Origin of the sequence: Brevundimonas lenta (assembly GCF_014196335.1) — a bacterium.
Classification (GTDB): Bacteria; Pseudomonadota; Alphaproteobacteria; order Caulobacterales; family Caulobacteraceae; genus Brevundimonas; species Brevundimonas lenta.
In genome coordinates this window covers 390455-502749 of record NZ_JACIDM010000002.1, presented here as the reverse complement: position 1 = coordinate 502749, position 112295 = coordinate 390455, and the positions used below count along the sequence as shown (strand labels likewise).

Annotated in this window: 105 protein-coding genes and 4 tRNA genes (1 of these 109 cut by a window edge); 56 read left to right on the top strand and 53 right to left on the bottom strand. The window is 68.6% G+C overall.

The window, feature by feature from the left end:
• Nucleotides 1–793, bottom strand: partial view of an alanine racemase gene (gene alr / locus GGR12_RS09990; RefSeq protein WP_183204261.1) — the 5' portion only. Its footprint begins 245 nt before the window's first position; the window shows 793 of its 1038 coding nt (coding positions 1–793); its start codon is at nt 791–793; its stop codon lies beyond the left edge, outside the window.
• Between the two features lie 47 nt (nt 794–840).
• Complete coding sequence (locus GGR12_RS09985; protein WP_183204260.1) at nt 841–1923, bottom strand: ABC transporter ATP-binding protein; 1083 nt, start codon at nt 1921–1923, stop codon at nt 841–843.
• 135 nt (nt 1924–2058) lie between these two features.
• On the opposite strand from GGR12_RS09985, the gene GGR12_RS09980 reads away from it, so the two are divergent.
• Complete coding sequence (locus tag GGR12_RS09980) at nt 2059–2619, top strand: nucleoside 2-deoxyribosyltransferase domain-containing protein (RefSeq protein WP_183204259.1); 561 nt, start codon at nt 2059–2061, stop codon at nt 2617–2619.
• Between the two features lie 3 nt (nt 2620–2622).
• On the opposite strand, the gene GGR12_RS09975 is transcribed toward GGR12_RS09980, so the two are convergent.
• Complete coding sequence (locus GGR12_RS09975; RefSeq protein ID WP_183204257.1) at nt 2623–4722, bottom strand: DEAD/DEAH box helicase; 2100 nt, start codon at nt 4720–4722, stop codon at nt 2623–2625.
• Nucleotides 4723–4842: 120 nt separating this feature from the next.
• Nucleotides 4843–5652, bottom strand: coding sequence for a UbiA family prenyltransferase (locus GGR12_RS09970; protein WP_183204256.1), 810 nt, complete (start codon nt 5650–5652; stop codon nt 4843–4845).
• 172 nt (nt 5653–5824) lie between these two features.
• Here GGR12_RS09970 and GGR12_RS09965 point away from each other — a divergent pair, with 172 nt between their 5' ends.
• Complete coding sequence (locus GGR12_RS09965) at nt 5825–6904, top strand: 3-oxoacyl-[acyl-carrier-protein] synthase III C-terminal domain-containing protein (RefSeq protein WP_183204255.1); 1080 nt, start codon at nt 5825–5827, stop codon at nt 6902–6904.
• 54 nt (nt 6905–6958) lie between these two features.
• On the top strand, nt 6959–8959 hold the full coding sequence (locus tag GGR12_RS09960) for a pre-peptidase C-terminal domain-containing protein (RefSeq protein WP_183204253.1): 2001 nt from the start codon (nt 6959–6961) through the stop codon (nt 8957–8959).
• A gap of 133 nt (nt 8960–9092) precedes the next feature.
• Here the strand turns inward: GGR12_RS09960 and GGR12_RS09955 are convergent, their stop codons facing one another.
• Genes GGR12_RS09955 through GGR12_RS09945 form a run of 3 tightly spaced genes read right to left on the bottom strand, consistent with a single transcriptional unit; the run spans nt 9093 to nt 11319 of the window.
• Nucleotides 9093–9686 carry a glutathione binding-like protein gene (locus GGR12_RS09955; RefSeq protein ID WP_183204252.1) on the bottom strand — a complete coding sequence of 198 codons (594 nt, stop codon included), beginning with the start codon at nt 9684–9686 and terminating at the stop codon, nt 9093–9095.
• A 25-nt stretch (nt 9687–9711) separates the two neighbouring features.
• Nucleotides 9712–10467: an SDR family oxidoreductase gene (locus GGR12_RS09950; RefSeq protein WP_183204251.1), complete on the bottom strand. Its 756-nt coding sequence runs from the start codon at nt 10465–10467 to the stop codon at nt 9712–9714.
• Between the two features lie 27 nt (nt 10468–10494).
• A complete protein-coding gene (locus GGR12_RS09945) occupies nt 10495–11319 on the bottom strand; it encodes an alpha/beta fold hydrolase (RefSeq protein WP_183204250.1) in 825 nt (274 codons plus the stop codon).
• 133 nt (nt 11320–11452) lie between these two features.
• On the opposite strand from GGR12_RS09945, the gene GGR12_RS09940 reads away from it, so the two are divergent.
• Nucleotides 11453–13012 (top strand): winged helix-turn-helix domain-containing tetratricopeptide repeat protein, encoded by a 1560-nt coding sequence (locus GGR12_RS09940; protein WP_183204249.1) that lies wholly within the window; start codon nt 11453–11455, stop codon nt 13010–13012.
• Between the two features lie 34 nt (nt 13013–13046).
• On the opposite strand, the gene GGR12_RS09935 is transcribed toward GGR12_RS09940, so the two are convergent.
• From GGR12_RS09935 to GGR12_RS09925, 3 genes are all read right to left on the bottom strand, one after another.
• Nucleotides 13047–13121, bottom strand: a tRNA-Val gene (locus tag GGR12_RS09935).
• A gap of 63 nt (nt 13122–13184) precedes the next feature.
• Nucleotides 13185–14474, bottom strand: coding sequence for a dicarboxylate/amino acid:cation symporter (locus tag GGR12_RS09930; protein WP_183204248.1), 1290 nt, complete (start codon nt 14472–14474; stop codon nt 13185–13187).
• A gap of 80 nt (nt 14475–14554) precedes the next feature.
• Nucleotides 14555–15244, bottom strand: a complete 690-nt coding sequence (locus GGR12_RS09925) for an HAD-IA family hydrolase (protein WP_183204247.1) — start codon at nt 15242–15244, stop codon at nt 14555–14557.
• A gap of 65 nt (nt 15245–15309) precedes the next feature.
• On the opposite strand from GGR12_RS09925, the gene glmU reads away from it, so the two are divergent.
• Nucleotides 15310–16662, top strand: a complete 1353-nt coding sequence (gene glmU, locus GGR12_RS09920) for a bifunctional UDP-N-acetylglucosamine diphosphorylase/glucosamine-1-phosphate N-acetyltransferase GlmU (protein ID WP_183204246.1) — start codon at nt 15310–15312, stop codon at nt 16660–16662.
• Between the two features lie 3 nt (nt 16663–16665).
• Here glmU and GGR12_RS09915 read toward each other — a convergent pair whose 3' ends face one another.
• Entirely contained in the window at nt 16666–17358 is a 693-nt protein-coding gene (locus tag GGR12_RS09915; RefSeq protein ID WP_183204245.1) for an SseB family protein, read from the bottom strand.
• Between the two features lie 125 nt (nt 17359–17483).
• On the opposite strand from GGR12_RS09915, the gene rpiA reads away from it, so the two are divergent.
• The 6 genes from rpiA (at nt 17484) to GGR12_RS09885 (ending at nt 23501) form a co-directional block, all read left to right on the top strand.
• Nucleotides 17484–18170, top strand: a complete 687-nt coding sequence (gene rpiA / locus GGR12_RS09910) for a ribose-5-phosphate isomerase RpiA (protein WP_183204244.1) — start codon at nt 17484–17486, stop codon at nt 18168–18170.
• A 99-nt stretch (nt 18171–18269) separates the two neighbouring features.
• Complete coding sequence (locus tag GGR12_RS09905; protein ID WP_183204243.1) at nt 18270–19013, top strand: bestrophin-like domain; 744 nt, start codon at nt 18270–18272, stop codon at nt 19011–19013.
• 70 nt (nt 19014–19083) lie between these two features.
• On the top strand, nt 19084–20469 hold the full coding sequence (gene gor, locus GGR12_RS09900) for a glutathione-disulfide reductase (protein WP_183204242.1): 1386 nt from the start codon (nt 19084–19086) through the stop codon (nt 20467–20469).
• Between the two features lie 59 nt (nt 20470–20528).
• Nucleotides 20529–21905 carry a class II 3-deoxy-7-phosphoheptulonate synthase gene (locus tag GGR12_RS09895; protein ID WP_183204241.1) on the top strand — a complete coding sequence of 459 codons (1377 nt, stop codon included), beginning with the start codon at nt 20529–20531 and terminating at the stop codon, nt 21903–21905.
• 4 nt (nt 21906–21909) lie between these two features.
• Nucleotides 21910–22491: a prephenate dehydratase domain-containing protein gene (locus GGR12_RS09890; RefSeq protein WP_183204240.1), complete on the top strand. Its 582-nt coding sequence runs from the start codon at nt 21910–21912 to the stop codon at nt 22489–22491.
• Nucleotides 22492–22778: 287 nt separating this feature from the next.
• On the top strand, nt 22779–23501 hold the full coding sequence (locus tag GGR12_RS09885) for a chorismate mutase (protein ID WP_246328838.1): 723 nt from the start codon (nt 22779–22781) through the stop codon (nt 23499–23501).
• A 4-nt stretch (nt 23502–23505) separates the two neighbouring features.
• Here the strand turns inward: GGR12_RS09885 and panC are convergent, their stop codons facing one another.
• Nucleotides 23506–24381: a pantoate--beta-alanine ligase gene (panC, locus tag GGR12_RS09880; protein ID WP_183204239.1), complete on the bottom strand. Its 876-nt coding sequence runs from the start codon at nt 24379–24381 to the stop codon at nt 23506–23508.
• A 103-nt stretch (nt 24382–24484) separates the two neighbouring features.
• Between panC and GGR12_RS09875 the strand changes: the two genes are divergently transcribed.
• The 3 genes from GGR12_RS09875 to GGR12_RS09865 all read left to right on the top strand — a co-directional run bounded on the left by GGR12_RS09875 (nt 24485) and on the right by GGR12_RS09865 (nt 26462).
• On the top strand, nt 24485–25084 hold the full coding sequence (locus tag GGR12_RS09875) for an SPOR domain-containing protein (RefSeq protein ID WP_183204238.1): 600 nt from the start codon (nt 24485–24487) through the stop codon (nt 25082–25084).
• Nucleotides 25085–25198: 114 nt separating this feature from the next.
• Entirely contained in the window at nt 25199–26038 is an 840-nt protein-coding gene (locus GGR12_RS09870) for a division plane positioning ATPase MipZ (protein ID WP_183204237.1), read from the top strand.
• Between the two features lie 4 nt (nt 26039–26042).
• Nucleotides 26043–26462, top strand: coding sequence for a J domain-containing protein (locus tag GGR12_RS09865; RefSeq protein ID WP_183204236.1), 420 nt, complete (start codon nt 26043–26045; stop codon nt 26460–26462).
• Here GGR12_RS09865 and topA read toward each other — a convergent pair.
• The 8 genes from topA to ruvX all read right to left on the bottom strand — a co-directional run bounded on the left by topA (nt 26459) and on the right by ruvX (nt 35172).
• Nucleotides 26459–29077, bottom strand: a complete 2619-nt coding sequence (topA, locus tag GGR12_RS09860) for a type I DNA topoisomerase (protein ID WP_183204235.1) — start codon at nt 29075–29077, stop codon at nt 26459–26461. The two genes, GGR12_RS09865 and topA, sit on opposite strands and share 4 nt — an antisense overlap.
• A gap of 79 nt (nt 29078–29156) precedes the next feature.
• Nucleotides 29157–30230 (bottom strand): DNA-processing protein DprA, encoded by a 1074-nt coding sequence (gene dprA / locus GGR12_RS09855; protein ID WP_183204234.1) that lies wholly within the window; start codon nt 30228–30230, stop codon nt 29157–29159.
• Nucleotides 30227–30865, bottom strand: coding sequence for a glycerol-3-phosphate 1-O-acyltransferase PlsY (plsY, locus tag GGR12_RS09850; RefSeq protein ID WP_183204233.1), 639 nt, complete (start codon nt 30863–30865; stop codon nt 30227–30229). The genes dprA and plsY overlap by 4 nt, the downstream gene beginning before the upstream one ends.
• Nucleotides 30866–30906: 41 nt before the next feature.
• On the bottom strand, nt 30907–31473 hold the full coding sequence (locus tag GGR12_RS09845) for a hypothetical protein (protein WP_183204232.1): 567 nt from the start codon (nt 31471–31473) through the stop codon (nt 30907–30909).
• A gap of 33 nt (nt 31474–31506) precedes the next feature.
• The gene (gene pyrC, locus GGR12_RS09840; protein WP_183204231.1) at nt 31507–32784 is read right to left on the bottom strand and encodes a dihydroorotase; all 1278 of its coding nucleotides are present in this window, start codon (nt 32782–32784) and stop codon (nt 31507–31509) included.
• Nucleotides 32781–33761 carry an aspartate carbamoyltransferase catalytic subunit gene (locus GGR12_RS09835; protein WP_183204230.1) on the bottom strand — a complete coding sequence of 327 codons (981 nt, stop codon included), beginning with the start codon at nt 33759–33761 and terminating at the stop codon, nt 32781–32783. Before GGR12_RS09835 ends, pyrC begins: the two co-directional genes overlap by 4 nt.
• A 23-nt stretch (nt 33762–33784) precedes the next feature.
• Entirely contained in the window at nt 33785–34708 is a 924-nt protein-coding gene (locus GGR12_RS09830) for an AEC family transporter (RefSeq protein WP_183204229.1), read from the bottom strand.
• Nucleotides 34708–35172: a Holliday junction resolvase RuvX gene (gene ruvX, locus GGR12_RS09825; RefSeq protein ID WP_183204880.1), complete on the bottom strand. Its 465-nt coding sequence runs from the start codon at nt 35170–35172 to the stop codon at nt 34708–34710. The genes GGR12_RS09830 and ruvX overlap by 1 nt, the downstream gene beginning before the upstream one ends.
• A gap of 77 nt (nt 35173–35249) precedes the next feature.
• Here ruvX and GGR12_RS09820 point away from each other — a divergent pair, with 77 nt between their 5' ends.
• The 3 genes from GGR12_RS09820 to gatA all read left to right on the top strand — a co-directional run bounded on the left by GGR12_RS09820 (nt 35250) and on the right by gatA (nt 37629).
• On the top strand, nt 35250–35777 hold the full coding sequence (locus GGR12_RS09820) for a hypothetical protein (protein ID WP_183204228.1): 528 nt from the start codon (nt 35250–35252) through the stop codon (nt 35775–35777).
• A gap of 82 nt (nt 35778–35859) precedes the next feature.
• Complete coding sequence (gene gatC, locus GGR12_RS09815) at nt 35860–36147, top strand: Asp-tRNA(Asn)/Glu-tRNA(Gln) amidotransferase subunit GatC (RefSeq protein WP_183204227.1); 288 nt, start codon at nt 35860–35862, stop codon at nt 36145–36147.
• Between the two features lie 3 nt (nt 36148–36150).
• Nucleotides 36151–37629 (top strand): Asp-tRNA(Asn)/Glu-tRNA(Gln) amidotransferase subunit GatA, encoded by a 1479-nt coding sequence (gene gatA, locus GGR12_RS09810; RefSeq protein ID WP_183204226.1) that lies wholly within the window; start codon nt 36151–36153, stop codon nt 37627–37629.
• A gap of 46 nt (nt 37630–37675) precedes the next feature.
• On the opposite strand, the gene GGR12_RS09805 is transcribed toward gatA, so the two are convergent.
• On the bottom strand, nt 37676–38959 hold the full coding sequence (locus tag GGR12_RS09805; protein WP_183204225.1) for a glycoside hydrolase family 1 protein: 1284 nt from the start codon (nt 38957–38959) through the stop codon (nt 37676–37678).
• Between the two features lie 266 nt (nt 38960–39225).
• Here GGR12_RS09805 and GGR12_RS09800 point away from each other — a divergent pair, with 266 nt between their 5' ends.
• Both GGR12_RS09800 and gatB read left to right on the top strand, forming a co-directional pair.
• Nucleotides 39226–39708 carry a hypothetical protein gene (locus tag GGR12_RS09800; RefSeq protein WP_183204224.1) on the top strand — a complete coding sequence of 161 codons (483 nt, stop codon included), beginning with the start codon at nt 39226–39228 and terminating at the stop codon, nt 39706–39708.
• Complete coding sequence (gatB, locus tag GGR12_RS09795) at nt 39701–41206, top strand: Asp-tRNA(Asn)/Glu-tRNA(Gln) amidotransferase subunit GatB (RefSeq protein WP_183204223.1); 1506 nt, start codon at nt 39701–39703, stop codon at nt 41204–41206. Before GGR12_RS09800 ends, gatB begins: the two co-directional genes overlap by 8 nt.
• Before the next feature lie 210 nt (nt 41207–41416).
• Here the strand turns inward: gatB and GGR12_RS09790 are convergent, their stop codons facing one another.
• Nucleotides 41417–41701, bottom strand: coding sequence for a hypothetical protein (locus GGR12_RS09790; RefSeq protein ID WP_183204222.1), 285 nt, complete (start codon nt 41699–41701; stop codon nt 41417–41419).
• A 101-nt stretch (nt 41702–41802) separates the two neighbouring features.
• On the bottom strand, nt 41803–42486 hold the full coding sequence (locus tag GGR12_RS09785) for a P-loop NTPase family protein (protein ID WP_183204221.1): 684 nt from the start codon (nt 42484–42486) through the stop codon (nt 41803–41805).
• A gap of 310 nt (nt 42487–42796) precedes the next feature.
• On the opposite strand from GGR12_RS09785, the gene aspS reads away from it, so the two are divergent.
• Nucleotides 42797–44629 (top strand): aspartate--tRNA ligase, encoded by a 1833-nt coding sequence (aspS, locus tag GGR12_RS09780; protein ID WP_183204220.1) that lies wholly within the window; start codon nt 42797–42799, stop codon nt 44627–44629.
• Between the two features lie 64 nt (nt 44630–44693).
• Here aspS and GGR12_RS09775 read toward each other — a convergent pair whose 3' ends face one another.
• From GGR12_RS09775 to GGR12_RS09760, 4 genes are all read right to left on the bottom strand, one after another.
• Entirely contained in the window at nt 44694–45266 is a 573-nt protein-coding gene (locus GGR12_RS09775) for a pentapeptide repeat-containing protein (RefSeq protein ID WP_425486222.1), read from the bottom strand.
• Between the two features lie 105 nt (nt 45267–45371).
• On the bottom strand, nt 45372–46286 hold the full coding sequence (locus GGR12_RS09770) for a pentapeptide repeat-containing protein (protein WP_183204218.1): 915 nt from the start codon (nt 46284–46286) through the stop codon (nt 45372–45374).
• Between the two features lie 66 nt (nt 46287–46352).
• A complete protein-coding gene (locus GGR12_RS09765; protein ID WP_183204217.1) occupies nt 46353–46844 on the bottom strand; it encodes a pentapeptide repeat-containing protein in 492 nt (163 codons plus the stop codon).
• 65 nt (nt 46845–46909) lie between these two features.
• On the bottom strand, nt 46910–49204 hold the full coding sequence (locus GGR12_RS09760) for a TSCPD domain-containing protein (RefSeq protein ID WP_343053197.1): 2295 nt from the start codon (nt 49202–49204) through the stop codon (nt 46910–46912).
• A gap of 320 nt (nt 49205–49524) precedes the next feature.
• Between GGR12_RS09760 and GGR12_RS09755 the strand changes: the two genes are divergently transcribed.
• Together GGR12_RS09755 and GGR12_RS09750 are read left to right on the top strand one after the other, a co-directional pair.
• Nucleotides 49525–49917: an NADH:ubiquinone oxidoreductase subunit NDUFA12 gene (locus GGR12_RS09755; protein WP_183204215.1), complete on the top strand. Its 393-nt coding sequence runs from the start codon at nt 49525–49527 to the stop codon at nt 49915–49917.
• Nucleotides 49914–50591, top strand: a complete 678-nt coding sequence (locus GGR12_RS09750; RefSeq protein WP_183204214.1) for a DUF2155 domain-containing protein — start codon at nt 49914–49916, stop codon at nt 50589–50591. Before GGR12_RS09755 ends, GGR12_RS09750 begins: the two co-directional genes overlap by 4 nt.
• Here the strand turns inward: GGR12_RS09750 and aat are convergent.
• From aat to GGR12_RS09730, 4 genes are all read right to left on the bottom strand, one after another.
• Nucleotides 50558–51163, bottom strand: coding sequence for a leucyl/phenylalanyl-tRNA--protein transferase (aat, locus tag GGR12_RS09745; RefSeq protein WP_246328891.1), 606 nt, complete (start codon nt 51161–51163; stop codon nt 50558–50560). The two genes, GGR12_RS09750 and aat, sit on opposite strands and share 34 nt — an antisense overlap.
• Before the next feature lie 95 nt (nt 51164–51258).
• A complete protein-coding gene (gene accC, locus GGR12_RS09740) occupies nt 51259–52611 on the bottom strand; it encodes an acetyl-CoA carboxylase biotin carboxylase subunit (protein ID WP_183204212.1) in 1353 nt (450 codons plus the stop codon).
• A 4-nt stretch (nt 52612–52615) separates the two neighbouring features.
• A complete protein-coding gene (accB, locus tag GGR12_RS09735) occupies nt 52616–53131 on the bottom strand; it encodes an acetyl-CoA carboxylase biotin carboxyl carrier protein (RefSeq protein ID WP_183204211.1) in 516 nt (171 codons plus the stop codon).
• 19 nt (nt 53132–53150) lie between these two features.
• The gene (locus GGR12_RS09730; protein ID WP_183204210.1) at nt 53151–53618 is read right to left on the bottom strand and encodes a type II 3-dehydroquinate dehydratase; all 468 of its coding nucleotides are present in this window, start codon (nt 53616–53618) and stop codon (nt 53151–53153) included.
• A gap of 99 nt (nt 53619–53717) precedes the next feature.
• Between GGR12_RS09730 and thiS the strand changes: the two genes are divergently transcribed.
• On the top strand, nt 53718–53915 hold the full coding sequence (gene thiS, locus GGR12_RS09725; RefSeq protein WP_183204209.1) for a sulfur carrier protein ThiS: 198 nt from the start codon (nt 53718–53720) through the stop codon (nt 53913–53915).
• Nucleotides 53916–53925: 10 nt separating this feature from the next.
• Here the strand turns inward: thiS and GGR12_RS09720 are convergent, their stop codons facing one another.
• Entirely contained in the window at nt 53926–55443 is a 1518-nt protein-coding gene (locus GGR12_RS09720; RefSeq protein ID WP_183204208.1) for an FAD-dependent oxidoreductase, read from the bottom strand.
• 114 nt (nt 55444–55557) lie between these two features.
• Between GGR12_RS09720 and GGR12_RS09715 the strand changes: the two genes are divergently transcribed.
• The 11 genes from GGR12_RS09715 to GGR12_RS09665 all read left to right on the top strand — a co-directional run bounded on the left by GGR12_RS09715 (nt 55558) and on the right by GGR12_RS09665 (nt 66313).
• Complete coding sequence (locus GGR12_RS09715; protein WP_183204207.1) at nt 55558–56337, top strand: thiazole synthase; 780 nt, start codon at nt 55558–55560, stop codon at nt 56335–56337.
• A gap of 978 nt (nt 56338–57315) precedes the next feature.
• A complete protein-coding gene (serS, locus tag GGR12_RS09710; RefSeq protein ID WP_183204206.1) occupies nt 57316–58608 on the top strand; it encodes a serine--tRNA ligase in 1293 nt (430 codons plus the stop codon).
• A gap of 149 nt (nt 58609–58757) precedes the next feature.
• Nucleotides 58758–59147 carry a hypothetical protein gene (locus GGR12_RS09705; protein ID WP_183204205.1) on the top strand — a complete coding sequence of 130 codons (390 nt, stop codon included), beginning with the start codon at nt 58758–58760 and terminating at the stop codon, nt 59145–59147.
• A 7-nt stretch (nt 59148–59154) separates the two neighbouring features.
• Entirely contained in the window at nt 59155–59943 is a 789-nt protein-coding gene (surE, locus tag GGR12_RS09700; RefSeq protein ID WP_183204204.1) for a 5'/3'-nucleotidase SurE, read from the top strand.
• Nucleotides 59940–60584, top strand: coding sequence for a protein-L-isoaspartate(D-aspartate) O-methyltransferase (locus GGR12_RS09695; protein WP_183204203.1), 645 nt, complete (start codon nt 59940–59942; stop codon nt 60582–60584). Before surE ends, GGR12_RS09695 begins: the two co-directional genes overlap by 4 nt.
• Nucleotides 60585–60715: 131 nt before the next feature.
• Nucleotides 60716–61831 (top strand): M23 family metallopeptidase, encoded by a 1116-nt coding sequence (locus GGR12_RS09690; RefSeq protein ID WP_183204202.1) that lies wholly within the window; start codon nt 60716–60718, stop codon nt 61829–61831.
• Between the two features lie 114 nt (nt 61832–61945).
• The gene (yajC, locus tag GGR12_RS09685) at nt 61946–62251 is read left to right on the top strand and encodes a preprotein translocase subunit YajC (protein WP_343053196.1); all 306 of its coding nucleotides are present in this window, start codon (nt 61946–61948) and stop codon (nt 62249–62251) included.
• A 31-nt stretch (nt 62252–62282) separates the two neighbouring features.
• Nucleotides 62283–63872: a protein translocase subunit SecD gene (secD, locus tag GGR12_RS09680; RefSeq protein WP_183204201.1), complete on the top strand. Its 1590-nt coding sequence runs from the start codon at nt 62283–62285 to the stop codon at nt 63870–63872.
• A complete protein-coding gene (secF, locus tag GGR12_RS09675) occupies nt 63872–64840 on the top strand; it encodes a protein translocase subunit SecF (RefSeq protein ID WP_183204200.1) in 969 nt (322 codons plus the stop codon). Before secD ends, secF begins: the two co-directional genes overlap by 1 nt.
• Before the next feature lie 149 nt (nt 64841–64989).
• Nucleotides 64990–65607, top strand: coding sequence for a hypothetical protein (locus GGR12_RS09670; RefSeq protein WP_183204199.1), 618 nt, complete (start codon nt 64990–64992; stop codon nt 65605–65607).
• 70 nt (nt 65608–65677) lie between these two features.
• Nucleotides 65678–66313 (top strand): squalene/phytoene synthase family protein, encoded by a 636-nt coding sequence (locus GGR12_RS09665; RefSeq protein WP_183204198.1) that lies wholly within the window; start codon nt 65678–65680, stop codon nt 66311–66313.
• Nucleotides 66314–66581: 268 nt separating this feature from the next.
• Here GGR12_RS09665 and GGR12_RS09660 read toward each other — a convergent pair whose 3' ends face one another.
• The 3 genes from GGR12_RS09660 to trmFO are packed head-to-tail and all read right to left on the bottom strand — an operon-like array spanning nt 66582 to nt 69063.
• Entirely contained in the window at nt 66582–67451 is an 870-nt protein-coding gene (locus tag GGR12_RS09660) for an oxygenase MpaB family protein (RefSeq protein WP_246328837.1), read from the bottom strand.
• Between the two features lie 23 nt (nt 67452–67474).
• Complete coding sequence (locus GGR12_RS09655) at nt 67475–67675, bottom strand: hypothetical protein (RefSeq protein ID WP_183204196.1); 201 nt, start codon at nt 67673–67675, stop codon at nt 67475–67477.
• Nucleotides 67675–69063: a methylenetetrahydrofolate--tRNA-(uracil(54)-C(5))-methyltransferase (FADH(2)-oxidizing) TrmFO gene (trmFO, locus tag GGR12_RS09650; RefSeq protein ID WP_183204195.1), complete on the bottom strand. Its 1389-nt coding sequence runs from the start codon at nt 69061–69063 to the stop codon at nt 67675–67677. The genes GGR12_RS09655 and trmFO overlap by 1 nt, the downstream gene beginning before the upstream one ends.
• A gap of 63 nt (nt 69064–69126) precedes the next feature.
• Here trmFO and GGR12_RS09645 point away from each other — a divergent pair, with 63 nt between their 5' ends.
• Nucleotides 69127–70095 (top strand): hypothetical protein, encoded by a 969-nt coding sequence (locus GGR12_RS09645; protein ID WP_183204194.1) that lies wholly within the window; start codon nt 69127–69129, stop codon nt 70093–70095.
• 40 nt (nt 70096–70135) lie between these two features.
• Nucleotides 70136–71062, top strand: coding sequence for a hypothetical protein (locus tag GGR12_RS09640; RefSeq protein WP_183204193.1), 927 nt, complete (start codon nt 70136–70138; stop codon nt 71060–71062).
• Between the two features lie 31 nt (nt 71063–71093).
• On the opposite strand, the gene uvrA is transcribed toward GGR12_RS09640, so the two are convergent.
• Nucleotides 71094–74000, bottom strand: coding sequence for an excinuclease ABC subunit UvrA (gene uvrA / locus GGR12_RS09635; protein WP_183204192.1), 2907 nt, complete (start codon nt 73998–74000; stop codon nt 71094–71096).
• Nucleotides 74001–74266: 266 nt separating this feature from the next.
• Here uvrA and GGR12_RS16595 point away from each other — a divergent pair, with 266 nt between their 5' ends.
• On the top strand, nt 74267–74404 hold the full coding sequence (locus GGR12_RS16595; protein WP_246328836.1) for a hypothetical protein: 138 nt from the start codon (nt 74267–74269) through the stop codon (nt 74402–74404).
• Entirely contained in the window at nt 74370–75941 is a 1572-nt protein-coding gene (locus tag GGR12_RS09630; protein WP_343053194.1) for an ABC-F family ATP-binding cassette domain-containing protein, read from the top strand. Before GGR12_RS16595 ends, GGR12_RS09630 begins: the two co-directional genes overlap by 35 nt.
• Here GGR12_RS09630 and GGR12_RS09625 read toward each other — a convergent pair.
• The 4 genes from GGR12_RS09625 to GGR12_RS09610 are packed head-to-tail and all read right to left on the bottom strand — an operon-like array spanning nt 75938 to nt 79407.
• Nucleotides 75938–77509, bottom strand: a complete 1572-nt coding sequence (locus GGR12_RS09625; RefSeq protein WP_183204190.1) for an EAL domain-containing protein — start codon at nt 77507–77509, stop codon at nt 75938–75940. The genes GGR12_RS09630 and GGR12_RS09625 overlap by 4 nt on opposite strands.
• Nucleotides 77510–77564: 55 nt before the next feature.
• A complete protein-coding gene (locus GGR12_RS09620; RefSeq protein WP_183204189.1) occupies nt 77565–78008 on the bottom strand; it encodes a flagellar basal-body protein FlbY in 444 nt (147 codons plus the stop codon).
• Entirely contained in the window at nt 78005–78298 is a 294-nt protein-coding gene (locus GGR12_RS09615) for a rod-binding protein (RefSeq protein ID WP_183204188.1), read from the bottom strand. The genes GGR12_RS09620 and GGR12_RS09615 overlap by 4 nt, the downstream gene beginning before the upstream one ends.
• Before the next feature lie 2 nt (nt 78299–78300).
• Nucleotides 78301–79407, bottom strand: coding sequence for a flagellar basal body P-ring protein FlgI (locus GGR12_RS09610; RefSeq protein ID WP_183204187.1), 1107 nt, complete (start codon nt 79405–79407; stop codon nt 78301–78303).
• A gap of 154 nt (nt 79408–79561) precedes the next feature.
• Between GGR12_RS09610 and GGR12_RS09605 the strand changes: the two genes are divergently transcribed.
• From GGR12_RS09605 to gltX, 4 genes are all read left to right on the top strand, one after another.
• On the top strand, nt 79562–80017 hold the full coding sequence (locus tag GGR12_RS09605) for a flagellar assembly protein FliX (protein WP_246328835.1): 456 nt from the start codon (nt 79562–79564) through the stop codon (nt 80015–80017).
• 184 nt (nt 80018–80201) lie between these two features.
• Nucleotides 80202–80633 (top strand): RNA polymerase-binding protein DksA, encoded by a 432-nt coding sequence (gene dksA / locus GGR12_RS09600; protein ID WP_183204186.1) that lies wholly within the window; start codon nt 80202–80204, stop codon nt 80631–80633.
• A 34-nt stretch (nt 80634–80667) separates the two neighbouring features.
• The gene (locus tag GGR12_RS09595; protein WP_183204185.1) at nt 80668–81519 is read left to right on the top strand and encodes an alpha/beta hydrolase; all 852 of its coding nucleotides are present in this window, start codon (nt 80668–80670) and stop codon (nt 81517–81519) included.
• 56 nt (nt 81520–81575) lie between these two features.
• Nucleotides 81576–82910 carry a glutamate--tRNA ligase gene (gene gltX, locus GGR12_RS09590; protein ID WP_183204184.1) on the top strand — a complete coding sequence of 445 codons (1335 nt, stop codon included), beginning with the start codon at nt 81576–81578 and terminating at the stop codon, nt 82908–82910.
• A gap of 89 nt (nt 82911–82999) precedes the next feature.
• Here the strand turns inward: gltX and GGR12_RS09585 are convergent, their stop codons facing one another.
• The gene (locus tag GGR12_RS09585) at nt 83000–83290 is read right to left on the bottom strand and encodes a DUF8200 family protein (protein ID WP_183204183.1); all 291 of its coding nucleotides are present in this window, start codon (nt 83288–83290) and stop codon (nt 83000–83002) included.
• Nucleotides 83291–83414: 124 nt separating this feature from the next.
• Nucleotides 83415–84011 (bottom strand): LOG family protein, encoded by a 597-nt coding sequence (locus GGR12_RS09580; RefSeq protein ID WP_183204182.1) that lies wholly within the window; start codon nt 84009–84011, stop codon nt 83415–83417.
• A gap of 80 nt (nt 84012–84091) precedes the next feature.
• Between GGR12_RS09580 and GGR12_RS09575 the strand changes: the two genes are divergently transcribed.
• Nucleotides 84092–84850: an Ig-like domain-containing protein gene (locus tag GGR12_RS09575; RefSeq protein WP_183204181.1), complete on the top strand. Its 759-nt coding sequence runs from the start codon at nt 84092–84094 to the stop codon at nt 84848–84850.
• A 111-nt stretch (nt 84851–84961) separates the two neighbouring features.
• Here the strand turns inward: GGR12_RS09575 and mcrC are convergent, their stop codons facing one another.
• From mcrC to GGR12_RS09560, 3 genes are all read right to left on the bottom strand, one after another.
• Entirely contained in the window at nt 84962–86065 is a 1104-nt protein-coding gene (gene mcrC / locus GGR12_RS09570; RefSeq protein ID WP_183204180.1) for a 5-methylcytosine-specific restriction endonuclease system specificity protein McrC, read from the bottom strand.
• Nucleotides 86062–87723: an McrB family protein gene (locus GGR12_RS09565; RefSeq protein WP_183204179.1), complete on the bottom strand. Its 1662-nt coding sequence runs from the start codon at nt 87721–87723 to the stop codon at nt 86062–86064. The genes mcrC and GGR12_RS09565 overlap by 4 nt, the downstream gene beginning before the upstream one ends.
• A gap of 185 nt (nt 87724–87908) precedes the next feature.
• Nucleotides 87909–87983: transfer RNA gene (locus tag GGR12_RS09560), tRNA-Asn, on the bottom strand.
• A gap of 70 nt (nt 87984–88053) precedes the next feature.
• Here GGR12_RS09560 and GGR12_RS09555 point away from each other — a divergent pair.
• Nucleotides 88054–88857 (top strand): TrmH family RNA methyltransferase, encoded by an 804-nt coding sequence (locus GGR12_RS09555; RefSeq protein WP_183204178.1) that lies wholly within the window; start codon nt 88054–88056, stop codon nt 88855–88857.
• Nucleotides 88858–89147: 290 nt separating this feature from the next.
• On the opposite strand, the gene GGR12_RS09550 is transcribed toward GGR12_RS09555, so the two are convergent.
• Nucleotides 89148–89221, bottom strand: a tRNA-Cys gene (locus GGR12_RS09550).
• A 114-nt stretch (nt 89222–89335) separates the two neighbouring features.
• On the opposite strand from GGR12_RS09550, the gene GGR12_RS09545 reads away from it, so the two are divergent.
• The 5 genes from GGR12_RS09545 to GGR12_RS09525 all read left to right on the top strand — a co-directional run bounded on the left by GGR12_RS09545 (nt 89336) and on the right by GGR12_RS09525 (nt 95966).
• Nucleotides 89336–89965: a protein-L-isoaspartate O-methyltransferase family protein gene (locus GGR12_RS09545; protein ID WP_183204177.1), complete on the top strand. Its 630-nt coding sequence runs from the start codon at nt 89336–89338 to the stop codon at nt 89963–89965.
• Between the two features lie 133 nt (nt 89966–90098).
• Nucleotides 90099–91580: a TolC family outer membrane protein gene (locus tag GGR12_RS09540; protein WP_183204176.1), complete on the top strand. Its 1482-nt coding sequence runs from the start codon at nt 90099–90101 to the stop codon at nt 91578–91580.
• A gap of 175 nt (nt 91581–91755) precedes the next feature.
• On the top strand, nt 91756–92388 hold the full coding sequence (locus GGR12_RS09535; protein WP_183204175.1) for a DUF2497 domain-containing protein: 633 nt from the start codon (nt 91756–91758) through the stop codon (nt 92386–92388).
• A 132-nt stretch (nt 92389–92520) separates the two neighbouring features.
• Nucleotides 92521–95238 carry a valine--tRNA ligase gene (locus GGR12_RS09530; protein ID WP_183204174.1) on the top strand — a complete coding sequence of 906 codons (2718 nt, stop codon included), beginning with the start codon at nt 92521–92523 and terminating at the stop codon, nt 95236–95238.
• Nucleotides 95235–95966, top strand: coding sequence for a TlyA family rRNA (cytidine-2'-O)-methyltransferase (locus GGR12_RS09525; protein WP_183204173.1), 732 nt, complete (start codon nt 95235–95237; stop codon nt 95964–95966). The genes GGR12_RS09530 and GGR12_RS09525 overlap by 4 nt, the downstream gene beginning before the upstream one ends.
• A 260-nt stretch (nt 95967–96226) precedes the next feature.
• Here GGR12_RS09525 and GGR12_RS09520 read toward each other — a convergent pair whose 3' ends face one another.
• Complete coding sequence (locus GGR12_RS09520) at nt 96227–96865, bottom strand: hypothetical protein (RefSeq protein ID WP_183204172.1); 639 nt, start codon at nt 96863–96865, stop codon at nt 96227–96229.
• Nucleotides 96866–97015: 150 nt separating this feature from the next.
• On the opposite strand from GGR12_RS09520, the gene GGR12_RS09515 reads away from it, so the two are divergent.
• Nucleotides 97016–98263: a class I SAM-dependent RNA methyltransferase gene (locus GGR12_RS09515; protein WP_183204171.1), complete on the top strand. Its 1248-nt coding sequence runs from the start codon at nt 97016–97018 to the stop codon at nt 98261–98263.
• A gap of 3 nt (nt 98264–98266) precedes the next feature.
• Here GGR12_RS09515 and GGR12_RS09510 read toward each other — a convergent pair whose 3' ends face one another.
• From GGR12_RS09510 to GGR12_RS09500, 3 genes are all read right to left on the bottom strand, one after another.
• On the bottom strand, nt 98267–99340 hold the full coding sequence (locus GGR12_RS09510) for a PA0069 family radical SAM protein (protein ID WP_183204170.1): 1074 nt from the start codon (nt 99338–99340) through the stop codon (nt 98267–98269).
• A gap of 179 nt (nt 99341–99519) precedes the next feature.
• Nucleotides 99520–99604 (bottom strand) — tRNA-Leu (locus GGR12_RS09505).
• A gap of 108 nt (nt 99605–99712) precedes the next feature.
• Nucleotides 99713–101374: an amino acid permease gene (locus GGR12_RS09500; RefSeq protein WP_183204169.1), complete on the bottom strand. Its 1662-nt coding sequence runs from the start codon at nt 101372–101374 to the stop codon at nt 99713–99715.
• 198 nt (nt 101375–101572) lie between these two features.
• On the opposite strand from GGR12_RS09500, the gene hrpB reads away from it, so the two are divergent.
• The gene (hrpB, locus tag GGR12_RS09495; RefSeq protein WP_183204168.1) at nt 101573–103990 is read left to right on the top strand and encodes an ATP-dependent helicase HrpB; all 2418 of its coding nucleotides are present in this window, start codon (nt 101573–101575) and stop codon (nt 103988–103990) included.
• A 149-nt stretch (nt 103991–104139) separates the two neighbouring features.
• On the opposite strand, the gene GGR12_RS09490 is transcribed toward hrpB, so the two are convergent.
• The 3 genes from GGR12_RS09490 to GGR12_RS09480 form a co-directional block, all read right to left on the bottom strand.
• Nucleotides 104140–104943: a M23 family metallopeptidase gene (locus GGR12_RS09490; RefSeq protein WP_343053192.1), complete on the bottom strand. Its 804-nt coding sequence runs from the start codon at nt 104941–104943 to the stop codon at nt 104140–104142.
• On the bottom strand, nt 104940–105596 hold the full coding sequence (locus tag GGR12_RS09485; protein ID WP_183204167.1) for a hypothetical protein: 657 nt from the start codon (nt 105594–105596) through the stop codon (nt 104940–104942). The genes GGR12_RS09490 and GGR12_RS09485 overlap by 4 nt, the downstream gene beginning before the upstream one ends.
• 69 nt (nt 105597–105665) lie before the next feature.
• Nucleotides 105666–106202: a hypothetical protein gene (locus GGR12_RS09480; RefSeq protein WP_183204166.1), complete on the bottom strand. Its 537-nt coding sequence runs from the start codon at nt 106200–106202 to the stop codon at nt 105666–105668.
• 210 nt (nt 106203–106412) lie between these two features.
• Between GGR12_RS09480 and rpsB the strand changes: the two genes are divergently transcribed.
• The 5 genes from rpsB (at nt 106413) to GGR12_RS09455 (ending at nt 111962) form a co-directional block, all read left to right on the top strand.
• Nucleotides 106413–107321 carry a 30S ribosomal protein S2 gene (gene rpsB, locus GGR12_RS09475; RefSeq protein ID WP_183204165.1) on the top strand — a complete coding sequence of 303 codons (909 nt, stop codon included), beginning with the start codon at nt 106413–106415 and terminating at the stop codon, nt 107319–107321.
• A 102-nt stretch (nt 107322–107423) separates the two neighbouring features.
• Nucleotides 107424–108365 carry a translation elongation factor Ts gene (gene tsf / locus GGR12_RS09470; protein ID WP_183204164.1) on the top strand — a complete coding sequence of 314 codons (942 nt, stop codon included), beginning with the start codon at nt 107424–107426 and terminating at the stop codon, nt 108363–108365.
• 145 nt (nt 108366–108510) lie between these two features.
• Complete coding sequence (locus GGR12_RS09465; protein WP_183204163.1) at nt 108511–109590, top strand: winged helix-turn-helix domain-containing protein; 1080 nt, start codon at nt 108511–108513, stop codon at nt 109588–109590.
• Nucleotides 109591–110032: 442 nt separating this feature from the next.
• Nucleotides 110033–111625, top strand: coding sequence for a M20/M25/M40 family metallo-hydrolase (locus GGR12_RS09460; RefSeq protein ID WP_183204162.1), 1593 nt, complete (start codon nt 110033–110035; stop codon nt 111623–111625).
• A 10-nt stretch (nt 111626–111635) separates the two neighbouring features.
• Nucleotides 111636–111962, top strand: a complete 327-nt coding sequence (locus tag GGR12_RS09455) for a hypothetical protein (protein WP_183204161.1) — start codon at nt 111636–111638, stop codon at nt 111960–111962.
• The last annotated feature ends 333 nt before the right edge of the window (nt 111963–112295 follow it).

The window sequence follows — 112295 nt, the reverse complement described above, 5'->3', positions numbered from 1 at the left end:
CCCCGTCGGCGTAGCCGGTGGCGCAGGTCGCGATCCGCGTCGGCCCTCCGGCCTGGAAGCCGCGCGAATAACCGACCGTCTCGCCCGCCGGCACGTCGCGCACCTGCAGCACTTCGGCCGTCAGCGTCGCCACCGGCGCGATCCGCGCATCCGGCCGGCCCTCGGGCCCGCCGCCGTACATGCAGATCCCCGGTCGCAGCGCGTCGAACGCATAGTCCGGTCCCAGGAAGGCCCCGCCCGAGTTGGCGAACGACCGCACCGTCCCCGGATACCGCTTCGAAACCTCGGCGAAGGCGTCCCGCTGCCGCGCATTCATCGGCTCGGCCGGATCGTCCGCGCAGGCCAGATGGCTCAGCACCAGGGCCAGTCCCTCGAACGCCTCCGGCGCATCGTCCGGCCGGAAGCCCAGCCGGTTCATCCCGGTGTCGATCTGCAGCCCGCAGGCGCCCCCGCCGGCCTCATTCCATTCCGCCAGCTGCGCCGCGGTATTGATCACCGGCCGCAGGTTCGCCGCCCGCAACCGCGCCGCCCGCCCGGCCGCACAACCGTCCAGCACATAGATGACCGGCTCATCGCCCAGCGCCGCCCGCAACGCCGTTCCCTCGCTGGCCCGCGCCACGAAGAAGGTCCGCGCGCCCTCGGTCATCAACCGCTTCGCGCAGGCCGCCGCGCCCAGGCCGTAGCTGTCAGCCTTCACCACCGGATGCACGGGGGCTCCGCCTGCGGCCTGCAGGGCGTGGAAGTTCGCGGCGAGCGCGTTGAGGTCGATGGTCAGCGTGGCCGGGGAGGGCATCCGGCCATCTAGAAGGCTCCGCTTGTGCGATGCAACACGCGGCGCTGTCAGATCCGTGGGAAAGCCTGTCCGTCAGCGCCAAACAGGTGCGCCTGCTCCGCCGGAACGGTGAGCGCAATCGCCTTGCCCGCCTCCGGCCGCACATCGCCCGGCAACTGCACCGTCAGCGCCGTCTCGCCGTAGGTCGCATAGGCGTAGGTCGCGTGTCCCAGCGTCTCGGCGAAGGTGACCTCGGCCGAGATCCCGCCGGCCTTGCCGCCCGGAGCCATATGCTCGGGCCGGATGCCCAACGTCACCGAATCGCCGGCCTTCGCCCCGGACGCATCGACCGCGACCTTCAGCGTGTCGCCCGCCGCGGTCTTCACAGTGGCCCCCTTGGCCGTGACCGAGACCACCTGGGCAGGGATCAGGTTCATCTTCGGGCTGCCGATGAACTCGGCCACGAACAGGTTTCGGGGGCGCTCGTACAGCTCCATCGGCGCGCCGACCTGCTCGATCACGCCGCCGTTCAGCACCACAATCCGGTCCGCCAGCGTCATCGCCTCGACCTGGTCGTGGGTGACGTAGACCATCGTCGTCTTCAGCCGCTCGTGCAGGCTGGCGAACTCGTAACGCATCCGCACCCGCAGGGCGGCGTCGAGGTTCGACAACGGTTCGTCGAACAGGAAGACCTTCGGCTCGCGTACGATGGCCCGGCCGATCGCCACCCGCTGCCGCTGCCCGCCGGACAGGGCCTTGGGCTTGCGGTCCAGATAGTCGCTGATGTTCAGCGTCTCGGCCGCACCCCGCACCCGGCGGTCGATCTCGGCCTTGTCCGCCTTCGCCAGCTTCAGCCCGAACGCCATGTTCTCGTAGACGCTCATGTGCGGGTAGAGGGCGTACGACTGGAACACCATGGCGATGCCCCGGTCCGACGGCGACAGGTCGTTGACCGTCCGTCCGTCGATGGCGATGTCGCCGCCCGACGCTTCCTCGAGACCGGCGATGGTCCGCAACAGGGTGGACTTGCCGCAACCCGACGGGCCGACGAAGACCACGAACTCTCCGTCCGCGATCTCAAGATCGATTCCCTTCAGCACCTCGGTCGTCCCGAACCGCTTGGTCACGCCGGTTAGCCGGACGTCCGCCATGTTTTCTGCCTGCTGCTCTTCTCGTTGGCGGCAACGTAATCGGTTACAGACAGTACGCAATCTCCCGCGGGATCGTCGCCGTTGCTGAGCAACGCCTTCCCTGCGAAGGCGATCCATTCCGACCGGAGACACGCCATGCCCCGTTCAATCCTGATCGCCGCTTCGCTCGCCGCCCTGGTGCTCGGCGTCGCAGGCGGCGCTGTGGCTCAGTCACCATCCGGATTGAGCACGATCGTCGTGTCGCCCCAGGCGCTGCCCGAGCCGGACGGCCGACCACGTCTGTTCCTGGGCGGCAGCATTGCGGGCGGCGACGCGCCCGACTGGCAGGCGGCGTTGATCGAAGCGCTGTCCGACACCGATGTGGTGATTCTCAATCCCCGACGCGCGGACTGGAATCCGGCCTGGCGGCCGGAGGCCGATGAACCGGAGTTTCGTCGTCAGGTGGAATGGGAGCTGGCGGCGCTCGAGGCGTCCGACGTCATCGTCATGTATTTCGCGCCGGGCACGCAGAGCCCGATCAGTCTGCTGGAGCTCGGACTGCACGCGCGGTCGGGCAAGATGATCGTGCTTTGCCCGGACGGATTCTGGCGCAAGGGCAACGTCGACATCACGGCCGAGGTCTACGGCGTGACGCAGGTCCAGGACATGGACGCCCTGATCGCGGAGGTGCGGCGGGCGCTGGCGCCCGCCGCCTGATCCCTAGCCGCGGCTGGTCTTGCCCTTGAACGGCTTGCCGCCGGCCTTGGGCTTGAAGCCGGGCTTCGGCTTGCCCGTCCACGGACGGTCGCCGGCGGGCGCGGTGCCTTCGGCGCGGGGCGCCCAGGGCTTCTTGTCGCTTCTGGGCTTCTCGACCCAGGGCTTCTTGCCTTCCGGCGTCGGGCCGTCCTTGGTGCGCTTCACCCACTTGCCGCCGGTCTCGCCGGAAGCAGCGGCCGGAGCGGCCTCGCGATCGGTGCGGGGCGTCCACGGCTTCTTCGGGCTATCGCCCTCGGCGCGGTCTTCGCGGGGCTTCCAGGGCTTCTTCGGAGCGTCGCCCTGGGGGCGATCCTCACGCGCTTTCCACGGCTTCCTGGGCGCGTCGCCATCGGCGCGCGGCTTGTGGAAGGGCTTGTCGCCGCGGTCGGGGCGGTCGCCGCCGCCGGGCTTGTCCCATTTGCGCAGGCTCTTCTCGCCGGCGGCGGGGGCCACGGCGTCGCCGATGGTCACGCCGTCATCGTTCGGCTGGGTCAGGGCCGCGCGGAACTTGGCCTCGGCGTCCTTGGTGATCTCGAACTTGGTCTCGCGGTCGAAAATCTTGATCGAGCCGACGTCGCGCTTGGTCACGTGACCCAGGCGGCAGATCAGCGGCAGCAGCCATTTCGGATCAGCGTTCTTCTCGCGGCCGATGTTGACCTTGAACCAGGTCATCTCGCCGCCGCGGGCGAAGTCGGTCAGCGGGCCGTCCTTCTGGCCGCGCTCGTTCACGCCCGACGCCTGCGCGCGCTTCATGCGCTCGTCGTCATGGACGTCTTCCGGCGGCGGCAGCTTCTCGCGGTACAGACGGATCAGGGCGGCGGCGACATGCTCTGGCGAGGTCCGCGCCAGCAGTTCCTTGCCCATGGCGATCGATTCCTCGTCGGCCTCGGCCATCAGGATCGGATCGGTCAGCATCCGCTCATGGTCCTTGGCGCGGATGTCGTCGGCCGACGGCGGGCCCGCCCATTCGGCCTTGATCGCGGCCGACTGCAGCATCAGCTCGACCTTGCGGCGACGCGTGTGCGTGACCATCAGGACCGAGACGCCCTTCTTGCCCGCGCGGCCGGTGCGGCCCGAACGGTGCAGCAGGGTGGCCTTGTTGACCGGGATCTCGGCGTGGATGACCAGGCCCAGGTCGGGCAGGTCGAGGCCGCGCGCCGCCACGTCGGTGGCCACGCAGACCCGCGCATGGCCATCCCGAAGGGCTTGCAGCGCCTCGGACCGCAGCGACTGGGTCAGTTCGCCGGACAGGCCGACGACCGAGAAGCCGCGTTCGCGCAGGCTGGCGGTCAGGTGCTTCACCCGCTCGCGGGTGTTGGCGAACACCAGGGCGCCCGGGCTCTCGAAATAGCGCAGGATGTTGACCACGCCGTGCTCGACCTCGTGCGGGGCGACGCGGATGGCGCGGTACTCGATGTCGCCGTGGGCGACGTTCTTGTTGGTGGTGTCGATGCGGATCGCATCGCGCTGGTAGGTCTTGGCCAGTTCGGCGATGTCGCGCGCGATGGTGGCCGAGAACAGCAGGGTGCGGCGTTCGGCCGGAGCTTGATCGAGGATGAAGGTCAGGTCTTCCGAGAAGCCCATGTCCAGCATCTCGTCGGCCTCGTCGAGGACGACGGCCTTCAGCTCCGACAGGTCCAGGGCGTCGCGCTCGATATGGTCCTTCAGGCGACCGGGGGTGCCGACCACGATGGCGGCGCCGCGATCCAGCACCCGGCGCTCGGCGCGCGGGTCCATGCCGCCGACGCAGGTGGCGATGCGCGCGCCGGTGTTGGCATAGAGCCACTCCAGCTCCTTGGACACCTGCAGGGCCAGTTCGCGGGTCGGGGCGATGACCAGGGCGACGGGCGCGCCGTTGTCGGCGAAGCGCTCGGCATCACCCAGCAGGGTCGTGGCCAGGGCCAGGCCGAAGGCGACGGTCTTGCCCGAGCCGGTCTGGGCGGAGACCAGCAGGTCGCGGCCTTCCTCGGCCTCCAGCACGGCGGCCTGGACCGGAGTCGGCTCGGCATAGCCGCGTTCGGAAAGCGCTCGGTCGAGCGCGGGATGACTGGCGGGGAAGGGCATGGACTGGTCCGTAAGGCGCCAGAGCGGCGCGCGCCAGCCAGGGGAGGGCGGGCGAAGGGCGGGGCATGTGCGCCTTGAACAAGGCGGAAGGGTGACCGCGGGTCACATTCCTTTGGCGGTTCAGGCCACAAGGCCCTTCAGCAGCGCCGCCCAGCACACCGCCAGACCCACGGCGGAAAAAGCACAGGCGAACCAGGCCCGCCTCAGCGCCGCGCGTTGGCCGCTGCTGTACTGCACCGTCATGATCGCTGCGCCCGCACCGCCGGCAGCCAGCGCCGCGAGTCCCGCGGAGGGCTGGCCTGTCTGGAATGCGAGCGTGCCGACCGCCACGCCCGAAATCGCGATCAGCGCCGTCGCCGCAGCCTGGGCCCGGCGCGCGCCCAGCCGGTGGGCGAGTCCCGCCGCCTTCACCGCCGCGTCTCCCTCAATGTCCGGGATCGTGTTGGCCAGGTTCAGCCCCACCCCCATCGCCGCGCCGACCGGATAGCTGAGCCAGATCCACGGCGAGGTCGATCCGGCGGCCAGAAAGGCCCAGACTGCGACCGACGGAATGGCGACCGCATAGGGCGCCCAGCTCCACAGCGTGCCCTTCAGGACCAGATTGTAGGCCGCGCCGGCCAGCAGCATGGCCAGGCCGATGGCGAAGGCGCCGGTCGCCCAGGCTCCCGCCAGTCCGGTTGCGGCGGTCAGGACAGAGGCCGTCAGAGCCTCGCCGGGAGTCACCGTTCCGCGCACCAGGGGCTTGTCGGGGTTGGTCTGCCGGTCGGTGTCGCGTCCGACCCAGTCGTTCATCGTCCCGATGGAGGCGTGGATCAGGGTGATCGATCCGGCCACCGCCAGGCTCTCTGGCGACAGACCGTTGGCCGCAACGGCGTGGACGGCGCCGCCCGCCAGTCCGTTCAGCGCGGCCGGAAAAGGGTGGGTCGTCACCAGCAGTCCGCGCCAGCGGGAGCGCTGAAGCAGCCCGGGATTCGAAGCCTCTGCGTCCGGCTGAGTCACGTTTGCGCCCACCCCTGATCTGGGCGACAGTGTGCCTCGACGTTGAAGGATGCAATCGCGCTTTCGAACCCGGTTGCGGCAGGGCGTCAGGGGACGTGGTTTCGTGCCGCAGATCGTCGCCGTCGCCACCGCCGTTCCCGGGTATCGGCTCACCCAGCCCGAGGTGCGGGCCCTGGCCGAGGCTCATTTCGGACCCGGGCACCGTCGCTATCTCTCGGTTTTCGACAACGCCCTCGTCGATGAGCGCCATTTCGCCGTGCCGCCCGACTGGTTCGCCCGCGGCGCCGGTCCGGGCGAGGCCAACGACGTCTATCTGGAGGCGGCCAAGTCCCTGGCTGCCGAGGTCGCACGCGACTGCCTGGCCAAGGCCGGGGTCGAGCCCTCAATGATTGACGGCGTCATCTATGTCTCCTCCAGCGGCATCGCCGCGCCCAGCATCGACACCTACGTCGCCGAAACCCTGGGCCTGCCGCGCACCGTCACCCGCGTGCCGCTGTTCGGCCTCGGCTGCGCCGGCGGCGCGGCGGGCCTGGCCCTGGCCGCCCGCCTGACCGAGGGGCGGCCGGCCTCACGCTGGCTGCTGATCGCGCTGGAGCTGAACTCGATCACCTTCCAGCGCACCGACGTCTCGCTGCAGAACCTGGTCTCCACCGCCATCTTCGCCGACGGCGCCGCGGCGGTGCTGGTCGCCGGTGATGAAGCCGGTCTCGATGGACCTCTGGCATTGCTGCGCTCAACGACGTTGCGCAGTCCGGGAACGGCGGGGGTCATGGGATGGGACTTCGACGACGGCGGCTTCCGCGTCCGCGTTTCGGGAACCGTCCCCGATGTGGTCCGTGATCTGGTGCCGGAGGTGATGGAGGCGTTCGCCGACCTCGCCGGTCCGGACGACCTCGCCTCCCTGCTGCTCCATCCCGGCGGGGCCAAGATCCTGGCCCGGGTCGAGGAGCTGATTCCCGATGCTCGCCCACGCCTGGCCGCCAGCTACGCCACGCTCGCCGGGTTCGGGAACATGTCCAGCGCCACCGTACTGTTCGTCCTCGATCAGGCCATTCGCGACGCGCATCCATCGCCCGGCGCTCTCAGCCTTCTCGCCGCCTTTGGTCCTGGCTTCACCGCCGAGGCCAGCCTGCTTCGGTGGCGTGACCGAAGGGTCCCCGAAGGTCGGCCTTCCGAAACCTGACCCCCGGCTGACAATTCGCCGGAATGCGGGCAAGCTCCAGGGATGGGGGATCGCATGCTCAGAACCTTGCTCACCGCCACGACCGCGCTGACGCTGCTTGGCGGTTCGGCCGCCGCCCAGGTCTCCACCCGCCCGGCCGATACGCCGCCCGTTCGCGGCGGTCCGCGCGCTGCCGCGGCCTCGGCGGGCGAGCTCCGCGTCGGACAAACCGCCCGGGGTGACCTGTCGCGCGGCGACGCCACCCTGAGCACCGGCGAATACGCCGACCACTGGACCCTGGCGGTCCGTCGCGGCCAGACCTATGAGGTGTCGTTGAGCGCCTCCGGCTTCGATCCCTATCTGATCGTGCGCGGCCCGGGCGGCCTCAGCGAAGACAATGACGACGACCCGTCCGCGCGCGGATCGCGCGACAGCCGCATCCGCTTCACCGCGCCGGCCGACGGCGAGGCGACTATTTCGGCCACCAGTTACGCAGCGCGTGAAACCGGCGCCTATGTCCTGACGATGGGGGGAGGGGGCACGCCGCCGGTCCGGGACACGGTTTCGGCTTCGACGGGCAGCGTTCAGCTCGGCCAGACCTTGAACGGCGCCCTCGCCAGCGGCGATGCCCGCCTCGCGAGCGGCGAGTTCATGGACAGCTGGGCCCTGCGTGGCCGGCGCGGCCAGCAACTGGAAGTGCGCCTGACGTCCGGCGCGTTCGATCCGTACGTCGCCATCACCGGCCCCGACGGCTTCTCCGCGTTCAATGACGACGACCCGTCCGCAGACGGCTCCCGTGACAGCCGTATGCTGGTCACCCTGCCGGTCGACGGGGAATACGAGATCACGGCGACCAGCTACGAACCTGGAGAAAGCGGCGCCTATCGTCTGGCTGTGCTGGAAGGCGCGGGCGCATCGAAACCGCCCGCCAATCCGGTCCGCCCGTCCGAACAGGCGTCTCCCGGCGGCGCCATCGCCATCGGCCAGTCCGTCAGCGGTGCGCTGTCGGCTGGCGACGACACCCTCGACAGCGGCGAGTACGCCGACACCTACAGCTTCGCCGGGCGGCGCGGACAGCGGGTGGCGGTTCAACTGACCTCGTCAGCCTTCGACGCCTACACCATCCTGCTGACGCCCTCCGGCGAACAGTTCGACAACGACGACGGCGAGAACGGCACCGATAGCCGCCAGCAGCTGACCCTGCCCGAGGATGGCCAGTACGAGGTGAGGGTCACTTCCTACCGTCCGGGCGAGACCGGTTCGTATCGTTTCAGCGTCGATGTCGGCGCCGAGCCGGTCCGCCAGGCCTCCGTACCCGGCGGCGCCCGCGTCTTCGCCGTCATGGTCGGCGTCTCGGACTATGAGACCCAGAACGACCTGCCGTTCACCGATGAGGACGCCCGCAAGCTGGCGGAGACGCTTCAGCGCGAGGGATCGCTCAATGACGCCAGCCTTGTCCTGACCAATGCCGAAGCCACCGTCTCCGGCGTCCGCCGCGCCTTCGAGCGTGTCGCGGCCGAGGCGGGGCCTGACGACATGTTCCTGTTCTTCTTCTCCGGCCACGGCAATCAGGAGGCGGTGGCCGTCAGCGGCCTGGAGCCTGACGGCAAGCGGGAGTCGATCGTGCTCGCCGATGGCGAAATCACCGATGCCGAGATGGGCCGCCTGTTCGGCTCGCTGCGGACCCGCCTGTCATTGTTGGTGATCGATTCCTGCTTCTCGGGCGGCTTCGCCCGCAACGTCGTCGACCGCCCGGGCGTCATGGGCCTGTTCAGCTCGGAAGAGGATTTGACCAGCGCCGTCGCCGACAAATTCCAGGCCGGCGGCTACCTGTCCCACTTCCTGCGCGAGGGCATGGCCGGGCAGGCCGACGCCGACGGTGATCGGCTGGTCACCGCCGGTGAGCTGTCGACCTATCTCCGTCGCCAGTTCCGCATCGAGGTCGAGGACGTGCAGTCCGAGACCCAGGACGGCCAGCGCAACTACCAGAACCTCGTCATCGATCGTGGCGGCGTGCAGGTGGACGACGTCATCGTGCGCCTGCCGGCCGTGCAGAACGCAGCGGCCGGCAGTTGATCTGATCCGTCAGCATGATGTGGAGCCGGACAGGTGGGGCGCTCGCCTGCCAATTCGTCGGCTGCAGGGAGAAACCGGAAAAATCCCTGCATTCGCCATCCCTGTCTCGTCCGGTTGACACGGCTCCCGAGGATCAGGCCGCCTGGGCCAGGCCTTCGATCGCCAGGGCGGCCTGCACCGAAGGCAGGGCCTCCATCCGGCGGTAGAAGCGTTCCATGGTCTCCGGCACGACGATGTCGAACCGCCCGGTCCAGCGCAGCATCACGAACAGATAGCAGTCGGCAGAGCTGATCCGGTCGCCGAACAGGAAGTCGCCCTGCATCTGGCCGGCGGCGAACCGGAGCAGGTCGGAAACCCTCTCCCGCGCCTTCTGCTTCTCCAGCTCGCCCCCGCCATGCCAGAGCGGCTTGTAGGCGTGGTGGATCTCCGTCGAGACGAAGGCCAGCATCTCGATCAGGCGCGTGCGCCCCAGCGGGCCGCCCGGCCGCAGCGGCGGATACTGCTCTGCGATCCAGTCCAGCACCGCGATGTTCTCGGTGATGATCTCGCCGTCGTCGAGCACGAGCGCCGGCACGTAGCCCTTCGGATTGATCTCGCGGAAATCTCCGCCCGAGGCCGTCCGCTTGGTGTGGATGTCGACGCGCACGGACTCGAAGGTCATGCCGGCCTCGAACAGGGCGATCTGGTCAGCCAGGCTGCAGGCCCCGGGTGCGTAGTAGAGTTTCATGTCGGTCCTCCTTCCTGGTCCGATCTCAGTCGGCGGCGATCGACTGGCGCAGCCAGTCGCCGAAGGTCAGCGAACCGATCCGCGCCTCCGGTCCCGTGACCAGGGAGCGGTCGTTCAGTTCGGCGCCGAAGTAGCGGGCGTGCGCATCCGCCACGATCGCACGGGTGTCCTCGTGCGCCGCCAGCAGTTCGCGGCCGAGTTCGTCCAGCGGAATGGCCTCGGGACCGCCCACCTCGACGGTGTGGTTCAGCGGCGCGCCGAGCGTGATTTCCGCAAGGGCCTCGACCACCTCGTCCGACACGATCGGCTGCATGAGCGCCGGCGACAGCCGGTACACCTCGCCATCCAGTGCGCTGCTGACGATCCGGCCGATGAACTCGTAGAACTGGGTCGACTGCAGTATCGACCAGGGGATAGGCGAGGCCTTGATCAGGTTCTCCTGCGCGGCCTTGGCCCGCATGTAACCGCTGTCAGCCATCCGCTGGGTGCCGACGATGGACAGCGCCACGTGATGCTTCACGCCCGCTGCGGCCTCGGCCGCCAGCAGATTGCGGCCGGAAGTCAGGAAGAACTCCATCGCAGCCGTGTCGTCCAGCGACGGTGAGTTCGCCACATCGACGACGACGTCGGCGCCTTCAACCACCTCCGCCAGGCCTTCGCCGGTGATGGTGTTCACCCCGGTGTTCGGCGAGGCCGCGACGACCTCGCTCCCGCTCGCGCGCAGCAGACTGACGAGCTTCGATCCGATGAGGCCGCTGCCTCCGATGACGACGATTTTCATGGTCCCTCTCCTTGATCGTGGTTTGGCTCAGGCCTTGAAGAAGTCGAGCAGGTCGGCGTTGAGCGTTTCGGCGTGCGTGGTGCACATGCCGTGCGGCAGGCCGGAGTACGTCTTCAGCGTCCCGTGCTTCACCAGCGCCGCGGTGTTCCGCGCATTCACGACCGGCACGATCTGGTCGTCCTCGCCGTGCAGGATGATGACCGGCACGTCGATCGACTTCAGGTCGTCGGTGAAGTCGGTTTCCGAGAACGCCTTGATGCATTCGTACTGGGCGTTGGCCGCGCCCATCATCGCCTGGCGCCACCAGTTCTGGCGGATCGCCTCGTTCAGGGGCGCGCCTTCCCGGTTCCAGCCATAGAAGGGGATGGGGAATGTCCAGTAGAAGTCCGCCCGGTTGGCGGCGAACCCGGCGCGCAGGCCGTCGAACACGTCCAGCGGCGTGCCGTCCGGGTAGGACGACGTCTTCACCAGCGTCGGCGGCACCGCCCCGATCAGCACCAGTTTCGAGGCGCGGCCCTTGCCGTGCCGGGCGACATAGCGGGTCGCTTCCCCGCCGCCGGTCGAGTGGCCGACGTGAATGGCGTCTTTCAGATCCAGCGCCTGGACCAGCGCCGCGACATCCGCGGCATACGTGTCCATGTCGTGGCCGGTCGCCGTGTGGGTCGAACGCCCGTGGCCGCGGCGATCGTGGGCGATCACCCGATAGCCCTGCTTCAGGAAGAAGAGTAACTGCGTATCCCAGTCGTCGCCGGTCAGCGGCCAGCCGTGATGGAAGACGATGGGCGGGGCGTCCTTCGGACCCCAGTCCTTGTAGAAGATTTCCGTGCCGTCGCTGGTCTGGATCGTGGTCATCGCGCCGCTCCGCTTTCGGTATGAGTTCGATGCAGAGTGTTTGACGGAGGCGCGGACGCAGGTCCTTGCGTCGGCGTCCAAAGGGTCTTGAAGATACGTCCAAAGATCGGGCCGGCAGGTCCAGGGAGCGTCGATGCTGCTACGGTTCGGAGATTGCGTGCTCGACCCCGACAGCCGGGAGCTCAGACGCGCCTCCGAAGGTGTGTCGGTGGGCCCGCAGGTCTTCGACCTGCTTCTGCATCTGGTCGAGAACCGCACCCGCGTCGTCAGCAAGGACGAACTGCTCGAAGTGGTCTGGCGCGGGCGGATCGTCAGCGAGTCCACGATCACCAGTCACATCAACGCCGCGCGCACGGCCATCGGCGACAATGGCCAGGAACAGCGCCTGATCCGCACCGTGGCTCGTAAGGGCTTCCGCTTCGTGGGCGAGGTCGCCGAGGTCGCGTCGCAGGCCGCCACACCTGACGCCGCGCGGAGCGACAGGTCGGTCCCGTTGCCCGACAAGCCCTCGATCGCGGTCCTGCCGTTCGTCAATCTGAGTGGTGACCCCGAGCAGGACTATTTCGCCGACGGCATGGTCGAGGACATCATTACGGCGCTGTCGCATATCCGCTGGCTGTTCGTGATCGCGCGCAATTCCAGCTTCACCTACAAGGGACGGGCCAGCGAGGTGACGCAGATCGGCCGCGATCTCGGCGTCCGCTACGTCCTCGAAGGCAGCGTTCGCAAGGCGGCGAACCGCGTCCGCATCACCGGCCAGCTCATCGACGCCACGACCGGCGGCCACCTGTGGGCCGAACGCTACGAAGGCGCCCTCGACGACGTCTTCGAGCTTCAGGACCGCATCACCGAAAGCGTCGTCGGCGCCATCGCCCACGAGCTGGAGCGCGCCGAGATCGAGCGCGCCAAGCGCAAGCCGACCGAAAGCCTCGACGCCTACGACCATTTCCTGCGCGGCATGGCGAACTTCCATGCCGGCACCCAGCCGTCCGTCGACCAGGCGCTCGGCTCCTTCCGCAAGGCGATCGCGCTCGATCCGGAGTACGCATCGGCCTATGGCATGGCGGCCTGGTGCCTGTTCTGGCGGCGCTTGAACGGATGGACTGCTGACCCGGCGCTGGACACGACCGAGGGCGCGCGCCTGGCCCGTGCCGCCGTCGACCTCGGCAAGAACGACGCCGTGGCCCTGACCCGCGGCGGCCACGCGCTCGCGCATTTCACCCGCGACCTCGATGTCGGCATCGACTTTCTCGACAAGGCCCTGGTCCTCAATCCGAACCTTGCGGCCGCCTGGTTCCTCGGGGGCTATCTGCGCATCTGGCGGGGGCAGCCCGAGGACGCCATCACCCGGTTCGAGCACGCCATGCGGCTCAGCCCCCTCGATACCGAGATGTTCCGGATGCAGGCCGGCGTCGGCATGGCGCATTTTATGGCCGGTCGTCTCGACCAGGCGCGGGTCTGGGCTGAGAAGGCCTGGCGCGACGTGCCGATTTTCGGCCTGTCCGTCGCCGTCATCGCCGCCAGCCACGCCCTCGACGGCCGGCAGGACGACGCCCGGCGCGCCATGGAGGAGTTTCGCAAGCTCGACCCCGCACTGCGGCTGGGGAGTCTGGAAGACTGGCTTCCGTTCGAGCGCGCCGAAGACATCGCGCGTTTTGCCGACGGACTGCGCAAGGCCGGCCTGCCCGAGTAGGCGGCTTCAGCCGTTCTGATTGTCAGGAGGAAGATGGTGGATGCGACAGGGATTGAACCTGTGACCCCCTCGGTGTGAACGAGGTGCTCTCCCGCTGAGCTACGCATCCATCTTCGGGCCCCGCTGCCGGGGAGGGCGCGGACATAGCCCGACCTCTCCGGACGCGCAAGCGTCAGATGCCGGAAGCCTGCATCGCCTCGGCGGTTTCCGCCTCCGGGTCGCCCGGAAGCCAGGCCACGTGGCCGTTGTAGATGTCCTCGTTGAGGATTCCCTCTTCCTTCGCCACCAGCACCGGGACCAGCATCTGGCCGGTCACATTGGTCGCGGTCCGCATCATGTCGATGATCCGGTCGATGGCGACAATGTAGCCGATTCCCTCCAGCGGCAGGCCCGCGGTGGACAGCGTCAGGGTCAGCATGACGATTGAGGTGCCGGGCACGCCGGCGGTCCCCAGCGACCCCAGCACGGCGGTCAGGCCGATCAGGATGTACTGCGTCAGCGTCAGGTCGATCTGGAAATACTGGGCGATGAAGATCGAGGCGATGGCCGGATAGATCGCCCCGCACCCGTCCATCTTCACACTGGCGCCCAGCGGCACGGCGAACGACGCATAGGCCTGGGGCACGCCCAGCCGTTCCACGGTCTGGCGCAGGGTGACGGGCAGGGTGCCCAGCGACGATGATGTCGCAAACGCCGTCTGCTGCGCCGCGAAGGCCCCGCGGAAGAAGCTTCGCACCTTCAGCCCGTGCAGCTTCAGCAGGCCGGAATAGACCACCAGAATGTGGAACAGGCAGGCGGCGTAGATTGCGAAAATGAACTTGCCGAGCGGCAGCAGCGCCTCCCAGCCGTAACCGCCGACGACCGCGCCGATCAGGCCGAACACGCCGAAAGGCGTCAGCTGGATCACCCAGCGGGTGATGCGGAAGGTGATCGCAGCGCCTTCGTCGATCAGTCGGCGCGCCGTCTGCGCCCGATCCCCCAGCGCCACCAGCGCCGCGCCGACCAGGGCGGAGAAGAAGATGATCTGCAGCACCTTGCCTTCGCTCAGCGCGGCGAAGGGATTGGTCGGGACGATGCCGATCAGCACCTCCAGCGGCGTCGGGATCACCCGCTCGCGCACTTCGCCCAGCGGCAGGTTCGCCAGCCCCAGGCCCGGATTGACGATATGTCCGAAGGCGAAGCCGACCAGCACCGCCAGCAGCGAGGTGATGGCGAACCAGACGATGGTCCGTACGCCCAGCCGCACGGCGCCCACGCCTTCACCCAGTTTCGCGATCGAGCTGGCGATGGTGAACAGCACCAGTGGCGCGACCACCATGCGGATCAGGTTCAGATAGACGTCGCCGATCGGCTGTAGCCAGGTCTCCGCGTGCTCCCGCAGGATCAGGCCGGCGAGGATGCCCAGTGCAAAGCCGGCGGCGGTCCGCTGCCAGAGCGGAATGGCGAAGAAGCGACGGATCATCGGGCGGGGGCTCCGGCAGAACGGCCTCCCAATGTGTTCGCAGGTGCAGCAATCCGCAACGGGTCAGCGAAACTGGTCGGCTAGCGGCGCGCGATAAGGCTGTTCACCGCTGCGTCCAGCTCGTCGAACCGGTCGATCAGCACGTCACCGCCCAATTCGGCGGCCGGGATCGGGGTGTAGCCGAAGCTCACCACCACCGACGGCACGCCGGCGGCTTTAGCGGCCTGGGTGTCCGGCGCGCCATCGCCGACCATGATGGCGCGGGCCGGATCGCCGCCCGACTTCTCCACCGCCTCCCGGACGTGCGCACCGTCCGGCTTGCGGGCCGACACCCTGTCCGGGCCGAAGATGCCGGCGAAATGGCGGGTCATGCCCAGCGCCTCGATCAGGGCGTCGGACATGTCGGAACGCTTGTTGGTCGCCACGCACAGGATTGCTCCGCGCGCCGCCAGCCGGTCCAGGCTCTCGATCACGCCCGGATAGGGAAGGCTATGGTCGGCGATGTGGGCTGTATAGTCGGTGATGAACTCCTCCAGCATCGGCTGGTTGTTCGCCTCGTCCCAGGCCGCGCCGGCTTCCATGAAGCCGTGACGCAGCAGGGCCAGCGCCCCGTGGCCGACCAGATGGCTGGCCGCTTCCACCGGCATCGACGGCAGGCCGCGCGCCGTCAGCATGCGGTTTAGCGTGCCGATCAGATCCGGAGCCGTCTCCACCAGGGTGCCGTCCAGGTCGAAGGCGATGGTCCAGCCTTCCAGATCGCGTTCAGCCAACCGTCTCTCCCGTCGCTGGCCCCGATGGGCTAGACCTCAGGGGTGACTATCGTTCGGACCGATTCATGACCAGCACCCGGGAAGCCCGCGCCGCCATCATCCTCGCCGCAGGGCAGGGGACGCGGATGAAATCGCCCTTGCCCAAGGTGCTGCACCCGGTCGGCGGCCGCGCCATGCTGGACCACGCCATCGACGCCGCCGAAGCCCTGGGCTGCGAGCGCATCATCGTCGTCGTCGGCGGCCATTCGCCCGAGGTCCGCGACCACGTCGTCAAACGCCTCGGCGAGGACGCCATCGCCGTCCAGGACCCGCCGTTGGGCACCGGTCACGCCGTCCGCGCCGCCGAGGCCGTGCTGGGCGATTTTGTCGGCCAGGTCGTCATCACCTATGGCGACGTGCCCCTGCTGCGCGCCGCCGACATCGAACCGGTCTTCGCCGAGAGCGAGGGCGTCACCGTCATCGGCTTCGAAGCCCGCGATCCGGCCGCCTATGGTCGTCTGGTCATCGAGGGCGGCGAACTCCTCGCCATCACCGAGGCCAAGGAGGCTTCGCCCGAGGTTCTGGCGCTCACCGCCTGCAACTCGGGCGTCATGGCCGCCCCCGTCGGCCTGCTGTTCGAACTGCTCGGTGAGGTCACGAACGCCAACGCCAAGGGCGAATACTATCTGACCGACGTGGTCGAACTGGCGCGCAAGCGGGGCGAACCGACCCGGGCCGTTTTCGCTGACGAGGACGCCGTCATGGGCGTCAACGCCCAGGCCGAACTCGCCCAGGCCGAGGCCCTGTTCCAGAAGGTCCAGCGCGAGACCTTCATGGCCGCCGGCGTCACCATGCCTGCGCCTGACACCGTCCACTTCTCCTGGGACACCGAGGTCGGCGGCGGCTCGACAATCGAACCCTATGTGGTCTTCGGTCCCGGCGCGAAGATCGCCGCGGGCGCCCGCATCCGCAGCTTCAGCCATGTCGAGGGCGCGTCCGTCGCCGGCGGCGCCGAGGTCGGTCCCTACGCCCGTCTGCGCCCCGGCGCGAAGCTGGCCGAGGGTGTGAAGATCGGAAACTTCGTCGAGGTGAAGAACGTCTCGATGGGCAAGGGCGCCAAGGCCAACCACCTGGCGTACCTCGGCGACGGCGACGTCGGCGCGAAGGCCAACATCGGCGCCGGGACCATCTTCTGTAACTACGACGGCTTCTTCAAACACCGCACCACGGTGGGCGAGGGTGCCTTCGTCGGCTCCAATACCTCGCTGGTCGCCCCGGTCAGCATCGGCGCCGGCGCCATGGTCGGCTCAGGCTCGGTCGTCACGATCGACGTGCCCACCGGTGATCTCGCCCTCGCCCGCGCGCCGCAGGTTCATAAGGCCGGCTGGGCGAAGCGCTTCATGGACATGATGCGCGCGAAGAAGGCGGCGAAAGTCTGATCCTCAGACCAGCTTGACGCCCACCGCGTCCGCGCCGGCGCCCTGGGCGAACACCAGGTCCAGCGGCTCGCCGCCGAAATCCAGACCGTCGACGGCGGCCGCCACGCGGCTGCGCACGTCGTCCAGTCCGCGATCGCCGCGCACTTCAAGCCGCCAGCCCTTTTCGCCGGCGCGGGTCGTCGAGCGCGCCAGCCAGGCGGCGGTGATTCCATCGGCGGTCAGGACCGTCTTCAGCCGGGCGATCAGCACGTCGGGGGTGCGCTCCGGAACGCTCAGCGTGACGTCTTCACGCTCCGGCGCCGGCTGCGCCGCGCCGGCGGCGCCGAGGATGATCGCGATATCTTCGGGCGACAGGACCAGCCCCTGCTCCTGGCCGGGGTTCAGCACGACCCAGCCGTTGCGGAACGCTTCCAGAAGGTGCTGCCCGCGCATGCCCATGCTCGCCGGGGCGCCGAACACCACGGTCGCGCCTTCGCGGCGGATGAAGGCGGCCGTGGCCTGTTTGCCGTTCTTCAGGACGATGCCCTGCAGGTCCAGCGGCCGATCGCGGCCCAGCTCGACGCCGGCTGCGGGAACGCCATCGGTTGGCACGACATAGAGCTCGGCCGACAGCAGGGCGACTTCCAGCCCGGACGCGCGCGTCGGATCCTTCAGGGCGCTTGCGATCGCCAGTTCCAGCGGGTGCTCATTCGCCATCGGGCGCTCCTTCAAACAGGCCCGGCCGCTCCCGCCGGGGGCTGGCCGAATACCACGATTGCGGAACTGTCCAAGCCTCAATCCAGCCGTTCCGCATCCCGTCGGAACGCTGTATGGACGCCCGCATGAGCGCAGACACCCAGAAACGCCTCGCCGGCGAGGCCGCCGCCCTCCGCGTCGAATCCGGCATGATCGTCGGTCTCGGCACAGGCTCCACCGCCGCCTGGTTCGTGAAGGCGCTGGCCGCCCGCGGCCTGTCCGGCCTGCGCTGTGTGCCCACGTCCGAAGCGACGGCCGAGCTGGCCCGTGAGCTGGGCCTGCCGCTTTCGACCCTCGAAGACACGCCTCGTATCGACCTGACCGTCGACGGCGCCGACGAAGTCGGTCCCGGCCTCGCCCTGATCAAGGGCGGCGGCGCGGCCCTGCTGCGCGAGAAGCTGGTGTGGGAGGCCTCGTCCCGCTGCATCGTCATCGCTGACAAGGCCAAGGTCGTACCGGTGCTGGGCAAGTTCGCCCTGCCGATCGAGGTCGTCGCCTTCGGCCACAAGACCACGGCCAACCGCATCGCCGACGTCCTGTCCGACCACGAGATCGCCATGCCGGCCCGCGTCCGAACCGCCGAGCGCGGCCTGGTGCGCACAGATGGCGGCAACCTGATCTACGATGCCTCCTGCCAGGCCATCCACAACCCGATCCGCCTCGCCGACGATCTCAAGCTGATCACCGGCGTCGTCGAACACGGCCTGTTCCTCGATCTCGCTGACGAAGCGATCATCGGCACGGATGACGGCGTGGAGCTGCTGACGCCCTGAGACCGCGCAGGTCGGTTTAGCTCTCCACAATGCAACCCAGAGGTCCGATCCGGGCTTAGCAGTTGGTGATCCATCGGTCGTGATGGAGGGAGTCGCGCCATGGCCGCCGTCGTCATCGCCTGCCTGACCTTCATTTGCCTGTTGGCGGCAGGGCTCGGCAGCCTGTTCGCCCATGTGCGCCTGTCGCCGCGCAACTTGCAGGACGAAACCAACACCACGATCCGATTGGTCGCCAACCTGTTCGTTGTCATGGCCTCCTTGTTGCTCGGTCTGATGGCGAACTCGGCCAAGACCACCTTCGAGGCCAGTAACGCCAACATCCACGCCTTCGCCACAGAGATCATCTTGCTGGACCGCACGGTTCGCGGGCTTGGTCCAGCGGGTGACGAGACCCGCGCCCACCTGCGCGCCTACCTTCGTCAGGCGGTTCATGACCGCCCCGTCGCGGTCGAGAACCACGCCGCTGGAGAGACCCTGCAGAAGGCCGGCGACAGTCTGCGCGCCATCCGGACGACCAATCTCCAACAGACTGCGCTGTGGAATGACGCACGCTTGATGTTCCGTCAGGTCGAGCGTGATCGCTGGGTGCTGATCGGGCGCGGGGAGGGGAGGGTGCCGCATCCCGTCATCGGCATGCTGATCGTTTGGCTGATGATGATCTTCGCCAGCTTCGGCTATCGCGCGCCCCGGACGCCCGTGGTGCTGGCCTCCTTCATCGGCTCGGCGGCCCTCCTGTCGGCGTCGCTCTATGTGATTGTCGACATGAACGAGCCCTACTGGGGCGCGATCCAGACCGACCCTGCGCCGCTCCACCGGGCGCTTGCCGAGGTGTCCCGCGAGTAGAGCCCGCTTGGAATCAGGCGTGGACCGTCTACATGGCGGGAGGCAACCGCTCCGCTGAATCGGCAGGCTCATGACCCAGACCTACGACTACGACCTCTTCGTCATCGGCGCCGGCTCCGGCGGCGTCCGCGCGGCCCGCCTGACCGCCCTGGGCGGCAAGCGCGTCGCCATCGCCGAGGAGCACCGCGTCGGCGGCACCTGCGTCATCCGTGGCTGCGTGCCCAAGAAATTCATGGTCATGGCCTCGGACTTCGCCCACCAGTTCGAGACCGCCGAGGGCTACGGCTGGACCGTCGAGGCCAGTTTCGACTGGCCGAAATTCATTCACTCCAAGGACGTCGAGATCGCCCGCCTGTCCGGCATCTACGCGGCGAACCTGGGCAAGGCCGGAGTCGACCTGGTGCACGGTCGCGCCGTCCTCAAGGACGCGCACACCGTCGAGATCGTCGGCAAGGGTCAGACCATCACCGCCGAACGCATCCTGGTCGCCACCGGCGGCCGGCCCTGGGTCCCCGAGAACCTGCCGGGCATCGACCTCGCCATCACCTCGGAAGAGGCCTTCCACCTGCCCGAGCTGCCGAAGCGCATCATGATCGCCGGCGGCGGCTACATCGCGGTCGAGTTCGCCGGCATCTTCGCCGGCCTCGGCGTCGAGACCACACTGATCTATCGCGGCCCGAACATCCTGCGCGGCTTCGACGACGACGTCCGCGCCCACCTGGCCGGAGAGATCGAAAAGCGCGGCATCAAGGTCATCCTCGGCTGCCAGCATCAGGCGATCGAACAGACCGAGACCGGCCTGCTCAACCGCCTCGGCAACGGCATGGCGATCGAGACCGACGTCGTCATGTTCGCCACCGGCCGGGTTCCGCACGTGAAGGGGCTGGGTCTCGAGCTTGCCGGGGTCGACCTGACCCCCGAAGGCGCGATCAAGGTGGACGCCTTCTCCAAAACCTCCGCCGACAACATCTGGGCCATCGGCGACGTCACCGACCGGATGAACCTTACGCCCGTCGCGATCCGCGAGGCCGTGGCCTTCCACGAGACGGTCTACCGGAATAATCCGGTCCACTTCGACTACGAGGCCGTCGCCACCGGCGTGTTCAGTCAGCCCCCGGTCGGCGTCGTCGGCCTGTCGGAGAGCGAGGCGCGCCACACCTGCCCGGGCGAGGTCGATGTCTACGTCACCCGTTTCCGGCCGATGAAATACGCCTTCACCGGCCAGGAAGAGCGCGTCCTGATGAAGCTGGTCGTCGACGCCACGTCGCAGAAGGTCGTCGGGGTCCACATCGTCGGTCCCGAAGCCCCGGAGATGATCCAGCTGGCCGCCATCGCGGTGAAGGCGGGCCTGACCAAGGCCCAGTGGGACGCCACCTGCGCCGTCCACCCGACCATGGCCGAGGAACTGGTCACGCTGAAAGACAAGCAGCATCCAGGCAACGTTTCGGCGGGATAGCGTCACAAGAGAAAAGGTGTCGCGTTGTCCCGCGACGCCCCTCAGCCTATCTTGGCCTCATGAGTACCCCCCGCTGGACCCCAGATAGCTGGAGATCGAAACCCGTCGTGCAGATGCCGACGGATTATCCGGACATGGCCGCACTGCACCGTGTCGAGGACGAACTGCGCGCCATGCCGCCGCTCGTCTTCGCCGGCGAAGCCCGCCATCTCACCGCCAAGCTCGCCCAGGTCGAGGCCGGCGAGGCCTTCCTGCTGCAGGGCGGCGACTGCGCCGAGAGCTTCAAGGAGTTCTCGACCGACAACATCCGCGACACCTTCCGCCTGATCCTGCAGATGGCGGTGGTCCTGACCTTCGCCGGCCGCAAGCCGGTGGTGAAGGTCGGCCGCATCGCCGGCCAGTTCGCCAAGCCGCGCTCGTCTTCGATCGAGCAGATCGACGGCGTCGAGCTGCCCAGCTACCGCGGCGACATCATCAACGGCATGGCCTTCACGCCGGAAGAGCGCGTACCGGATCCGCAGCGCCTGATCCGCGCCTACAACCAGTCGGCCTCGACCCTGAACCTGCTGCGCGCCTTCGCCGGCGGCGGTTACGCCGACCTGTACAACATCCACCGCTGGACGATGGGCTTCGCGGCCGACACGGCCTACGGCGCCAAATACCGCGAGCTGGCCGACAAGATCACCGAGGCCCTGGCCTTCATGGAGGCGGTCGGCGTCACGCCCGACACGCATCCGGACCTCAGCCGAGTCGAGGTCTTCACCAGTCATGAGGCCCTGCTGCTCAACCTCGAAAGCGCCCTGACGCGTCTCGACGGCGCCAGCGGCGAATGGTTCGACACCTCGGCCCACATGGTCTGGATCGGCGAGCGCACGCGTCAGCTGGACGGCGCCCACGTCGAGTTCGTGCGCGGCATCAAGAATCCGGTCGGCCTGAAGTGCGGTCCGACCATGGAGCCGGACGACCTGCTGCCGCTCATCGACGTCCTCAACCCGGACAACACCCCGGGCCGTCTGACGCTCATCGGCCGCTTCGGCGCCGACAAGGTCGGCGACCGCCTGCCGCGCCTGATGAAGGCGGTGAAGGAGAACGGCAAGCGGGTGGTCTGGTCGATCGACCCGATGCACGGCAACACGCTCAAGGCCGGCAACGGCTACAAGACGCGTCCGTTCGAGCGCATCCTGGGCGAGGTCCGCAGCTTCATCGACGTGGCCGAGGCCGAGGGCGTTCACCCCGGCGGCGTCCACCTCGAGATGACCGGCCAGAACGTCACCGAATGTCTGGGCGGCGCCCAGGCGCTGACCGAGGACGACCTGTCCAGCCGCTACCACACCCACTGCGACCCGCGCCTGAACGCGGATCAGGCGCTGGAACTGGCCTTCCTGGTCGCCGAGCGGCTGAAGGCCGGTCGTCGCGTCCGTTCGGAGGCGGCCTAGGATCATGACGGACGCCGCCCCCATCGTCAGCGAGGAGGCGGCGGGCCGCTGCGGTTACCAGGGCGCCCCCGGGGCCTTCAGCTATGAGGCCTGTCTCGACCTGCGTCCGTGGGACGAACCTGTGGCCTTCGATACCTTCGCCGAGGCGATCGGAGCGCTGAAGGCAGGGGAGGTGGGCTGCGTCCTCATTCCCGTCGAGAATTCGACCATCGGCCGTGTCGAGCCGGCCGCCACGCTCGTCGAGCAGTCCGGCCTCGTCCAGGTGTCGGACGCCTGGCGACCCATCCGCCTGGCCCTGATGGCGCCCCGCGGAGCCCGCCTGGCTGACATCCGCACCGCCGAAAGCCACCCCGCCGCCCTCGGGCAGTGCGTGAACTTCCTTGCGGGTATCGGAGTGAAGGCGGTGGAGGCGTTCGACACCGCCGGCGCCGCCCGGGACGTCGCCGAAGCGGGGGATATGACCCGCGCCGCCGTCGCCCCTCTACGGGCGGCCGAAGTCTACGAACTGTCGATTCTGCGTCACGACATCCAGGATAACAGCGATAATCGCACGCGTTTTGTCCTGCTCAGTAGCGCTGACGCTTGACGACGCACGAACGTTGCGGCTTCTGAAGGTCATGGTCCGTTCGCAAGCCATCGCTGCGACTTTCACCGCCCGCGCTTGCGCGGCCGCGGACCTGTATTTCTACGGCTTTCGATACGCCGGCTGAGGCGTCGGGCATTCGTTCCTGACGGCCTCGCCGGCGACCGCCCTGCTACGGGGCGGCGGCTCGCAAAAGTCCTCACAGCCGTACTGAAATCGAAAGCCTGTCACCCGTGCCCCATTCGAAATCCGCTCTCCACCAGGTCTGGCCGTCGCCGTCGAGCGACCCGTTGACCGATATCTCGCCCGAACACATGGCTCTGGCCGCCCTGCGCCATGAGATCGACCTGCTGGACGACGAACTCCTCGCCCTGTTCGAGCGCCGCCTGGCCATCGCCGCCCGCGTCGGCAAGGCCAAGGACGCTCCGTCCGGCCCGCACGTGAAGCTGCGTCCCGACCGCGAGCAGACCGTCCTCGACCGCGTCATCGCACGGGCCGCGCCGGACAACTCCGAGGCCGTGGAATCCCTCTGGCGTCAGATCGTCGGCTGGGGTCTGGCCCGCCAGGGGCGGATGAAGGTCCAGGTCTGGTCTCCGGTCGAGCCCACCCGCGCCTTCGACGGCGCCCGCCTGCGTTTCGGCGCCGCCGCCGACATGCGCGCCGTCTACGACCCCCAGGCCGCGCTCAAATGGGCCGCGGAAGGCCACGGCGTCGCCGTGCTGGCGGTCAACTCCGGCGATCCCTGGTGGATCGGCCTGCGCCGGGAATGGTCCTCGCTCAGCGTCTTCGACGGGTTCGGCGGTGACATCCCCACCGCCCTGGCCGTCGGCAAGATCGATCCCGCCGCCCTGCCGAACGGTCCGCGCGTCATGATCGACGCCGGCGGCGACGCGGGCGACGGCTCCGGCATCCGCCGTCGCGGCCTGGCCACCCACCACGGCTGGACTCTCTCGCTCACCGACGCCCGTCTCGGCGTCGGCGGCGATGAAGGTTGCGTCGGGGCGATCGGCTAGGGGCCTAGGCCGGGACCGCCATGTTGTCGATCAGCCGCGTCTTGCCGATCCGGGCGGCGGCGAGAATGCGGGCAGGGCGGTCCACCGGGCCTTCAAACGCGGACAGGTCGGAGGCGTCGCGCACGGCGACGTAGTCGATGCTGTCGAAGCCTGCGCCCAGCAAAGCGGCTTCTGCTTCCCGTTCGATGACTGCCGCTGATACGCCGGTGCCGGCCTTCGCTGCGCCTTCGGCCAGCACGCCGTTCAACTGGCGCGCCACCTCCAGCTCGGCCTCGCTGAGGTACGCATTCCGTGACGACAGGGCCAGGCCGTAGCCGTCGCGCTCGGTCGGATTGCCGACGATCTCCACCGGGATGTCCAGGTCGCGGACCATCCGGCGCACGACCATCAACTGTTGAAAGTCCTTCTCGCCGAACACGGCCACATCAGGCTGCACCTGGTTGAACAGCTTTGACACGACCAGGGCCACCCCGCCGAACATCTGCGGCCGGAAGGCGCCCTCCAGATCCTCCGCCGGCCCGCCGACGCTGATCGTGGTGGTCGCGCCCGCCGGGTACATCTCATCGACGGACGGGGCGAACAGCAGGTGGCAGCCGGCGCCGGCCAGTAGTTCGGCGTCGCGGGCTTCCTGCCGCGGATAGGAGCCCAGATCCTCGTGCGCGGCGAACTGGGTCGGATTGACGAAGACGCTGGCGATCACGCGATCCGCGCGCTGCGCAGCTTCGCGCACCAGGCCCAGATGTCCCTCGTGCAGGGCCCCCATCGTGGGCACGAAACCAATAGTGAACCCTTCACGCTTCCACGCACTTACAAGTGAACGAAGGTCGGTGACAGTGCGCGTTATATTGAGTGCGGAGGCATCTGAGATGTCGACGGTCATAGTGAACCGATTAACCTTCCGTCTTAAGCCTGCTTGTGAACCAGGTTTCAAACCCCGGCGTGCCAATCTCCGGCTTATGACGCCGAGCCTCCCGATCCGTCCAGTGCTGGCTATCCTTCTCGCAGCGGGCCTCAGCGCCTGCGGCATGATCGACAGCGACCCGCACCGCTTCGAGAATCTCGCCGATCGCGTGGCCTCCGTGCCGCTGGATGGCTCCGAACCGTCGGAAGCCGCCGAGAAGCCCGCACAGAAGCCCGTTCGCACCGCCGAGGAGCGGGGCATGCGTCCCGCCCTGAAGGTCGAGGTGCTGGATCCGCATACGCTCTGGGATGTCCGCGACGGCGTCGTCCGCACCGCCGCGCCCGCTGTGGCCCAGGCCGTCGTCCGTGAAGCCTCCGCCCGCGTCCAGGAAGCGGCCCCGGCCGAACTCCGCCCCGCGCTTCCGCCGCCCGCCGCCCGCAGCGGCGCCGGCCTGGTTCAGCTGGGCGCCTATTCCAGCGAGAGCGCCGCCCGCGACGCCTGGAACCGCCTGAAGTCCGGCCCCGCCGCCTGGGCCCTCGACGGTCTGTCCCCGGTCTATGAGCCGGTCGAGATCGACGGTCGCCGTCTTGTTCGCCTCAAGGTCCGCGCCCCCGGCGCCGGTGCGGGGGCGCTCTGCGCCGCCGCCGGCGTCGACGATCCGTGGTGCCGTCGCACCGCGTAACGGCTCAGCATCCACAGGCGACTTTAGCCATCCGTTGACGGGCGGCCCGCTGAACGCGACTCTACGTCGTCTGATCGCGCGTCGAGTCGGCGATCGCTAAGGGGCGTATGATCCATGGCTGAACCCACAGTCATCGTTGTCGGCAACGAAAAGGGCGGGGCGGGCAAGTCCACCCTGGCCATCCACATCGCCACCGGCCTGCTGCACGCCGGCAAGCGCGTCGCCATCATCGATCTGGACCTGCGCCAGCGCTCGCTGGCCAAATTCTTCGCCAACCGCGCCGCCTGGACGGCCGGCAACGGCTGTTTCCTGCCCATGCCCTTCGAAGCCGACCTCGGCGACGGCAAGGCGCTGGCCAAGGCCGACGAGGCCGAACAGACGCAACGGTTCGAGGCCGCCTTCGCCGCCTCGAAGGAGCAGGCCGACGTCATCCTGATCGACACTCCCGGCGGCGACACCCTGCTGTCGCGCACGGCACACGGCCTCGCCGACCAGATCGTCACCCCGATGAACGACAGTTTCGTCGACTTCGACCTGCTCGGCACGGTCGATCCGGTCACCCTCGAACTGCTCAAGCCGTCCATCTATTCGGAAAGCGTCTGGGAGGCCCGCAAGCACCGCGCCATCACCCAGGGCCGCACCGCCACCATCGACTGGATCGTGGTCACCAACCGCCTCGCCGTCGCCGAAGCGCGCAATCGCCGCCGTCTGGAAGAGCGGATGGAGAAGCTGGCCCGCCGGGTCGGCTTCCGCATGGGCCCCGGTCTGCGCGACCGGGTTATCTATCGCGAGCTCTTCCCGTTCGGTCTGACCGTCGCCGACCTGTCAAATGAGGTGCGCCCGGTCGCCGTCTCGCTGGCCCACGTCGCAGCCCGCCAGGAGCTGCGCAACCTGATGCAGGCCCTCGGCCTCGACGGCGGCGCCATCAACTCTCCGCTCGACGCGGCCGCGTGACGCCTTGAGCCTGATCTGGCTGGCCCTCGCGGCGATCGCCGTCTGGGCCCTGATCCGGCTCGGACGTCAGGGCGAGGGGGCAGGGCGCGGCCAATGGCGCGTCACCGCCACGTTATTCAGCGCTGTCCTGATCGGCGGAGGCGTGCTCGCCGTCGCCCGCGGTTCGTGGATTCTCGCCGCCGGCCTGATCGGCGCCGGCCTCTGGCTCACCGTCAGCTCTCGCCAGCGCACTGTTCCGCCGCGCGCCCAGGCGATGACGGACACGGAGGCGCGCTCGCTCCTCGGCGTCTCCGCCGACGCCACGCCCGCGCAGATCAACGCCGCCTGGAAGCGCCTCATGGCCCGTGCCCACCCGGATCAGGGCGGCACCCAGGGGCTGGCCGCGCGCCTCAACGCCGCGCGCGACCACCTGCTGAAGCGCTAGTCCGCCTTCGCGGCCTTCTTCGGAGCGGCCTTCTTCGCCGCCGGCTTCTTGGCGGCGGGTTTCTTGGCGGCCGCCTTCTTGGCCGGAGCCTTCTTTGCCTTGGCCGCCGGAGCCTTCGCCGCCCGCTCGGCCAGCAGCGGGATCGCCGCTTCCAGCGTCATGTCCTCGGGCGCGGTGCCCTTGGGCAGGGTGGCGTTGACCTTGCCCCACTTCACATAGGGACCGAAGCGGCCGGCCATGACCTGCACGGGCGCCTTGTCCTCGGGGTGCTCGCCCAGTTCCTTCAGCGGCGCGGTCGCCGCGCCACGACCCGGACGGCCCGCCCGTTTCTCGGCCAGCAGCGCCACGGCGCGGTTCAGCCCGACCTCGAAAACTTCATCGATGTCAGATACATTCGCGTAAGTCCCCGCGTGTTGCACGAAGGGGCCATAGCGGCCCAGGCCCGCCGTGATCGGCTTGCCGTCCTCCGGGTGCATCCCGACCTCGCGCGGCAGGGCCAGCAGACGCAGGGCCTGCTCCAGCTGCAGCGACGCCGGCGACCAGCCCTTGGGCAGGGACGAGCGCTTCGGCTTCTCCTCGCCCGGAGGCATGGTTTCGACGTACGGCCCGAAGCGGCCGATCTTCAGCGACACCGGCTGGCCGGTCACCGGATCGACGCCCAGTTCGCGGTCGCCGCCGTCCGCGCCGCCTTCGGCCGCGTCCGGAGACGCCACCGGGCGGGTGTATTTGCACTCGGGATAGCGCGAGCAGCCGATGAAGGCCCCGAACCGGCTGGTCTTCAGGCTCAGCTGGCCCTGATGGCACAGCGGGCATTCGCGCGGATCGCTGCCGTCTTCCTTCTGCGGGAAGATGTGCGGCCCCAGCGACTCGTTCAGCGCGTCCAGGATCGCCGTCGTGCGCAGTTCGCCCGCCGCGCTCGTCGCCGCATGGAAGTCGGTCCAGAAGTCGCGCAGCAGCACCTTCCAGTTCAGTTCGCCGGCCGAAACCTCGTCCAGCCGGTTCTCCAGCGCCGCGGTGAAGTCGTATTCGACCCATTTGCGGAAGAACTGCTCGAGGAAGGCCGTCACCAGACGTCCCTTGTCCTCGGGATAGAAGCGGTTCTTGTCCATGCGGACGTATTCGCGGTCGCGCAGGGTCGTCAGGATCGAGGCGTAGGTCGACGGACGGCCGATCCCCAGCTCTTCCAGCTTCTTCACCAGGGTCGCTTCCGAATAGCGCGGGGGCGGCTCGGTGAAGTGCTGCTCGGTGCGGATCGCCTCGACCTTCGCGGTCGCGCCTTCCTTCAGCGCGGGCAGGCGGGTGGTGTCATCCTCGTCGTCGTCGCCGGTCTTCGGCTTGTCGTCGCGACCTTCTTCATAGACGGCCATGAAGCCGTCGAACGCCACCACCTGGCCGGTGGCGCGCAGACCGGTCTGGCCGGATGGCTCCTCGATCTCGACCGTGGTGCGGTCCAGACGTGCGGACTCCATCTGGCTGGCGATGGTGCGCTTCCAGATCAGTTCGTAGAGGCGCTGCAGGTCGCTTTCGAGACGCAGGGTCTCGGGCGCGCGGGCCATGTTGGTTGGCCGAATGGCTTCGTGCGCTTCCTGAGCGTTCTTGGCTTTCGTCTTGTAATAACGCGGATTTTCCGGAACGTATGCAGGGCCGAAGCGCTCGCCGATCACCTCGCGCGCCTGGGCGATGCCCTCGGGGCTGACCGACAGGCCGTCGGTCCGCATATAGGTGATCAGGCCGCCCTGGTCGTCGACGCCTTCGTACAGTTTCTGCGCCGCCTGCATGGTCCGCTGGGCGGTGAAGCCCAGCTTGCGCGACGCTTCCTGCTGCAGCGTCGAGGTCATGAACGGCGGGCTGGGCGCGCGCTTGACCGGCTTCTTCTCGACCGAGTTGATCTTGAAGACGCCGGCGTTGATCGCGTCACGCGCGGCCGTCGCCATGGCTTCGGAGATGATGTCGAGGCGCTGCACGCGCTTGCCGGCGTGCTTCACCAGACGGGCGGTGAACGGCGGGCTGTCGGCGGCCAGATCGGCCTCGACCGACCAGTATTCCTGCGCCTTGAACTTCTCGATCTCCATCTCGCGATCGACGACGATGCGCAGGGCGACCGATTGCACCCGACCGGCCGAGCGCGCGCCCGGCAGTTTGCGCCACAGCACGGGCGACAGGGTGAAGCCCACCAGATAGTCCAGCGCGCGGCGGGCCAGATAGGCTTCGACCAGTTCCATATCCAGGTCGCGCGGGGCGGCCATCGCCTCCAGCACGGCGGACTTGGTGATGGCGTTGAAGGTGACCCGCTGGACCTGCGTGTCCTTCAGCACCTTCTTCTTCGTCAGAATCTCCAGCACGTGCCAGCTGATCGCCTCACCCTCGCGATCCGGGTCGGTCGCCAGGATGACGCGGTCGGACCGCTTGGCGACTTCGGCGATCTCGCTCAGGCGCTTGGACGCCTTGGCGTCGATCTCCCAGCTCATGGCGAAATCGTCGTCGGGCAGGACCGATCCGTCCTTCGACGGCAGGTCGCGGACGTGGCCGTAGGAGGCCAGGACCGTATAGTCCGGTCCCAGGTACTTATTGATGGTCTTGGCCTTTGCGGGGCTCTCGACGACGACGAGGTTCATGCGGGGAGGGGGCCTTTCAGAGGGGCGGGAACGTGGTTGGCCCGAGCCCCGCTGTCAATCGGCCAGTCGGACAGGGTGGTCAGAGCGAGGCCATTCCGCCGGAAAGAAGCGTCGCGCGACCCGCCAGACTGAGCTCCAGCAGCGCCGCCGCAACCGCGCCGATGGGGGCGTTCGCCGCCCGGGCCAGTTCGTCGCGCGGTGTCGACGTGGGCGACAACAGGGCCGCCACGCGCTCCAACAGCACCGGATCCACCTCGTCCGGCGCTCCGGCGAACGGGTCGCCCGCCGGTTCGCGCACCGACCGCACCCGGCCGAACTCCCGCTCTATATCTTCCAGGCCTTCACACAGGATCGCGCCCTGGCGCAGCAGTTCGTTCGGCCCCTTGGAACGCGGGTCCAGTGGCGAACCGGGCACGGCGAAGACGTCGCGGCCCTGTTCGTTGGCGAGTCGCGCCGTTATGAGGGAGCCCGACCGCAACTCCGCCTCGACCACGATCACGCCTCGTGACAGGCCCGAGATGATCCGGTTGCGCCGTGGGAAGTCCTTCGCCTGCGCCCGCGCCCCGACCGGGCTCTCCGACACGATGCAGCCCTGCTCGACGATCTCCTGGTAGAGGCTCGCGTTGTCCGGTGGATAGACGTCGTCCACCCCGCCGCCCAGCACCGCCACCGTGCCCGTCGGCAATGCGCCTGCATGCGCCGCTCCATCGATGCCGCGGGCCAGGCCCGACACGACCACATGACTCGCCTGACCCAGCTGCTGCGCCAGACCGCGCGCGATCCGCTGCCCGCCCGCCGAAGCGATCCGGGCGCCGACGACCGCAATGCAGGGGCGGCTCATCAGCGACGCATCGCCCAGCGTCCACAACACAGGCGGGGGCGGATCCACGGCCGCCAGCATCTCCGGATAGTCTCCGTCGCCCAGCACGATCAGTCGCGCGCCGATCCGGTCGCCGGCGGCCAGTTCGTCCTCGATTCGGGCGACAGGCGGCGCCTGCCCAGAACCACCCCGGCGCATCAGATCGGGCAGGGCGTCCAGCGCCCGCTCCGCGGTCCCGAAGCGATCCAGCAGTTGGCGGAAGGTGACCGGCCCGATGCGATCGGTGCGCGCCAGCCGTAGCCGGGCGAAACGCTCGGCCGGCGTCAGGCTCACGCCTTCTTCGCCCCGATCCGGGGTTCGGTGCCCTTGAGCAGACGCCCGATGTTGTCGGCGTGCCGGATCCAGATCAGCACGGCGGTGAAGGCCGCCAGGATCGTGATCGGCATGGGCGTCGGCAGGGCCAGGGCCGCGATCGGCAGCAGGGCGTAGACCGGCGAGGCGGCCGAAGCGACCAGGGCCGACAGCGACGAAATCCGGAACAGGGCCGCGACCACCAGCCAGGTCGCGGCCGCCAGCAGACCCAGCGGCCACGCCGCGGCCAGCAGCAGACCGAAGAAGGTCGCCACGCCCTTGCCGCCCTTGAAGCCCAGCCACACCGGGAACAGGTGGCCGAGGAAGGCCGCGCCGCCCGCGATGGCGCCCGCGACGTCGCTGTTGAACAGGTAGCGCGCTATCAGCAGCGCCGCGGCGCCCTTGCCGGCGTCCAGCAGCAGGGTGGCCAGCGCCAGATCCTTGCGGCCGGTGCGCAGCACATTGGTCGCGCCGATATTGCCCGAGCCGATCTGGCGCACGTCGCCGGCGCCGGCGGCGCGGGTCAGGATCACGCCGAAGGGGATGGAGCCCAGCAGGTATCCGCCGGCCGCCACCAGCGCGAGCGTTCCCAGAGCGGGCCCGACCAGATCCTGCACATTCTTCCCCTACAGCCGGAGCGTGCATAGCACGCTGATGCTCATGTGAACCAGCACCGGTGCCAGTGTCCGGTGATTCGGGTACATGAAAGGAGATCGCCGCCCCATAGTTCCTGCAAATCGGGCCGGACCGTGTAGTCGGGGCCACCGGCCGGGCCCCATCCCCTCGCAGTGAGCACGGCGTCGGACGGATCGTGGATCACCGCACCCCAGTTATCGGCCACGCCGACCGGTTGGGGGAAGGCGATCCTGACAGGCGGCCCAGGCTCGATCCGGTATCCAGCGCCGTCCAGTTCGCCCTCGGCGGGGAGGGTGGCCGCCCTCGCTACGACCTGTTCGTAGATCGGTCTGTTCCGCTCGAAACTGATGCGAAACCACAGCCAGCCGCCCCACTGCGGAAGGGGCGAGAACACGAGCCCTACCGCCGCGACGATGAGGGCCAGCGCGGGCAGCCAACCTCGGTTCAGGAGCAGAACAATCAGGACGATGAGGCCTGCAAGGGCCCAGAGAAGTTGCAGAAGCGATCCGACAATGAAGAGTGCTTCAATCAGCCAGTCCGTGCCCAGGAGCAGAGCCGCCGCCCCCAACACCCACAGGGCGACAAACACCCAAAGCGAACGATCACTCCGCCATGTCATTCGCTACCGCTTTCGAAGACCGCCCACCCAGGTCCCGTGAACCTGGCCCTGCAGTCGGCGGCCGTCGAATGGAGAATTCTTGGATTTTGAGTGCAGACGGTCTGCATCGATCACCACCGGCGCGCCCGGATCGAACAGCACCAGATCGGCGGGCGCTCCGGCGGCCAGCACGCCGGCGTCCAGACCCAGCAGGGTCGCGGGTCCGCTCGTCAATGGGCGCAGCACGTCCAGCAGGTCCAGTCCGGCGTCATGATGCAGCGTCAGCGCGGCGGGCAGCAGCGTCTCGAGACCGATCGCGCCCGGCGTCGCCTCGGCGAAGGGCCGGCGCTTGTCCTCGGCCGGGGCGGGGGCGTGGGCGCTGGTGATGGCGTCGATCAGGCCGTCGCGCACCGCCTCGATCAGCGCCTGGCGGTCGCTCTCGCTGCGCAGCGGCGGGTCCAGCCGGTAGAAGGTCCGGTAGTCGCCGATGTCGATCTCGTTGAAGCACAGGTGGTTGATCGACACCGAGGCGGCGACCTCCAGCCCTTTCGCCCGGGCTCGCGCCAGCGTCTCCAGCGCGCCCGCGGTCGAGATCTGGTCGACCAGGAAGCGTGCGCCGGTCTGTTCGACCAGCGCCAGATCGCGCTCCAGCTGGATGCGCTCGGCGATAGCCGGAACCGAGGCCAGCCCCAGCCGCGTCGCCAGTTCGCCCGAGGTCGCGACCGCGCCCTCGCTCAGCCACGGGTCCGCGGGACGGCAGGCGATCAGGGCGTTGAAGGCGGCGGCGTAGCTCATCACCCGCTGCAGGGTGCGGCTGTTGGCGATGACCCTGTCGACGTCGGTGAAATAGAGGGCGCCCGCCTCGTCCATCAGGCCGATCTCGGCCATGCGGACGCCGTCGCGCGTCTTTGTCGCCGCGCCCGCCGCACGGACGTTGACGAGGCCCAGGGCCGCGCCGCGCCGCTGGATGTGGTCGATCATCGCCGGATCGTCGATGGCCGGATCGGTGTCCGGCTGGATGACGATGGTGGTCACGCCGCCCGCCGCCGCCGAAAGCGCCGCCGATTTCAGCGTCTCCTTCGGCTCCGCGCCCGGCTCGCCGGTCTTCACGCGGATGTCGATCAGGCCGGGGGCCAGGCACAGGCCGCCCGCGTCGATGACCTCCAGGCCCTCGGGTGCATTGGCGCCCGCGCCGTGCACGACCTCCTTGATCCGGCCGTCCTCGATCAGGATCGAGCCGAGGCCGTCGTATTCCGACACCGGGTCCAGCAGGCGTGCGTTCAGGATCGCCAGAGCGGTCATGCTGCGGCTCCTTCGCGCCGGACCGACAGGGCCGCCAGCACCGCCATCCGCGCCGCCACGCCCATCTCGACCTGGTCCTGGATCAGAGAGATCGACAGATCGTCCGCGACCTCCGAATCGATCTCCACGCCGCGGTTCATCGGCCCCGGGTGCATCACCTTGGCGCCCGGTTTGGCCCAGGCCAGCTTCTCGCGGTCCAGGCCCCAGAAGCGGAAATACTCGCGGGTCGACGGCACCAGCGCGCCCTCCATCCGCTCCAGCTGCAGCCGCAGCATCATCACGACATCGCAGCCCTGCAGGCCGTCCTTCATGTCGTGGAAGACCTCGCAGCCCCAGCGGTCGGCGTCGCCTGGCACCAGGGTCGGCGGCCCGATCAGCCGCACCCGCGCGCCCATCATCTGCAGCAGAGCGACGTTCGAGCGCGCCACGCGGCTATGGGCGATGTCGCCGCAGATGGCGACCGTCAGGCTGGTCACGTCACCAAAGGCGCGGCGCATGCTCAGCATGTCCAGCAGCGCCTGGGTCGGATGCTCGTGCCGGCCGTCGCCGGCGTTGACCACGGCGCAGCCGACCTTCTGCGACAGCAACGCCGCCGCGCCTGATGCCGAGTGGCGAACCACCAGCACGTCCGGTTTCATCGCGTTCAGCGTCGCCGCCGTGTCGATCAGGGTCTCGCCCTTGGCCACCGACGAGGTGCGCGGGCTCAGCGCGGTCACATCGGCGCCCAGCCGCTTGGCCGCGATCTCGAACGAGGCCGAGGTGCGGGTCGAGTTCTCGAAGAACAGGTTCATCACCGTCCGGCCGCGCATGATGTCCAGCGACTTTGCGGACTGGCGGTTGAAGTCGACGAACGCGTCGGCGAGGTCCAGCATCTGCCGGGCCGTCGCGGGGTTCAGATCGCCTGCGGACAGGAAATGATCGCGGGGAAACGGCGCCAGCCGCTCATGAATCAGGTCGGTGACATCGGGCTGGGTCATCGAGGCCCGGCTATAGGGCGCATCTAGGCCAAATGGAACAGCGCCAGCAGCACAGGAATGCTTACCGCGCTCCCCACGGTCGTCAGCGCCACGATTCCAGCCATCAGCGGCGCGTCCCCGCCCATCTGCCTTGCGAGAATGTAGCTGGCCGCCGCGCCCGGCGCCGCGCCGCACAGCAGCGCGATTCCCTGCGCCGTCTGGTCGCCGCCGTACAGGATGCACAGGCCCCACATCAGCGGCGGGGTGATCACCAGCTTCACGAACGACACCGCCCCGATGGTGATCTTCCGTCGCGCCACCTCGGCGAAGCTCAGGCCCGCGCCGGCCACGATCAGCCCCAGCGGCAACGCGGCTCCGCCAAGAAGCTCCAGCGTATCTGAAATCCCGCCCAGTCGCGGCACGCCCGTCAGGTTCAGCGCCAGGCCGATCAGGCAGGCCAGAAGGATCGGGTTCGACAGGATCGCCTTCGTCAGCGACCACGGCGACATCGTCTTCTGATCCGCCCCCCAGCGCACCAGCGCGATCACGCACAGGATGTTGGTCACCGGGATCATCGCCGCGATCACCACCGCCGCCAGCGCGAGGCCGTCCGGGCCGTACACCGACTGGATCACCGGCAGGAAAACGAAGCTGTTCCAGCGGATCGCGCCCTGGAACACACTGGTGAAGGCTGGCCCGTCGATCTTCATCAGCGGCTTCAGCGCCAGCGTCAGCGTCGCGATGATGATGACCGAGGTCACCGACGCTGCCCCTGCCGCGCCCGCGCCGCCGCCCGAGATGTCCGCGCTCCAGATCGCCGGGATCAGGAAGCCGGGATAGAGAATGTGGATCGAAAGCTTCTCGATCGGCCGCCACGTCGCGTCGGGCAGGAAGTCCGATTTCCGCAGGCCATAGCCGATGGCGATCAGCACGAAGACGGGGACGACCCCCGCGACCAGCGCCCCCATCAGACCCTCAGACGATCCAGCGCGCCCTGCAGGATCCAGGCGGCGGCCGTGCGGTCGACGACATTCGCCCGCCGCTTCCGGTTCAGGTCCAGCTCCTCGATCAGGAAGCGCTCGACCGCGCTGGTCGACAGGCGCTCGTCCTGGAATACGCAGGGCACCGTGCGGATGCGCTGCAGATTGCGCGCGAAGGCCCGGCACGACTGCGCCCGCGGCCCCTCGGATCCGTCCATGTTCAGCGGCAGGCCGATCACCAGCCCCGACGCCTTGCGGCCGTCCATAAGCTTCAGCACGGCATTGGCGTCGTCCGTGAACTTAGTCTTCCGGATCAGCTGCAGCGGGCTGGCGATGATGCGCGTCGTGTCCGACACGGCCACGCCGATGGTCTTCTCGCCCAGATCCAGCCCCAGCCACGGCGTGCCGGGCGGCGTCTGTTCGGCGAGTTCTTCGAGGGTCAGGACGGTCACGCCCCGGCGGTAGGACTGGCGGAGCTGCGAGTCAAAGTGCAAGCTGTGGCATATCGACGTTTTGGGGAATCCGTCTGATGAAGCATCCGCTCCTGTTCCTGACCGCCCTTGTTGGCCTGACCGCCTGCGACGCACAGGTCGAAAGCCGCCGCGAGGCCGTGCCCGCCGCGGAGAATCCGGCGCCCGCCCAGGCCGCCGATCCGTTGGTCGCCTCAGGGCCCGCCGCGACCGTCCGGCCGGATGTCGACGTCAACCTGCAGTACGCCGCGTCGGTCGTGCAGCTGGATCCGCTGATCCGTCAGGGCGACGCCACGGTGAAGCTGATGGGCACGGGCGGCGGCGATCCGGCCATGAACGGTCTCTACACCTACGTCGCCTTCTTCCATTCGCCCGCCGAGGGCTGGCGCGTCTTCCGCGTCGGCGACTTCCTCAGCTACCGCGTCCTCTCGGAGGCGCCTGGCCGGGTCGATATCGAGGTCGAGGAAAGCGTCATGAACGCCGCCACCGGGATGATCAGCGGCCAGAAGCGCCGCCTCATCCTCGGCTGGACCGTCGCTCCGGACGGCTCGCCCCCCGCGGGCGTGACGGTCACGCCCGCCCAATAGCGCGCGCCTTCGTCAGAATCCTTGTGAATCCGGGCCCGGAACGCTAATCCCGCCGGCTCAGGTTTCGCATTTGGAGGGCCGCATGGCCGTCGACGTCGCGACCGTGCGCAAGGTGGCGCACCTCGCTCGCATCAAGACCCCCGAAGAGCGGCTCGAGCCGCTGGTCCAGGAGCTGAACGGCATCCTGGCGTGGATCGAACAGCTGAACGAGGTCGACGTCCTGGGCGTCGAGCCCATGACCTCGAACGTGGCCCAGCCGCTGCGCATGCGCGACGATGTCGTCACCGACGGCGACAAGATCGCCGACGTCCTGTCCAACGCGCCGAAGTCCGCCGACGGCTTCTTCGTCGTGCCCAAGGTGGTCGAGTAAGCCATGACCGACCTGACCAAACTGACCCTCAAGGCCGCCCTCGACGGCCTCAAGGCCCGCGACTTCTCTTCGGAGGAGATCACCAAGGCCTTCGTCGCCAACATCGACGCCGCCAACCCGCGCCTGAACGCCTACGTCGTCCAGACCACGGACAAGGCGCTCGAGATGGCCCGCGCCTCCGACGCCCGTCTGGCCAAGGGGGAGGGCGGGGCCCTCGAAGGCGCGCCGCTGGGCATCAAGGACCTGTTCTGCACCGACGGCGTCCAGACCACCGCCGGCTCCAATATGCTCAAGGGCTTCGTGCCCCCGTATGAGTCCACCGTCTCCACCAATCTGTGGCGCGACGGCGCAGTCATGCTCGGCAAGCTCAACATGGACGAGTTCGCCATGGGCTCGTCGAACGAGACCTCGGCCTACGGTCCCGTCGTCAATCCGTGGAAGTCCAAGACCTCCAACGCCGACCTGACCCCGGGCGGTTCGTCGGGCGGTTCGGCCTCGGCCGTCGCCGGCGACCTCTGCCTGGCCGCCACCGCCTCGGACACCGGCGGCTCGATCCGTCAGCCGGCCGCCTTCACCGGCACCGTCGGCATCAAGCCGACCTACGGCCGCGCCAGCCGTTTCGGCATGGTCGCCTTCGCCTCGTCGCTCGACCAGGCCGGGCCGATCACGAAGACCGTCGAGGACGCCGCCATCCTGCTGCGCTCGATGTGCTCCTTCGACCCGAAGGACTCCACCAGCCTCGACGTCGACACCCCCGACTGGACCCAGTCCCTGCACAAGGGCGTCAAGGGTCTACGCATCGGCGTGCCGAAGGAATACGTCGTCGACGGAATGCCTGCCGAAATCCAGGCGCTGTGGGACAAGGGCGTCCAGTGGCTGAAGGACGGCGGCGCCGAGATCGTCGAGATCAGCCTGCCGCACACGAAATACGCCCTGCCGGCCTACTACATCATCGCCCCGGCCGAGGCCTCGTCGAACCTGGCCCGCTACGACGGCATGCGTTTCGGCCACCGCGCCGCCGAGGCGAAGAGCCTGACCGACCTCTACGAAACCTCGCGCGCCGAGGGCTTCGGCAATGAGGTCAAACGCCGCCTGACCATCGGCGCCTACGTCCTCTCGGCCGGCTTCTACGACGCCTATTACGTCCGCGCCCTCAAGGTGCGCCGCCGCATCGCCGAGGATTTCGACAAGGTCTGGGGCCAGGTCGACGCCATCCTGACGCCGTCCACGCCGTCGGCCGCTTTCGCGCTCGGCGACAAGCAGGTCGATCCGCTGACGATGTACCTGAACGACGTCTTCACGGTCACCGCCAACCTCGCCGGCCTGCCGGGCATCTCGGTCCCCGCCGGCGTCGACTCCGGCGGCCTGCCGCTGGGTCTCCAGGTGATCGGCAAGGCGCTGGACGAGGCCACCGTCTTCCAGGTCGCCAGCGCGCTCGAAGACGCTGCGGGCTTCACGGCGAAGCCCGAGAAGTGGTGGTGAGATAGGCAGCTCCCTTCTCCCGGCGGGAGAGGGGAGGCCGTCTCCGTCAGATCCGGTTCGCCTTCGCGACCCGACCCAGGTGCAAAGCGCTGGGCCGGGGGCTCCTCACGAACGTCTCCCGGTCCACCGCCGTCAGGCCGAACGGCACGCCGTAGCCTGACGTCCATTCGAAATTGTCCAGCAGCGACCAGTACAGATAGCTGTGCACCGGAATGCCCTCGTCCAGGCATTCCCGCACGCCGTCCAGGGCCGCCTCGATGAAGGCGATCCGGCCGGCGTCGTCCTGCACCGCCACGCCGCTTTCGGTCACATAGATCGGCTTGCCGACCGCCGCGTGGGCCCAGCGGATCGTGTTGGCGAGGGCCTGCGGATAGAATTCATAGCCGGCCATCGTCATCTCGGCCCCGGCCGGCGGCGCCTGCACGCCGTCCTCACCGACGATGAAGCGCGTATAGGTCTGCACCCCGAAGAAGTCGGCATGCGTCCGGGCGACCTCCACCCAGTCGCCGTACAGCCGCCGTTGATAGGTCTCGACCAGATCGGGCCGGCCCGGCGACTGGATGTCCTGCGTCGTCAGCGTCACCCCGACCGGCAGGTCCGGCTTCACGGCCTTGATCGCGTCATAGGCCCGGCGATGCGCCTCCTGCATCAGCGGCGTGGCCACGGCGGCGTCGGCGAAAGCCAGCCGCGAGAAGCGCGGCGAATCCGTCGCCCTTGCCGCGGCGGCGATGGCGGCGTCGGCGGCGCGGCGCCCGGCCGCGATCCCGGGCATGATATCGACCAGCAGCCGGATGTTGGCCTCGTTGAAGGTCGTGACCATGTGCATCCGGTCGCCCAGTCGCTCGACGACCTTGCGGCAGAAGCGGGCGAAGAGGTCCGGCGAATCCTCGACCTCGAATCCGCCGCGCTGCGCGAACCACAGCGGGGTGGTGAAGTGGTTCAGGGTGATGATCGGCTTCAGGCCGCGCGCCTGGCAGGCGTCGAGCATGCGCGCATAGTGGTCGAGCACGGCGTTGGAGAAATGCCCTTCGCTCGGCTCGATCCGCGCCCATTCCACGCCGAAGCGATGGCAGTTGAAGCCCAAGGCCTGGGCCAGGGCGAAATCCTCGTCGAAGCGGTGATAGCTGTCACAGGCGTCGCCCGAACGCTCGCGGAACATGCTGGGCTTCAGGTTCTCCATCAGCCAGGCGTCGCTGTTGGTGTTGTTGCCCTCGCTTTGGTAGGCCGAGATGGCCGTCCCCCAGAGAAAACCGGGCGGCGCCGGCTTTCGTTCGGCCCTGGGGGGCGTCGCAGCGGCGACTGACGGCGCCGCGCCGGCGGCCAGGCTCATGCCTCCGGCCTTGAGCAGGGCTCGACGGCCTAACCCGGCTGCGTTCTCGTGGCGTCCCATGCAGTTTCCCTCGGTCATCGGCTTTCCGCCCGTGGCCGAAGCTTGGGCGGGTTTCGGACCCGCCGTCAACACTCACCCGCCAGTGAGTGAATGGGGTTGGTGATGCGCCATCGCGACGCGCGAAGGGCCTTCACGCGGACGCCACGCCATCCTAGACAACCCCTGTGAAGCTTCGTTCGAACCGCGCCTTTCAGCAGTCCGTGGTCGTGATCTACTGGATCGCGCTCCCACTCTGCGTCCTCGCCTTTGTCGCCTCGTTTGCGACCGTCAGTCCGGAAGGCCGCTACGCCCCTTCGTGGACCATCGCCCCCGTGGCGGCCGCCCTCGCGGGCGTGATCGGCTGGCGGCTGTGGCTGTACCGTCGGGCATTGGGAGCCGCCGGCCCGCTGCCGTCCGGACCACGGGTGCTGTCGGCCTTCCTTCCGCGGATTCTCCTGGCCGTCCTGGGTGTGGTCGTGATCCTGCTCGGTCTTGCCTGGACCGGCTTCGGCCTGTGGCTGGCGCTGGACCCGCCCTCGATCGCGCAATCGGGCGATCGACTCTTCAACCTCGCAATCGCGGGAGGCGGCTTGCTCACCCTCGGCCTCGGGGCGGCGCTGAATTGGCCGCTGCTGCGCCTTTTGACCCGCCGGCCCGCTGAAAATCCTTCACCCGTCGCGCCGGTCGCCCTAGATACGCACCATGACTGATACCGCATCCGCGAACTCCAAACTCATCCAGGGCCGCACCGGCGCCTGGGAAGTCGTCATGGGCCTGGAGATCCACGCCCAGGTCGCGTCGAAGGCCAAGCTGTTCTCCGGCGCCGCGGTCGGCTTCGGCGCGGGCCCGAACGAGCAGGTTTCGCTGGTCGACGCCGGTTTCCCCGGCATGCTGCCGACCCTGAACCGTCACTGCGTCGAGCAGGCGGTGAAGACCGGCCTGGGCCTCAATGCGCAGATCAACCGCAAGAGCCAGTTCGACCGGAAGAACTATTTCTATCCCGACCTGCCGACCGGCTATCAGATCAGCCAGCTCTACTTCCCTATCGTCGGCGAGGGCGTCGTCGAGGTGGAGGCCGAGGACGGCTCCTTCTTCAACGTCGGCATCGAGCGCCTGCACCTGGAACAGGATGCGGGCAAGCTGATCCATGACCTGTCGCCGACCGAGTCCTTCGTCGACCTGAACCGCGCCGGCACGGCCCTGATGGAGATCGTCTCCCTTCCGGACATCCGTTCGCCGGAAGAGGCGGTGGCCTACGTCAAGAAGATCCGCACCATCCTGATGTACCTGGGCACCTGCGACGGTGACATGGAGAAGGGCAATCTGCGCGCCGACGTGAACGTCTCGGTCTGCCGCGCCGGCCAGTACGACAAGTACAAGGCGACCGGCGACTTCAGCCATCTGGGCACTCGCTGCGAGATCAAGAACGTCAACTCGTTCCGCTTCATCTCCCAGGCCATCCAGTACGAGGCGCGCCGCCAGATCGAGATCCTCGAGGACGGCGGCTCCATCACCCAGGAGACCCGCCTCTACGATCCGACGGCCGGCGAAACCCGCTCGATGCGATCCAAGGAAGAAGCTCACGATTACCGCTACTTCCCCGATCCTGATCTCCTGCCGCTTGAACTGGAAGAGGCGTGGATCGCCGACATCCGTAGTTCGCTGCCCGAGCTGCCGGACGAGAAGCGCCGTCGCCTGATGAGCCAGTACGGCCTGTCGCAGTACGACGCCGTCGTCCTCATCTCGGAACAGGCCAAGGCCGACTATTTTGAAGCCGCCGCCAAGGGCCGTGACGCCAAACTGGTCTCCAACTGGGTGACCAACGAGGTCTCCGCCCGCCTGACCGCCGACGGCAAGGACTTCTCGGAGAACCCGCTGCCCGCCGCCCACGTGGCCCAGTTGGTCGAGCTGATCGAGACCGGCGTCATCTCGTCCAAGATCGCCAAGGAGGTCTTCGACTGGGTCTGGAACGGCGAGGGCAGTCCGTCAGAGGTCGTCGAGAAGCACGGCCTCAAACAGGTCACCGACACCGGCGCCATCGAGAAGGCCGTCGACGAAATCATCGCCGCCAACCCGGACAAGGCCGCCGCCGTCGCCGAAAAGCCCCAGGCCATCGGCTGGTTCGTCGGCCAGGTCATGAAGGCCACCGGCGGCAAGGCCAACCCGGCCGCGGTCAACGACATCCTGAAGGCCAAGCTGGGGCTGTAATTTTCTTTCGTCATCCCGGGGCGCGCAGCGACCCCGGGACCCAGCGGCGCGCGGGAGCGCGAAGCTGCCACGCACGCAGCTCGTGGAAGCATCGCCTTCGCTGGCGCTTCGGCGCCGCTGGGTCCCGGCCTTCGCCGGGATGACGAAAGGCTACCCGAACAACTCCCGCTCTCGTCCGCGTCCTCTATCGCCACGCGCGCCAAGGCTGGATCACCGCAAGGGCCAGTGTCCGGGATTGGCTTCAAGGAAGTCCAGAAACCGTTGGGCGGCGGCCTTCACATCTGGTGTGACAGTCCCATCGTGACTGCACTTTTCGAGATATTCTGCGAAACCCGAGGCGGCGAGCGTCGAGGGCCCGTAGTGAGTCAACTCGCCCGACTGAATGCGGCGGCACGCATCTTCGAACTTCAAAAAGAAGCCCTCTGATTTCCCGCGCAGGAATAGAGTGTCCAGCATGAGCAGGGAGAACGCACTCTCCAGGTCGTCAGGGCTCATCGGCCCGCTACGCTCGATGAGCAAAGCGATGATTGGATAGAGATCCCACGGTAGGATTTCGAAGTCCGGAGAGTCCCAAGGTCCCAAGGACAGAGTTGGGATCACTCGAACAAATCCCCGCTCTCGTCCGCGCCCTCGACCAGCTCCCGCGCCAACGCCCGGGTCACGGGTCGATGCATGGCGTCCAGCCGTTCGACCACATCCGCCGCCGCCGCCGCCGACCGGTCGATCCGGCGCAGCAGATAGGGGATCACGTCCTTAGTCGCGCGGATGCCGCGCTCGGCGAACCGCGCCTCCAGCATCGCCGCCAACACCGCGTCGTCCGGGGCCTCCATTGGCACGGTGATCACCGCGTCCAGCCGCGAGCGCAGGTCGGGCAGGGCAGCCTCCCACGATGACGGCGCCGCGCGCGAAATCATCAGCAGCGCCCCGCCGGGAGACTGCGCCAGGTTGATCAGGTGGAACAGGGTCTCGTCGTCGACCTCGCGGGCGCGGTCCAGCAGCACCGGACGCCCCTCCAACTCCATGGGATCGATCAGGGCGGCTTCCGCGCCGTCCAGCGCCACCGCGCCCACGCGCTCGGCCCAGATCTGCCCCAGTCGGCTCTTGCCGCAGCCTTCCGGTCCGCAGATCGCCATCGTGCCGCCCAGCAGGTTGGGCCAGTCGGCCAGCGCCTCGTCGGCCGCGTGGTTGCACTCTGAAACGACGAAGCCTTCCACGCCCTCCGGAAGGTCGCTTTGCAGCGGAAGGCGCATCTGGTCAGGCGGGGTCAGACGGGTCGACATCCCGTTCATCATAGCAGATGCCGCCGTCCGACGCTGTTTTCGGCGGTCGTGGTCGTGGACAAGGTCAAGCTTCTGTGGAGCGCTGCGACCGCTTTTGACGTCCGGACAGTCCATAGTTCCGGGAGGTCGGCGCAGATGAGAGGGATGAGAGGAAATGAGAGGACTTGAGAGGATTTCGGCATTTTTTCCGAATGCAGTCGCTCCGTTCCACTCAAGTGCCCGCCAGCCTTGACTTTCAGGGGCGATAATGCGCCCTTCCGCCCTCCAATTTCCTCTAATTCCCTCTCATTTCCTCCCAAGACGAACGATCATGCACGCCTACCGCTCCCACACCTGCGGCGCCCTCCGTTCGACCGATGCCGGCTCCAATGTCCGTCTGTCCGGCTGGGTGCACCGCAAGCGCGACCTCGGCGGCCTGCTGTTCGTGGACCTTCGCGACCACTACGGCATCACGCAGCTGGTGCTGCACCCGTCGACGCCGGGCTTCGCCATTGTCGAGCGCATCCGCGCCGAAAGCGTCATCCGCATCGACGGTGAAGCCGTGATGCGCGACGCCAGCACGGTGAACGCGCTGCTGCCGACCGGCGAGGTCGAAGTCCGCGTCCAGGGGCTCGAGGTGCTGTCGGAAGCCGCTGAACTGCCGATGCCCGTCTTTGGCGAGCAGGAGTATCCGGAAGAGATCCGCCTCGCGAACCGCTTCCTCGACCTGCGCCGCGAGCGTCTGCACAAGAACATCGTCCTGCGCTCGAAGGTGATCTCCTCGATCCGCCAGCGCATGGTCGGGCAGGGCTTCCTCGAATATCAGACCCCGATCCTGACAGCCTCGTCGCCGGAAGGCGCGCGCGACTTCCTGGTGCCGTCGCGTCTGCACCCGGGCAAGTTCTACGCCCTCCCGCAGGCCCCGCAGCAGTTCAAGCAGCTGCTGATGGTCTCGGGCTTCGACCGCTATTTCCAGATCGCCCCCTGCTTCCGCGACGAAGACCTGCGCGCCGACCGTTCGCTGGAGTTCTACCAGCTCGACGTCGAAATGAGCTTCGTCACGCAAGAGGACGTTTTCGCCGCCATCGAGCCCGTCATGCATGGCGTGTTCGAGGAGTTCGCGGATGGCAAGCCGGTCTCGCCGATCAGCGGCGCCCACACCTTCACCAACGACTTCGGCGAGACGTTCGAGCACAAGGGTTTCGAGCGCCTGACCTACGAACAGTCGATGGCCTGGTACGGCACCGACAAGCCGGACACCCGCAACCCGATCAAGATGCAGGTCGTCTCCGACCACTTCCGCGATGGTGGCTTTGGTCTGTTCGCTAAAATCCTGGGCGCCGACGACAAGAACGCCGTCTGGGCGATCCCGGCCCCGACCGGCGGCTCGCGCGCCTTCTGCGACCGCATGAACTCCTGGGCCCAGGGTGAGGGCCAGCCCGGCCTCGGCTACATCTTCTGGTCGGACGACCAGGGCGCCTGGGGCGGCCCGATCGCCAAGAACCTGGGTCAGGAGCCGACCGAGGCCCTGATGAACTCTCTGGGCCTGGGACAGGGCGATGCCGCCTTCTTCACCGCCGGCCTGCCGTCGGCCTTCGCCAAATTCGCCGGTCTCGCCCGCACGCGCGTCGGCACGGAGCTGAAGCTGATCGACGAGAACCAGTTCAAATTCTGCTGGATCGTCGACTTCCCGATGTTCGAGTGGTCCGAGGAAGAGAAGAAGGTCGACTTCTCCCACAACCCGTTCTCGATGCCGCAGGGCGGTCTGGAGGCCTTGGAGACCCAGGACCCGCTGACTATCCGCGCCTACCAGTACGACATCGTCTGCAACGGCTATGAGCTGTGCTCGGGCGCGATCCGGAACCACAAGGCCGAAATCATGCTCAAGGCCTTCGGCATCGCCGGCTACGACGCCTCGGTGGTCGAGGATCAGTTCGGCGGCATGCTCAACGCCTTCCGCTACGGCGCGCCGCCGCACGGCGGCCTGGCCCCGGGCATCGACCGCATCGTCATGCTGCTGGCCGAGGAGACCGCGATCCGCGAGGTCATCGCCTTCCCGCTGAACCAGCAGGGCGAGGACCTCCTCATGAACGCCCCGACCGAGGCCCAGGACCGACAGCTCAAGGACGTCCACATCCGCACCGCCCTGCCGCTCAAGGTCTGAGGCGCGCCGCGCAAATTAAAGGCCGCCGTCCTGCGACGGCGGCCTTTGTCATGTCAGAAGGGGCTCAGCGAGCGCGGCAGACGGGCACAATCAGGCGGCCCGGGAGAAGGGTACTGGCGTCGCCGCAGGCCCGGCCGACTTGAGCCTGCGTCAGGCCGCGCGCGCCCGACAGGTCCGCGCCCCGGATATCCGTCTGATCCAGATCGGCGCCTCCGAAGTCCGCGCCCTCGAACCGGCCCCGGGTCAGCCGTGCGCCGCGCAGGTCCGCATCCCGGAACGAGGCGTCGCGGAAATCGCCGCGGGAGAGGTTGGCCGCGCTTAGCTCTGCGTCCTTGAAGTTGGTCCAACGGGCGTCTGCGTCGATCAGCGTCGCCATGTCGATCTGGGCGTCGGTGAAAGCGCCGTTGGCCAGGACCGCGCCAGTCATGTTCGCCCCTCTCAGATCAGCGCCGTCGGCGTTGACGCGGTACATACGGGCTCGCACCAGAGTCGCGCCCAAGGCGGTGACGCCGGTCAGGTCCGCGTTGGCGAAATCAGCCTCGGTCAGGTCCTGGCCCGTCAGGTCGCAGCGCTTGCACGATCCGCCCTGCGCGAGCGTTCCCGCTGCCTCGCGGTGCTGATCAAGGGGAGCGGATATCCCCGCCAGGGCGGAGCCCGCTACCGTCAGGGTCGCGACGGTGACGCCAGTCGCCAGGGCGGCGGTGCTGAGGCGACGGAGAATGGTCGCTGCGAACGGGATGGGCTAGTTGCCGCCGCTGGCGACGACCAGGTTTCTCACCCGCGGCGGAGCGGGCGGGGCAGGAGGCGCCGGCGGCGCCGGACGAGCTCCCGCCAGGCCGCGGCAGACCCGCGGCGTCAGATTGCCCGGCAGGCGGGTGTTGGCGTCGCCGCAGGCCCGGCCGACCTGGTCCTGGGTCAGGCCCCGCGCGCCGGACAGGTCCGTCCCGCGGATGTCCGTGCGGTTCATCTCGGCGTCGCGGAAGTCCGCCCCTCCGAACGAGCCGCCGGTCAGGCGGGCGCCGTTCAGGGTGGCGGCGCGGAACGAGGCCGAACGGAAGTCGCCGTTCGACAGGTTGGACATGCCGATCTCGGCGCTCGAGAAGTTGGCGTTGCGGGCGCTGACGTTGGCCAGGGTGGCCGCGTTCATTTCCGCGCCCTCGAAGGTCGCGCCGGTCAGCAGCGCGCCGTTCATATTGGCGCCGTTGAGTTCGGCGCCCGTCAGGTCGGCGCGGTCCATCCGCACCCGGACCAGGGTCGCGCCGACTGCGCTGACGCCGGTCAGGTCGGCGTTCGTGAACAGGGAGGCGGTGAAGTTGGCGCCGACCATCTCGGCCCCGGCCATGTCGGCCCGGCTGAAGTCGCTGCCCGCGAAGTTCGAGCCCACCATTTCCGCGCCGCGCAGGTCCGCGCCGACGAGGGTGGCGTTGGTGAAGCTGGCGCCCGTGAAAGCGGCGCCGGTCAGGTCCCGGCCGGAGAGTTCGCAGCGATTGCACGAGCCGCCCAGCGAGACCATCCGCGCCACATCACGGTCCTGGTACTGGAACTGCAGCTGGATTTCTGCGGAAGCCGAACCGGCGGCGGCCAGAGCAACCGTAGCGGCGCCCACGGCGACACCGGTGGTCAGGAGGCGACGGAGAAGGGTTTGAGCGAACTGCATCACGACCTCTTCATGAGCCTAAAACCCCATGGACCCTACTTAAATCGCGGTAAGGTCGGTGGCGGATCAGCAGCGGGGAAGTGTCAGGCCCGCGGGCAGTTTCGTCGCTTCGTCCCCGCAGGCCGCATTGAGCCGGGACTGGCTCAATCCAGTCGCCCGTTCAAGCGATGCGCCGGAGAAATTGGCGCCGTTCAGGGTAGCGCCCGAAAACGCTGCGCCGTCGAGGTAGGCGCCGACAAAGCTGGCGTTCGTCAGGTTGGCACCCGAAAAATTCGCGCTGGAGAAGACGCCGCCATAGGCTTCGACGTCGCGCAGGTCGGCGTTGGAGAACCGGGTGCGATTCATCACGGCCAGACTCAGGTCCGCCTGCCGCAGGCGTGCGCCCGTCAGGTTAAGGCCGCGGGCCTCGAGGCCGGAGAGGCTCGCCTGGAACAGATTGCATCCGGCGCAGCTCGATCCGCTGCGTACACGCGCGATCTGGTCGGCATTCTGGGCCATCGCCGATGTGCTGGCGCAGGTAAGGGCGGCGAGGGCGACGACGGTCAGGAAAGGCTTCATGACGGGGCTCTGCGTGATCCGGAACGCCACCTTGACCGCAAAAGGTTTCATTCCTCTTCGCGCAATCAGCCCTGCATAGAGGGGGCTGCGCCGCAGGTGTCGCAGACCCAGCCGCCGCCGCGTTGCTGCAGCGAGAAATCGCCGCAGGCGGGGCAGGCTACAGCCTCGGTCGCCATTGCGGGCTCCGAAGCGACCCCACGCTTCTGTCCAAAGGGAAGGACCACCAGGTTGTCCGGCGCTGCGCCGCGGGCGAAGCCCTTGGAGATGAACCGGGCCGCCGGCACCGTCTCCGGCGCGTCGCCTTCGGCGCCCGCAGACCCCAGTCCATCGCCTGCCAGAGTTTCCGGGTCGGCGTTCGCCAGTTCGGTCCGGTCCAGATAGGACACGCCCAATTCGCGGAAGATGTAGTCGAGGATCGAGGTCGCCGAACGAATGGAATCGTTGCCGGTGACCCGGCCAGCCGGCTCGAAGCGGGTGAACACGAAGGCGTCCACGAACTCGTCCAGGGGCACGCCGTACTGAAGCCCGATCGAGATCGCGATGGCGAAATTGTTCATCAGGCTGCGGAAGGCGGCGCCTTCCTTGTGCATGTCGATGAAGATCTCGCCGAGCTCGCCGTCCTCGTACTCGCCGGTGTGGATGTAGACCTTGTGGCCGCCGACGGCCGCCTTCTGGATGTAGCCTTTGCGCCGGTCTGGCAGCTTGCGCCGCGTCCGGTCGCGCTCGATGACCTTCTCGACGACCCGCTCGACCGTCCGCGCCTCAGGTTCAGGACGGCGTTCGCGCTCGTGTGGCGTGAACTCGGGAAGGTCCAGCAACTGCGTGGTCGGGGCGGGCTTCCGCTTCATTCTGATGGCGCGCCGGCCGTTTCGGGCCTGGTCCGCCAGGAGACGGGCGCCCTGGGATGTTGTGGCCGCCCAGTCCAGTTCGGCGGGTTGGAGATCGGGCGCCGCACTGAACGGCTCCATCGCCGCTCTCAGGGAGGCTTCAAACCCGCTGGGGTCTTTGAGGATGCCGACGAGGTGGTCGGGCGCGCCTTCCCAGTGCGCGAGATCGCCGTGGCCGAACACCCAGTTTCCGGACGCCGTGATCTCGTCGCCGGAGAAGCCGAGGCGAACCAGCAGGTCCGCGTCTGCGTCCGCTTCAACGCCGAGCACGTCGCGCATGAAGCCGGCATCCAGGACCGGCGATCGGAAGGCGTCTTCAAGCCGGCCAACCGTTGCGAGGGCGAGTTCGACACCTTCCAGCTCGACGTCGGTGAAGCCGCTGGCGCGCAGCGCCGCGTGGTCGATCGCCGGAGCACCGCACAGCGTGCGTCGGCCGAGCAAGGCGCGCTCGGCGTCCTCGACGTCGCCGCCTGCTCGCGCCACAGCGTCGGCGAGCGACGGGCGTAGACGAGGAACGACTTCGCCGTCAGCGGTCTGGAACAGGTCGTGCGCCGCCAGTGGCGTGACGCCGAGCCGAAGCGCTGCCTCGGCGTCATCGATGAACAGGCCGGCGCCGGGCGCGGCTTCGGCGACCAGTTCGGCGAGGCGCGCAGCGCGCTCCGTCGCGGTCGTCGCCGCCCCTTCCGTCAGGATCAGGTCCGCAACAGCTGCCAGGCCCACAGTTATCGGTCCGACAAGTGCGCCGGCCCACAGCTGGACCAGCGCTGTCAGTACTGCCTCGAAATCATCTCCGGCGAGCGCTTTCAGTCGGCTCACGGAGATAAGCACCCCGTTGCCGCGCCCGGCGTCGATGATGCGTTCGGCCGTCTCCGGATCGAAGGTCAGGATCAGGTCGCCGTCGAGGGCGGCCGCCGCCGCGATCGTCGCGTCGGGGGCGCCCGAGGCGATGAGGTCGCGTTGGGCCACCGCAACCATCGGAGCCCGTTCAGGGACCGGAAGCGCGGCGGCTTCGAACGATTCGCCGGCGATGGCCCGAAGGATGTCTGTGTCGGACGCGCCGGCGCGGCGCGCGGCAGCGGCGGCTCTCGCCAGGGCAGGATTGCGGGTGGGATCCGAACAGTCGCCTCGCGGCCCTTCGCAACGGCTGACGGCTTCCCCGACACCGGACAGCGAGCCCGCCACAGCATCTATCGCTCCGGCCGCGAGCCGTTCCGCGCGGCGTTGCGCCATTTCAATCCGAAGCGCGCCCACAGCCGTGGGATCGGACAGAATCAGCGCATCCCCTCCAGCCGTCGGGGTAGGCCGGGCGGGAGTGGCGACGCCGAGCAGCATCGAAGCGATGAGTTCTTTCGCATCGTGCTTTGCCGGGCCGAGACGGTCCACGTACCCGGCGATGGCTGCGGCCAGCGGATCGGCGCCCGTGGTCGGCAGTCCCTCAGCGGTCGCCCAGTCCAGCCAGGCTTCGATCTGCACATCGGTCCAGCCATCAGGGGCCCGAACATCGATCAGGCCGCCGCACCATTCGACCTCGCGCGCAGGCCGGGCGTCTGCGGGAGCGAGGGAGGCGAGGCGGGTTTGGGAACGCATTCGGACGTCTCGACGCGGCTGTACCGGAATGCTAGCCGCCGAATGACGTTCGCCGCAATAAATCTGGGGCGCCAGGCTATGGTTACCCCCAAGATGTTGAGCGCAGCCGATGCTGCGTCGCGCTGGACGGAAGCCTCTGCGGTTTCTATGATCGCATCGCTGTCGCCGGGCGTTCCGGCCGACGCGAGACGAGTGGAATTCCCGACGTGCTAGGCAGAATCTTCGGCTGGACCAGCGGCGCCACCATCGGCACCTTCTTCACCATCGCCAAGCGCGGCTCTCTTGTCGGCACCGACGAGTTCGGCAACCGCTATTTCCAGTCGCGCGATACGACCAGCTATGACGGTCGTCGCCGTCGCTGGGTCATCTACAACGGCTATGCTGACGCCTCGAAGGTGACGCCGGACTGGCACGGCTGGCTGCACTACACCTTCGATGAGCCGCCGACCGAAGTCCCGCTGCCCCGTCGTGCGTGGGAGAAGGATCACCTGCCGAACCTGACCGGCACGCCGATGGCGTGGCGTCCGCAGGGCTCGCTGGCCGCAGAAGGCAAGCGCCCCGCCGCGACCGGCGACTATGAGGCCTGGCGTCCCGAATGAAGCTGCGCGCGACCATCCTGGCGAGCGTGACGGCGGCCGCTGTACTGGCCGCCGGCGGCGTCGTAGCGTCCGCGCTGAACGACCTGCCGCAGGATGCGCGTCCGGTGCAGGAGACGACCGGCGACCTCAACCGCCAGCCGGCGACGCCTCCGACGCCCAATATCGTTCCGGCAGAGCCCGCGCCTGAAGCGGCGCCCGCTCCGACGGCGCCGATCGCCATCACGCCCTCCGACCCGTCCATCGTCGTGACCGTTCCGCCGACCGCGACCGAGACCGCCGAGAAGGCGGACGACGAGAAGGTCGAGGAGAAGAGAGAAGTCCGGGCCGAAGAGACGACCACACCTGGCCGGCGACAGCGCCGCCGTGTGGCCATCGTCGAGGCGGTCGACAAGATCACGGCGGAGCGCATGCGCTTCGAGGTCGAGGTCGGCGGCCGACCGGTCCGCTTCCAGAAGACCCTGATCTTCACCGCCAAGGCGTGTGAAGTTTCGGCCTCGGACGAGCAGGTCGGTGACGCCATCGCCTATCTGGAAGTCAGCATCCAGCCGCGCGGCGTGCTGCAGGTGTCGGATCCCCGGCAGATTTTCCGCGGATGGATGTTCGCCTCGTCTCCGGCCGTGAACGGCCTCGAGCACCCGATCTACGACGCCTGGGTCGTCGGCTGCAGGGCGTAGGCGACCGCCTCTTCACCTGTCATCGGCAGTCGCAGGGCGTGCGGGTCCGGCGTGAGCGGGCGGGCGGCTTTCAGCAGTTTCAGATAGGCGGCCTGGGGGGTCTCGACCGCGCCGAATTGGCTGAGGTGCTCGGTCAGGAATTGCGCGTCCAGCAAGCGCCAGCCGCCACGCTTCAGCCGGGCGACCAGGTGGACCAGCGCCACCTTTGAGGCGTCCCGTTCGCGGCTGAACATGCTCTCGCCGAAGAAGGCGCCGCCGAGAGTGACGCCGTACAGGCCGCCGACCAGCTTTTCGTCGCGCCAGCATTCGATGGAGTGGGCGTGACCGCGGGCGTTCAGTTCGGCGTAGAGGCGCCGGATCGGGTCATTGATCCAGCTTTCCTCGCGGTCCCGGCCAGGGGCAGCGCAGGCGGCGACGACAGCGTCGAAGGCGGTGTCGACGCGGATCTCGAAGGGTTCGGAGCGGACCGTCCGGCGCAGGCGGGAGGGGATGTGGAACCGGTCCAGCGGCAGGACCCCGCGCTGCTCCGGCTCGACGAGGAAGACGCGGGGGTCGTCACGGGCCTCTCCCATGGGGAAGACGCCCGTGGCGTAGCAGCGAAGCAGGTCGTCGGGGCCGAAGGTCCCGAAGGAAGGCGCGGCGCTGAAGCCAGGCTCTTCCACCGCCGTCAGGCTTCGCCCTTCTGGCGCTTCGCCCAGTTCTCCAGCCAGTGGATGTCGTAGTCGCCGGACAGGATGTCAGGCTCCTGCAGCAGCTTCTGGAACAGGGGAATGGTGGTGTCGATGCCGCCGATGACCATCTCGTTCAGGCTGCGGCGCAGGCGTGCGATGCACTCCTCGCGGTCGCGGCCGTGGACTATCAGCTTGCCGATCAGGCTGTCGTAGTAGGGCGGGATCGAATAGCCGGCGTAGATGGCGCTATCCAGCCGCACGCCCAGACCGCCGGGGGCGTGGAAGTCGGTGATGGTGCCGGGCGACGGCGTGAAGGTCTCGGCGTTCTCGGCGTTGATCCGGCATTCGATGGCGTGGCCTTCGAAGTGGACGTCTTCCTGGGTGAACGACAGCGGCAGGCCGGCGGCGATGCGGATCTGTTCGCGCACCAGGTCGACGCCGGTGATCATTTCGGTGACCGGATGTTCGACCTGCAGGCGGGTGTTCATCTCGATGAAGAAGAACTCGCCGTCCTCCCACAGGAACTCGATGGTGCCGACGCCGAGGTAGCCGATCTTGCCGATGGCCTCGTTGACCGTGCGGCCGATGGCGGCGCGCTCGGCGGCCGACAGGGCGGGCGAGGGGGCCTCTTCCAGAATCTTCTGGTGGCGGCGCTGCAGCGAGCAGTCGCGTTCGCCGAGGTGGACGACGTTGCCGTGGCTGTCGGCGATGACCTGCAGTTCGATGTGGCGCGGCTTCTGGAGGTAGCGCTCCATGTAGACGGCGCCGTTTCCGAAGGCGGCGAGGGCTTCCGATTGGGCGGTCTGGACGGCCTCGACCAGGTCGTCCGGCGTCAGGGCGACCTTCATGCCGCGTCCGCCGCCGCCGGCGGCGGCCTTGACGATCAGCGGGAAGCCGATGGCCTTTGACGCGGCGATGGCGGCGTCGACGGTCTCGACCTCCCCCTTCGAACCGGGGACCACGGGGATGCCCGCGTCCATGACGGTCTGTTTGGCGGTGATCTTGTCGCCCATGATCCGGATGTGCTCCGGCTTGGGTCCGATGAAGGTCATGCCGTGCGCCTGGACGATCTCGGCGAAGCGCGCGTTCTCGGACAGGAAGCCATAGCCCGGGTGGATCGCCTGGGCGCCGGTGATCTCTGCGGCCGCGATGATCGACGGGATGTTCAGGTACGACTTGGCGGCCGGAGCCGGGCCGATGCAGACGCTTTCGTCGGCGAGGCGCACCCACATGGCGCCGCGGTCGGCTTCGGAGTGCACGGCGACGGTGGAGATTCCCATCTCCTTGCACGCACGGTGGATCCGCAGGGCGATTTCGCCGCGGTTCGCGATCAGGACCTTCGTGAACATGGGCTTACGCCTCGAGCAGGACGAGCGGCTCGCCGAACTCGACCGGCTGGGCGTCGCCGACCAGAACTTCCTTCACGACGCCGTCGCGGGGAGCCTGGATCGGGTTCATGGTCTTCATGGCCTCGACGATGAGGAGGGTCTGGCCCTTCTTGACCTTGTCGCCCGGCGCGATGAAGGCCGGCGCTTCCGGAGCGGGCTTCAGGTAGGCGGTGCCGACCATCGGCGACTTCACCTCTTCGCCGGCGCGGGCGACGATGGTGGCCGGGTCCGACGGCATCGAGACCGGCGCAGCGGCGGCCGGAGCGGCGGCGGGCGCGGCGTGGGCCATCGGGGCGGCGGCGTACTGCATGACCGGCGCGGCCGTGATTTCACGGGCGACGCGGATGCGCAGTTCCCCGCGCTCGACCTCGATCTCGGTCAGATCGGTGTCGTTCAGGATGTCGGCGAGCTGACGGACGAGCGTCGCGTCGATCTCGGCTTCGTTCTTGAGCTTCGGTGCAGTCGTCTTCGGATCGGCCATGGGAGCCTCTTGTTGTCCTTTAAACCGAACGGTCCGCGGCCTGGCTGCGTTCCTGCGCCAGACCGAGGGCGGCCTTGACCGCGAGTTCGTAACTCATCGGGCCGAAACCCGAAACCACGCCGGCGGCGACCGCCGACACATAGGAGCGATGCCGGAAGCGCTCGCGCGCCGCCGGATTCGACAGATGACATTCGACGACCGGGATCGTCAGGGTCTTCAGGGCGTCCAGCAGGGCCACGGAGGTGTGGCCGTAACCGGCGGGATTGATCACCAGGGCGTCGGCCTTTTCGCGGGCCTCGTGCACCTGATCGATCAGAACGCCCTCGTGATTGGTCTGGTGGAACACCACGGTCGCGCCGTCGGCGGCGCGTTCGCACAGCGCCTGGACGTCGGCCAGGGTCTCGCGTCCATAGATTTCAGGCTCGCGGACCCCAAGCAGGTTGAGGTTCGGGCCGTTCAGGACGTAGAGGACGGGTCTGTCGGGCATTCGCTCGCGGAGATGGCGTTCCGACCGGAATCGGACCGGCCTTTTAGCTGAGGCGTGGCGTCAAGCAAGCCGCGCGCCACAAGAGAGTGACGTAGCGTCATGCGCATACAGGTCAACGGCGAGGAGCGCGAGGTCTCCGCGACGACTATTCTGGGCCTCGTCGAGGAGCTGGGACTGGACGTCCGCAAGGTCGCCGTGGAGCGCAATCTGGAGATCGTTCCGAAATCGCTCCATTCCGGGACGGCCATCATGGACGGCGACCGGATCGAGGTCGTGCAGTTCGTCGGCGGCGGCTGACTCCAACGCTTCAATTCCCCATGGCGTCGGCGATCTCGAGGCTTTCGAGGTCGCGTCCGATCGTGGCCGCCGCCAGCAGGCGGCCGCCGCGTTCGAACCGGACGGTCGCGTCGGCGTCGGCCAGCGACCCGTCGAGCCGGATGGCGTCCCAGCCTTCGGCGTGGCCGACATAGTTGATCGTCGTGTCGTAGTGCCGGCTCCAGAAGAAGGGCGTGTCGGTCATGGCGGCGTCCTCGCCGAGGATGGACAGGGCGGCGATCTGGCCCTGGCGTTCGGCGACGACCCAGTGCTCGATGCGGGCGGGGGCGGCCGAGACCGGCTCGGGGTAGCGGGCGATGTCGCCGGCGGCCCAGACGCCCGGAGCGCTGGTGCGCATGGCGGTGTCGACGACCACGCCCCGGTCGACCTCCAGCCCGGCGTCGATGGCCAGTTGCAGGCGTGCGCGGACGCCGACGCCCAGCACGACCAGTTCGGCGGGAACGCGGCTGCCGTCCGCCAGAATCACCGCCTCGCCGTCGAAGGCCTCGGCCGCCTGGCCGAGGAGGAAGCGGACGCCCTTCGTTTCGTGCAGGGCTTTCACGAAGGCGCCGATCTCCGGCCCCATCACCTTTGCCAGCGGGAGGGCGTCGGGGCCGATCACGGCCACGTCGAGGCCGCGTTCGCGCAGGCTGGCGGCGGCTTCCAGGCCGATGAAGCTGGAGCCGACCACGGCCGCGGTATTCACGCCGGGCAAGGCCGCGATCAGGCGGCGGGCGTCGGCCAGGGTGCGCAGGACGTGGACCTCGGGCCGGTCGAAGCCCGCCCCCGCCAGCCGTATGGGCTCGGCGCCGGTGGCGAGGAGCAGGGCGTCCCAGGCGATGCGTTCGCCGTCCGACGTCACGACCTCACGGGCCTTCAGGTCGATCGTCGCGACCTCGACCTCGAGTCGAAGGTCGATCTGGCGTTTCTCGTAGAATTTCGGCGACCGGAGCGGGATCCAGTCCTCGGGCGCCGTGCCGGCCAGATAGTCCTTGGACAGGTTGGGCCGGTCGCAGGGCGGGGCGGAGTCGGCGCTGAGCATGGTCAGGGCGCCGGCGTAGCCGCGTCGGCGCAGCATCTCCGCCGCCGCGAAGCCGGCCGCGCCGCCGCCGACGATGACCACGCGATCCGGATGGCCGGCGGTGGGGGACGGTTGCGGCGGAGCGGCGGGGGCGGGAGTGCGGACGAAGGCCCGGTCGCCCTCGATCTCGACCGTCCAGCGCTGGAGGCGGTCTATGGCCGGGGCCCCGACCGCCTCGCCGGTGCGGAGGTCGAAGCAGGCGTGGTGCCAGGGGCAATGCACCGTGTCGCCGGTCACCAGGCCTTCGCCCAGCGGGCCGCCGTAGTGGGTGCAGGTCGCATTGACGGCGAACAGACCGTCGTGACGACGCAGCAGCAGGACCGGCTCGCCGGCGACGTGGCCGGGCAGGGCGCCCTGATCCGGGACGTCGGCCAGGGGGACGCCGTTGCTGAAATCGGGGCCTTTCGGCTCGCCCTGCGTCGCACCCATGACCCGGCCTCCTGTGTTCCCCGGTTGAATTCATAGGCCCGCCGCAGCCCATCGGGAACCACGGTTCGTCGTCGACGCCTTCTCGCGCCGGGCGAGACGGTCTATCTGGCGGCCATGACCACCGCATCCGACACCTGGACCGTCGCCGGCCGGACCTTCAGCAGCCGCCTGATCGTCGGCACCGGCAAATACAAGGGCTACGCCCAGAACGCCGCCGCCGCCGAGGCCGCAGGGGCCGAGATCGTCACCGTGGCGGTGCGCCGGGTGAACCTGACCGATCCGAACCAGCCGATGCTGGTCGACTATGTGAAGCCGGACCGCTTCACCTTCCTGCCCAATACGGCGGGCTGTTTCACCGGCGAGGACGCGGTGCGGACGCTGCGGCTGGCGCGCGAGGCCGGCGGCTGGGACCTGGTCAAGCTGGAGGTGCTGTCGGACACGGCGCACCTGTACCCGGACATGGTCGAGACGCTGCGGGCGCTGGACCTGCTGGTGAAGGACGGCTTCCAGGTCATGGTCTACTGCACCGACGACGTGGTGATGGCGAAGCGTCTGGAGGAGGCGGGCGCCGCCGCCATCATGCCGGCCGCCGCCCCGATCGGCTCGGGCCTGGGCATCCAGAACCGGGTCAACATCCGCCTGATCGTCGAACAGGCGACGGTGCCGGTACTGGTCGACGCGGGCGTGGGCACGCCGTCGGACGCGGTGCTGGCGATGGAGCTGGGCTGCGACGCGGTGCTGATGAACACGGCCATCGCGGGCGCCGCCGACCCGATCCTGATGGCCAGCGCCATGAAGCATGCGGTGATCGCCGGGCGTCAGGGCTATCTGGCCGGGCGGATGCCGAAGCGCCTGTACGCCAGCGCCAGCTCGCCGCTGAGCGGAATGATCTAGGATTTCAAAGACCGTGGCGCTTCTCCCTCCCCGGCACGGGGAGGGTCGGCGACGCGAAGCGGCGGCGGGGTGGGGAGGGCCCATCCTCCAGCCGCCCCCACCCGGTCGCTGCGCGACCACCCTCCCCGAACGGGGAGGGAGATTGCGGGCATGCGTCATCGCCGCGTCCGGAAGGAGCGGTGAGGGGAAGGCGCGGGGCGTCCGGGCCTCGCCCGGAGCTTGATAGTTTTACCGTTTCGACGAGGTGGACGCCCCGCGTGGTCGTTGGTTTCGCGCGCCCTCCGGCTGGCGGCCCTGTTAGAGCCTTGACGGATCTCCGCCGCCGCCATTGCCGGAAGCGACGTGGGTGGGACATCGGCTGAGCCAGCGGTCCGCACCTTCGATGCGCGGCGAGCAAGCGGACAGCATCCATCGCTGTCCGACGAGGACCCCCGGACTACCCTTCGCCCGGGCTTCATCGCTCGACCACACCCCGCCGTCGTCGAGGCGCTGGATCCGACGCCTTCCCCATCGACGGGATGCGGAGATTATGCGGGAGGCGGATACCTCGCTGCGTAGAAGGAATTTTGGTGGGGGAAGTCAGCGGGTTGGCGAAAAGAGTTCGGGAATAGCCGACAGATTCACCTCCCCATCGCCCCCCGAGGCGATGGGGAGGACAGACCGCGTAAGCGGTCAGGTGGGGGCGACGCCGGCCTGGGCCGGTTGAGCTCAAATCGCATCCGCCGGCGACGCCCCCTCCACCATCCTTCGCCCTGCGGGCTTCGGATGGTCCCCCTCCCCATCTGCGATGGGGAGGTGAGTGGCGGCGTTCGATCGCTTCGTTCGCGGGCGCTCAAGCCCTCTCCGATCGGGAGAGGGTAACTGGCGGCGGCGGGTTGGCGGAATCTTCGGCGGGGGCTAGAGCAGCACTTCGCCGGGCCGCGGTCGGAAGGCTCCGCCTTTCCGACCCGACGCGGCCTTCTTCCCTGAGGACCGACCATGCACGACATCCGCGCCATTCGAGACAATCCCGCCGCCTTCGTGGCCGGGTGGTCGTCGCGCGGCGTCGATGACGCCGACGGGCTGGTGGCGGACATCCTGCGCCTGGACAAGGAATTGCGGACCGCCCAGACGACCGGCCAGGACGCGCTGGCGAAGCGCAATGCGGCGTCCAAGCTCATCGGCGCCGCCATGGGCAAAAAGGACATGGTCGAGGCTGACCGGCTGAAGGCCGAGGTCGAGGCGCTGAAGGGCGACATCGCCGCGGCCGAGGCCGTGGAGGCCGACGTCGGCAAGCAGTTGCGCGACCTGCTGGCGGCGCAGAAGAACATCGCCGCAGACGACGTACCCGAAGGTGAGGACGAGAGCGGCAACGTCGAGGTCTCTCGCTGGGGCACGCCCCGCGAAGGCGGCCCGGCCAAGGATCACGCCGATCTGGGCGAAGCGCTGGGCCTGCTGGACTTCGAGGCGGCGGCCCGGATGTCGGGCGCACGCTTCGCTGTGTTGAAGGGCGGACTGGCGCGGCTGGAACGCGCGCTCGGCCAGTTCATGTTGGACGTCCAGACGACCGAACACGGCTATCAGGAGACCAGTCCGCCGCTGCTGGTGAATGACGCCGCGGCCTACGGCACCGACAAGCTGCCCAAATTCGCCGACGACCTGTTCCGGACGACGGACGGTCGCTGGCTGATTCCGACCGCCGAAGTGTCGCTGACGGCGACCGTGATGGGGCAACTGCTGCCCGAGACCGAAGTGAAGACGCCGATTCGCATGACGGCGCTGACCGCCTGCTTCCGGGCCGAAGCGGGGTCCGCCGGTCGGGACACGCGCGGTCTGATCCGGCAGCACCAGTTCTACAAGGTCGAACTGGTCTCGATTACCCGGCCCGAGGACAGTGAAGCCGAACACGAGCGGATGACGGCCTGCGCGGAAGCGATCCTGCAGAAGCTGGAGCTGCCCTATCGACGCCTGCTGCTGTGCAAGGGCGATATGGGCTTCGGCGCCCGCAAGACCTTCGACCTGGAGGTCTGGCTGCCGTCGCAGGGGACCTATCGCGAGATCAGCTCGTGCTCGAATTGCGGGGACTTCCAGGCCCGGCGGATGGACGCGCGGTTCAAGCGGGACGGCGAGAAGAAGACCGAGTTCGTCCATACGCTGAACGGCTCGGGCCTGGCGGTCGGTCGCACGCTGGTCGCGATCATGGAGAACTATCAGCAGGACGACGGCTCGATCCGGGTTCCGGACGCGCTGCGCCCCTATATGGGCGGTGTCGAGTTCGTGTCGGCCCAATAGGTCCGCTCATCCCGGCGAAAGCCGGGACCCAGTGCTTTTACAGAGGCGCTGGAGGGCGGGATCGGGATGGCGGATAACCGGATGATCCTGATCATCCAAAGAACTGGGTCCCGGCTTTCGCCGGGATGAGCGGAAAAAAGGATGGGTCGATGAAAATTGCTACTCTTCTCCCCGCCATCGGGTTTCTCGCCCTCACGGCCTGCGCCACGACGCCGACGCCGCCGGCCTCGTTCGATCCCGCCGCGACCAGCTTCACCGGCTGGGTGCGGTTCACGGACGGCGAGTTCCAGCTGTTCGAGCGCGAGGTCCAGGTGCGCAACGAGTTCTCGCGCCCCTGCGTGTCGGGCGCCCTGCCGCTGGACCTGCAGCGCACGGCGCGCCGCGACCTGTCGGGCCAGATGGTGACCTTCACCGGCCGGGCGGTCAGCTGGGCCGACCGTTCGACGCCGACCGGCCTGACGCATGAGGCGTCGATCATCCGCAACACCTGCGGCGGGGACTATGTGATCCTCGCCGAGAGCGTTTCCGTCATCCGCTAGGAGTTCAATGCGCATCCTTCTGACCAACGACGACGGGATCGAGGCCGAAGGGCTGGAATGCCTGGAGCGGATCGCCCGGACGCTGTCGGACGACGTCTGGGTGTGCGCGCCGGCCGTCGAGCAGTCGGGCAAGGGGCGGGGCATCACCCTGACCGAGCCGCTGCGGGTCAACCGGCTGGGCGAGAAGCGGTTCGCGGTGACGGGGACGCCGACCGACTGCGTGGTGCTGGCGGTCAACGACCTGATGCCGGAGAAGCCGGACCTGGTGCTGTCGGGCGTCAATCGCGGGCACAACGTCGGCGAGGACTGCTCCTATTCCGGCACGGTGGCCGGGGCGCTGCAGGGGATGGCCTTCGGCATCCGCTCGATCGCGTTGAGCCAGTCGCTGGAGCGGTTCCACGACGAGGTGACGGCGCACTGGGAGACGGCGGAGATGTTCGCGCCGGCGATCATCTCGCGGCTGCTGGAGCGGCCGTGGCAGAACGGGGTGGTGATGAACCTGAACTTCCCGGCCCGGCCGCCCGAGCAGGTGACCGAGGTCGAGGTGACGCGCCAGGGCTTCCGCGACATCGGCGAGATGCATGCGGTGCGCCGCACCGACCTGCGCGGCCGCGACTACTACTGGATGAGCTTCCGCGGGGCGCGGCAGGAGCATGCGGCGGGCACGGACCTGCGCGCCGTCGACGAGGGCAAGATCTCGGTCACGCCGCTGCACATCGACCTGACGCACATGCCCAGCGTCAACGACCTGAAGGGCGTCCTGGGCGGGGCTCCGCCGAAGACGGTCGCCGCATGAAGCTGAACGACGACCGGGCGGGCCGGCTGATCCTGGGGCTGCGGCAACAGGGCGTCACGGACCCGAATGTGCTGCAGGCGATGGAGTCGATCGACCGGTCGGTCTTCGTGCACGAGAAATTCCTCGACCAGGCCTGGGACGACAAGCCCCTGCCGATCGACTGCGCCCAGACGATCAGCCAGCCGTACATCGTCGGCCTGATGACCCAGGCGCTGGAGGTGCAGCCGCGCCACCGGGTGCTGGAGATCGGCACCGGCAGCGGATACCAGGCCGCGGTGCTGAGTCGGCTGGCGCGCTATGTCTATTCGGTCGAGCGTTATCGCAGCCTGCTGACCGAGGCCGAGAACCGGCTGAAGACGCTGAAGATCGACAATGTGATCACCCGTCATGGCGACGGCGGCCTGGGGTGGCCCGAACAGGCGCCGTTCGACCGGATCATGGTGACGGCGGCTTCGCCCGGCGAGCCGACGGAACTGCTGCACCAGCTGAAGCCGGGCGGCATCCTGGTGTCGCCGGTGGGGCGCAGCTCGGTGCAGATGCTGCATCGCTATGTCGGCCAGCCGGATGGGTCGTTCCGCCGCGAAAGCCTGGCCGAGGTGCGCTTCGTGCCGCTGGTGGAGGGCACCGCGAAGGAGGGCTAGGCCCTTTTTTGGCGCGCTAACGGCCTTCGGCCTGCCTGGCGCAAGGTGTCATTAACCTTCCCGCCCAACTTTGGTGCGGTTTATTGAGTTGGCTGTCGTAGACGGCGGGCGTGGATTCGGAGCGGGCGAACATGGACTGGAAGAACGCGGGACTGCGCGTGGCGCTGACGGTTGGCGCGACGCTGACGCTGGCCGCCTGCTCGACCTATCCGTCCGAGCCCCGGTATTCGATCTTCGCCGACCAGCCGCCGGCCCCCGTGCGCGCGCCGACCTATCCGGTGGCGGCCCCGGCCGTGCCCGCGCCGTCGGGCGAGGGCGTGCTGGGGGCGACCGATCCGGCCCGCGAGGTTCCGCCGCCGGCCATCGCGCCCGTCGCCTCGATCGAGGGCGGTTCGCTGGATTCGCCGGTCAGCAGCGGCCCGCGTCCCTATTCGAACAGCCCCGCGCCGGCCGCCGGTCCGGCCTCCGAAGGGTTCGCGGCCCCGCCGCCGCCGGCGCGCAACGTCGTCGCCGCCGTGCCGGGCGCGGCCTATGAAATCCAGCCGGGCGACACCCTGTCGGGCGTCGGCCGCCGCTTCCAGACGCCGGTGCAGGTGCTGATCGACCTGAACGCCCTCGGTCCGCGTGCGCCGATCGCGCCGGGCCAACGGCTGATTCTGCCGGCCGACGCCATCGACATCGGCGGCGATCCCTATGCGACCGGTCCGTCGCCGATGGGCATGGATACGCCGGAGATCGGCGCCCCGCCGCCGCCGCCTCCGCCGCCGCCGCCGGCTCCGGTCTATGCCGCGGCCCCGCCGCCGGCCCGCCAGCCCGCCGCGACCGCCGCTCCGGCCGCCGCCGCGCCTGCAGCGACGACCGTGGCGCTGGACTGGCCGGTGCGCGGCGATCTGGTGCGGCGCTTCGGCCCGGTGGGCATGGGCGAGCGCAACAACGGCGTGAACATCGGCGCCGCCGCCGGCGCCGAAGTGCGCGCCTCGGCCTCGGGCCGCGTCGGCTATGTCGGCGACGACCTGGCGGGGCAGGGGCTGACCATCCTGATCGTGCACCGCGACGGCTGGCGCACGGTCTATGGCCACCTCGGCACGGCGCTGGTGCGCGACGGCGACGACGTGGCCGCCGGACAGCAGATCGGCACGGTCGGAACGACCGCCGGCGACGGCCGTCCCTCGATCCATTTCGAGACCTGGCGCATGCGCGGCGACGAGCCGACGGCGATCGATCCCGAGACCGTGTTGCCGCGATAACGCAGCGGTCGGGGCGCGACCGCACATCGCGTTGCAATGTGTGACGGCGCACCCTAGGTTCCGCGCCTCATTTTCAGGGGGCGCGCAGACGCCCCATACCTAGCGGAGAACGACGTGCAGGAACTTCTGGCCGGGCCTTTCGGCACCCTGATCTTCTTCGTCCCTGTCATCATCCTGTTCTACTTCATGCTGATCCGCCCGCAGCAGCAGCGGATGAAGGCCCACACGGCCATGGTCACCGGCCTGAAGCGCGGCGACACGGTCGTCCTGTCGAACGGCATGATCGGCAAGATCACCCGCGTCGAGAACGACGAAGTCATGGTCGAGATCGCCACGAGCGTGAACGTGCGCGTCATCAAGGGCATGATCTCGGAAGTGCGCAACCGCACCGCCATCGCCGCCAACGACGCCAAGGCCTGACCGGCGTTCTGAAAGGTTCGGGGCAGCCCGCATGATCCATCTGTCGCGCTGGAAGGTCATTCTTCTCGCCGTTTCGCTTGTTTTCGGTCTGCTGTTCGCGATGCCGAACGTGCTGACGCCCGCCCAGAGGGCGGCGCTGCCGGGCTGGCTGCCGAGCAACACCCTGAACCTCGGTCTGGACCTTCAGGGCGGGTCGTACCTGCTGCTGGAAGTCGACGTGCCGGCCATGCGCGAGAAGCGCTTGACCAACCTGGCCGAAGACGCCCGCACCGTGCTGGGCGAGGCCCAGGTCGGCGTGGCGAGCATCGCCCGCGACGGCAACGGCGTGAACGTCACCCTGGCCGACCCGGCGCAGATGGAGCCGGCGCTGCAGGCCATGCGCAGCCTGGTCGCCGGCGGCGCCTCGGGCGTGGCCGACCGGACCGTGCAGCGTCAGGGCGCGGACCGCATCCGCTACGCCTTCACCGAAGCGGCCGTGAACTCGATGGGTTCGGACGCCGTGACCCAGTCGATCGAGGTCGTGCGCCGCCGTCTGGACAAGGACGGCAACAAGGAAATCTCGATCACCCGTCAGGGCGCCGACCGCATCGTGGTCCAGGCCCCGGGCCAGAGCGATCCGGCCGAGCTGGAACGCCTGATCGGCCAGACCGCGCAGCTGACCTTCCAGATGGTCGATGTGCAGAATTCGGTGCAGGACGCCGTGAACGGCGCCGTGCCGCCGGACGCCGAACTGCTCTTCGACGAGACGGGCAACCCCTATCTGGTCAAGCGCCGCATCCTGGTGTCGGGCGAGAACCTGACCAAGGCCGAGGTCGGCTCCGACCAGAACCGCCAGGTGGCCATCGACTTCCGCTTCGACGGCGCCGGCTCGCGCCGCTTCGCCGAAGCCACCGCCGCCAACATCGGCCGCCCGTTCGCGATCATCCTGGACGGCAAGGTCATCTCGGCCCCGACGATCAACAGCGCCATCACCGGCGGCTCGGGCCAGATCACCGGCAGCTACACCATCGAAACGGCCAGCGAGTTCGTGAACCTGCTGAACGGCGGCGCCCTGCCGGCCCCGCTGAAGGTCGAGGAGCGCCGCACCGTCGGCGCCGAGCTGGGCAAGGACGCAGTCGCCAAGGGCGGCCTTTCGACCGCCATCGGCTTCGTCATCATCGTGGTCTTCATGCTGCTGGCCTACGGCCTGCTGTTCGGCGGCATCTCGGTCTTCGGCCTGCTGTTGAACGGCTTGCTGATCATCGCCTGTATGTCGCTGACCCAGGCGACGCTGACGCTTCCCGGCATCGCCGGCCTGATCCTGACCTTCGCGGTCGCGGTCGACGCCAACGTGCTGATCTATGAGCGGATGCGTGACGAGGCGCGGGCGGGACGAAGCGTCATCGCTTCGATGGACGCCGGCTTCAACAAGGCCATCGGCACCATCGTCGACGCCAACCTGACGACCCTGGTGGCCGCGGCGATCATGTTCATCTTCGGCGCCGGCCCCGTGAAGGGCTTCGCCTGGACGCTGTCGATCGGCGTGTTCACCTCGGTGCTGTCTTCGGTGCTGGTCGCCCAGGTCTGCCTCGCCTTCTGGCTGAAGACGGCCAAACCCAAGAAACTGCCGATCGCGGAGTGATGGCGATGCGTGGATGGCCTCTCATCAAACTGCTGCCGCAGACGACGAACTTCCACTTCGTGAAGTACGCGCGGATCTTCGGCGTGATCTCGCTGATCCTGTGCGCGGCGGCGATCTTCTCGACGTTCAAGCCGGGCCTGACGATGGGCATCGACTTCCGCGGCGGCGCGACCATGGAAGTGATCGATCCGTCCGGGAAGGCGCTGGATCTCGAGTCGATCCGCGCCGGCATGGAAGGTCTGCACATCGGCGAAGTCGGGGTGCAGGAAGCCGGCCGGCCGTCTCTGGCCATGGTTCGCTTCCAGATTCCGCAGGGCCAGGAGCAGGCCGCGGTCGTGAACCGCGTCAAGCAGACGGTCACTGAAGCCGCCGGCGAGGTGACCTTCTCGTCGCCCAGCATCGTCGGGTCCAAGGTCTCGGGCGAGCTGTTCCAGAAGGGCCTGTTCGCCCTGGCGGCGGCGATCGGCCTGATGTTCCTCTACATCTGGTTCCGCTTCGAACCGCAGTTCGGCTTCGGCGCCGTGGCCGGCCTGCTGCACGACGTGATCCTGTGCTTCGGCCTGATCGTGATCATGAAGCTGGAGTTCAACCTGAACATGGTCGCGGCCGTGCTGACCGTCATCGGCTATTCGATGAACGACACCGTCGTCGTGTTCGACCGCCTTCGCGAGAACCTGCGCAAGTACAAGACGATGCCGCTGCGTGAGGTGATCGACCTGTCGATCAACGAAACGCTGAGCCGCACCATCATCACCGGCCTGACCGCGGTCATGGTGCTGGCGGCGCTGGCCGTCTACGGCGGCCCGGCCCTGTTCGGCTTCTCGATCGTCCTGATGTTCGGGATCATCGTCGGCACCTATTCGTCGATCTACGTCGGCGCGCCGATCATCCTGCTGTGGGGCGTGAAGCGCGGCGGCGCGGCCGACGACGCCAAGCCCATCAAGTTCGGCATGGCGAGCCGGCCCTGAGTCCAGGGCCGCGAAGGACGAAGTCTGAAGGAAGGGGCGTCGGTTCGGCGCCCCTTTCGCAATTCGGCGGCGACGGGGCGCGTTTGCGCTGGCGGCGGTGGGGGCTACAGTCCCGCTTCAACGATTCTCGCTCTGGGAGGGGCGGCTACATGGGCAAACTGCTCTCGAACTTCCGTACGACCATCCTGCTGAGCCTCGTGCTCGCGGGCGTCATGATCTTCTCGTTCGGCCAGATCTCCGGCGGTTTCGGCGAGGCCTTCTGGCAGGCCGTGCTGCGCTGGGCGCACGTGGCGTCGGGCATCCTGTGGATCGGCCTGCTGTACTATTTCAACTTCGTCCAGATCCGCGTCATGCCGTCGATCCCGGCCGAGCTGAAGCCGGCGGTCGGCAAGCACATCGCCCCCGAGGCGCTGTTCTGGTTCCGCTGGTCGGCGCTGGCGACCGTGGTGTTCGGCCTGGGCGTCATGTTCCTGCGCGGCCACGCCTACGCCATGGAAGTGCTGAGCTTCGGCCTGGCCGGCGGCCTGACCGAAGACCAGAAGGGCTTCACCCTGATGGGCGTCGGCGTCTGGCTGGCGATCGTCATGTTCCTCAACGTCTGGGGCATCATCTGGCCGAACCAGAAGCGCGCCCTGGGCATCGTCCCGGCCGAGGATGACGTGAAGGCGAAGGCCGCCCGCGTCGCCATGCTGGCCAGCCGCACCAACCTGCTGCTGTCGCTGCCGATGCTGACCTCGATGGCGATGTACCAGACCCTGTTCGGCTGATTTCACCGACAGACACGATCGCGGGGCCGGGGAGGGCGACCTTCCCGGCCTTGTGCGTTACGGAACCCCGATGACCGACCTCGGCAAGACATTGGATGGACAGGTTCGCGCCGCCGACATCGACCGCTGGATGTCCAGCCGGTTCGTGTCCGACGAAGCGCTGCGCGCGGACCTGATCGCCCTGTACGCCTTCGAGGCGGAACTGGCCGCCATACCGTCGCGGGTCAGCCAGCCGCTGCTGGCCGAGATGCGCTTCACCTGGTGGAGCGAGCAGATGGACGGGGTGTTCGCCGGAGAGCCGCGCAAGGGTCATCCAGTGCTGGAGGCCCTGACCGCGGCGGTGACGCGTCACGGGCTGGAGCGCGAGCCGCTGGATGCGCTGATCGAGGCGCATATCGACCGGGTGCACCGGCGGCCGCACGATCTGGAGGCCCTGTTCGTCGGGCCGATGCAGGCGGCGGTTCGGGTGCTGGCGGGACCGGGGCATGAGGCGGCGGTTGCGGATGCGGCGCGGGTCTGGGGAATGACGCAGACGGGTCGCGGGGATGAGGCCGATGCGCTGCGTCGTACGGCCAACGCGGCGCTGAAGGCGCTGCCGGTGGCGGGGTTTCCTGCGGTGGCTCACGCCGCGATCCGCGATCATGCGGCCCCGGAGCCGTTGAAACGGCTGAAGCTGGTCTGGGCCAGCGCGCGCGGACGGATCTGAGGTGGCGCCTTGTCATCCCGGACGTCGCGTAGCGGCGATCCGGGACGAGGCGTAATCACTGCCCGGATCTCCCGGAAATCGCCGCGCGATTGTCCGGGAGAAGGGTGCAGCAGGCTGGCTCCCGGACAGCTGCTGACGCAGCTTCCGGGAGGGTGAAAGTTTCGGTCCCGGGCGTCCCGGATCGCCGCAAGCGGCGTCCGGGATGACAAGGGTCCCGCTTCCGTCCACTGCGGTCTGGAACGTGATCAATCCGACAATGGCGGGTCCCTCAGTAGCTCGTCACTTCCCGCGCGTGCACCCGCGTATTCGGAGACCCGCGGAAGGCCCAGCGGAGGAAGCGGGCGGTGGAGAGGGCGCCGCCGCGGACCAGCACCGTGGGCAGGGACGGCGGGATGCCGTGCATGCGGCGGGCCCATTCCGGCAGCATGTCGAGGCCGGCCTGCATGATGACCCCCGCCGCCATGTCGACCGAGGCCTGACCGACCGTCTGGCGCAGGACCATGCGGGCGACCTCGCGCGTGCGGTCGTCGGCGCGGAGCTCGGGGCGGTACGAGCGGATCAGGCTTTCGGCCCCGGCGCGCGTGCGGGGCAGGGGATCGGCGCCGAGGGCCGCGCCGATGCGGGCCATCTCGTCGAGATAGGCGTCCTGGTCGGCCATCGACATGTCCGGCTCGGAATAGCGGATCCAGGAGTCGAGGAAGCTGAGGGTCTCGGTGACGTGGACCCAGGCCAGCAGGTGGGGATCGGAGACGCGATAGGGCGTGCCGTCGGGCAGGACGCCGCCCAGTTTGGCGTGGATGCGGATGACCTTGTCGATGGCGGCCTGGCCCCGCTCGGCATGGTCATAGGTGGTGGTGGCGATGAATTTGGCCGTCCGGCGCAGGCGGCCGTGCATGTCGGCGCGGAAGTCCGAATGGTCCCAGACGCCGGCCAGAACCGCCGGATGCAGCATCTGCAGCAGCAGACCCGAGACGCCGCCGATCATCATGGTGACGACGTCGCCGTTGACCCGGGCCGCGACCGAGTCCGGCGGGAACAGGGCGTCGGTCCGGCGCAGTACGGGACGCTCGCCCTTCTCCGCGTCGTTGAAGACGTCGGTGATCTTCTGGCGGATGCCGGCCTTCACGGGCTCGAACAAGGATCGCCTGCCGGTCGGCCGCATCAGTGGACGGTGCGCTCCAGCGCCTCGATGCGGCGGTCGAGGCGGCCGACCTCGTCCTCGAGCCGGGCCTTCTCGGACGCCATGTCGACGGGCGTGCCGTCCTCGTAGGACAGCTGGGCGCCCTTCGCGATCAGGTCGAGACGGTAGAGCATGGTCACGCGCCGGGCCTTGAGGCGGTCGAGTTCGGTCTCTTCAGCCATTACGCCGCGTCCCGCCAGGCCTTGAGCGCGGCGAGGCCGCGGATGCTCATGAGCCGCTTCCTGGCGCGGCCGCGGTCCTTCGGATTGATGCGCTTGCCGTCCTCGTCGACCTTCGGCGCCTCGAGCGGCGGCAGCAGGCCGTAGTTGATGTTCATCGGCTGGAATTTCGAGCCTTCCAGGTGGCCGCCGGTGATGTGCTCGACCAGGGCGCCCATGGCCGTTTCGGGCGGCGGCGGGGCGAGGTCGCGGCCCAGCGCCTGGGCGGCGGCGAGGCGGCCGGTCAGCAGGCCCATGGCGGCGGACTCGACATAGCCCTCGACGCCCGTGACCTGGCCGGCGAAGCGCAGGCGTGGCATGGCCTTGAGGCGCAGCTGGCGGTCCAGCAGCTTCGGGCTGTTCAGGAAGGTGTTGCGGTGCAGGCCGCCGAGGCGGGCGAACTGGGCGTCCTGCAAGCCCGGGATCATGCGGAAGGTTTCGGCCTGGGCCCCGTGCTTCAGCTTGGTCTGGAAGCCGACGAGGTTGAACAGGGTGCCCAGGGCGTTGTCCTGGCGCAGCTGTACGATGGCGTGCGCCTTGACCGTCGGGTTGCGCGGATTGGTCAGGCCGACGGGCTTCATCGGGCCGTGGCGCAGGGTCTCGCGACCGCGTTCGGCCATGACCTCGATGGGCAGGCAGCCGTCGAAATAGGGGACGTTCTCCCAGTCCTTGAACTCGGCCTTGGGGCCTTCGAGCAGGGCGTCGATGAAGGCGTCGTACTGGGCCTTGTCCATCGGGCAGTTGACGTAGGCGGCGGCGTCGCCGCCCGGGCCTTCCTTGTCGTAGCGCGACTGGCGCCAGGCGATGTCGAAGTCGATGGAGTCGGCGTGGACGATGGGGGCGATGGCGTCGAAGAAGCTGAGGCTCTCCTCGCCGGTCGTCTTCAGGATGGCGTCGGCCAGGGCGGGCGAGGTCAGCGGGCCGGTGGCGACGATGACGTTGTCCCACTCCTCGGGCGGCAGACCGGCGATCTCCTCGCGCACGATGGTGACCAGCGGATGGGCTTCCAGCTTCGCGGTCACGGCCTGGGAGAAGCCGTCACGGTCGACGGCCAGGGCGCCGCCGGCGGGCACCTGATTGGCGTCGCCGCAGCTCATGATGATGGAGTCGAGGGCGCGCATCTCGGCGTGCAGCAGGCCGACGGCGTTGTACTCCCAGTCGTCCGAGCGGAACGAGTTGGAGCAGACCAGCTCGGCCAGGCCGTCGGTGTGGTGGGCGTCGGTCTTGATCCCGGGCACGCCGCGCATCTCGTGCAGGATGACGGGCACGCCGGCGTTGGCGATCTGCCAGGCGGCTTCGGAGCCGGCGAGGCCGCCGCCGATGACATGAATGGGGGAGGGGGAGGTCGTCATGCGCGGCTTCTAGCGGGGCGCGATGATCCGGGCTAGCTTCGCGGTGGGGATGAGGAGGGGCTTATGAAACGATTTTCCATCGGCGCGTCGATCGGCGACGCATTCGCACTGGTCCGCGAGCGGCCGTTGTCGGTGTTCGTGTGGGGTCTGCTGATCCTCGCGCCGACCTACGCCAGCATGGCGCTGATGTTCCCGGCGATGGCGGCGATGATGGCCGCGATGCCCGAAGGCGCGACCGGCGCCGAGGCCGAGGCCGCGGCGTCCCAGGCCATGATGGCCCAGATGATGCAGGTGCAGCTGGCGTCGATGCTGCTCAACATCGGGCAGCTGCTGGCCATGGCCGTCGTCTACACCGCGATCATGCGCGCCGTGCTGCGTCCGAAGGAGAAGAGCTTCTTCGCGCTGCGGATCGGCATGGACGAGTTGCGGGTCGCCGTCGTGGGCCTGGCCATCATGGTCGGTCTGTACGCCGTGATGATCGTGGCCGTGCTTCTCGGTATGGCCGTCGGCTTCGCGCTGTGGTCGGTCGACCAGGGTCTGATGGTCCTGGGCGCAGTGATCATGATCCTGGCCTTCATGGTCGCCCTCTTCTGGGGCATGGCGCGGGTCAGCATGATCGCGCCCGCCAGCGTGCTGCGTCGCGACTTCGCCTTCGCCGAGGGCTGGAAACTGGCCGCCGGCAAGTCCTGGCCGCTGTTCGGGATGATGATCCTGATTGGCCTGATCATCCTCGCCATCGAGCTGGTCGTGGTGCTGATCGGTGTGGGCGTGTTCACCGGTGTTGCGGCGAGCGCCGACTGGTCGTGGATCCATAGCGGCGACGACGCTCTGCCGGAGGTCGCGAGCTGGATGGCGGCGAACTGGTACTGGTTCGCCATCGCGGGCGTGGTCGTGTCGCTGTTCTACGGGATCGTGCTGACGCTCAGCATCGCGCCCTTCGCATCGGCCTGCCGCCAGCTCGCCGACAGCAGCGCGCCGAAGCCGGATCCGGAGCCGGTTCCCGTCCACGACGAGGTGGGTTCACCTGCCTGAGCCGACTGTTTAGGCTCACGACCGGTTTCAGGAGGAATAGATGGCGTTTTCGGCAACTGACGCGGCGTTCGAAGGCTTTCGCCTCGTCCGGCGCAACCCGATGGCGCTGGTCGCCTGGACGCTGCTCTATACCGTCCTGAGCCTGGCCAGCGTCTACATCATGTCGCGCAGCGCGGGGCCGCTTATGGCCCTGACCGAGTCCATGAAGGCGTTCGAATCATCGCCGCCGACCACCTCCGCGGACTTCGCCCCGTTCTTCCAGGGCTATGCCGAGGTGATGAACCGGATGCTCTGGCTGATTCCCGTGTCCCTGGTGGTGTCGGCGATGCTGACCGCTGCCATCGCGCGGGGCGTGCTCAATCCGCGCGCGAAGGGCTTCGGCTATCTTCGCTTCGGCATGGATGAGGTCCGCGTGTTCGTCGTGACCCTGGTGCTGGCGCTGTTCATGGGTCTGGTCTCCATGTGCGCCTTCGCCGCCGTCGGCGTGTTCGCCGGCCTGGCCGCCGGCCTCGGCGCGGGCTGGATGTGGCTGCTGGTGCTCGCGGCCGGCCTGGGCGCGGTGGCCCTGCTGATCTGGCTGTCGGTGCGCCTGAGCCTGGCGGTGCCGATCACGGTGGCCGAGAACCGGTTCGCCTTCTTCGACTCCTTCGCCGTGACCAGGGGCAGGTTCTGGCCGCTGTTCGGCATGGCCTTAATCGCCGGCATCATGGTGCTGGTGATCGGCTTCCTGTCGATGATCATCAGGATGCCCCTGAGCATGGCGTCGGGGCTGGGCAGCTGGTCGGGCACGACCGGAACGGACGCCGAGATGATGATGCGCGCCTTCGACCTGACCAATCCGTGGGTCGTGGTCGGCGCCATCGCGGACGCCGTGGTCTCGGCCCTGACGGTCGGCGTGTTGTATGCGCCGTTCGCCGCGGCCTATCGCGACATCAAGGGCCTCGGCCCGGAAACGCCGACGGCCTGACGGGAGGCGGGTCCGCGAGGGCCCGCGCTCCTCAGGCGCGCTTCTTGAGGTCCGCTATCCGTGCCTTGCGGCGGGACTCGTGCCGGTCGAGCACCTCCTTGAGGTATTTTCCGGTCCAGCTGTTCGGGTTCTTCGCCACCTCTTCCGGCGTGCCGACCGCGACGATTTCGCCGCCGCCGTCACCGCCCTCGGGGCCGAAGTCGAGCAGGTAGTCGGCGACTTTGATGACGTCGAGATTGTGCTCGATGACCACGATGGTGTTGCCGCTCTCGACCAGCTCCTGGAGCACCTCCAGCAGCTTGCGCGTGTCCTCGAAATGCAGGCCGGTCGTCGGCTCGTCGAGGATGTAGAGCGTCTTGCCGGTGGCGCGCTTGGACAGCTCCTTGGACAGCTTGACCCGCTGGGCCTCGCCGCCCGAGAGCGTCGTCGCGGACTGGCCGACCTTGACGTAGCCGAGGCCGACGCGGTTCAGGGTCAGCATCTTGTCCCGGATCGAGGGCACGGCCTTGAAGAAGGTGCCGGCCTCCTCGACGGTCATGTCCAGCACGTCGGAGATCGACTTGCCCTTGAACACGATCTCCAGCGTCTCGCGGTTGTAGCGTTTGCCCTTGCAGACGTCGCAGGTGACGTAGACGTCCGGCAGGAAGTGCATCTCGATCTTGATCAGGCCGTCGCCCTGGCAGGCCTCGCAGCGGCCGCCCTTCACATTGAACGAGAAGCGGCCGGGGCCGTAGCCACGGGCCTTGGACTCCGGCAGGCCGGCGTACCAGTCGCGGATCGGGCCGAAGGCGCCGGTGTAGGTGGCCGGGTTCGATCGCGGGGTGCGGCCGATGGGCGACTGGTCGATGTCGATGACCTTGTCGAACATCTCCAGCCCCTCGATGCGGTCGAAGGAAGCGGGGGCGTCGGACGCGTTGTGCAGACGGCGCGCGGCGGCCTTGTAGAGGGTCTCGATGGTGAAGGTCGATTTGCCGCCGCCGGACACGCCGGTGATGCAGGTGAACAGGCCGGCCGGAATCTCGCCGGTAACGTTCTTCAGATTGTTGCCGGTCGCGCCGCTGATCTTCAGCATGCGCTTGCGGTCGACCGGACGGCGGCCGTCGGTCGGCAGTTCGATCTCGCGCTCGCCGGTCAGGTATTTGCCGGTCAGCGAGTTGGGATTGGCCATGACGTCGGCGGGCGTGCCCTGGGCGCAGACCTCGCCGCCATGGATGCCGGCGGCCGGGCCCATGTCGATGACGTAGTCGGCGGTCATGATCGCCTCCTCGTCATGCTCGACCACGAGGACCGAGTTGCCGAGGTCGCGCAGGCCGCGCAGGCTTTCCAGCAGGCGGGAGTTGTCGCGCTGGTGCAGGCCGATCGACGGCTCGTCCAGAACGTACAGAACGCCGGTCAGGCCCGAGCCGATCTGCGACGCCAGGCGGATGCGCTGGCTCTCGCCGCCGGACAGGGTGCCGGAGGAGCGCGACAGGCTGAGATAGTCGAGGCCGACGTTGTTGAGGAAGCGCAGGCGGTCGGTGATCTCCTTCAGGATCCGCCGGCCGATCTCCAGCTGCTTGTCGGTCAGCTTGTCGCCGAGAGCGGTGAACCACTCGTGGGCGTGTTTGATCGACAGCCACGACACTTCGGCGATGTCCGTGGCGGCGATCTTGACCGCCAGGGCCTCGGGCTTCAGGCGCTTGCCGCCGCAGGCCTCGCACGGAGTCTCGGACTGGAAGCGGCCCAGCTCCTCGCGGACCCAGGCGCTGTCGGTCTCGCGCCAGCGGCGCTCGAGGTTCGGCAGCACGCCCTCGAAGGCCTTGGAGGTCTCATAGGTGCGGGCGTTGTCGTCGTAGGTGAACTTGACCTTCTCGCCGCCGGAGCCGTGCAGGATGACGGTCTGCGCCTTCTCGGGCAGGTCGCGCCAGGCCACGTCCATCGAGAAGCCGAAATGGCGGCTGAGCGACTGCAGGGTCTGGGTGTAGAGCGGCGAGGGACCGCGCGACCACGGCGCGACCGCGCCCTTGTGCAGGGTCTTGTCGCGATCAGGGATGACCAGGTCGGCGTCGAATGCCAGCTTGACGCCCAGGCCGTCGCACACCGGACAGGCGCCGAACGGGTTGTTGAACGAGAACAGCCGCGGCTCGATCTCGCTGATGGTGAAGCCGGAGACCGGGCAGGCGAACTTTTCGGAGAAGGTGATCCGGCGCGGCTCCTTCTCGCCCTCGGCGACATTGGCCCATTCGGCCACGGCGATGCCGTCGGCCAGGCCGAGCGCGGTCTGCAGGCTGTCGGCGTAGCGGCCCTCAAGCCCTTCCTTGGTGACGATGCGGTCCACGACGATGTCGATGTCGTGCTTGAACTTCTTGTCGAGCGTCGGCGCGTCCTCGATGGCGTAGAACTCGCCGTCGATCTTCAGGCGCTGGAAGCCCGAGCGCTGCCACTCGGCGATCTCCTTCTTGTACTCGCCCTTGCGGCCGCGAACGACGGGGGCCAGCAGCAGCAGGCGTTCGCCGTCGGGCAGGGCGATCAGTTTGTCGACCATCATGGAGATGGTCTGGCTCTCGATCGGCAGGCCGGTGGCCGGCGAATAGGGCACGCCGACGCGGGCCCACAGCAGGCGCATGTAGTCGTGGATCTCGGTCACCGTGCCGACGGTCGAGCGCGGGTTCTTCGAGGTGGTCTTCTGTTCGATCGAGATGGCCGGCGAGAGGCCCTCGATCAGGTCCACGTCCGGCTTGCCCATCAGCTCCAGGAACTGGCGGGCGTAGGCGCTCAGGCTCTCGACATAGCGACGCTGGCCCTCGGCGTAGATGGTGTCGAAGGCGAGCGAGCTTTTGCCCGAGCCCGACAGACCGGTCATGACCACAAGCTGCTCACGCGGGATGTCGAGATCGACGCCCTTGAGATTGTGCTCGCGCGCGCCGCGCACGCGGATGAAGTTATGCTTTTCGGTCATGGAGTCCGGGAACGCGGTGGGGCCGGGGAGGGGTCCGGCGCGACAGCGCTATATGGGGAGTGGTTCGGGAAGTTCAGCAAGAACATTATAGGAACTGGAGGCCGGGACCGCCAGTCTGCTGCCACAGGGTGGCAGCAGCCCGTCAGTTGCCGATCAACAGCCTCCTGACGGATTTGTCACCGACACGTTGGCGGAAAGAGCTTGCGCGTTTGCGGCGCCGCACCCATCCTCTCGTCTTCGCCAGTTGAGAGTTGAGGTTCACGATCATGATCAGCGCCCTGGAAATCGGTCTCGCCCTTTCCGTTCCGCTGCTCGTGTTCGCCTATGTCCTCACCCAACCCAAGCCGAAGCCCGTCCCCGTCCGCATTCGTGACGCTCGATCACGTCGCGGCCCGAACGCCTGACGGACAAAGCCTTTTCGACAATCTGAGCGTCGCCTTCGGGCGTGAGCGCACCGGCCTGGTGGGCCGCAACGGCGTGGGCAAGACCACGCTGCTGCGGTTGATCGCGGGTCTGGCCGAACCGGCTGACGGCGTCGTGGCGCGTGCCGGCTCCGTGGCGTGGCTGGAGCAGAGGCGCGAGCCGGCGCCCGGCGAGACGGTTGCGGACGCGCTGGGCGTGACCGGGCCGCTGGCGGTGATCGCGCGGGTTCTGGCCGGCGAAGGCGGCGAGGACGATCTGGCGGAGGCCGACTGGACGCTGGAGGCCCGGATGGCCGAGGCGCTGGAGGCCGTGGGCCTGGCGGACCTGGAGCCGGGACGCGAAGTGGCTTCGCTGAGCGGCGGGGAGCAGACGCGGCTGCGGCTGGCTGGGCTGTTGCTGGATCCGCCTGATCTGCTGCTGCTGGACGAGCCGACCAATCATCTGGATCGTGAGGGACGGGCGCTGGTCGCCGAGGTGCTGGGCCGTTGGCCTGGCGGCGTGGTGGTTGTCAGCCATGACCGGGAACTGCTGCGGCGGATGGACCGGATCGTCGAGCTGTCGAGCCTGGGCGCGGCGACCTACGGTGGCAACTACGACCTGTACGCCGAGCGCAAGACCGCCGAACGGACCGCGGCGGAGCGCGATCTGGACGTCGCCGGGCGCGAAGCGGCTCGGGTGGCTCGTGAAGGCCAGAAGGCCGTCGAGAAGAAGGCGCGGCGCGACAAGGCCGGGCGGGCGTTCGCGGCGAAGAAGTCGGAGCCGAAGATCCTGCTGGGAGCCATGGCCGAGCGCGCGGAGAACAGCGGTGCGCGCGAGAACCGGCTGGCGGAGAAGCGCGCGGCCGAGGCGGAAGCCGACCTGGACGCCGCCCGCGAACGGGTCGAGCGGGTGCGGGCTCTGGATATTCCCATGCCGTCGACGGGGCTGGCGGCGGGCAAGACGGTGCTGGTGCTGGACGAGGGGGCGTGGGACGCGCCGGACGGGCGGCGGATCGTCGGTCCGGTCTCGCTGCGGGTGACCGGGCCGGAGCGGGTGGCGGTGACGGGGGCGAACGGGTCCGGCAAGTCGACGCTGCTGAACCTGGCGGTGGGAGACCTGGCGGCGACGTCAGGCCGGGTCGAGCGGCCGGTCGCGGCGGCCCTGCTGGATCAGGAGGCGGCGCTGTTGCGGCCGGACGAGACCCTGGTCGAGGCGTACCGGCGGATCAATCCGGAGGCGACGGCCAATGATGCGCACGCGGCCCTGGCGCGGTTCCTGTTCCGCAATACGGCGGCGCAGCGGCTGGCGGGGACGCTGTCAGGCGGCGAGCGGCTGAGGGCGGCGCTGGCGTGCGTGATGACGGGGGCGCGGCCGCCGCAGTTGCTGATCCTGGACGAGCCGACCAACCATCTGGACCTCGACTCTATCGCCGCGGTGGAGGCGGCGTTGCGGGCCTATGACGGAGCGCTGGTGGTGGTCAGCCACGACGCGGACTTCCTGGAGGCGATCGGCGTCGAACGGCGGATCGAACTGGCCTAGCCCCAGCCGACGACCTCGCCGACGCGCTTGCCGACCGCCGCCGGCGCGGAGAGGGCGGGGGTGGGCGTCGGGCGGCCGAACAGCCAGCCCTGGCCGTAGTCGACGCCCAGCGCCTTGACCGCCTCGGCCTGGCCTTCGGTCTCGACCATTTCGGCGACGGTCTCGATCTTCAGTTCGCGGCACAGGTCGACCAGGTGCCCGGCGAGGGTGCGGACCTTCGCATCGGTCTCGATATCGCGGACGAAGGCGCCGTCAATCTTGACGATGTCGATCTGCAGCTTGCGCAGATAGTCCAGCGAGGCGGCGCCGACGCCGAAGTCGTCGAGACAGACCTTGATGCCCGCGTCGCGCAGCGCCTTCACCCGGCGGTTGGCGGCGTCGAGGTCGGCGAGTTCGGAGGTCTCGGTGATCTCGACCATCAGGCGCTTGCGCATGTCCGGGTAGGCCGAGGTCATGCGCAGCAGGCCCTGAACATAGCCGTCACCGGTCAGGGACACGGCCGACACGTTCACCGCGGCCTTCGTCAGGCCGAAGCCGGGCTGGCGGAGTTGCAGCAGGGCCTTTTCGGCGACGGCGAGGTCGAAGCTTTCGATCAGGCCCAGCTCTTCGGCCATGGAGATGGGGCCGGTGGGAGCCTGGGCGGCGCCGCCGAAGCGGGCCAGGGCTTCGAAATGATGCACGGCGCGGCTGTCGAGCGCGAGGATGGGCTGCCAGGCGAGGGAGAACTGGCGCTCGCGGACGATGCCGCGGAAGCGGTCGGCGTCCTGGACGGTGCGCTTCAGGCGCTCGCCGAAGCGGGACCCGGCCTCGGCCCCGTCCTTGAGGCAGTCCTCCAGCGCGAAGCGGAGGGTGCGGACGGCGACGGCGGCTTCCGCCTTGCCCAGCTCGCCGCGGCTGGTGATGGCCGACAGGTTGAGGCCCTCGGCGACGCCGGCGGTGCGGATGGCCTCGGCGAGGTCGGAGATGTCGGCGGAGTCGCGCACCAGGGCGAAGCGGTCGGGGGCCAGGCGGGCGGCGCTGGCGCCCTGGTGCGAGCGGGCCTGCAGGCTGGCCTCGATGCGCGCGCCGGCGCGGCGGTGGGCCTCGTCGGCGGCGCCGAGGCCAGGGATCTCGAGGAAGTCGACGGCCAGTTCAGGGCCGGTGCCGCCCTGGCTGAGGATCGAGCCGAGGCGCTGCAGCAGGCCGCGGGCGTCGAGGATCGGCTTCGGCGTTTCGGCCTGGACCGGCGGGCCGTCCCACACGAGGGCGCAGGAGATGAAAGGAGCCAGTTCGGGCAGGGCGAAGGCGCGGATGATGGCCTTGCGGGCGCGACCATCGCCGGTGAGGACGCGAATGCCGACCGGTTCAGAGCGGACGCCGGGCTTGAGCTTGCGAAGCTGGCTCGCGACGGCGTTCTGACAGGCGGGATCGAGGATGGTGTCGAGGGGCTGCCCCGCCCAGGCCGCGCCGGGGTCGACGCCGGGGACCGGTCCCGCGCCGAGCGCGAAGGTCACGCGCTCCCCGTCGAGTTCGAGGAGAACGTCGGCGGATGCGAACGCCATTCCAAGCAGGCGGGACTTCATACTCATAATTGGACTATCGCGGTCGGGGGGTAAGCGCAGCCTTAACGCGTAATGGTCAAGCTTACGCCATACGGTTGAAGGTGACCGCGCGGCTGTCGCCGGCGTTGGCGCGGCCGGAGGCGCCGTAGGCCGAGGGGCTGACGCGCTGGCCGGCGACTTCCTCGGCGATGGTGCGGACCAGGCCTTCGGAGACCACGCGGGCGGCCTCGATCGCGCGCGAGTGACGCGTCAGGATGCCCTCGAAGGTCTCGGTCGCCTTGATCAGGGCATTGCGTTCAGCGAGCGGGGCAGGGGCGATCGAGGCCGGATCGGCCTTCACCCGGGCCGACTCGCGGCGATAGGCGTTGGCCAGATCCTGGGTCGCGGCGAGGGTTGCGGCCACGTCCTGCGGACGGTGGCTCTCGAACGCCGCGGCCTCCTCGACCAGGCGGGCGGTGAGGCGGTCGGTCAAGTCGATCAGCTGACGCACGCGGGCGGTGGCGTTGAGAACGGCGGCGTCGGTCACTGACCCATCTCCTGCATCTTCAGCATCTGGGCGACGACCTGATCGGCCAGGCCGATGCCGCCGGCCTTCACGGTCTGCTTCGCCATGGCGTCGATCATGAAGCTGCGCCACTGGCCCTCGGCCTCGCCTCCGCCGAACATGCCGTCGGTCTGCAGACCCTCGAACATCGGCTTCAGCATCTGGCTGAGGAAGGAGGCTTCGAAGGCGTTGGCGGTCTCGCGCATGCGGGCGGTTTCCGCCGGCTTGGGAGCGATGGGCTGGGTCAGGGGGGAGACGGTCAGGTCGGTCATGCTCACATCACCTCGATGTCGGCCTGGAGGGCGCCCGCGGCCTTGATGGCCTGCAGGATGCTGATCATGTCGCGCGGGCTGACGCCGAGGGCGTTCAGGCCGTTGACGAGGGTGGACAGCGAGGTCCCGCCGCCGAGGATGCGCATCTCGACGCCGCGCTCTTCCTCGACCGCGACGGTCGATTGGGGGACGACCACGGTCTCGCCGCCGCGGCTGAACGGCTCGGGCTGGCTGACCTGCGGGGTTTCCTGGACCGAGACGGTCAGATTGCCGTGGGCGATGGCGACGGTGGAGACGCGGACGGCGTCGCCCATGACGATGACGCCGTTGACCTCGTCGATGATGACCTTGGCCGGGGCGTCGACCGCGACCGACAGGTTCTCGACCTGACTGATGAAGCCGGCCATGCCCATGTTGCCGGGCGAGCGCAGGGCGATGACGGTGCCGTTCTCGGCCAGGGCGGTGTTCGGATAGACCTGGTTGATGGCGCCGGCGACGCGCTGGGCCGTGGTGAAGTCCGGATTGCGCAGCGTCAGCCGCACCTCCGTCATATTGGCGAGTTCGAAGCCGGTCTCGCGTTCGACCGTGGCGCCCGAGGCGATGCGGCCGGCGGTCGGCACGCCGCGCGTCACCGAGGAGCCCGACGAACCGGAGGCCGAGACGGCGCCGGTCTGGATGGAGCCCTGGGCCACCGCATAGACCTGACCGTCCGCGCCCTGGAGGCTGGTGACCAGCAGGGTGCCGCCCAGCAGGCTCTTGGCGTCGCACATGGACGAGACGCTGACATCGATGCGCGAGCCGGGGGTGGCGAAGGGCGGCAGCTCGGCCGTCACCATGATGGCGGCCATGTTCTTGGAGTTGGCGTTCGAGCCGCGGATGTTGACGCCGAGGCGCTCGGTCATGCCTTCCAGCGATTGCCGGGTGAAGGGGCAGTTGCGCAGGCTGTCGCCGGTGCCGTTGAGGCCGACCACGAGGCCGTAGCCGACCAGCTGGTTGGTGCGGACGCCCTCGACGGAGGCGATGTCCTTGATCCGCGACTGGGCCATCGCCGGCGCGGCGAATCCGGCCAGGGCGGCGGCGGTCAGGAGGGTGGCCAGCAGTTTCTGCATCGGTCGTACGTCCGCAAACAGTTGTCGGACCGCCTGATGCTAACCTTGTGCCAGAGAAAACAATGAGGAATTACAACGAATGGCCGTTCCTGGCGCCCGGCGCCGGAGGCAGAATCTGCCGGGCCGTTAACCAAACGGTGACTCGCCGGAAGCGATGGTCCGACATGTCCTGGAGTCGTTCCGCATGAAGGTCACCGGTCCCTCCGGCCCCTCCGCGCCGCAGACCTCGCGTCCTGCCCGCGCCGCAGGCGGCTTTTCCGTTCCGGGAGCGAGCGCCGGGTCCTCGGCGAGCGCCACGGCCTCGGCCGCGTCCGTCTCGGGCGTGGCGGATGTCGGCGCGCTCATGGCCCTGCAAGGGGTGGAGGACGCGACCGAGCGTCGCCGCCGGGCCATCCGTCGGGGCGGCTGTCTGCTGGACCGTCTGGACGAACTGAAACTGGCCCTGCTGTCAGGCGAGGCCGGGGAGGGCGCGCTGGAGCGCCTGTCGCGCACCCTGCGCGAGGAGCGGCCCGAAGACGCCGATCCGGGCCTGACCAGCGTGCTGAACCAGATCGATCTGCGCGCCGCGGTTGAGCTGGCGAAGGCCGATCTTCGCCGCAATGCAGCATAAATCGACGAAATCGTTCGCAAAAACCCGTCGCCGGGGTGTCGGGTGATGAAGAAATGTCACGGTCACAGTGATCGTTGAACCTTAGCTGGTCACGCTCGCGCGAGCGTTGTTGCTGCGACTCTTCGTCGTCCCTATACGCACAGTGCGCCACAGGGGGGCGCTGATTGAGAGCGTGAGTGCGATGATGAACGCATTAGCGTCTGCAGTTGTCGAACCGGTCCAGTATCGGCCGACCGACGACGAGCCGTTCATGAACGAGCGGCAACTGGCCTACTTCAAGGCCAAGCTGCTGGACTGGAAGGACGACATCCTTCGCGAGTCCAAGGGCACGGTGATCAACCTGAAGGCCGAGACGGAAAATCATCCGGATCTGGTCGACCGGGCATCGTCCGAATCCGACCGGGCGCTGGAGCTCCGCACCCGCGACCGCCAGCGCAAGCTGATCTCCAAGATCGACGAAGCGCTGCGCCGTATCGAGGACGGATCGTACGGCTACTGCGAGGAAACCGGCGAACCGATCACGCTCGGCCGTCTTGAGGCCCGCCCGACGGCGACGCTGTCGGTGGAAGCCCAGGAACGCCACGAGCGTCGGGAACGGGTTCACCGCGACGACTGACCGCCCGAAAGGGCGGTCCAGAACCGGGGGGACGATGCGGATCGCGACCGCGCTTTGCCTGCTTGCGGCTATCAGCGGAGCCGTGGGGTGCGCCGCGATCCCGGCCAATCGACCCATCGCCGAGGCCGTAACGCCGCTGGATCACCTTCCAGCGCTGCGCGGGGACTATTTCCGGTTCGACTCCGTCGAGACGGGGCGGCCGTATCACATCTATGTCCGCTATCCGGAGGGCTACGATCCTTCGGCGGCGCGGCTCTATCCGACCGTCTATCTGACGGACGGGGACTCGCTGTTCCCGATCCTGGCGGCCAATCACCTGTTCCTGACCTATGACGACCGCCTGCCCGAGGCGATCGTGGTCGGCATCGCCTATGGCGGGTTCGATCCGTCGGTGAACAGGCGCAACATCGACTTCGCGACCGTGCCCCACAACGGAAGCCCCGCCGGGGCGCCGGCCTTTCAGGCCTTCCTGAAGACCGAGCTGTTGCCCGAGATCGAACGGCGCTACCGGTCCGATCCGGCGCAGCGCGTGCTGTTCGGCCAGTCGCTGGGCGGCGCCTTCGTGCTGTATTCGGCCGTCAGCGATCCGGACCTGTTCCGGGGGCGCATCGCCAGCAATCCGTCGCTGATCGTCGGCATGGAGCCGCTGCTGGAGTCGGCGGCGGCCAGCCGGACCGACCTGGGCCTGGTGGTGGTCAGCGGAACCCGCGACCGGCCCGACCGGCTGGAGGCGATCGGGCGCTGGCAGGCCGCATGGGAGCCTCGCACGGACAAGCCCTGGCGGCTGGACATCTACAGTCTGGAGGGCGGCACCCATGCCGCGAACGCGCCGGACGCCTATCGCCTGGGCATGAACCGGCTGTTCGGTCCGGACGCCTCGCCTTGACTTGGCGGCGCTGGAGCGCGACCTAGCCGCCTCCCACACGAGGTCCGCTGAAGTTCATGTCCGTCAAGGTCCGTTTCGCCCCGTCGCCGACGGGTAAGCTGCACGTCGGCAACGTCCGCACCGCCCTGGTGAACTGGATGTTCGCCAAAGGCCAGGGCGGCAAGTTCGTCCTGCGCATCGACGACACCGACCTGGCGCGTTCGACCGCCGAGTTCGAGCAGGGCATCGAAACCGATCTGGCCTGGCTGGGCATGTACTGGGATGAACGCCACAACCAGTCGAAGCGCTTCGACCGCTATGAGGCCGCCGCCGAGCGCCTGAAGGCCGCCGGTCGCCTGTACGCCTGCTATGAGACCTCGGAAGAGCTGGATCGCCGCCGCAAGGTGCAGCTGTCGCGCGGCCTGCCGCCGGTCTACGACCGCGCCGCCCTGGATCTGACCGACGCCGAAAAGGCCGCCTATGAAGCCGAGGGCCGTCGCCCGCACTGGCGCTTCAAGCTGGACGGCAAGCGCGTCGCCTGGGAAGACATGGCCCGCGGCCACGCCGAGGTCGATACGGCCTCGATGTCGGACCCGGTGCTGATCCGCGAGGACGGCCTGTTCCTCTACACCCTGCCGTCGGTCGTCGATGACATCGAGATGGACATCACCCACGTGATCCGCGGCGAGGACCACGTCACCAACACCGGCGCGCAGATCGAGATTTTCGAGGCCCTGGGCGGCCCGGTGCCCGCCTTCGCCCACATGCCGCTGCTGGTCGGCGAGGATGGTTCGGCCCTGTCCAAGCGTCTGGGCTCGCTGTCGATCCAGGAGATGCGCGAGCTGGGCTATGAGCCGATCGCCATCACCAGCCATCTGGGCCGCATCGGCACCTCGGATCCGCTGGAAGTCGGCGCCTCGGTGCAGGCGCTGGGCGACAGCTTCGCCTTCTCCAAGATGGGCCGCTCGCCGGCGCGCTACGACACCGCCGACCTGGACCGTCTGAACGCCCAGGCGCTGCACGCCATGGACCACAAGGTCGCCCAGCCGCGTCTGGCCGAGCTGGACGCCGATCTGGGCGAGGACTTCTGGAACGCCATCCGCCCGAACCTGCAGAAATTCGCCGATGTGGTTGAACTGGCGAACATCGTGCGCGGTCCGGTGACGCCGGTCGTCGAGGATCCGGCCTTCGCCGCCGCCGCCCTGGCGGTGCTGCCGGAGACGGTCGACGAGACCCTGTGGCCGACCTGGACCAACGCCGTGAAGGAAGCGACCGGCGCCAAGGGCAAGGGGCTGTTCATGCCGCTGCGCCTGATCCTGACCGGCCAGTCGCACGGCCCGGACATGGCGACCATCGCGCCGATGATCGGCCGCGAACGCATCGTGAAGCGCCTGCAGGGCGAGACGGCCTGAGAGCCGCGCGCCCCTCTGCATCGGACAGCAAAAAGGCCGCCCCTCTCGCGAAGGGCGGCCTTTTCGTATTCAGCGATGCGCTTGCCGGATCAGGCGTTGCAGGCGGCGACTTCTTCGGCCGACAGGGCCACGCCCTTGTAGGTGAAGGCCGAGACTGCGCCGAACTTGGCCACGACGCGGCGGCAGGCGCGGGTTGCGGTCTGGTTGGCGCCGCCGTTGGCGGTGCAGGTCGTGCCGGCGCAGGTCCAGTTGGCGCCGTCGATGATGGTGCGGCCGGCGGGAGCGCGGCCGGCGTCGACCAGGACGGCGCTCGAGGCGGACGTCTGGGCGACAGCGGGGGCGGCGACGAGAAGGGCCGCGGCGATGAGCAGGGCGCGCATGGGGAGGATCTCCGGTGAGGGCAGGGCGTCTCTACGCCCCGTCGCCTTCAGTGTGCGTTGTTATTCGAAACTGTCAAGGCGCGTTGCTAAACGAAACGCAGTAACGCGACTGATCGACGATTACTTATCGACGATCATGTTGCAAGTGAGGCAGATCGTCCGCCCCCTGCATCGCCTCGATCGCTTCCTCGACCGTGTTGGCCACGGACCACGCCTCACGGAAGCTCGCCGGGGTCATGCCCTCGGCGATGCTGTGCTCCAGCACGGCCAGAAGGGTGTCCCAGAAGCCGTTGATATTGAGGAAGATCACCGGCTTGTGGTGCAGGTCCAGCCGCTTCCACGACAGCACCTCGATGACCTCTTCCAGGGTGCCGACGCCGCCCGGCGCGACGACGAATGCGTCGGACTGGTCGTACATGATCGTCTTGCGCTCGTGCATCGAGGTGACGACCAGGGTCTCGACCTCGTCGAACAGGCGCTCGCGGCTGCGCAGGAAGCCCGGCATGACGCCCAGCACCCGCCCGCCGGCCTCGTGCGCCGCCCGCGCCGAGGCGCCCATCAGGCCCACGCCGCCGCCGCCGTAGACCAGGCGCCAGCCCGCCTCGGCCGTCTGCGTCCCGAACGCGCGGGCGGCGACGGTGTAGGCGGGGTCGGACCGGTCGGAGGAGCCGCAGAAGAGGCAGACGGACTTGCCGTCGAACGGCTGGATGGAGATGGACATGAAGCCTCGGGATGGGTGGGAGACAGCAGGCGCATTCGCGCGCTATCTGGTTGTGTAGTCCTAGCGGTCGGAGAGGCGGGATGAAACGGGGCATGTTCGGACGGGCGGCGATCCTTGCCGCAGCCATGGCGCTCGGCCTGTCCGGCTGTTCGTCGCCCCGTCCGCGCGAGGCCCGGGAGGCCGAATCGGCCAACGGCTGGAAGCGGCCGCCGATGATCGCCTCGGTCCGCCGCGCCCAGGCCAGCCTGATCTTCACCGGGACCGCCGAACCGGGCGCGCGCGTGGTGCTGCGCAACGACGAGGGCGTGGCCTACGCCGCCGTGGCAGACCCCGACGGCAAGTTCGAGATTCGCATGGCCGCGCCCCAGGGCGCCCTGCTGCTGCGGCCCGAGATCCAGATGGGTCAGGACGCGGCGCCGTCGCCGGACCGGCTGCTGATCGTGGCGGGCGGCGCCGGGCCGATCGCCGTGCTGCGCGCCGGCGGCCCGACCCGCCGCCTGGATGCGGCGCCGATGCTGGGGGCCGTCGACAGCGACGACCGCTCGCTGCTGGCCTCGGGCCAGGTGCGGACCACCGGTGGCCGGATCGAGATCGCCGTGGCCGGGGAATCGATGCCGGTCGAGACGGACGGAGAAGGCCGCTGGAGCCTGATGCTGGGCTCGGCCGGGCCCGGCGAGGCCATCCGCGTCGCCGGTCGCGAATTCGTGTGGCCCGGTCCGGGATCGCCCGGCCCCGACCTGCAGGTCGAGCGCGCCGGCGCAGGCTGGCGCGTGGGCTGGGTCGGCTCGGCCGGCGCCCGGCAATGGACCTGGTTGCCCGACGCCGCCCCGGCTGCGTAATTTACGACCGATTAACCAATTCGCTTCATCGGAGGTTTGTCTTCCTTTTCGGGGACACCCACCATCACCGAACTTCTTTAGCCCGGCGCTCGCGTCGGGCTTTTTTTCTGCTCAGGCCGGAGCGAGGTCGGGGCGGAGCGCGAGGTCGAGCAGTCGCTTGCGGATTTCGCCCGGGTCCTTCGCCGCCAGGTCGACGGTGGCGAAGCGGATGCGGTGGCCCTGGATGACCACCTCCTCGTCCACCGCGGCGTCGACGGCGGGGTGCAGCAGCAGGCCCTCGGCGCGATCCGCCAGCGGATGCCGTCCGGCCTGGGACCGGAGGTAGGCGTAGATCTGGTACAGATAGTTCGACCGCACCGACCGCGCCCGATGCCAGCCGGACGTCAGGATGTGCGTGAATTTCGTGTCGATGACCAGGCGACGGCCGGCCGTCGCATTGTCCAGCACGACGTCGCAGCGCATGGCGGGCAGGATGTCGCGCATGCCGGATGTGGCGTCCTCGATCTGCCAGTCGAGGTGCGTGCCGCGGTTGACCTTCCAGCCGTCCTTCGCCCGCAGTTCGGCGGCGTAGAAGCCGGCGACGGCCTTCTCGAACAGCTTGCGGGCGGCGCGTTCGTCGCGCTCGGCGGCGTTCAGCGCGGTGGAGCCGCTGTCCTCGGTCGGCAGGGCGAGGTCAAGGGCCAGCCGGGCGGCGGCCACCATCAACCGGTCCTCCGCCTCGTTACGGCTGATGACGTCGACGGCGAGCTCGGCCGGGGTCGGGCGGCGGGCGCTGACGCCCGTACGGTCGAGGTCGGCGGCGAGGGTCCGACAGCGACGCGACAGGTCACGGTCACGCACGCGCGCTGCAATGGCGTCCAGGGCGGCGCGGACCAGCCGGTTGCGCGGCGTGTCGACGGTGAATTCCTCGAAGCGGCAGGCGACCTGACCGCGATCAAGCAGTCGGTTGGCATCCGTCCGCAGGATATCGATGCGGCCGCGAACACGGGTCAGGGCCGCCTGGCACGGGCGATAGGCCGTGCTGAGGCTTCGACGCAGGCGGCGCTCCACGGCGTGGACGAGAATGCGGGCGACCAGCGACGGCAGGTCGGCGCCGTCCTCGATCAGCGCTGCGTCGAACCGGTCGCCGAAGCGGGCCAGATCCGATGCATAGAGGAACAGCAGCCAGATGTTCCGAACGGGAATCCGGCCGATGCGCCCTTCGCCGACGCTCAAGCGAGCTCCGGGAGGAGGGCGGCCCGCGCGTCCTCGACCTTGTCGGGCTGGTCGAACCAGTACTCCTCCAGCAGCGGCATGATTTCCGTCCGGACGACGCTCCGGAACCAGTCGTGGCCGCCGTCTTCACCGACCGGAGCGGTCGGGGTGACGTAGCTGTGGCCGACACGGAACTGCGGGCCCAGCGCCCGGTCCTTGCCGATCAGGTCGTTCAGGGCGCCGAGACGCGTCTCGATCAGGTCGGCGACGGCCGGTTGCAGACCCGCGCGGCGGCCGGACCAGTCCTTCCAGGCGGGACCGAGCCGGGGCTCCAGCGAGACGAAGGCGAAGCGCCGCCGCAGCGCCAGATCGACCAGCGCCAGAGACCGGTCGGCCACGTTCATGGTGCCGATGACGTAGAGATTGTCGGGGATATGGACGCGCTCGCCGCCGGGCTTGTCGCGCGGATAGGCCAGTTCGAGACCTTCTCCGGATGTCCGCTTGCTGTCCTCCAGCAAGGTCAGCATTTCACCGAGCACCTGGGCCGGGTTGCCGCGGTTGATCTCCTCGATCACCAGCACGAACGGGCCGGGCTCGGACAGGGCGGCGTCGATGGCCTGCAGGAAGACGCCGTCGGCCAGCTCCAGCCGGCCGTTCACCGGCCGCCAGCCGCGCACGAAATCCTCGTAGGCGAGCGAGGGGTGGAATTGGACGACCCGCATGCGCGCCCGGACGATCTCGGGCTCGCTCGTGCCCAGCAGGGCGTAGCCGAGACGTTTCGCCAGCCACGTCTTGCCGGTGCCCGGCGGCCCTTGAAGGATCAGGTTCTTCTTCGCCCGGAGGCGTCCGAGGGCTTCGTCGATCTCGCCGGCGGAGAGGAAGCAGCCGTCGGCGACGATGTCGGAGATGCCGTAGGGCAGCGGGATCGGTACGGCGGGCGGTTCGCGGACTGAGGTCGGCGCCGGCGCCGGCACATCGAAGAGCGGCTCATCCGCGAGAGGCTCGGGAAATCCCAGACGATCGGGAGCCGTGGCCGCCCAGGCGAAGACGGCCTGCTGTTGATGGCGGAGGAAGGCCTGGTGATCCTCGCCGGGCGACAGGCCGACAGCCGCTGCGGCCCGGATCAGCCCCTGAAGGCTCGATTCGCTGAGATGCCCGGTCGCCCGGTCCTTCTTCCGCACCACGATGGACGTGATGAGCGGCCAGCCGCGCACGTGCGCCAGGACGGCCAGCCGGTCCAGCATCGTGGGAACGGCGCGCCGGACCCTGGGCCAGGCGACGCGATTGGCGGCGGCCAGGTCGCCGTAGCTGAGGAATCTTCCGCTACGGGCGGCCTGAAGGATGGCGCTGTAGGTTCGCTCGGCGCTGAGAAGGCCGCGCCGCTCGCCGTCGAGGGCCCGCAGCACACGGGTCATCAGGGGCAGGGAATCGGGAGCGTCGCGCACTGCGGCGGTGACCAGATATCCGTCGCCGCCTTCAAGCCGGACGAGGCCCGCGTGGGCCAGCATCGCAAGAGCGTGGCGGATATCCGTGTCGTCCGGCTGCAGGTTGCCGGGAAAGACGGCGTTGTATCGAAGCCAGTCACGGACGGTCTGGAGAGAGGCGCCCTCCAGTGCGCGGAGGGCGTTCATCGCAGCGAGCATGGTACGGGCCCGCCGCGGCAGCGACTTGTCAGGCATCACGAACTCGAACGGACTACAGGTCGCCTCGTTGTAGTAGAGCCGGCGGGAACTGCAACGCTTGCGAGCAGCGAGCAACCTGAAGGACGCATGAGATCGAGGCGCGCGAAATCGTTCGCGGGGCGCGTATGACCTGCAATGTTGGGGAGATATTCACGCCCCTGAAGGGGGCAGACCGGAGAGAGTGGCTCCGCGGGTAGGATTCGAACCTACGACCAGCCGATTAACAGTCGGCTGCTCTACCACTGAGCTACCGCGGAACACTTCCTCTCGGGAAGGCGGGCGCTATAGCAGCGGGAATCTGCGCAACGCAACGGGAATTATCGGAACTTGGAAATAAGCCGCATCGACGACCCGCTGGACCCTCGCGTCTCGGCCTTCCGCGATATCCGCGAACGCGACCTGACGGGCCGTCAGGGCCTGTTCGTGGCGGAAGGGGAGGTGGTGCTGCGCGTGCTGGCGTCGCCGCACGCCCTGTGCCGCCCGCGCTCGGTGCTGCTGGCGGAGAATCGCGTCGCGGGGCTGGCGGAGGTGCTGGAATCCCTGCCGGACGACGTGCCCGTGCATGTGGCGGGGCAGGGGGTGCTGGATTCGGTGGCGGGCTTCCACCTGCATCGCGGCATCCTGGCGCTGGGCGAGAAGCCGCCGGCGCAGCCGCTGGAGGCCCTTCTGGCCGCGATGGGCGACGACGCCGTCGTCGTGCTGGCCTGTGGAATCGGCAACCACGACAACATGGGCGGCATCTTCCGCAATGCGGCGGCCTTCGGCGCCGGGGCGGTGCTGCTGGACGCGCAGTGCTGCGATCCCTTCTACCGCAAGGCCATCCGCGTCTCGGTCGGGGCGGTGCTGCGAACGCCCATGGCGACAGGTCTGGAAGCGATGGCGGCTGTCTCGGGCCTGAAGGCGGCGGGCTTCCGGGGGCTGGCGATGACGCCGTCGGCGGGAGTCACCCTGGACCAGGCGCCGCGGGGCGGGCGAGTCGCCATCGTGCTGGGCGCCGAGGGGCCGGGGCTGCCGGATTCGCTGATCGCGGCGTGCGAGCCGGTCGGCATCCGCATGTCCGGCGGCTTCGATTCGCTCAATGTGGCGACTGCGGGGGCCATTGCCCTGCATCATTTCGCGCGTGGAGCGTAAAGCGATCACCAGTTCGCGATTAACGATTTCTACACCTTGATGAACCGGCAAAGCTATGTCGCTCTGTCCCCCGTCCGGGGAGTGTGGGTCATGTTTGGCGGGGTTTTCGTCTTCATTCATCGCAATGCGCGCATCGCGCTGGCGGTATGTATCGTGGCCGGGGCGGTCAGCGCCGCCGGGGCCATCGGCTGGATCACCGCGCCGGTCTGACTGCCGATTTCAGACTCGCGCGCCGACGCCCCGCCGCAAGCGGCAGGGCGGATTCGGTGATGTCGGATGAAAACTCGCGATGGAGGCCTGACCGAGAATCGAACTCGGGTGCAAGGATTTGCAGTCCTCTGCGTAACCACTCCGCCATCAGGCCATCGGGCTGTTTTGAACAGCCGCACCATCGCGAGGCGGGTTCGCTATCAGATCGGATTGTCCGCCGCAACGCACAGACCTATAAGCGCGCCAGATTTCAGCAGGATTCCCCCAGATGGATTACGCCGCCGCGCGCAAGGTCATGGTCGACAGTCAGGTTCGGGTGAATGACGTCACCGATCGCGCCCTTCAGGCGGCCCTTCTGGCCGTGCCGCGCGAACGTTTCGTGCCGGCCGAACGCGCCTACTCCGCCTATGCCGAGATCGAACCGGAAATCGCCGGCGGCCGCCGCCTGATGCTGGCTCGCGATCTGTCCAAGCTGCTGATGGCGCTGGGCGCGAAGCAGGGCGAGACGGCCCTGGGCATCGCCGGACCCTACGCCGCCGCCGTTCTGGGCCGCATGGGCCTGGATGCGACCGCCCAGGAATCGGACGCCGCTGTGATCGAGGTGCTTGGTCCCGTGCTGGCGGAAGAACATGTCACCGCCGTCGTCGCCCCGCTGTCCGCCCCGACGGGCGCCGGCTGGGACGTGATCATTTCGGAAGCCGCCGTGCCGGGCCGCCCGGACGCATGGATCAACGCCCTGAACGTCGGCGGCCGTCTGGCGGTCGTCGAACGCGTCGGCCCGGCGGGCAAGGCCGTTCTCTACATGCGTGGCGAACAGGGCATATCGCGCCGGGAATTGTTCGACGCCGCCCCGCCGGTGCTTGCGGAACTGGCTCCGGAGCCCACGTTCGCCCTCTAGTGGCGGGCTCCCTACCGTGGGGGCTGTGCAACCCGCGTGAAAAAAACTTAACTGGCGTGGGCGTAAACCGTCCCGCATCAGGCCTTTGGGATACAAAGGGGGCGCGCATCCCACGCGCCAGGCAGGAACAACCATGCTGAAAAGTTCGCGCGCGCTCGCCTCGGTCGCCGTCATCGCCATCATCTCGAGCGTGGGGGCTCCCGCCTGGGCGGAGACGCTGCAGGAAGCGCTGGCCCTGGCCTACCGCACCAATCCGTCCCTGCTGGCCCAGCGCGCCAACCAGCGCGCGCTGGACGAGACGATCGTCCAGGCCCGCGCCGGCCTGCGTCCGCAGCTGGATATCACCGTCAGCGGCGAATACGTGAAGTCGTGGAACGACGTCCTGCCGGACACCGACAACACCGGCGGCGGCGCCAGCATCGGTCTGAACCAGACGCTGTGGAGCGGCGGCCGTATCGGTCACGGCATCACGGCGGCGGAAGCCGACATCATGGCCGGCCGCGAAAACCTGCGCGATCTTGAGCAGAACGTGCTCGCCGCCGTCATCCAGGCCTATGCCGACGTGCTGCGCGACAGCGAGATCCTGCGCATCCGCGAAGCCAACCTGTCCGTCCTGCAGCGTCAGCTGGAAGAGGCGACCGCCCGATTCGAGGTCGGCGAGATCACCCGCACCGACGTCGCCCAGTCGGAAGCCCGCCTGGCCCAGTCGGAAGCCGACCTGGCCAACGCCCGGGCCCAGCTGTCGGTGTCGCGCGCGGCCTACGCCGCCGTCGTCGGCCAGGCGCCGGGCGATCTGGCCCCCATGCCGGTGCTGCCGGGAGTGCCGTCCGACTTCGACAACGCCGTCGACGTCGCCATGAACGACAATCCGGGCATCCGTTCGGCCGGCTACAGCCAGCGCGCGGCTGAGGCGACCGTCGCCCAGGCCAAGGCCGAATTCCTGCCGTCGCTGGGCATCAACGCCTCGTACGGCGGCTCGGTCGACGCCCTGGATGAGTTCGTCAATATCTCGGACAACACCCAGTTCCGCGCCGGCGCGACCCTGTCGGTGCCGCTGTTCACCGGCGGCCTGACCAACTCGCGCATCGCCCAGGCGCAGGAACGCGCCAACGCCGCCCAGATCAACGTCGAGCTGGAGCGCCGCAACACTCTGCAGGCCGTCAGCTCGGCCTACGCCCAGTCGATCTCGGCCCGCGCCACGATGCAGGCCGGCGAGGAAGCGGTTCGCGCCGCCACCGTCGCCGCCGAGGGCGTGCGTCAGGAGGCCCAGGTCGGCCTGCGCACCACCCTGGACGTGCTGAACCAGGAGCTGGAGCTGCGCAACGCCCAGGTCACCCTGGCCAGCGCCCGCCGCAACGAATACGTCGCCCAGGCCAACCTGCTGTCCGCCATGGGCCGCCTGGAAGGCCAGGATCTCGATCCGACCATCGCGCCCTACGATCCGGCGGCCAACTTCGAGCGCGTGCGCAACCGCGGCGGCCTGCCGTGGGACGGCGTGCTCGAATCCTTCGACCGCTTCGGCTCGCCCTCGATCCGTCCGGCGACGGACCAGCCGGACGCGCCGATCGACGCCCAGCTGAAGAGCGAGGTCATCCAGACCGCGCCCCGCAACTGATCACAGGCGGATCGCCGGGTGCGCGAGTTCGTCCCCGGCGGCTAGCCTGTCAGGCGAAAAACGCCCGTTGATTCCGGCGGGCGTAGATGCGACGACATTCATGCGGAACGGGGCCGCCCAAAACCGCTGACATTTCGATTTGACCGTGCACATCCGTGCGCTTCGGGAATTCGCCATGACCGACCAGACCGCCCAGGAACCGACGATGGAGGAAATCCTGGCGTCGATCCGCCGGATCATTTCCGAGGACGACGCTCCGGCGGAAACCGCTGCGCCGGCCGCCGTCGCCGCGCCGGTCGAGCCTGAGCCCGCGCCCGAGCCCGTCGTGGCCGAGGCGGTCGTGTCGCCGGCCATGATGGACGAGACCCCGTCGGTCCAGGAGCCCGTCTCGTCCGAAGAGGACGTGCTGGAGCTGACCGACACCTACGAAGCTCCCGCCGAAAGCATCGGCGACCTCGACGTTTCGGCGTCCGAGCCCGAGCCGGAAGCCTTCCCGGTCGAAGAGCCCGTCTACAGCGCGCCGGTCTTCGAAGCGCCGGCTCCGGCCGTCGTCGCGACCGACAGCCATGATCCCCTCGTCGGCGACACCGCTGCGGCCAGCGCCGCCTCGGCCTTCGCCGGTCTCGCCTCGTCCCTCAGGAAGCCCGAACCCATGGACGCATCCTTCCCCTCCGGCCCGACCATCGACGAACTGGCGCGCTCGCTGCTGCGCCCGCTGCTGAAGGAATGGCTGGACGCCAATCTGCCGGCCATCGTCGAGGCCCAGGTACGCAAGGAAGTCGAACGCATCGCCCGCACCGCCGGCTAGCTTCACCTGCGACCTGATCAAGGCTAGATCATTCCGGGGCGGCTCCAGCGGGGCCGCCCCTCTCTTTTTGTCTACCCCCTCAAGCAGCGGCGCACCGCGTGCGACGCGATAGGGAACCCAGAGTCCTCCCCCATGCTCGACAAGACCTTCGACCCCAAGGCCTCCGAACCGCGCCTGTACGCGATGTGGGAGGAGAGCGGCGTGTTCGCGCCGAAGACGGACGGCGCCGCCGAGGCCTATTCGATCGTCATCCCGCCGCCGAACGTGACGGGCTCGCTGCACATCGGCCACGCGCTGAACAACACCCTGCAGGACATCCTGACCCGCTATCACCGGATGAAGGGCAAGGCCGCACTGTGGCTGCCCGGCACCGATCACGCGGGCATCGCCACCCAGATGGTGGTCGAGCGCCAGCTGGCCGCCGCGGGCAACGTCGGACGGCGCGAAATGGGCCGCGAGGCCTTCCTGGAGAAGGTCTGGGAGTGGAAGGCGACCAGCGCCGGCTCGATCCAGAACCAGCTGCGCCGCCTGGGCGCGTCGTGCGACTGGTCGCGCGAGCGTTTCACCCTGGACCCGGCCCTGCAGGTCGCCGTCCGCAAGGTCTTCGTCCAGCTGTTCAAGGAAGGCCTGATCTACCGCGACAAGCGGCTGGTGAACTGGGATCCGCATTTCCAGACCGCCATCTCGGACCTCGAGGTCGAGCAGCGCGAGATGGACGGCCACTACTGGCATTTCGCCTATCCGCTGGCCGACGGCGTGACCTATGAGCACCCGGTCGCCTTCGACGAGGACGGCAAGGCGACGGAATACGAGACGCGCGACTACATCGTCGTCGCCACGACGCGCCCGGAGACCATGCTGGGCGACACCGGCGTGGCCGTGCATCCGACGGACGAGCGCTACGCGGGCCTGATCGGCAAATTCGTGACCCTGCCGATCGTCGGCCGTCGCATTCAGATCGTCGCCGACGACTACGCCGATCCGACCAAGGGCTCGGGCGCGGTGAAGATCACCCCGGCGCATGACTTCAACGACTTCCAGGTCGGCAAGCGCGCCGGGCTGCAGGCGCTGAACGTCATGGACGCTTTCGGCCGCATCACCGCCGCCGACACGCCGGACGTGCCTGCGACCTACGAGGGCATGGACCGCTTCGCTGCGCGGAAGGCGATCGTCGCTCGCGCCGAGGAAGAGGGCTGGCTGAAGGAGATCGAGAAGACCCGCCACGTCATCCCGCACGGCGACCGTTCGGGCGTGGTCATCGAGCCGTGGCTGACTGACCAGTGGTACGTCGACGCCCACACGCTGGCGCAGCCGGCCATCAAGGCGGTGGAGCAGGGCGACACCACCTTCGAACCGGCCAGCTATTCGAAGATCTATTTCGAATGGCTGCGCAACATCGAGCCGTGGTGCATCTCGCGCCAGCTCTGGTGGGGCCACCGCATTCCGGCCTGGTACGACGAGGACGGCAATATCTACGTCGAGGAGTCGGAGGAGGCCGCCCAGGCCGCCGCCGGCGGCAAGACGCTGCGTCAGGACGAGGACGTGCTCGACACCTGGTTCAGCTCGGCCCTGTGGCCGTTCTCGACCATGGGCTGGCCGGAGAAGACCGACGACCTCGCTCGGTTCTATCCGACCGCCGATCTGGTGACGGCTGCCGACATCATTTTCTTCTGGGTCGCCCGGATGATGATGATGGGACTTCACTTCATGGATGAGGTTCCGTTCAAGCGGGTCATCATCAACGGCCTGGTCCGCGACGAGAAGGGCCAGAAGATGAGCAAGTCGAAGGGGAACGTCATCGACCCCCTCGACATCGTGGACGAGCTGGGCGCCGACCCGCTGCGCTTCACCATGGCCATCCTGTCGGGCACACGCGACATCAAATTGTCGAAGCAACGCATTGAAGGTTATCGCAACTTCGGCACCAAGCTGTGGAACGCCGCGCGCTTCTCGCAGATGAACGAGGCGCAGCGCGCCGAGGGCTTCGACCCCGCCGGCGTGCAGCAGACCATCAACCGCTGGATCCGCGGCGAGCTGACCAAGGCCGAGCGTCAGGTGTCGGAAGCCATCGAGGGCGGTCGTTTCGACGACGCCGCCTCGGCGTTGTACCGCTTCGTCTGGAACGTCTTCTGCGACTGGTACCTGGAACTGGCCAAGCCGGTGTTCAACGGCGCCGACGAGGCGGCCAGGGCCGAGACCCGCGCCATGACCGCCTGGACGCTCGACCAGACGCTGAAGCTGATGCACCCGGTGATGCCCTTCATCACCGAGGAGCTGTGGGACAAGCTGGCCGAAGAAGGCGCGCCGCGCACCGAGGCGACCCTGATCGGCGCGTCGTGGCCGGAACTGCCGGACGCCTTCGTCGACGCCTCGGCGGAAGCGGAGATCGGCTGGCTGGTCGACCTGGTCACCGAGATCCGCCAGCTGCGGGCCGAGATGAACGTGCCGCCGTCGGCCAAGCCGCCGCTGGCCTTCGTCGCGCCGGACGCAGGCACGGCGGAGCGCATCGGGCGCCACCGCGACCTGATCCTGACGCTGGGCCGGGTGTCCGAGCTGACGACCGCCGACGCCGCGCCGGCCGGGGCCATGACCTTCGTCTCGGGCGGAGCCACGGCGGCCCTGTCGCTGGCGGGGATCATCGACCTGGCCGCCGAGCGGGCCCGTCTGCTGAAGGAGATCGCGGTCTTCGAAAGCGACATCGGTCACGTGAACAAGAAGCTGGGCAATCCCAATTTCGTGTCGCGCGCCGCCCCTGAAGTCGTCGACGAGCAGCGCGAGAAACTGGCCGAGGCCGAGGCCGGGAAGACCAAGCTGGAAGCCGCCCTGGCCCGTCTGGACGCGGTGGGGTGAAGTCGCGGCTGGATCAGCTGCTGGTCGCCCGTGGTCTGGCTGAAAGCCGGGCCCGGGCGAAGGCGGCGATCGAGGCCGGCAAGGTCACCGTCGACGGCGAACCGGCGAAGGCCGCGTCCCAGCTGGTGTCCGACGACGCCGACCTGACCTTCGCCGACGCGCACCGGTTCGTCGGCCGCGCGGCGCTGAAGCTGGATCACGCCCTGAGCCTGTGGCCCGTGCAGGTCACAGACCGGGCGGTGCTGGACATCGGCGCCTCGACCGGCGGCTTCACCGAGGTCTGCCTCGAACGCGGCGCGCGCCACGTCCATGCGGTCGATGTCGGCCAGGGGCAGATGCATCCGCGCATCGCCGGCGACCCGCGCGTGACCAATCTGGAGAAGACCGACGCCCGCGATCTGACGCCGGCCGTCGTTCCGGAAGCGCCCGGTCTGATCGTCTGCGACGCCAGCTTCATCGGCCTGGCCAAGGTGCTGCCCGCCGCCCTGGCGCTGGCCGGGCCCGGCGCGGACCTGGTGACCCTGGTGAAACCCCAGTTCGAAATGGACAGCCGCAGCGAGATCGGCCGCGGCGGCGTGGTCAAGGACGCTGAGGCCCGCCAGGCGGCGCTGGACCGCGTCGCGGCCTGGCTGGAAGGGCAGGGCTGGTCCGTCCGCGAAACCGCCGAAAGCCCCATCACCGGCGGCGACGGCAACGTCGAATACCTGCTCTGGGCTTCATTGAAGTAGCCGCGATCGTCGGCCCTTCGGGGCCTCCCGACCCGACGCGGCCTGGCGCTTCGCATCCATTGGGCCGCGCTCAGAAGGCTCCGCCTTCTCGACCCGACGCGGCCTGGCGCTTCGCGCAGCTCTGCGCTCAAGCAGCGAGCGACCGCGTCGCGGGCGATAGCGCCCTGAACAAGTAGAAACCGCCGGTGGATTTCTCCACCGGCGGCTCTCGCATCGCTGATCGACAGGGGGGCTGAAAGATAATCAGCGACGCGATCCTGTTAGTTGCCGTTGCAGACCTCTTCGTAGCGGGTCACGACGCGGCCGTTCCAATCCGTGCTGCGGACCGAGACCGTGCGGCAGCCGTAGCGTTCGTTCGAGCGATCGCGGTTGTCGTAGCCGTAGCGATCATCCGAGGCGTAGCGCGTGTCGTAGCCGTAGCGGCTGTCGTTGGCGTACCGGTCGTCGTAGCGGCTCTGGTCGTAGCGGCCCTGGTCGTAGTAGCCGCGGTCGTACTGGTACGAGCTGCTGGAGCGATCGTAGTAGCCGCAGTCGCGGGCCGTGCTGTTGCCGGCGCCGCCGCCGAGAACGGCGCCGAGCACGCCGCCGATCAGGCTGCCTTCGGTGCGGTTGCCGCGGGCAGCGACCTGCGAGCCGGCGATGGCGCCCAGGGCCGCGCCGAAGGTGGCGCCGGCCGCGACGCGCTGGTTACGGTCGCTGCGGCAGTACTGCGGATTGTTGTAGCGGCTGTCGTAGCGATCCGACCCGTAACGGTCCTGGCCGTACGACTGATCGTAGCCATAGCTCTGCGGATAGGGCTGATAGCTCTGCGCCGAGGCGGCGGCGGGGGCCAGGATGACGCCCGCTGCGGCGAGAACGGCGGCTCCGGCGGCGGCCTTGCGGATCGGGGAGGCGAACATGCGGCGTCCTGGGTTTGTGGGCGGACCGGGAGACGGGGGCTTCCTGTCCTGTGACCTCGTTTCTAGGCGTTCGAAACTGAACGGCCTTTGATCGCGACGTTCATCTTCGTTCAGGTTTCGCCGGGGCTCCGGTCCCGCTAGAAGCGCCGGATGACGGAGACGCTGATCATCTCGCGCGTAGGCGGGCAGGGCGACGGGATCGCCGAGACGCCAACGGGTCCGGTGTTCGCGCCCCTGACCCTGCCGGGCGAAACCGTGCGCGGCGTCGTCAACGACGGCCGGCTGGAGGACGTCGAGATCCTCACGGCCAGTCCCGAGCGCGTGCCGCCCGTCTCGCCGCACTACGGTGATTGCGGCGGCTGTTCGCTGCAGCACTGGGCGGCCGGCCCGTATCTGGACTGGAAGCGCGAGCAGGTCCGTCTGGCCCTGGCGCGAGAGGGCATCGAAACGGAGATCGAGGCGACCGTCGCCGTCGCGCCCGGCACGCGCCGCCGCGTGGCCCTGCACGCGCGCCGCGGTCCGGACGGCCGCGTGCTTCTCGGCTTCAAGGCGCGCAAGAGCTGGCGACTGGTCGAGGTCACGGCCTGTCCGGTGGCCGATCCCCGCCTGGTCGCGGCCTTCCCGGCGTTGGCCCGGATCGCCGACGCCTTCCTCGAACATCCGAAGTCCGCGCCGACCGTGCACGCCACCTGGACGCTGTCCGGCCTGGACGTCGATGTCACCGGGGTCGAGCGCCGTTCGGGCGGCGGCCTGTCCCGCGACGCCCAGATGCGCGCCATCGAGGCCGCGAACGCCGCCGACCTGGCCCGTCTGAGCCTGGCCGGGGACACCCTGGTCATGGCGCGCCAGCCGATGATCGCCTTCGGCCCGGCCACCATCCCGCTGCCCGCCGGCGGCTTCCTGCAGGCCGCACGGCCCGCCGAGGAGGCCATGGTCGAGCGCGCCGTCGCCGCCGTGAAGGGCGCGAAGAAGGTCGCCGACCTGTTCTGCGGGGCAGGGGCCTTCACCTTCCCGCTGGCCACGGTCGCGCCGGTGCTGGCCGCCGACGCCTCGGCGCCCGGCATCGCCGCGCTGAAGGCCGGCATCGGTTCGGCGCGGAAGCTGAAAGCCATCGAGGCCCACGCCCGCGACCTGTTCCGCCGGCCGCTCGCCCCCTACGACCTGCGCGGCTGCGACGCCATCGTGCTGGACCCGCCCCGCGCCGGCGCCCTGGAGCAGACCCAGCAGATCGCCCAGACCAAGGCTTCGACCGTCGTCTACGTCTCCTGCAACCCCGTCACCTTCGCCCGCGACGCCCGCGTCCTGCTGGACGCCGGTTTCACGCTGGAACGGGTCATGCCCGTCGACCAGTTCCTGTGGTCGGCGCATGTGGAGCTGGTGGGAATCTTCAAACGCTGAGGCTCATGCCGCGTCGAACAGGTCCATCTGTTTCCGCGCGCTCGCCGGCACCCGGAATTTGGTCTCGTCCAGAGGCGTGCGCGAGGCGTCGAGGCCGTAGCGTTTGATGGCGGCGTGGAAGCGGGTGGCGATCAGGTCGGCCACCGGGCCTGAACCCTTCATGCGCGTGGTCCAGTCGGGGTCGTAGTCGCGGCCGCCGCGGGTCTGGCGGACCAGGGACATGACGCGGGCGGCGCGGTCCGGACGCGCGTCGGCCAGCCATTCGCGGAACAGATCCTTGATTTCCAGCGGCAGACGCAGGGTCACGTACATGGCCGAGGTCGCCCCGGCCTTGGCCGCCGCCTCCAGCACGGACTCGAGCTCATGGTCGTTGAGGCCGGGGATGACCGGGGCGAAGCCGACGCCCACGGGGACGCCCGCCTCGGCAAGCCGGCTGATCGCCTCCAGCCGTTTGGCCGGTGTCGACGCGCGGGGCTCCATCGCCCGGGCCAGACCGCGATCCAGTGTGGTGATGGAGACGAAGGCCGAGGCCAGACCCTCGCGGCCCATGGGCCCGAGGATGTCGACGTCGCGGGCGATCAGCACCGACTTGGTGATGATGCTGAAGGGGTGATTGAACCGCTGCATCACCTCCAGGATCGAGCGCGTCGATTTCAGCTCGCGCTCGACCGGCTGATAGGGGTCGGTGTTGCCGCCTATGTGGATGCGTTTGCAGACGTATCGGGGCTTGCAGAGCTCCTGCTCCAGCAGACCCGCGGCCTCTGGCTTGAAGAAGAGCCGGCTCTCGAAATCCAGGCCCGGGGATAGGCCCATCCAGGCATGGGACGGACGGGCGTAGCAGTAGATGCAGCCATGTTCGCAGCCCTTGTAGGGGTTGATGGACCGGTCGAAACCGACGTCCGGACTGGTGTTCTTCGCGATGATCGTCCGGGCCCGTTCCGGCGTCAGGGTCGTGCGCAGCGGCGCGGCCTCGACGTCGTCGGCGGTCCATCCGTCATCGAAGGCCTCGACCTTTTCAGGCTCATGGCGCCCGGTCGCATTCGATCGCGCACCCCGTCCTTTCGCTGCCTCGGCCATGAAGGAACGATAGCATCGAATGAGAACAAAGCAAGAACTCTTCGGGCATGACTTACTGATGCCGCGGATCAAGTCATGGTGTGAGAGATCGCCCTGCTACGCCGAGGCTTCGCAGGACATCCTGCTTCGCAAGCTCTGTCGGGGACCTGTCCTGCGAAGCCCGCACGGGCGAAGCAGGATGGTGCGGATGAGAGGACTCGAACCTCCACGCCTTGCGGCGCTGGAACCTAAATCCAGTGCGTCTACCAGTTCCGCCACATCCGCCCAGGTTCTGTCCAAGCCTGTAGGGGAGGCGCGGGCGGCGGGCAATGGGACAAAGAAAAAGGCCCGGGGCGAACCCCGGGCCTTCGTCTTTCAGGACCGATCCGGAGATCAGTCGTCCTTCTTGTTGTCCACGCCACGACCGAAGGCTTCGGCGGCGCTTTCCAGCTTCACGTCTTCCGTGATGTCGATGCCCTTGGCGAGCTTCGAGTTCCAGAAGCCGTAGATGATGTAGATCACCGCGCCGACGGCCGCGTAGCCGCCCAGCAGCATCAGCGGGAGGGGATTGTCCTCCGCCGCGTGCTGGAACATCGGGATCAGGTTCTGGCTGGCCAGGAACAGGCAGGCCAGGATGCCCAGAACCGCCGTGAAGATGCCGCCCGGGACCTTGAACGGACGCTCCATCTCCGGGTGCTTGATGCGCAGGAAGATGACGCTCAGGCAGACGATGGCGAAGGCCGTGGCGGTGCCCAGCGACACCAGGTCGCCGAGGATCGAGATCGGCAGGAAGGCCGCCGCGATGGCGATCAGGATGCCGAGCACGATGGTGCCGATCCAGGGCGTGCGGAACTTCGGGTGCACGATGGCGAAGGCCTTCGGCAGCAGGCCGTCCCGGGCCATGGTGTAGAAGATGCGCGTCTGGCCGTAGCACAGCACCAGCATGACCGAGGACAGGCCGGTGATCGCGCCGATCTTGATCAGGAAGCTGATCAGGTTCAGCTGGCCGCCCGCGGCCGAAGCCAGCGGCACATTGGCCCATTCCAGACCCATGCGGTCGATGGCGACGGCCACCGGCGCCGGGCTGGCGAGCTCGAGGTAGGGAACCACGCCGGTCATCACGGCCGCGACGGCCATGTAGATCAGGGTGCAGACGATCAGGGCGCCGAGGATGCCGATCGGGACGTCCTTGGACGGGTTCTTGGCCTCGGCCGCAGCGGTCGAGACCGCTTCGAAGCCGACGTAGGCGAAGAAGATGATCGCCGCGCCGCGGAAGATGCCGCCGACGCCGAACTGGCCGGGTTGGCCGGTCGGTTCAGGGATGAACGGGGTCCAGTTCGCCGGGTTGATGTACTGGATGCCCACCGCGATGAAGGTCAGCAGGACGACGATCTTGATGACCACGATGATGTTGTTGATCGAGGCCGATTCCGACACGCCCAGCACCAGCAGGGAGCAGACGGCGGCGATGCCGATGGCGGCCACCAGGTTGAAGGTGCCGGTCAGCGGGAAGGAGGTCGCGCCTGCGTCCTGCACCAGCTGGACCAGCGGCGTCGCCCACTGCGGGCCTTCGCCACCGGCGTACTGGATGGTCGGGAAGATCGACTCGCTCAGACCGAAGTCATGCAGGATCGAGACGACGTAGCCGGACCAGCCGACCGCGACGGTCGAGGCGGCGACGCCGTATTCCAGCACCAGCAGCCAGCCCATGATCCAGGCGAAGACTTCGCCGAGGGTGCCGTAGGCGTAGGTGTAGGCCGAGCCGGAGACCGGCATGGTCGAGGCCAGTTCGGCGTAGCACAGGCCGGCGAGGGCGCAGGCGATGCCGGCGACGACGAACGACAGCATGATGGCCGGGCCCGCGTTGGCGGCGGCGACCTGGCCGGTCAGAACGAAGATGCCGGCGCCGATGATGGCGCCGATGCCCAGGCTCATGAGGTTGATCGGGCCGAGAGTCCGCTTCAGCTCGCTTTTCGCGGCTTCTTTCTGGATCTGGGCTACGGATTTCTTGAGGAACAGTCGGTTCCCCTTAGGCCTGATGCCTTCTGCGGACATAGAGTCTCGCCCCCTTACACGGCGAAGCCCTCCCCGGGCCGCCTTCAATGGCGCGGACGCTAGCGGCGCTCGTGGGCGCTGGCAACGCGGTTTCCGATAGGTGAAGACGCGACGACGCTTTCGTGACCACGGGCGTGTCGGCTGGACCGCACCTGAAACGCTGGCGGCGCCGTGGCGCTTCGCGCTACCTGAGCGCCGATGCTGCCGATCCACGCCGTCCTCGAACCGCTGAAGGCCGCCCTGACCGGGGCGAACGCCGTGGTGCTCGCGGCGCCGCCGGGGGCGGGCAAGACGACCGTCGTGCCGCTGGCCCTGCTGGATCAGCCGTGGCTGGACGACAGCAAGGTGCTGGTGCTGGAGCCGCGACGCCTGGCCGCACGGGCCGCCGCCGACCGCATGGCGAAGACACTCGGCGAACAGGCCGGCGGCACGGTTGGTTATCGAACCCGTCTGCAAAACCGCATCGGCCCGAAGACGCGCATCGAGGTGATCACCGAGGGCGTCTTCACGCGGATGATTCTGGACGACCCGGGCCTGGACGGCGTCGGCGCGGTTCTGTTCGACGAATTCCACGAGCGCAGTCTCGACGCCGACCTCGGCCTGGCGCTGGCGCGGGAGGCGCAGGGGCTGCTGCGCGACGACCTGCGGCTGCTGGTCATGTCGGCCACCCTGGACATCGCCGGGGTCTCGCGCCTTCTGGACGGGGCGCCGGTGATCGAGGCCGAGGGGCGTATGTTCCCGGTCGAGACCCGCTATCTCGGCCGCAACGCCGCCGAGCGGTTCGAGGACGCCGTCGCCCGAGCCGTGCGCCAGGCCCTGGCGGAGGAGGGCGGCTCGGTCCTCGTCTTCCTGCCGGGACAGGGCGAAATCCATCGAACGGCCCAGCGGCTGAACGATCGTGTGCCCGTCGGCGTCGATGTCGTCCCCCTCTACGGCGCGCTCGACAAGGGCGAGCAGGATCGGGCGATCGAGCCGGCGGCGCCGGGCCGTCGCAAGGTGGTGCTGGCGACCTCGGTGGCCGAGACCAGTCTGACTATCGAGGGCGTGCGCGTCGTAATCGACGGCGGTCTGTCGCGGGTGCCGCGCTTCGAGCCGTCCAGCGGCCTGACCCGCCTGGCCACCGTCCGCGTCAGCCGGTCCTCGGCCGAACAGCGGCGGGGTCGCGCCGGCCGCGTCGAACCCGGCGTCTGCTATCGCCTGTGGGACGAGGAACAGTCCCGCGGCCTGGTCGCCCACCAGCGGCCGGAAATCCTGGAAGCCGACCTGACCGCCTTCGCCCTCGACCTCGCCCGCTGGGGCGCGCGGTCGACGGAGGACCTGGCCCTGCTGGACCAGCCGCCGTCCGGCGCCTTCGCCGAGGCGCGCAAGGTGCTGCAGAGGCTTGATGCGCTCGACGCCGACGGCGCCCTGACGGACCACGGCCGTCGCCTGACCCGCATCCCGCTGCCGCCGCGGCTGGCGCACATGGTCGCCGTGGCCAGTGACGCCGGCGACGCCGCCCTGGGCGCCCGCATCGCCGCCGTGCTCAGCGAGCCGGGGCTGGGCGGGAACGACACTGACCTGCGCGACCGGCTGCGCGGTCTGGATCGGGACCGCACGCCTCGCGCCCGCGACGCGATGAAGCTGGCCGACCGCTGGGCGCGTGCGGCCGGGGGCGGGCAGGGCGGATCGGCGGATGTGGGCGTGCTGCTGGCCGAGGCCTTCCCCGAACGGGTGGCCAAGGCGCGGGGCAAGCCGGGCGAGGTGCTGCTGGCGTCCGGTCGCGGCGCCTTCCTCGATCCGACCGACGCCCTTGCGCGGGAGCCCTGGCTGGCGGTCGCCGAACTGGGCGGCGGCGAGGCGCGGGATCGCATCCGGCTGGCTGCGCCGGTCGACCTTGCGGCGCTGGATCATCGCATCGAGAGCGAGGACCGGCTGAACCGCGAGCCGTCCGGCCGCATGGTGCTGAAGCGCATCCGCCGCATCGGCGCGATCGTCGTCGACGAGAAGATCAAGGGCGCGCCGGACCGCGCCGCCATCACCGCGGCGCTGAAAGGCGAGGTCGAGCGCGACGGGCTGAAGGCGCTGCGCTGGGGCGAGCGGGCCTCGGCCCTGCGCGCCCGGCTCGCCTTCCTGCGCACACTCGATGATGGCTGGCCGGACATGTCCGATGATGGCCTGGCGGCCGAGCGGGAGATCTGGCTGTGGCCGCTGCTGGATGGCGTCCAGTCGCTGGAGGCCATCGCCGACGGCGCGCTGGAGAACGGGCTGCGCTCGCTGATCCCGTGGGATCGCCAGCGGGCGCTTGATGATCTGGCTCCGGCCCGGCTGGAGACTCCCCTCGGCTCCGCCGCCATCGACTACGCCGCCGAGGGCGGACCGCGGGTCGACATCCGGGTGCAGGAGCTGTTCGGGGTGAAGACCCATCCGACCGTCGGCCGCGGCACGCCCCTGACGCTCGCCCTGCTGTCGCCGGCGCGACGGCCGATCCAGATGACGAAAGACCTGCCCGGCTTCTGGGCCGGCTCATGGCGGGACGTGCGCGCCGACATGCGCGGCCGCTATCCGCGCCACCCGTGGCCCGAGGATCCGTCGGTCGCCGAGGCCACCAACCGGGCCAAGCCGCGCGGGACGTGACCCCTGTTTTCCGCTCATCCCCGCGAAAGCGGGGATCCAGTCCTTTGGGTGATCGGTGCGACCGAGCCCGCGCTGACAGTCATCCCGCCCGCCGGTGTTTCCCCGAAATCACTGGGTCCCCGCTTTCGCGGGGATGAGCGGGAATTGGGTCAGCCCGCGCCGTTCAGCAGGCGGCCGTAGCTGTCGACCAGGCTGGAATAGGTCGGCACGAACATCACGGTCGCGCCGGAGCCGTTCGACACCGGGGCCTTGATCTCGAAATGCAGGTGGATGGTGGTCGCCGAGCCGCCGAAGTCGGCCGACACCTTGCCGATGCGCTGACCGCGGGTGACGGCGCGCGAGGCCTCGTTCGGGAACATCGCGTTCACGCCCGGCATGTCCATGTGCAGGTAGCGATAGATGCGCCCGGAGTCGCCCAGCACGGTGACGGTGTAGCTGCCGATCGAGGTGATGCGGCCCTTCTCGGCGGCGACCACCCAGTGGACCTTCTTCTCGCAGGTGGCCGGGCGGATGTCCTGGCCCTGGTGACCCTTGCCGGCGGGGCACATGCCGTTGGTCCAGGAGCGGGTCTCGCAGAAATTGTCGCGCCACGGGTAGCTGTAGTTCCGTGCATCGCACTGGCCGCCCGGGCCGGGCGCGGCGAAACCGCCGTAGCCGTAGACCTGGGAGTTGGCGTAGGCCGGCCCGGCCTCCATCGGGAAACGCATGCCGACGGCCCACAGGGTCGCGTCGGTCGCGCCGCTGCCCGAGCCCGGATACAGGGCCCCACCGCCGTCGTGCGGCCAGCTGACCGGCGTCGGCGCGGGCGGGGTGGCCGGACCGGGATCAGGCGTGGGATCGCCGGGCGCAGGCGCATCAGCCTTCTTCTCCGGCGTCGTCGCCGTCTGGCCGCAGCCGCCGGGCGAGCAGGCGGTCAGCAGCAACAGCGCCGCCAGGGCCGCGGGCCGCCTCACGCGCCGCCCCCGATCAGGATCAGGCTTTCCGCGAACGCCACCGCGTCCGCCTCGGTGCAGCCCGGCGACGCCTGGGCCTCGCAGATGAAGGTGACGTTGTAGGCCGCGCCGAAGCGGTTGAAGGCGACGTCGACGCCGTACTCCGTGCGCTCGGTGCGGACGTCGCTGAGCTCGCTGGCCCGCGCCTGACGCCGCGCGGCGAACTTCGCATCGATCCGGCGCGCCGCCACGGGCTCCGCCGCCGGGCGGGCAGGGGGCTTGGACACGGGGGACTGCAGGGCCTTGGTCGCGCCGTAGATCTCGATGATCTGACCGGCCCGCTGCACCACCATCATATAGTGGCCGTCGCCGCCGTAGATCTGCGCGGTTCCCAGCAGGGCCGGATCGGCGGGCGCCAGCACCGGCACGTCCGACGCCTGGGCCGTACGCAGCACCTCGACCGTCTGCGGCTGCTGGTTCAGCACCCCGCGCAGTCGCTCGGCCAACGGGTCCTGACGCGCCTGCGCCAGCTCGGCCTCATCGACGCGCGAGCGCGGCAGTTCGACCTGTGTCGCGGCGGTCGGGGCGGGCGGTGGCTGCTGTGATGTGGTCACGCCCGCGATCGCGGCGAACATCAGCGTCGCGGTGACGCCCAGCCAGGTCCGGTAAGTCATCTCGCCCACCTCCGACCTTCACCATACCAGCGGTATGCGAAGTGCGCGAGAGGTCGTTTCGGGATGCCGTCAGCGGCCGAGAATGTCTTCGGCCGTCACCCGGCCGGACCGGTATTCCGCGACCCGCTCGAGAGTCTGCCGGCAGGTCGGAGAGGGGTCGGACCGCGCCGCACAGCCCTTCTCGTAGACGCGCATCATCATCTCCAGACCGATCTTTTGGCCCCGGCCTTCCATCGCCCGGCCGAGCGACTCGCCCACCGCGCTCCAGGCGGGAGAGTTGAAGTCAGCGTTGTCGTTGATCTGATCCAGCGGAACATGGAGAACAACGGCGGCGGCCATCTCGTCCTGCACCGTCCGGATCACCCCATCGACCTCGAGGTGGAAGGTGGTGCTCATGACGGCGACTTCTTCCGGCGCGTAGCCAGTCTGGTCCATGCCGGTCCAAAGCGCCTCCAGCGGCGCCCGCATCATGCCCTCGATGACGGGATCCATAAGCCTGTGCGCGGCGGCGGTTCGCGCTGCGTTGTCCGAGGCCTGCCCGGACGCCGCCTGGGCACCCGTGGCGCAAAGCAGCAAGGCGACGACGACGGCTGTGATTCTGTACATGGTGGCTCCCCCTCGATCCCAGCGTCCGCAATGGCGGGATCATTGTCCAGCGGCTTGCTATTCCGGGGCTTTGCGCCTACATGGCGCCCGCACTTCGCACGTGGGCGTGGCGCAGCCGGGGGAGACATCCCCGTCCGCTCCATTCCGAGGGTCCATGCGGACCTTTAAAGCGCCCACGCAACGTCTATCGGAAAAAGGACACTACCGATCATGGCTCTGCCTGAATTCTCCATGCGTTCGCTGCTCGAAGCCGGCGCCCACTTCGGCCACCAGACGCACCGCTGGAACCCGAAGATGGACAAGTACATCTTCGGCTCGCGCTCCAACATTCACATCATCGACCTGTCGCAGACGATGCCGCTGATGCACCAGGCGCTGGTCGCCGTGCGCGACGTCGCCGCCAAGGGCGGCCGCGTGCTGTTCGTCGGCACCAAGCGCCAGGCCGCTGATCCGGTCGCCGAAGCCGCCAAGCGCTGCGCCCAGTACTACATGAACAACCGTTGGCTCGGCGGCACGCTGACCAACTGGCGCACCGTCTCGGGCTCGATCGCCCGCCTGCGCGAGCTGGAAGGCGTTCTGGAAGCCGGCGGCGAAGGCCGCGTCAAGAAAGAGCTGCTGACCCTGCAGCGCGAGAAGGACAAGCTTGAGCTGTCGCTGGGCGGCATCAAGGACATGGGTTCGATCCCGGACATCATGTTCGTGATCGACACCAACAAGGAAGCGATCGCGATCCAGGAAGCCCGCAAGCTGAACATCCCGATCATCGCGATCCTGGACACCAACTCGGATCCGGACGGCATCACCTATCCGGTCCCGGGCAACGACGACGCCGCCCGCGCCATCCAGACCTACTGCGACCTGATCGCCGACGCCGTCCTCGACGGCCTGGCCGCCGGCCAGTCGGCCTCGGGCGTGGACCTGGGCGCTGCGATCAACCCGGAAGAGCCGATGCTGCGCGAGGCCTCGGCCCCGGTCGCCGCTGAAGCCGCCCCGGCCGGCACCGAAGGCGTCGCCGCCGAACTGGAAGCCGCTGCTGAACCGGCCGTCGCCGACGAAGCCGCCCAGGAAGCGACGACGGAAGCCCTCGACGCCGTCGAAACCGACAAGGCCGCGGTCTGAGGATCGCACCGGCCTTCGGATGAAGGCCGTACGTCTAACTGACATACGGCCCGGCTAATCAGCCGGGCCGTTACCGCATTCGAATACCCAAGGAGCTATACAATGGCTGAGATCACCGCCGCTCTCGTTATGGAACTCCGCGCCAAGTCCGGCGTCGGCATGATGGACTGCAAGAAGGCGCTGCAAGAGACCGACGGCGACATCAACGCCGCGATCGACTGGCTGCGCGCCAAGGGCCTGTCCAAGGCCGCCAAGAAGGCCGACCGCGTCGCCGCCGAAGGCCTGGTGGCCGTCGCCTCGAAGGAAGTCGGAGCCGGTGAAGTCGGCGCCGCCATCGAGTTCAACGCCGAAACCGACTTCGTCGCCCGCAACGACCTGTTCCAGAACGCCGCCAAGAAGTTCGCCCAGCTGGGCCTCGAGCACGCCACGCTCGAAGGTCTGCACGGCGCTGAACTGGAAGCCGGCAAGACGGTCCAGGACGAAGTGACCAGCATGATCGCCACCATCGGCGAAAACATGCAGCTGCGCCGCGCCGCCCGCCTGTCGGTCGACGAAGGCGTCGTCGCCTCGTACGTCCACAACTCGGTCTCGCCGGGCGTGGGCCGCATCGGCGTGCTGGTCGCCCTGCACGGCGGCGGCGACAAGGCCGCCCTGCGTGAACTGGGCCGCAAGATCGCCATGCACGTGGCCGCCACGGCTCCGCTGTCGCTGAACACCGACGATCTGGACCCGGCCGCGGTCGAGAAGGAACGTCAGGTCCTGACCGAGAAGGCCAAGGAAGAAGGCCGTCCGGAAGCGATGATCGCCAAGATCGTCGAAGGTCAGATCAACAAGTTCCAGAAGGACGTGGTGCTCTCCAAGCAGCCGTTCGTCATGAACCCCGACGTGACCATCGAGCAGCTGGTCGCCGACACCGGCAAGGAACTGGGCGCGCCCGGTCTGCACCTGGCCGGCTTCGTCCGCCTCGCCCTGGGCGAAGGCGTCGAGAAGGTCGAAGGCCCGGACTTCGCTTCGGAAGTCGCCTCGATGATGGCCGGCCAATAAGCCACGACCGATCCCTTCGGGGACCGTGATCAGGGGGCTGGCGACTTCGGTCGCCGCCCCCTTTTTCGTTTGCGCCGTCCATTGCCATGCCTCGCCGCCTGGAGGAGGCTCCCGGTCTGATTTGCCCGGTTTTTGAAAGCGACACATGGCGCCCGGCGGCTTTCGCTTCGAACGCTTTCACCTCGATCCGCGCGACCGCCGGCTGCGCCGCGACGACGCGACGGTCGAGCTGAACAACCGCTATCTGGACGCGCTGGCCCTGCTGGTCAGCGAACAGGGCCGGTTGGTGTCCAAGGACCGCTTCCTCGACGAGGTCTGGCGCGGCGTGCCGGTCACCGACGAGGCCCTGACCCAGTGCATCCGCACCCTGCGGCGCCAGCTTGGCGACGACGCCGCCCGGCCGCGCTTCATCGAGACGGTGCCCAAGCACGGCTATCGCTTCATCGCCCCGGTCGAACGCATCGGGGATGAGCCCGCTGCGCCAGCCGTGCCCGCAGCAGTCGGCGCTCCGGACTGGTCCCGCCGTCAGGCTCTCGTGCTCGGCGTCGCCGGCATGCTGGGCGGCGGGTTCGCGGGGGCGTTCGGCGGTCTTCTGTACGGTTTCGCCAGCGCGCCGGGGCAGTCGGGCGCCGGGGCGTCGTCCGTAGTGCTGGTGCTGATCTTCATCACCATCCTGGTCGGCCTGATCGGAGGCGCGGGCGTGGGCCTGGGCGTCGGCGTCTCAGAGCTGGCGCCGGGTCGCCGCTGGGCCTGGAGCACCCTCGGCGGAGCCGTCGGCGGCCTGCTGGTCGGGGCTTTCGGCAAGATGCTGGGTCTGGACGCCTTCACCATCCTGCTGGGCCAGTCACCCGGCGAGATCACCGGGGCGGGGGAGGGCGCCCTTCTGGGCGGCGCCATCGGCTTCGGCGCGTGGCTGGCCGTGCGAGGCGGCGCCTTGTCCCTGCGGCGGGCGATGATCGCGGGCGGGCTGTCGGCGGCTGTCGCCGGGGTCGCGATCGTCCTGCTGGGCGGGCGTCTGATGGGCGGAAGCCTCGATCTGCTGGCCCGGCACTTCCCCAACTCCCGGTTCCGCCTCGACCACCTCGGCGCCCTGTTCGGAGAGACCGGTTTCGGTCCCGTCAGCCAGGCCGTCAGTGCGGGGATCGAAGGCCTGCTGTTTGGCGCCTGCGTCGTCGGCGCCATGGTGCTTGCACGCCGCAGCATGACTTCCGGCAACCCCGGATAGTTCAACGTGGTTAACGTTTTTCGACAGCCAAGGTGGAACGCAATTCAGAGACACCGGTTTCTGTCGCATGGATATGCGCCCTGCCAACGCAACGTCCGTACCCGAATCGGGGGAAAGCTATCCGAAGTTCGGGGAGCTGCAGAAACGCGCTACCCAACTCGGACTGGTCATGAGCCGTGATCGGGTATCGGGACATCTTCACCTTCGCCCCCGCGATCGTCATGACCCACGACCTGGCTGGCGGCATCTGACCTTCCACGAAGCTTCGGCGGTCGTAGAGGGTCTCGAGGTCCGCGCGACCTACCGCGCCTACGCCTCGCGCCGGAACTAGATCGGCCTCGGCGCGACGGACTGACGCGCCACAAACGTTTGCACCCCTTTGAATAACGGCCGCGCTTCGCGTCTGATCGCGGTCGTTCAGTGATTCCCCGGGGGAGCTTCCATGCGTCTGGCCGCCTTGTTGTCCGCAACCGCCCTTGTCATCGCCACGCCTGTGCTTGCCCAGGCGCCCGACCGGGTGGCCATCAACGGCATCATCGACCAGGGCTTCAACCACAGCGAGGTGATGAACACCGCCGCCTGGCTGACGGACCGGATCGGCGGCCGCCTGACCAATTCGCCCCAGATGCGCGAGGCCGAGAGCTGGACGGCGCAGCAGTTCCGCGACTGGGGCCTGTCCAATGTCCGCGCCGAGGGCTTCGAGTTCGGCCGCGGCTGGTCGATCGTCCGCTCCAGCGCCCGCATGACCGCCCCGCGCAGCATCGACCTGCGCGCCATTCCCGTGGCCTGGACGCCCTCGACCGACGGCGTGATCAGCGGCGACGTCGTGGTCGCCCCCATGACCACCCCGGCCGACTTCGACAAATGGCGCGGCAAGCTGGCGGGCAAGATCGTCATGATCACGAAGCCGGACACCGGCTCCGAGCCGACCGAACCCGCCTTCCGCCGCTGGACCGACGACGAGCTCGCCGGCCGCACCGCGTTCGTCCAGCCGGCCCATGCCGAGCCCAGCCTGGGCGGTCTGCGCGAGGCCTCCTTCGCCGAACGCCTCGACGCCTTCCTGAAGGAAGAGGGCGCCATCGCCTGGGTGAAGATGTCCCAGCGTGACGGCGGCCTGCTGCACGGCACCGGCTACACCTACCGCGTCGGAACCACCCCGACCCTGCCGGGCATGGAGCTGGCGGCCGAGGACTACCGCCGCCTGGCGCGCCTGGCGAAGACCGACGCCAGCCCGCGGCTGGAGCTGATGAGCGAGGTCCGGTTCCACGACGAGGACGTCAACGCCTACAACATCCTCGCCGACATCCCCGGCACGGCCCGCGGCGGCGAATACGTCATGGCCGGCGCCCACCTGGACAGCTGGGTCGCCTCGGACGGCGCCGTCGACAACGCCGCCGGCGTCGCCGTGGTCATGGAGGCCGCCCGCATCCTGAAGGAGATGGGCGTGCGTCCGAAGCGCACCATCCGCTTCGCCCTGTGGAACGGGGAAGAGCAGGGGCTGCTCGGCTCGCTGGCCTATGTCGACCAGCACCTGGCCACGCGCGCCCCGCTGAACGATCCGGAACTGGACTCCCTGCCGAACGGCCGCACCTGGCGTCAGCGCTGGCCGGTCCAGCCGCGCCCCGGTCACGCCGACCTGGTGGCCTATTTCAACATCGACAACGGCTCCGGGAAGATCCGCGGCATCAACGCCGAGGGCAACGTCGCCGCCGCCCCGATCTTCGAGGAGTGGCTGGCCCCGTTCGCCAGCATGGGCGCCTCGACCGTCTCGCTGCGCACCTCGGGCGGCACCGACCACGTCTACATGCAGAGCGTCGGCATCCCGGGCTACCAGTTCATCCAGGACCCGCTGGATTACGGCAGCCGCCTGCACCACACCTCGATCGACAGCTACGACCACATCAAGCCGGAAGACCTGCGTCAGGCGGCCGTGGTCCTGGCCGGCCTGCTGCTGACCGCCGCCAACAGCGACGAGCCCTTGCCGCGCATGCCGCTGCCGACCCAGCCGACGCCGAGCGATCCGTTCGCGTACTGAGAGCGAGCGGATGACGCCCGGAACCTGGACCGACCCAAGACTTGGGCTGACCGGCAACGCCGTTTCCTGGGTCGATCAGGACGACGAAGGCGGGATCGGCCTGGGCTTCGGGGATGACTGGGTTCTGCGTGTATGGAACGCCAACTCGATCGCGGGCTGTCGGCTCGACGATCTGGTCGGCCAACCGCTCGTGTCGTTCATCGATCATGGCGATTTCGAACGGCTTGAGTTCGGAAACGGCGCTGTTGTGACTGTTGATATGCGGGCCGAAGCCTTCACCGGCCCCGAAGCCATGTTCCTGTCGGGGCCGGACGCGCTGATGATCGTCTGGCCCTGACGCGCCTTGGCTTCATCAGAGTTTGGATACCGGCTGAATTCCACGGCCACGAGGTCTTTGCCTACCGTGGAGACGAGCTGTACAGCCCCCATCCAGAACAGACTCGCGCTGGCGATGAAGTGTGGCGTGCTGGGTGAGTGAGGCAGGTGGAGATGTTTGACCAGAAGGGACAACCGGAAAGGCCGACGAAAAGGCAGGCCTGGACGCTATTCGGGTTGCTCGTATTTCTGTGCTGCTACGCTGTCGCCTGGAGCGAACTGCAAAAGAACAGGGAGACTCCGGCGGCAGAGCGAACCATCCAGGCGACACGCTCCCGCTGATCGCTTCCCGCGA

Coding starts and splice junctions, on each gene's coding strand:
- GGR12_RS09830 (WP_183204229.1), bottom strand. CDS start 34,708: ATGGGGGCGCTGGTCGCGGGGGTCGTCCCCGTCTTCGTGCTGATCGCC.
- rpiA (WP_183204244.1), top strand. CDS start 17,484: ATGAGCGCAGACACCCAGAAACGCCTCGCCGGCGAGGCCGCCGCCCTC.
- GGR12_RS16595 (WP_246328836.1), top strand. CDS start 74,267: ATGATCAGCGCCCTGGAAATCGGTCTCGCCCTTTCCGTTCCGCTGCTC.
- GGR12_RS09695 (WP_183204203.1), top strand. CDS start 59,940: ATGAAGCTGAACGACGACCGGGCGGGCCGGCTGATCCTGGGGCTGCGG.
- GGR12_RS09790 (WP_183204222.1), bottom strand. CDS start 41,701: ATGAGCCCTGACGACCTGGAGAGTGCGTTCTCCCTGCTCATGCTGGAC.
- GGR12_RS09515 (WP_183204171.1), top strand. CDS start 97,016: ATGACGGAGACGCTGATCATCTCGCGCGTAGGCGGGCAGGGCGACGGG.
- secF (WP_183204200.1), top strand. CDS start 63,872: ATGGCGATGCGTGGATGGCCTCTCATCAAACTGCTGCCGCAGACGACG.
- hrpB (WP_183204168.1), top strand. CDS start 101,573: ATGCTGCCGATCCACGCCGTCCTCGAACCGCTGAAGGCCGCCCTGACC.
- GGR12_RS09575 (WP_183204181.1), top strand. CDS start 84,092: ATGAAACGGGGCATGTTCGGACGGGCGGCGATCCTTGCCGCAGCCATG.
- GGR12_RS09750 (WP_183204214.1), top strand. CDS start 49,914: ATGAAGCTGCGCGCGACCATCCTGGCGAGCGTGACGGCGGCCGCTGTA.
- accC (WP_183204212.1), bottom strand. CDS start 52,611: ATGTTCACGAAGGTCCTGATCGCGAACCGCGGCGAAATCGCCCTGCGG.
- GGR12_RS09960 (WP_183204253.1), top strand. CDS start 6,959: ATGCTCAGAACCTTGCTCACCGCCACGACCGCGCTGACGCTGCTTGGC.
- gatA (WP_183204226.1), top strand. CDS start 36,151: ATGACCGACCTGACCAAACTGACCCTCAAGGCCGCCCTCGACGGCCTC.
- GGR12_RS09485 (WP_183204167.1), bottom strand. CDS start 105,596: ATGACTTACCGGACCTGGCTGGGCGTCACCGCGACGCTGATGTTCGCC.
- glmU (WP_183204246.1), top strand. CDS start 15,310: ATGACCAGCACCCGGGAAGCCCGCGCCGCCATCATCCTCGCCGCAGGG.
- GGR12_RS09805 (WP_183204225.1), bottom strand. CDS start 38,959: ATGAGCCTGGCCGCCGGCGCGGCGCCGTCAGTCGCCGCTGCGACGCCC.
- GGR12_RS09580 (WP_183204182.1), bottom strand. CDS start 84,011: ATGTCCATCTCCATCCAGCCGTTCGACGGCAAGTCCGTCTGCCTCTTC.
- GGR12_RS09565 (WP_183204179.1), bottom strand. CDS start 87,723: ATGCCTGACAAGTCGCTGCCGCGGCGGGCCCGTACCATGCTCGCTGCG.
- accB (WP_183204211.1), bottom strand. CDS start 53,131: ATGGCCGATCCGAAGACGACTGCACCGAAGCTCAAGAACGAAGCCGAG.
- topA (WP_183204235.1), bottom strand. CDS start 29,077: ATGAACCTCGTCGTCGTCGAGAGCCCCGCAAAGGCCAAGACCATCAAT.
- GGR12_RS09715 (WP_183204207.1), top strand. CDS start 55,558: ATGACCACCGCATCCGACACCTGGACCGTCGCCGGCCGGACCTTCAGC.
- GGR12_RS09480 (WP_183204166.1), bottom strand. CDS start 106,202: ATGTACAGAATCACAGCCGTCGTCGTCGCCTTGCTGCTTTGCGCCACG.
- uvrA (WP_183204192.1), bottom strand. CDS start 74,000: ATGACCGAAAAGCATAACTTCATCCGCGTGCGCGGCGCGCGCGAGCAC.
- panC (WP_183204239.1), bottom strand. CDS start 24,381: ATGACCGTCGACATCTCAGATGCCTCCGCACTCAATATAACGCGCACT.
- serS (WP_183204206.1), top strand. CDS start 57,316: ATGCACGACATCCGCGCCATTCGAGACAATCCCGCCGCCTTCGTGGCC.
- GGR12_RS09915 (WP_183204245.1), bottom strand. CDS start 17,358: ATGGCGAATGAGCACCCGCTGGAACTGGCGATCGCAAGCGCCCTGAAG.
- gatB (WP_183204223.1), top strand. CDS start 39,701: ATGACTGATACCGCATCCGCGAACTCCAAACTCATCCAGGGCCGCACC.
- surE (WP_183204204.1), top strand. CDS start 59,155: ATGCGCATCCTTCTGACCAACGACGACGGGATCGAGGCCGAAGGGCTG.
- dksA (WP_183204186.1), top strand. CDS start 80,202: ATGAACGCATTAGCGTCTGCAGTTGTCGAACCGGTCCAGTATCGGCCG.
- GGR12_RS09530 (WP_183204174.1), top strand. CDS start 92,521: ATGCTCGACAAGACCTTCGACCCCAAGGCCTCCGAACCGCGCCTGTAC.
- secD (WP_183204201.1), top strand. CDS start 62,283: ATGATCCATCTGTCGCGCTGGAAGGTCATTCTTCTCGCCGTTTCGCTT.
- GGR12_RS09930 (WP_183204248.1), bottom strand. CDS start 14,474: ATGATCCGTCGCTTCTTCGCCATTCCGCTCTGGCAGCGGACCGCCGCC.
- GGR12_RS09985 (WP_183204260.1), bottom strand. CDS start 1,923: ATGGCGGACGTCCGGCTAACCGGCGTGACCAAGCGGTTCGGGACGACC.
- GGR12_RS09770 (WP_183204218.1), bottom strand. CDS start 46,286: ATGCAGTTCGCTCAAACCCTTCTCCGTCGCCTCCTGACCACCGGTGTC.
- GGR12_RS09975 (WP_183204257.1), bottom strand. CDS start 4,722: ATGCCCTTCCCCGCCAGTCATCCCGCGCTCGACCGAGCGCTTTCCGAA.
- GGR12_RS09625 (WP_183204190.1), bottom strand. CDS start 77,509: ATGAGTATGAAGTCCCGCCTGCTTGGAATGGCGTTCGCATCCGCCGAC.
- GGR12_RS09500 (WP_183204169.1), bottom strand. CDS start 101,374: ATGTCCGCAGAAGGCATCAGGCCTAAGGGGAACCGACTGTTCCTCAAG.
- GGR12_RS09615 (WP_183204188.1), bottom strand. CDS start 78,298: ATGACCGACCTGACCGTCTCCCCCCTGACCCAGCCCATCGCTCCCAAG.
- GGR12_RS09585 (WP_183204183.1), bottom strand. CDS start 83,290: ATGCGCGCCCTGCTCATCGCCGCGGCCCTTCTCGTCGCCGCCCCCGCT.
- GGR12_RS09980 (WP_183204259.1), top strand. CDS start 2,059: ATGCCCCGTTCAATCCTGATCGCCGCTTCGCTCGCCGCCCTGGTGCTC.
- GGR12_RS09890 (WP_183204240.1), top strand. CDS start 21,910: ATGACGGACGCCGCCCCCATCGTCAGCGAGGAGGCGGCGGGCCGCTGC.
- GGR12_RS09670 (WP_183204199.1), top strand. CDS start 64,990: ATGGGCAAACTGCTCTCGAACTTCCGTACGACCATCCTGCTGAGCCTC.
- GGR12_RS09465 (WP_183204163.1), top strand. CDS start 108,511: ATGGCGCCCGGCGGCTTTCGCTTCGAACGCTTTCACCTCGATCCGCGC.
- GGR12_RS09950 (WP_183204251.1), bottom strand. CDS start 10,467: ATGAAAATCGTCGTCATCGGAGGCAGCGGCCTCATCGGATCGAAGCTC.
- GGR12_RS09455 (WP_183204161.1), top strand. CDS start 111,636: ATGACGCCCGGAACCTGGACCGACCCAAGACTTGGGCTGACCGGCAAC.
- GGR12_RS09940 (WP_183204249.1), top strand. CDS start 11,453: ATGCTGCTACGGTTCGGAGATTGCGTGCTCGACCCCGACAGCCGGGAG.
- GGR12_RS09690 (WP_183204202.1), top strand. CDS start 60,716: ATGGACTGGAAGAACGCGGGACTGCGCGTGGCGCTGACGGTTGGCGCG.
- GGR12_RS09945 (WP_183204250.1), bottom strand. CDS start 11,319: ATGACCACGATCCAGACCAGCGACGGCACGGAAATCTTCTACAAGGAC.
- GGR12_RS09785 (WP_183204221.1), bottom strand. CDS start 42,486: ATGTCGACCCGTCTGACCCCGCCTGACCAGATGCGCCTTCCGCTGCAA.
- GGR12_RS09905 (WP_183204243.1), top strand. CDS start 18,270: ATGGCCGCCGTCGTCATCGCCTGCCTGACCTTCATTTGCCTGTTGGCG.
- GGR12_RS09545 (WP_183204177.1), top strand. CDS start 89,336: ATGGATTACGCCGCCGCGCGCAAGGTCATGGTCGACAGTCAGGTTCGG.
- GGR12_RS09595 (WP_183204185.1), top strand. CDS start 80,668: ATGCGGATCGCGACCGCGCTTTGCCTGCTTGCGGCTATCAGCGGAGCC.
- GGR12_RS09835 (WP_183204230.1), bottom strand. CDS start 33,761: ATGACCCAGCCCGATGTCACCGACCTGATTCATGAGCGGCTGGCGCCG.
- GGR12_RS09510 (WP_183204170.1), bottom strand. CDS start 99,340: ATGGCCGAGGCAGCGAAAGGACGGGGTGCGCGATCGAATGCGACCGGG.
- gltX (WP_183204184.1), top strand. CDS start 81,576: ATGTCCGTCAAGGTCCGTTTCGCCCCGTCGCCGACGGGTAAGCTGCAC.
- GGR12_RS09665 (WP_183204198.1), top strand. CDS start 65,678: ATGACCGACCTCGGCAAGACATTGGATGGACAGGTTCGCGCCGCCGAC.
- GGR12_RS09955 (WP_183204252.1), bottom strand. CDS start 9,686: ATGAAACTCTACTACGCACCCGGGGCCTGCAGCCTGGCTGACCAGATC.
- pyrC (WP_183204231.1), bottom strand. CDS start 32,784: ATGACCGCTCTGGCGATCCTGAACGCACGCCTGCTGGACCCGGTGTCG.
- GGR12_RS09765 (WP_183204217.1), bottom strand. CDS start 46,844: ATGAAGCCTTTCCTGACCGTCGTCGCCCTCGCCGCCCTTACCTGCGCC.
- GGR12_RS09870 (WP_183204237.1), top strand. CDS start 25,199: ATGGCTGAACCCACAGTCATCGTTGTCGGCAACGAAAAGGGCGGGGCG.
- GGR12_RS09540 (WP_183204176.1), top strand. CDS start 90,099: ATGCTGAAAAGTTCGCGCGCGCTCGCCTCGGTCGCCGTCATCGCCATC.
- gor (WP_183204242.1), top strand. CDS start 19,084: ATGACCCAGACCTACGACTACGACCTCTTCGTCATCGGCGCCGGCTCC.
- GGR12_RS09655 (WP_183204196.1), bottom strand. CDS start 67,675: ATGGCTGAAGAGACCGAACTCGACCGCCTCAAGGCCCGGCGCGTGACC.
- GGR12_RS09895 (WP_183204241.1), top strand. CDS start 20,529: ATGAGTACCCCCCGCTGGACCCCAGATAGCTGGAGATCGAAACCCGTC.
- GGR12_RS09605 (WP_246328835.1), top strand. CDS start 79,562: ATGGTCCGACATGTCCTGGAGTCGTTCCGCATGAAGGTCACCGGTCCC.
- GGR12_RS09460 (WP_183204162.1), top strand. CDS start 110,033: ATGCGTCTGGCCGCCTTGTTGTCCGCAACCGCCCTTGTCATCGCCACG.
- GGR12_RS09720 (WP_183204208.1), bottom strand. CDS start 55,443: ATGGGTGCGACGCAGGGCGAGCCGAAAGGCCCCGATTTCAGCAACGGC.
- rpsB (WP_183204165.1), top strand. CDS start 106,413: ATGGCTCTGCCTGAATTCTCCATGCGTTCGCTGCTCGAAGCCGGCGCC.
- tsf (WP_183204164.1), top strand. CDS start 107,424: ATGGCTGAGATCACCGCCGCTCTCGTTATGGAACTCCGCGCCAAGTCC.
- GGR12_RS09535 (WP_183204175.1), top strand. CDS start 91,756: ATGACCGACCAGACCGCCCAGGAACCGACGATGGAGGAAATCCTGGCG.
- GGR12_RS09820 (WP_183204228.1), top strand. CDS start 35,250: ATGAAGCATCCGCTCCTGTTCCTGACCGCCCTTGTTGGCCTGACCGCC.
- GGR12_RS09610 (WP_183204187.1), bottom strand. CDS start 79,407: ATGCAGAAACTGCTGGCCACCCTCCTGACCGCCGCCGCCCTGGCCGGA.
- GGR12_RS09730 (WP_183204210.1), bottom strand. CDS start 53,618: ATGCCCGACAGACCCGTCCTCTACGTCCTGAACGGCCCGAACCTCAAC.
- GGR12_RS09705 (WP_183204205.1), top strand. CDS start 58,758: ATGAAAATTGCTACTCTTCTCCCCGCCATCGGGTTTCTCGCCCTCACG.
- trmFO (WP_183204195.1), bottom strand. CDS start 69,063: ATGACGACCTCCCCCTCCCCCATTCATGTCATCGGCGGCGGCCTCGCC.
- GGR12_RS09520 (WP_183204172.1), bottom strand. CDS start 96,865: ATGTTCGCCTCCCCGATCCGCAAGGCCGCCGCCGGAGCCGCCGTTCTC.
- thiS (WP_183204209.1), top strand. CDS start 53,718: ATGCGCATACAGGTCAACGGCGAGGAGCGCGAGGTCTCCGCGACGACT.
- GGR12_RS09640 (WP_183204193.1), top strand. CDS start 70,136: ATGGCGTTTTCGGCAACTGACGCGGCGTTCGAAGGCTTTCGCCTCGTC.
- aat (WP_246328891.1), bottom strand. CDS start 51,163: ATGGGAGAGGCCCGTGACGACCCCCGCGTCTTCCTCGTCGAGCCGGAG.
- aspS (WP_183204220.1), top strand. CDS start 42,797: ATGCACGCCTACCGCTCCCACACCTGCGGCGCCCTCCGTTCGACCGAT.
- gatC (WP_183204227.1), top strand. CDS start 35,860: ATGGCCGTCGACGTCGCGACCGTGCGCAAGGTGGCGCACCTCGCTCGC.
- GGR12_RS09645 (WP_183204194.1), top strand. CDS start 69,127: ATGAAACGATTTTCCATCGGCGCGTCGATCGGCGACGCATTCGCACTG.